The 96,899-nt window shown below is 39.2% G+C and carries 88 protein-coding genes (1 of these 88 only partly in view); 34 read left to right on the forward strand and 54 right to left on the reverse strand.

The window, feature by feature from the left end:
* Together AC979_RS07805 and AC979_RS07810 are read right to left on the reverse strand one after the other, a co-directional pair.
* Positions 1-1,226, reverse strand: partial view of an SLC13 family permease gene (locus AC979_RS07805; RefSeq protein WP_049373730.1) — the 5' portion only. 160 nt of this gene lie to the left of the window's left edge; 1,226 of the gene's 1,386 nt are visible here — the first part of the coding sequence; the start codon lies at positions 1,224-1,226; its stop codon lies beyond the left edge, outside the window.
* A 155-nt stretch (positions 1,227-1,381) separates the two neighbouring features.
* A complete protein-coding gene (locus AC979_RS07810; RefSeq protein WP_049365141.1) occupies positions 1,382-2,608 on the reverse strand; it encodes an MFS transporter in 1,227 nt (408 codons plus the stop codon).
* Between the two features lie 174 nt (positions 2,609-2,782).
* Here AC979_RS07810 and AC979_RS07815 point away from each other — a divergent pair, with 174 nt between their 5' ends.
* The 4 genes from AC979_RS07815 to AC979_RS07830 all read left to right on the forward strand — a co-directional run bounded on the left by AC979_RS07815 (position 2,783) and on the right by AC979_RS07830 (position 6,307).
* Positions 2,783-3,493: a FadR/GntR family transcriptional regulator gene (locus AC979_RS07815; RefSeq protein WP_049373731.1), complete on the forward strand. Its 711-nt coding sequence runs from the start codon at positions 2,783-2,785 to the stop codon at positions 3,491-3,493.
* A complete protein-coding gene (locus AC979_RS07820) occupies positions 3,483-4,556 on the forward strand; it encodes a Gfo/Idh/MocA family protein (RefSeq protein WP_049373732.1) in 1,074 nt (357 codons plus the stop codon). Before AC979_RS07815 ends, AC979_RS07820 begins: the two co-directional genes overlap by 11 nt.
* Before the next feature lie 10 nt (positions 4,557-4,566).
* The gene (locus AC979_RS07825) at positions 4,567-5,673 is read left to right on the forward strand and encodes a Gfo/Idh/MocA family protein (RefSeq protein WP_049373733.1); all 1,107 of its coding nucleotides are present in this window, start codon (positions 4,567-4,569) and stop codon (positions 5,671-5,673) included.
* A gap of 79 nt (positions 5,674-5,752) precedes the next feature.
* Positions 5,753-6,307, forward strand: coding sequence for a hypothetical protein (locus tag AC979_RS07830; protein ID WP_049373734.1), 555 nt, complete (start codon positions 5,753-5,755; stop codon positions 6,305-6,307).
* 63 nt (positions 6,308-6,370) lie between these two features.
* Here AC979_RS07830 and pdxH read toward each other — a convergent pair whose 3' ends face one another.
* The 23 genes from pdxH to gpt form a co-directional block, all read right to left on the reverse strand.
* Positions 6,371-7,003 carry a pyridoxamine 5'-phosphate oxidase gene (pdxH, locus tag AC979_RS07835; RefSeq protein WP_049373735.1) on the reverse strand — a complete coding sequence of 211 codons (633 nt, stop codon included), beginning with the start codon at positions 7,001-7,003 and terminating at the stop codon, positions 6,371-6,373.
* A 66-nt stretch (positions 7,004-7,069) separates the two neighbouring features.
* On the reverse strand, positions 7,070-8,716 hold the full coding sequence (locus AC979_RS07840) for an ABC transporter substrate-binding protein (protein WP_049373736.1): 1,647 nt from the start codon (positions 8,714-8,716) through the stop codon (positions 7,070-7,072).
* Positions 8,717-8,849: 133 nt separating this feature from the next.
* Positions 8,850-10,259 carry an MDR family MFS transporter gene (locus AC979_RS07845; RefSeq protein ID WP_049373737.1) on the reverse strand — a complete coding sequence of 470 codons (1,410 nt, stop codon included), beginning with the start codon at positions 10,257-10,259 and terminating at the stop codon, positions 8,850-8,852.
* Complete coding sequence (gene mobB / locus AC979_RS07850) at positions 10,238-10,747, reverse strand: molybdopterin-guanine dinucleotide biosynthesis protein MobB (protein ID WP_049373738.1); 510 nt, start codon at positions 10,745-10,747, stop codon at positions 10,238-10,240. The genes AC979_RS07845 and mobB overlap by 22 nt, the downstream gene beginning before the upstream one ends.
* Before the next feature lie 135 nt (positions 10,748-10,882).
* Positions 10,883-11,827: a sigma-E factor regulatory protein RseB gene (gene rseB / locus AC979_RS07855; RefSeq protein ID WP_049373739.1), complete on the reverse strand. Its 945-nt coding sequence runs from the start codon at positions 11,825-11,827 to the stop codon at positions 10,883-10,885.
* Positions 11,828-11,897: 70 nt separating this feature from the next.
* Positions 11,898-12,479 carry a sigma-E factor negative regulatory protein gene (locus tag AC979_RS07860; protein WP_049373740.1) on the reverse strand — a complete coding sequence of 194 codons (582 nt, stop codon included), beginning with the start codon at positions 12,477-12,479 and terminating at the stop codon, positions 11,898-11,900.
* A gap of 21 nt (positions 12,480-12,500) precedes the next feature.
* Positions 12,501-13,076 (reverse strand): RNA polymerase sigma factor RpoE, encoded by a 576-nt coding sequence (rpoE, locus tag AC979_RS07865; RefSeq protein ID WP_049373741.1) that lies wholly within the window; start codon positions 13,074-13,076, stop codon positions 12,501-12,503.
* A gap of 117 nt (positions 13,077-13,193) precedes the next feature.
* Positions 13,194-13,451, reverse strand: a complete 258-nt coding sequence (locus tag AC979_RS07870) for a succinate dehydrogenase assembly factor 2 (RefSeq protein ID WP_049373742.1) — start codon at positions 13,449-13,451, stop codon at positions 13,194-13,196.
* An 85-nt stretch (positions 13,452-13,536) separates the two neighbouring features.
* Positions 13,537-15,213: a fructose-specific PTS transporter subunit EIIC gene (locus AC979_RS07875; protein ID WP_049373743.1), complete on the reverse strand. Its 1,677-nt coding sequence runs from the start codon at positions 15,211-15,213 to the stop codon at positions 13,537-13,539.
* Positions 15,214-15,217: 4 nt separating this feature from the next.
* A complete protein-coding gene (gene fruK / locus AC979_RS07880; RefSeq protein ID WP_049373744.1) occupies positions 15,218-16,159 on the reverse strand; it encodes a 1-phosphofructokinase in 942 nt (313 codons plus the stop codon).
* Between the two features lie 3 nt (positions 16,160-16,162).
* Positions 16,163-17,683 (reverse strand): fused PTS fructose transporter subunit IIA/HPr protein, encoded by a 1,521-nt coding sequence (gene fruB / locus AC979_RS07885; protein ID WP_049373745.1) that lies wholly within the window; start codon positions 17,681-17,683, stop codon positions 16,163-16,165.
* Positions 17,684-17,757: 74 nt separating this feature from the next.
* Complete coding sequence (locus tag AC979_RS07890; protein WP_049373746.1) at positions 17,758-18,288, reverse strand: hypothetical protein; 531 nt, start codon at positions 18,286-18,288, stop codon at positions 17,758-17,760.
* Between the two features lie 81 nt (positions 18,289-18,369).
* Positions 18,370-19,680: a hemolysin family protein gene (locus tag AC979_RS07895; RefSeq protein WP_049373747.1), complete on the reverse strand. Its 1,311-nt coding sequence runs from the start codon at positions 19,678-19,680 to the stop codon at positions 18,370-18,372.
* Positions 19,681-19,792: 112 nt separating this feature from the next.
* Positions 19,793-20,317 (reverse strand): DUF1523 family protein, encoded by a 525-nt coding sequence (locus AC979_RS07900; protein ID WP_049371396.1) that lies wholly within the window; start codon positions 20,315-20,317, stop codon positions 19,793-19,795.
* A 26-nt stretch (positions 20,318-20,343) separates the two neighbouring features.
* Positions 20,344-21,126, reverse strand: a complete 783-nt coding sequence (locus tag AC979_RS07905; protein ID WP_049373748.1) for a YchF/TatD family DNA exonuclease — start codon at positions 21,124-21,126, stop codon at positions 20,344-20,346.
* 7 nt (positions 21,127-21,133) lie between these two features.
* A complete protein-coding gene (locus tag AC979_RS07910; RefSeq protein WP_049373749.1) occupies positions 21,134-22,114 on the reverse strand; it encodes a DNA polymerase III subunit delta' in 981 nt (326 codons plus the stop codon).
* The gene (tmk, locus tag AC979_RS07915; RefSeq protein ID WP_049373750.1) at positions 22,111-22,743 is read right to left on the reverse strand and encodes a dTMP kinase; all 633 of its coding nucleotides are present in this window, start codon (positions 22,741-22,743) and stop codon (positions 22,111-22,113) included. The genes AC979_RS07910 and tmk overlap by 4 nt, the downstream gene beginning before the upstream one ends.
* The gene (mltG, locus tag AC979_RS07920; protein WP_049373751.1) at positions 22,743-23,792 is read right to left on the reverse strand and encodes an endolytic transglycosylase MltG; all 1,050 of its coding nucleotides are present in this window, start codon (positions 23,790-23,792) and stop codon (positions 22,743-22,745) included. Before mltG ends, tmk begins: the two co-directional genes overlap by 1 nt.
* Positions 23,793-23,855: 63 nt before the next feature.
* Positions 23,856-24,788, reverse strand: a complete 933-nt coding sequence (locus AC979_RS07925; protein WP_049373752.1) for a peptidylprolyl isomerase — start codon at positions 24,786-24,788, stop codon at positions 23,856-23,858.
* A gap of 77 nt (positions 24,789-24,865) precedes the next feature.
* Positions 24,866-25,405: a bifunctional pyr operon transcriptional regulator/uracil phosphoribosyltransferase PyrR gene (pyrR, locus tag AC979_RS07930; RefSeq protein ID WP_041918208.1), complete on the reverse strand. Its 540-nt coding sequence runs from the start codon at positions 25,403-25,405 to the stop codon at positions 24,866-24,868.
* A gap of 79 nt (positions 25,406-25,484) precedes the next feature.
* Positions 25,485-28,964 carry a DNA polymerase III subunit alpha gene (gene dnaE / locus AC979_RS07935; RefSeq protein ID WP_049373753.1) on the reverse strand — a complete coding sequence of 1,160 codons (3,480 nt, stop codon included), beginning with the start codon at positions 28,962-28,964 and terminating at the stop codon, positions 25,485-25,487.
* A gap of 35 nt (positions 28,965-28,999) precedes the next feature.
* A complete protein-coding gene (locus tag AC979_RS07940) occupies positions 29,000-30,229 on the reverse strand; it encodes a phosphoribosyltransferase (protein ID WP_049373754.1) in 1,230 nt (409 codons plus the stop codon).
* A 79-nt stretch (positions 30,230-30,308) separates the two neighbouring features.
* A complete protein-coding gene (gene gpt / locus AC979_RS07945; protein ID WP_049364228.1) occupies positions 30,309-30,767 on the reverse strand; it encodes a xanthine phosphoribosyltransferase in 459 nt (152 codons plus the stop codon).
* Between the two features lie 111 nt (positions 30,768-30,878).
* On the opposite strand from gpt, the gene AC979_RS07950 reads away from it, so the two are divergent.
* Positions 30,879-32,327, forward strand: a complete 1,449-nt coding sequence (locus tag AC979_RS07950; RefSeq protein ID WP_049373755.1) for an aminoacyl-histidine dipeptidase — start codon at positions 30,879-30,881, stop codon at positions 32,325-32,327.
* A gap of 52 nt (positions 32,328-32,379) precedes the next feature.
* Here the strand turns inward: AC979_RS07950 and htpX are convergent, their stop codons facing one another.
* Together htpX and mobA are read right to left on the reverse strand one after the other, a co-directional pair.
* Positions 32,380-33,231 (reverse strand): protease HtpX, encoded by an 852-nt coding sequence (htpX, locus tag AC979_RS07955; RefSeq protein WP_192829122.1) that lies wholly within the window; start codon positions 33,229-33,231, stop codon positions 32,380-32,382.
* A 78-nt stretch (positions 33,232-33,309) separates the two neighbouring features.
* Positions 33,310-33,876 carry a molybdenum cofactor guanylyltransferase MobA gene (mobA, locus tag AC979_RS07960; RefSeq protein WP_049373756.1) on the reverse strand — a complete coding sequence of 189 codons (567 nt, stop codon included), beginning with the start codon at positions 33,874-33,876 and terminating at the stop codon, positions 33,310-33,312.
* A 66-nt stretch (positions 33,877-33,942) separates the two neighbouring features.
* Between mobA and AC979_RS07965 the strand changes: the two genes are divergently transcribed.
* The 6 genes from AC979_RS07965 to AC979_RS07990 all read left to right on the forward strand — a co-directional run bounded on the left by AC979_RS07965 (position 33,943) and on the right by AC979_RS07990 (position 37,592).
* The gene (locus AC979_RS07965) at positions 33,943-34,209 is read left to right on the forward strand and encodes a YihD family protein (protein WP_049355575.1); all 267 of its coding nucleotides are present in this window, start codon (positions 33,943-33,945) and stop codon (positions 34,207-34,209) included.
* Positions 34,210-34,219: 10 nt separating this feature from the next.
* Positions 34,220-34,825 carry a thiol:disulfide interchange protein DsbA gene (dsbA, locus tag AC979_RS07970; protein ID WP_049373757.1) on the forward strand — a complete coding sequence of 202 codons (606 nt, stop codon included), beginning with the start codon at positions 34,220-34,222 and terminating at the stop codon, positions 34,823-34,825.
* 55 nt (positions 34,826-34,880) lie between these two features.
* Positions 34,881-35,216, forward strand: coding sequence for a DUF413 domain-containing protein (locus tag AC979_RS07975; RefSeq protein WP_032804166.1), 336 nt, complete (start codon positions 34,881-34,883; stop codon positions 35,214-35,216).
* A gap of 101 nt (positions 35,217-35,317) precedes the next feature.
* Positions 35,318-36,409: a tRNA (uridine(54)-C5)-methyltransferase TrmA gene (gene trmA / locus AC979_RS07980; protein ID WP_049373758.1), complete on the forward strand. Its 1,092-nt coding sequence runs from the start codon at positions 35,318-35,320 to the stop codon at positions 36,407-36,409.
* On the forward strand, positions 36,391-37,158 hold the full coding sequence (locus tag AC979_RS07985; RefSeq protein WP_049373759.1) for a class I SAM-dependent methyltransferase: 768 nt from the start codon (positions 36,391-36,393) through the stop codon (positions 37,156-37,158). Before trmA ends, AC979_RS07985 begins: the two co-directional genes overlap by 19 nt.
* Positions 37,152-37,592, forward strand: coding sequence for a SoxR reducing system RseC family protein (locus AC979_RS07990; protein WP_049373760.1), 441 nt, complete (start codon positions 37,152-37,154; stop codon positions 37,590-37,592). The genes AC979_RS07985 and AC979_RS07990 overlap by 7 nt, the downstream gene beginning before the upstream one ends.
* Positions 37,593-37,691: 99 nt before the next feature.
* Here the strand turns inward: AC979_RS07990 and AC979_RS07995 are convergent, their stop codons facing one another.
* From AC979_RS07995 to pepE, 3 genes are all read right to left on the reverse strand, one after another.
* Entirely contained in the window at positions 37,692-38,963 is a 1,272-nt protein-coding gene (locus tag AC979_RS07995) for a M20 family metallo-hydrolase (RefSeq protein ID WP_049373761.1), read from the reverse strand.
* A gap of 69 nt (positions 38,964-39,032) precedes the next feature.
* Entirely contained in the window at positions 39,033-40,328 is a 1,296-nt protein-coding gene (dcuC, locus tag AC979_RS08000) for a C4-dicarboxylate transporter DcuC (protein ID WP_049373762.1), read from the reverse strand.
* A gap of 17 nt (positions 40,329-40,345) precedes the next feature.
* A complete protein-coding gene (gene pepE / locus AC979_RS08005; protein ID WP_049373763.1) occupies positions 40,346-41,050 on the reverse strand; it encodes a dipeptidase PepE in 705 nt (234 codons plus the stop codon).
* 122 nt (positions 41,051-41,172) lie between these two features.
* Between pepE and AC979_RS08010 the strand changes: the two genes are divergently transcribed.
* Complete coding sequence (locus tag AC979_RS08010) at positions 41,173-42,408, forward strand: Zn-dependent hydrolase (RefSeq protein ID WP_049373764.1); 1,236 nt, start codon at positions 41,173-41,175, stop codon at positions 42,406-42,408.
* 36 nt (positions 42,409-42,444) lie between these two features.
* Here AC979_RS08010 and AC979_RS08015 read toward each other — a convergent pair whose 3' ends face one another.
* From AC979_RS08015 to AC979_RS08030, 4 genes are all read right to left on the reverse strand, one after another.
* Complete coding sequence (locus AC979_RS08015) at positions 42,445-42,909, reverse strand: Lrp/AsnC family transcriptional regulator (protein WP_049373765.1); 465 nt, start codon at positions 42,907-42,909, stop codon at positions 42,445-42,447.
* A 78-nt stretch (positions 42,910-42,987) separates the two neighbouring features.
* Positions 42,988-44,517 carry a YfcC family protein gene (locus tag AC979_RS08020; protein ID WP_049373766.1) on the reverse strand — a complete coding sequence of 510 codons (1,530 nt, stop codon included), beginning with the start codon at positions 44,515-44,517 and terminating at the stop codon, positions 42,988-42,990.
* A 100-nt stretch (positions 44,518-44,617) separates the two neighbouring features.
* Complete coding sequence (gene arcC / locus AC979_RS08025) at positions 44,618-45,550, reverse strand: carbamate kinase (RefSeq protein WP_049373767.1); 933 nt, start codon at positions 45,548-45,550, stop codon at positions 44,618-44,620.
* An 8-nt stretch (positions 45,551-45,558) separates the two neighbouring features.
* Positions 45,559-46,563, reverse strand: coding sequence for an ornithine carbamoyltransferase (locus tag AC979_RS08030; RefSeq protein ID WP_049373768.1), 1,005 nt, complete (start codon positions 46,561-46,563; stop codon positions 45,559-45,561).
* A 287-nt stretch (positions 46,564-46,850) separates the two neighbouring features.
* Between AC979_RS08030 and cpdB the strand changes: the two genes are divergently transcribed.
* Complete coding sequence (cpdB, locus tag AC979_RS08035; RefSeq protein WP_049373769.1) at positions 46,851-48,824, forward strand: 2',3'-cyclic-nucleotide 2'-phosphodiesterase; 1,974 nt, start codon at positions 46,851-46,853, stop codon at positions 48,822-48,824.
* Positions 48,825-48,881: 57 nt separating this feature from the next.
* Here cpdB and AC979_RS10340 read toward each other — a convergent pair whose 3' ends face one another.
* Both AC979_RS10340 and AC979_RS08045 read right to left on the reverse strand, forming a co-directional pair.
* Entirely contained in the window at positions 48,882-48,980 is a 99-nt protein-coding gene (locus AC979_RS10340; RefSeq protein ID WP_032827301.1) for a methionine/alanine import family NSS transporter small subunit, read from the reverse strand.
* Positions 48,981-48,982: 2 nt separating this feature from the next.
* Positions 48,983-50,497, reverse strand: coding sequence for a sodium-dependent transporter (locus tag AC979_RS08045; RefSeq protein ID WP_049373770.1), 1,515 nt, complete (start codon positions 50,495-50,497; stop codon positions 48,983-48,985).
* Positions 50,498-50,656: 159 nt separating this feature from the next.
* Between AC979_RS08045 and AC979_RS08050 the strand changes: the two genes are divergently transcribed.
* The 6 genes from AC979_RS08050 to ilvA all read left to right on the forward strand — a co-directional run bounded on the left by AC979_RS08050 (position 50,657) and on the right by ilvA (position 57,490).
* On the forward strand, positions 50,657-51,295 hold the full coding sequence (locus AC979_RS08050) for a tellurite resistance TerB family protein (protein ID WP_049373771.1): 639 nt from the start codon (positions 50,657-50,659) through the stop codon (positions 51,293-51,295).
* Between the two features lie 183 nt (positions 51,296-51,478).
* A complete protein-coding gene (gene ilvG, locus AC979_RS08055; RefSeq protein WP_049373772.1) occupies positions 51,479-53,134 on the forward strand; it encodes an acetolactate synthase 2 catalytic subunit in 1,656 nt (551 codons plus the stop codon).
* Between the two features lies 1 nt (position 53,135).
* On the forward strand, positions 53,136-53,354 hold the full coding sequence (gene ilvM / locus AC979_RS08060) for an acetolactate synthase 2 small subunit (protein ID WP_049373773.1): 219 nt from the start codon (positions 53,136-53,138) through the stop codon (positions 53,352-53,354).
* The gene (locus AC979_RS08065) at positions 53,354-53,989 is read left to right on the forward strand and encodes a hypothetical protein (protein WP_049365104.1); all 636 of its coding nucleotides are present in this window, start codon (positions 53,354-53,356) and stop codon (positions 53,987-53,989) included. Before ilvM ends, AC979_RS08065 begins: the two co-directional genes overlap by 1 nt.
* Positions 53,990-54,025: 36 nt before the next feature.
* Positions 54,026-55,864: a dihydroxy-acid dehydratase gene (gene ilvD, locus AC979_RS08070; RefSeq protein WP_049373774.1), complete on the forward strand. Its 1,839-nt coding sequence runs from the start codon at positions 54,026-54,028 to the stop codon at positions 55,862-55,864.
* An 84-nt stretch (positions 55,865-55,948) separates the two neighbouring features.
* Positions 55,949-57,490 carry a threonine ammonia-lyase, biosynthetic gene (gene ilvA, locus AC979_RS08075; RefSeq protein WP_049370022.1) on the forward strand — a complete coding sequence of 514 codons (1,542 nt, stop codon included), beginning with the start codon at positions 55,949-55,951 and terminating at the stop codon, positions 57,488-57,490.
* Between the two features lie 49 nt (positions 57,491-57,539).
* Here ilvA and AC979_RS08080 read toward each other — a convergent pair whose 3' ends face one another.
* The 11 genes from AC979_RS08080 to AC979_RS08130 form a co-directional block, all read right to left on the reverse strand.
* Positions 57,540-57,968, reverse strand: coding sequence for a F0F1 ATP synthase subunit epsilon (locus AC979_RS08080; protein ID WP_005699104.1), 429 nt, complete (start codon positions 57,966-57,968; stop codon positions 57,540-57,542).
* Between the two features lie 30 nt (positions 57,969-57,998).
* Positions 57,999-59,372 (reverse strand): F0F1 ATP synthase subunit beta, encoded by a 1,374-nt coding sequence (gene atpD, locus AC979_RS08085; protein ID WP_005694944.1) that lies wholly within the window; start codon positions 59,370-59,372, stop codon positions 57,999-58,001.
* A gap of 16 nt (positions 59,373-59,388) precedes the next feature.
* Positions 59,389-60,258 carry a F0F1 ATP synthase subunit gamma gene (gene atpG, locus AC979_RS08090; RefSeq protein WP_049373775.1) on the reverse strand — a complete coding sequence of 290 codons (870 nt, stop codon included), beginning with the start codon at positions 60,256-60,258 and terminating at the stop codon, positions 59,389-59,391.
* A gap of 18 nt (positions 60,259-60,276) precedes the next feature.
* Positions 60,277-61,818 carry a F0F1 ATP synthase subunit alpha gene (gene atpA / locus AC979_RS08095; protein WP_049365101.1) on the reverse strand — a complete coding sequence of 514 codons (1,542 nt, stop codon included), beginning with the start codon at positions 61,816-61,818 and terminating at the stop codon, positions 60,277-60,279.
* A 12-nt stretch (positions 61,819-61,830) separates the two neighbouring features.
* Positions 61,831-62,364, reverse strand: coding sequence for a F0F1 ATP synthase subunit delta (gene atpH, locus AC979_RS08100; protein WP_014064468.1), 534 nt, complete (start codon positions 62,362-62,364; stop codon positions 61,831-61,833).
* A gap of 12 nt (positions 62,365-62,376) precedes the next feature.
* Entirely contained in the window at positions 62,377-62,847 is a 471-nt protein-coding gene (atpF, locus tag AC979_RS08105) for a F0F1 ATP synthase subunit B (protein WP_005699161.1), read from the reverse strand.
* A gap of 49 nt (positions 62,848-62,896) precedes the next feature.
* The gene (atpE, locus tag AC979_RS08110) at positions 62,897-63,151 is read right to left on the reverse strand and encodes a F0F1 ATP synthase subunit C (protein ID WP_005629249.1); all 255 of its coding nucleotides are present in this window, start codon (positions 63,149-63,151) and stop codon (positions 62,897-62,899) included.
* 56 nt (positions 63,152-63,207) lie between these two features.
* The gene (gene atpB, locus AC979_RS08115) at positions 63,208-63,996 is read right to left on the reverse strand and encodes a F0F1 ATP synthase subunit A (RefSeq protein ID WP_014064469.1); all 789 of its coding nucleotides are present in this window, start codon (positions 63,994-63,996) and stop codon (positions 63,208-63,210) included.
* A gap of 21 nt (positions 63,997-64,017) precedes the next feature.
* Positions 64,018-64,392, reverse strand: a complete 375-nt coding sequence (locus tag AC979_RS08120; RefSeq protein ID WP_049373776.1) for an ATP synthase subunit I — start codon at positions 64,390-64,392, stop codon at positions 64,018-64,020.
* A 140-nt stretch (positions 64,393-64,532) separates the two neighbouring features.
* On the reverse strand, positions 64,533-65,144 hold the full coding sequence (gene rsmG, locus AC979_RS08125; RefSeq protein ID WP_049373777.1) for a 16S rRNA (guanine(527)-N(7))-methyltransferase RsmG: 612 nt from the start codon (positions 65,142-65,144) through the stop codon (positions 64,533-64,535).
* Positions 65,145-65,203: 59 nt separating this feature from the next.
* On the reverse strand, positions 65,204-65,560 hold the full coding sequence (locus tag AC979_RS08130) for a winged helix-turn-helix transcriptional regulator (protein WP_049373778.1): 357 nt from the start codon (positions 65,558-65,560) through the stop codon (positions 65,204-65,206).
* Between the two features lie 166 nt (positions 65,561-65,726).
* Between AC979_RS08130 and AC979_RS08135 the strand changes: the two genes are divergently transcribed.
* Positions 65,727-66,578: an SDR family oxidoreductase gene (locus AC979_RS08135; protein ID WP_049373779.1), complete on the forward strand. Its 852-nt coding sequence runs from the start codon at positions 65,727-65,729 to the stop codon at positions 66,576-66,578.
* Between the two features lie 68 nt (positions 66,579-66,646).
* Here the strand turns inward: AC979_RS08135 and mnmG are convergent, their stop codons facing one another.
* From mnmG to AC979_RS08150, 3 genes are all read right to left on the reverse strand, one after another.
* The gene (gene mnmG / locus AC979_RS08140; protein WP_049373780.1) at positions 66,647-68,536 is read right to left on the reverse strand and encodes a tRNA uridine-5-carboxymethylaminomethyl(34) synthesis enzyme MnmG; all 1,890 of its coding nucleotides are present in this window, start codon (positions 68,534-68,536) and stop codon (positions 66,647-66,649) included.
* A gap of 429 nt (positions 68,537-68,965) precedes the next feature.
* A complete protein-coding gene (gene mioC / locus AC979_RS08145; protein ID WP_049373781.1) occupies positions 68,966-69,403 on the reverse strand; it encodes an FMN-binding protein MioC in 438 nt (145 codons plus the stop codon).
* 51 nt (positions 69,404-69,454) lie between these two features.
* Entirely contained in the window at positions 69,455-69,673 is a 219-nt protein-coding gene (locus tag AC979_RS08150) for a cell division protein ZapB (protein WP_049370030.1), read from the reverse strand.
* Positions 69,674-69,816: 143 nt separating this feature from the next.
* On the opposite strand from AC979_RS08150, the gene glpX reads away from it, so the two are divergent.
* Positions 69,817-70,830 (forward strand): class II fructose-bisphosphatase, encoded by a 1,014-nt coding sequence (gene glpX / locus AC979_RS08155; protein ID WP_049373782.1) that lies wholly within the window; start codon positions 69,817-69,819, stop codon positions 70,828-70,830.
* 59 nt (positions 70,831-70,889) lie between these two features.
* Here the strand turns inward: glpX and mutS are convergent, their stop codons facing one another.
* Positions 70,890-73,472, reverse strand: coding sequence for a DNA mismatch repair protein MutS (gene mutS / locus AC979_RS08160; protein ID WP_049373783.1), 2,583 nt, complete (start codon positions 73,470-73,472; stop codon positions 70,890-70,892).
* A gap of 84 nt (positions 73,473-73,556) precedes the next feature.
* Positions 73,557-74,273 carry an MgtC/SapB family protein gene (locus tag AC979_RS08165; protein ID WP_049364256.1) on the reverse strand — a complete coding sequence of 239 codons (717 nt, stop codon included), beginning with the start codon at positions 74,271-74,273 and terminating at the stop codon, positions 73,557-73,559.
* Between the two features lie 164 nt (positions 74,274-74,437).
* On the opposite strand from AC979_RS08165, the gene rimO reads away from it, so the two are divergent.
* The 5 genes from rimO to AC979_RS08190 all read left to right on the forward strand — a co-directional run bounded on the left by rimO (position 74,438) and on the right by AC979_RS08190 (position 81,701).
* A complete protein-coding gene (gene rimO, locus AC979_RS08170; protein WP_049373784.1) occupies positions 74,438-75,775 on the forward strand; it encodes a 30S ribosomal protein S12 methylthiotransferase RimO in 1,338 nt (445 codons plus the stop codon).
* A gap of 39 nt (positions 75,776-75,814) precedes the next feature.
* Positions 75,815-77,833, forward strand: a complete 2,019-nt coding sequence (locus AC979_RS08175; protein ID WP_049373785.1) for a UDP-glucose:protein N-beta-glucosyltransferase — start codon at positions 75,815-75,817, stop codon at positions 77,831-77,833.
* Between the two features lie 138 nt (positions 77,834-77,971).
* Positions 77,972-79,087, forward strand: a complete 1,116-nt coding sequence (gene asd / locus AC979_RS08180; RefSeq protein WP_049373786.1) for an aspartate-semialdehyde dehydrogenase — start codon at positions 77,972-77,974, stop codon at positions 79,085-79,087.
* A gap of 53 nt (positions 79,088-79,140) precedes the next feature.
* Entirely contained in the window at positions 79,141-80,076 is a 936-nt protein-coding gene (locus AC979_RS08185) for an alpha/beta fold hydrolase (protein WP_049373787.1), read from the forward strand.
* Between the two features lie 170 nt (positions 80,077-80,246).
* Positions 80,247-81,701, forward strand: coding sequence for a DASS family sodium-coupled anion symporter (locus tag AC979_RS08190; protein ID WP_049373788.1), 1,455 nt, complete (start codon positions 80,247-80,249; stop codon positions 81,699-81,701).
* 87 nt (positions 81,702-81,788) lie between these two features.
* Here the strand turns inward: AC979_RS08190 and AC979_RS08195 are convergent, their stop codons facing one another.
* Positions 81,789-82,091 (reverse strand): hypothetical protein, encoded by a 303-nt coding sequence (locus AC979_RS08195; protein WP_049373789.1) that lies wholly within the window; start codon positions 82,089-82,091, stop codon positions 81,789-81,791.
* A 234-nt stretch (positions 82,092-82,325) separates the two neighbouring features.
* On the opposite strand from AC979_RS08195, the gene AC979_RS08200 reads away from it, so the two are divergent.
* The 5 genes from AC979_RS08200 (at position 82,326) to AC979_RS08220 (ending at position 86,847) form a co-directional block, all read left to right on the forward strand.
* Entirely contained in the window at positions 82,326-82,778 is a 453-nt protein-coding gene (locus tag AC979_RS08200) for a hypothetical protein (RefSeq protein ID WP_049370039.1), read from the forward strand.
* Between the two features lie 58 nt (positions 82,779-82,836).
* Positions 82,837-83,079 (forward strand): hypothetical protein, encoded by a 243-nt coding sequence (locus tag AC979_RS08205; RefSeq protein WP_049370040.1) that lies wholly within the window; start codon positions 82,837-82,839, stop codon positions 83,077-83,079.
* Entirely contained in the window at positions 83,069-83,581 is a 513-nt protein-coding gene (locus tag AC979_RS08210; protein ID WP_049370041.1) for a hypothetical protein, read from the forward strand. The genes AC979_RS08205 and AC979_RS08210 overlap by 11 nt, the downstream gene beginning before the upstream one ends.
* Positions 83,582-84,092: 511 nt before the next feature.
* Positions 84,093-85,469: a tyrosine phenol-lyase gene (locus AC979_RS08215; protein WP_049365086.1), complete on the forward strand. Its 1,377-nt coding sequence runs from the start codon at positions 84,093-84,095 to the stop codon at positions 85,467-85,469.
* 163 nt (positions 85,470-85,632) lie between these two features.
* Positions 85,633-86,847 (forward strand): aromatic amino acid transporter, encoded by a 1,215-nt coding sequence (locus AC979_RS08220; RefSeq protein WP_049365085.1) that lies wholly within the window; start codon positions 85,633-85,635, stop codon positions 86,845-86,847.
* 47 nt (positions 86,848-86,894) lie between these two features.
* Here AC979_RS08220 and AC979_RS08225 read toward each other — a convergent pair whose 3' ends face one another.
* Positions 86,895-87,572 (reverse strand): helix-turn-helix transcriptional regulator, encoded by a 678-nt coding sequence (locus AC979_RS08225; RefSeq protein ID WP_049373790.1) that lies wholly within the window; start codon positions 87,570-87,572, stop codon positions 86,895-86,897.
* Between the two features lie 565 nt (positions 87,573-88,137).
* Here AC979_RS08225 and imm45 point away from each other — a divergent pair.
* From imm45 to AC979_RS08245, 3 genes are all read left to right on the forward strand, one after another.
* Complete coding sequence (imm45, locus tag AC979_RS08235) at positions 88,138-88,479, forward strand: Imm45 family immunity protein (protein WP_049373792.1); 342 nt, start codon at positions 88,138-88,140, stop codon at positions 88,477-88,479.
* 182 nt (positions 88,480-88,661) lie between these two features.
* Positions 88,662-90,437, forward strand: coding sequence for a ShlB/FhaC/HecB family hemolysin secretion/activation protein (locus tag AC979_RS08240; protein WP_049373793.1), 1,776 nt, complete (start codon positions 88,662-88,664; stop codon positions 90,435-90,437).
* A gap of 70 nt (positions 90,438-90,507) precedes the next feature.
* Positions 90,508-96,899 (forward strand): hemagglutinin repeat-containing protein (locus AC979_RS08245; protein WP_049373794.1); only part of this gene is annotated, 6,392 nt, incomplete at its 3' end.

The following is a 96,899-nucleotide window of genomic DNA, read 5'->3' on the forward strand; positions in this document are numbered from 1 at the left end:
CCACAAGCGATAATTGCGGCTAAAGCGATAGGCGGTAAATTCATAGATTGTGCCACTGAAATCACAATTGGCATAATCAACGCTGCACTGGCGGTATTCGATGTAAATTCCGTTAAGAAAATAATAAATGCCGTCATCACAAAGCAAAGTACCCAAAGTGGTTTGGTTTGCACAAACTGAACGATACTATCCGCCATAATCTTACTGGCACCAGAATCTTTCATCACGATACTGAGTGTTAAACCACCACCGAATAAAACGAGCACGCCCCATTCAACACGCTCTTGAATTTCTTTCCAACTCGCGACACCTGAAACACAAATAAAGATCACAACGCATAGTGCAATCACGGTATCAAAGTTTTCAATTTTTTTCGGCAATTCAAGGAAAGCCGTAATCCATGGGTTTAAGAGAGAGCTGAAAAGTAACATAATCGCCATACCGATAAAGATCACTAAGGTAATGATATTTTTTCGATTAAAGCTGACTTTCTCAAGTGATGGATTAAAATCCACAGAAAAGTCTGGACGTAAAATCACCCATAAAGAAAAAATCATTGAAGGCACAAGTAAGATCATTACTGGGAAACCGTAACTTAGCCATTCAGTGAAAGTCACCTGAATTTGAGATGCCAAAATCGCATTTGGCGCACTTCCCACTAATGTACCAATACCACCGATACTGGCACTAAATGCCATGCCTAGCAATACAAAGGCATACAACCGATGGTTTTTCTCCGCATTGATACCTTTTAACATCCCCATCGTGAGCGGTAACATCATCGCCGCCACGGCGGTGTTGTTAATCCACATAGAAAGGAATGTAGTTACGGTGAAAAGATAGGTAATAGAAAGTTTTAAGTTTCCTTTGGCCAAACGAATAATGTAATTTGCAATAATCTTGTCTAGGTTCTGAATTTGCAGCACCGCAGCCACCACAAATCCCCCAAAGAACATATAAATAATTGGCGTGGAGAATGGTGCAAGGGCTTTTTGCGTATTAATCAAGCCTAATCCTATGGCCACGACAGGCACCATAAGGGATGTCACAGTAATATTAAAGGCTTCCGTTAACCATAAAATACCAATAAAAATCAGCAAGGCTAACCCGCGATTCTCTTGAGCAGAAAACGGCAATATTTTGATTAACACCAACATGAAGACAAAGTCTAAGGCAAGAATAATGAGACTTTTATATTTAGAGAGAAAGGTTTGTTGAGTTTGCATATACAATCTCCTATAAAACGATAGGGGAGATTATTAATTAGCATTTAACAGAGAAAATTGAAACATATTTTTAACAAATTTGTGATGCGCTTCAAACTATTTTTGTATAAACAACAAACCGCACTTAAAAGTGCGGTCTGTTTTGCTTTCGTTTTTTATTGTTGCATGCGTGCTTGAATACGTTCTGGCAATCTTAATCCAACGAGAGCAACAAGGACAATTGTCCAGAATAAGGTGACATACACAAGGGCTGAACCAAGTCCCACTCTTTCACTAAGTGCGGCGGCAATCACAGGAGACACCCCACCACCGATCGCAGCGAAGTTATAGATGAAACCAATACCTGTGCTTCGCATTTCAGCTGGGAAGAAAGTGGCCATATATTTTGGCACTAAACCGGCAATCCCTAAGTTAGTTGCAAGTAAGAAGAAGAGCAACGCACCAAGTGCTAATACATTATTCTCTGGCAAATAGAATACTGGGAAGAGGAAAAAAAGCGATAATAATAAGCTATATACAAAGGTTTTCTTCTCACCCAATTTATCCCCGATAAAGCCGGCAATTAAGGTACCGATGAGGATACCAAAGCCTGCCCAGAACATCAGTGATTTCACATTTTCAGCATAGCCATTTTCTTTGAGATAAAGTGGAAGTAAACCTACTACCGGCCAGTTTACGGAGAAAATTGAATAGCAAACTAAGAAAATAATTAAGGTAATTGGTAATTGTTTTTTAGTGAATAGGTCAGTAAGTGGAACTTTATTCACTTTACCCGCTGCTTTCGCTTGCGCCCATTCTTCACTTTCAGGTGCATGACGACGAACGTAGAGCACTAAAGCAACTGGTGCTAAACCGATGAAGAAAGCCATACGCCAACCATAAGTTTGAGATACCCAAGGAATCACTTGAGAAGCAAGAATATTACCAATGGAGAAGCCACTCACTAAGAATGCACTGGCTTTTGTACGTAAATGTTGTGGCCAGCTTTCAATGGCATAAGAGGAAGAACAAGCATATTCACCTGCCATCCCCATACCGATAATCATACGGAAGATGAAAAGCCAAATATAACTGGTGGATAAACCGCACAAGAATGTCCCGACGGAATACGTAATAATGGAAACAATCATTGCTAAACGACGACCATATTTATCGGCAAAGCTACCAAAAATCGCCCCACCTAATGGACGCGCCACGAAGGCTGCAAGTAATAATGTGGATGTTTCCGTTGTGCTCATGGCGAATTCTTTTTGAATATCCAAAAGCACGTAAGTGATAAGCATATAATCGAAGCCATCAAAAACATAACCTAACCAAGCCGCAAATAACGCTTTCTTTTGCGTAGGACTGACTTCTTTATACCATGGTAATGATGTTGCCATAACAACCTCCCTTCCTTGTATTTGAGAATTTTGTGGTATAGATCACAGAATTTAAAATCACTGCTAATTTCTGCTTGCATAAATAAAGATAAGACGTATGATGTCTTATGTCAATTAGAGAGAATGAGAGCTGGATCACAAATTCAGAAAATAGATTAGAAAATGAGAACAGAAATGAAAAAAACAAGTAAAAAAGAAGCAAGTCTCGTTTTGCAGGATAAAATCAAATCGCTCATCATTAAACAAAATCTTAAATCCGGCGATTTGATGCCAACAGAAAATGAACTGATTGAACAGCTTGGGGTGAGCCGCTCCAGTTTACGTGAAGCCATTAAATCTTTAGAGGCGCTACATATTTTAGATATTCGCCATGGCGTCGGTACCTTTGTGAGTGAATCTTCTCTTGTGCCAATGATTCGCGGATTAAGTTTTCACACCCAACTGAATTTGCATAATGATCATAATCAGCTGATTAATATTTTGGATATTCGGGAAATTTTGGAATACGGTTTTGCCCCGATGGTTTTAGGAAAAATTAGCCAAGAACAGACCGCACTTTTGCAAAAATCAGTAGCAAATATGGAGAAAAATGCACGAGAACAAAAGTTTTCGCCTAAAGATGAATACCACATTCATTTAAAGCTTTATGAACCATTAAATAACCCATTACTGATTCAATATTTAGATGCGTTTTGGCAAATTTATCAACAAGTAGAAAAAGGCTTACCGCCACCAATACTTTCTCCTGAAAAATTAGCCATGCAACACCGTGAATTAATTGATGCCGTGGAAGCGCATGATTTGGTACGCATGCAACGTGCGATCTTGCAATATTTCCAAAGTATTCGCCAACGCTTACAACAAGGAGGGCATGATGCAAACTAATGGATTAAACATCGCCTTAATCGGCTGCGGCTTTTTTGGCGTTCAGTTGGCTTCTGCATTTGACAACGCCCAAGCAAACTTAATTGCGGTGACCGATATCAACCCTTCTCTTGCACAAAAACTTGCAGAGCAATACGGTAGCCAAGCCTTTTTTAGTGTGGAAGAAATGTTGACTGAAACCAAACCTGATTTAGTCGTTATTGCCACACCAAACTACGCCCATTATTCCCCAGCGATCTTAGCGTTAAACGCTGACTGTCATGTCTTTATTGAAACGCCTTTTACCTTAAGCGCTTCTCAAGGCCAACATTTACGCCGCCTTGCAGAAGAAAAGGGTAAAGTCATTTTTGTGGGCCATTTAGAGCGTACGTTACCTGGCATGTTAAAAGTCAAAGCGGCTTTAGAACAAGGAAAATTAGGCAGAATTACCGTAGCACGAGCCATGCGTCAGCGTTGGATTGAAAACCTACCAAACAAAGAATGGTGGAAATTAGATGCCAATCTTACGGGTGGTGAGCTTTTCCACCTCATTCACGAACTGGATTTACTCTGTTGGTTATTAGGCGATATTGAGGCGGTCTTTGCTCAAGCCGCTAATCAAGCGCATCACGATACGCCAGACAGCCGTGATGTGTTGCAGTTGCTATTACGTTTTAAAAATGGCGTATTAGGTTCGCTTGAAATGGGCACGGCTTATCGATTACACCAATGGGGCATTCAAATTCATGGTGAAAATGGTGTAATTGAAGTCAATTTCTTTACCTCAAGTGTCACATTTAATTATCTAGATGGAAAAATAGAACACGTTGATTTATTTGATGAATTTGAGGCTGATTTATCTTTACGCGAAAGTGCAAAAGGCACTCAGCAATATAATGTCACCCACGCACCTTGCCAACTTTGGTTAAGTCGAGCCGCTGAAATCGAAGTACAAAGCGTGGTAGAGCACTTAACGCAAGGAAAAACCAGCCCATTAAGTCTATGTTTAACTGAAGCCATCGAAGTTGCAGAAGCAGCGAAGCAATCCATGGTAACGGAAAAACAAATCTCAGTGAAAAAATAAGGAGTTTATTATGATGCGATATGGTGTTGTTGGCGTTGGCTATTTTGGTGCGGATTTAGCCCGTTTCATGAATGAATTTGATGATGCACAGATTACAATGGTATACGACCCTGAAAATGGTGAAACCATTGCTCAAGAATTACAATGCGTAGCGGCAAAATCTCTTGAAGAATTGGTCACTTCCCCTGATGTGGATTGCGTGATTGTTGCCACCCCAAACTACTTACACAAAGAACCGGTCATCCTTGCAGCAAAAAACAAAAAACATGTTTTCTGTGAAAAACCAATTGCCTTAAGTTATCAAGACTGTGACGACATGGTACGCGCTTGTGAAGAAAATGGCGTCACCTTTATGGCTGGCCATGTGATGAACTTCTTTAACGGTGTTCACCATGCCAAAGAATTAATCAATCAAGGCGTGATCGGTAAAGTGCTTTATTGTCACACTGCACGTAACGGCTGGGAAGAACAACAACCGACTATCTCATGGAAAAAAATCCGTGAAAAATCTGGCGGCCACTTATATCACCATATTCACGAATTAGACTGCGTACAATTCATTATGGGGGGCATGCCAAAAACTGTTACCATGGCAGCCGCCAATGTTGCACACAAAGGCGAAAACTTTGGTGATGAAGACGATATGATTTTTGTCACCATGGAATATGATGATAATCGCTTCGCAGTTCTAGAATGGGGTTCCGCTTTCCGTTGGGGTGAGCATTATGTATTAATTCAAGGGGAAAAAGGTGCGATCAAACTTGATATGTACAATACCAAAGGTACCCTTCGTGTAGATGGAAAAGACACCTATTTCCTCATTCACGAAACCCAAGAAGAAGACGATGACCGTACCCGTATTTACAACAGCACAGAAATGGACGGTGCGATTCAATACGGCAAACCGGGTAAACGTACACCGCTCTGGTTAAGTTCTATCATGAAAAAAGAAATGCGTTATTTAAACGATATTCTTCATGGTATGGAACCAACTGAAGAATTTGTAAAATTACTCACCGGTGAAGCGGCTCGTGCAGCTATCGCCACTGCTGATGCGTGTACCCGCTCTCGTTACGAAAACCGCAAAGTTGATTTATCAGAAATCATCGGTAAATAAAAATAACATAAAAATTAACCGCACTTTGGTAGAAAACTAAAGTGCGGTACTTATTGGTAACAGAAAGAGTAATAACATTATGGATAATAAAACGTGGCTAGATTTTTTGACAGCTTTTGGCTCTATTGCTACTCCAATTCTCGTTTTATTCCTTACTGGAGCTGGATGGAAAATCAGACAATCAATTGAACATAAAACAAAACTAGAAGAAAAACTAAGGGATGACCGAATAGAAATTTATCATCAAATACTTGAACCCTATATCATAATATTAATGCCTGATGCAGCTTGGAACTTAGATCCTAAAAACAAAGGAAAAGATAAAAATAATGAAGCAACAACAAAATTACTTTCTTTAGAATATAGAAAATTATCATTTAGATTATCTCTGATTGGTTCGGATAATGTGGTAAAAGCATTCAATAACTTATATCAATATTTCTATAAAAATGCTGAAAACTCCGAATCTACTATACAATCAAATCCTACTGATAAAGCAAAAGAAATGATGTCCCTCATTGGATTATTATTGTTAGAAATACGGAAAAGTATGGGAAATGAAGAGACCAAATTAAATGAATGGGATATGTTGGAATGGTTTATTACTGATGCAAGAAAAATGAAAGAAGAATAAAATCAGCTTTTATAAATACCAAAAACCACCAACTATCTAAAAGTATGGTGGTTTTCAAATATATTACGGCGATAACCGCTCTCTTTCCCATTTTCCATCATTGTATAAATAACAAATTCTGTCATGTAAACGACTTGGGCGACCTTGCCAGAATTCGATGCGATCAGGAATCACAAGATAACCGCCCCAATGTGGTGGTCGTGGGACATTTAATGGATGTTTTGCTGCAATCAATGCCGCTTTCGCTAATAAAGATTTGTGACTAGAAATGACCGCACTTTGCTCACTGGCCCAAGCGCCAATTCGGCTGGTGTAAGGGCGAGTCGCAAAATATTCATCTGATTGTTCAGGCGAGATTTTTTCAGCTTTGCCCTCAATACGCACAGAGCGTTCTAATTCAGGCCAAAAGAATGTCAGGGCGACGAAAGGATTATGTTCTATGGCTCGACCTTTTCGGCTGTGATAATTTGTGAAAAAGACAAAACCTTGTTCGTTCACTTCTTTTAACAGCACCATACGGCTTGTTGGTCGACCATCTTCATTGACTGTCGCGACATTAACACCTGTCGGCTCATTTACCTTGGCTGTAATTGCTTCATTGAGCCATTTTTCAAATTGTTTTATCGGATTGGGATCGCAATCATGCTGAGAAAGCGCCCGTTTGCAATAATCCTCACGAATATCATGTAAGTCCATTTTCTTTCTCCTTTTGCTTGAAAACAAAAAGCCCTTGCAGTTGCAAGGGCTAGTATAGTCCGTTAATTATTTACCATCAACACTCACGCCATAAAACGCATCATAGCCAAATGGGCTTTGTACATAGCCTTTTACGCGAGGGCTAAGTGGTGCGAAACCAACAGAGTGCGCAACAGGAATCCACGGAGCTTGATCATGGAAAATCACTTGTGCTTGTTTATAAAGCGCTGCACGTTCATCTTTATTGGTTAAACCAATCGCTTTATCTAATAAGGCATCAAATTCTGCATTTTTAAAACGCGCAAAGTTTGAGTTACCAGCGTTAGCACTTGCAAGTAACGGAGAAAGGAAGTTATCCGGATCACCGTTATCGCCTGACCAACCAAAGATACCAGCCGTTAATTCGCCTGCTTTAGCACGTTTTTGATAGTCAGCCCATTCAAACGTTACTGGATTTGCTTTTACACCTACTTTCGCCCAGTCTGCCATCACAAGTTCAGCCATACGTTTTGGATTCGGGTTAGACGCACGTACCACTGGTTGAATCCAGAAGTCCGTTTCAAAACCGTTTGGATAACCTGCTTCCGCTAAAAGTTGTTTCGCTTTCTCTGGATCATACGGATAATCTTGGATTTCGTCGTTATAACTCCAAATTGTTGGTGGCAATGGATTTTTCGCTGCAGTGCCTGCACCTTGATAAACCGCTTCAATAATCGCTTTTTTGTCCACCGCATAATTCAATGCTTGACGCACTTTCACGTTATCAAACGGTGCTTTTTCCGTATTGAATGCGATATATGCCACGTTTAAACCTTTTTGTTCCAAAAGCTGTACTTTTGGATCAGTTTTCATTTTGGCTAAATCTGCCACGTTCGGGAATAAAATTAAATCACAAGAACCCGCTTGTAACTTCGCATAACGCGTAGTCGCATCTGGCACAATGCTGATGACTAAACGGTCAAGCGGTGTACGACCTTTCCAATAGGTTTCATTTGCCACATATTGTGCCGCTTGGTCAGTTTTGTAATCCACAAAAATAAACGGACCTGTACCTACCGGTTTGTTATCGATCGTTTCTGGTTTACCCGCTTTCAGCATCGCATCTGCATATTCAGCTGAATAAATAGAGATAAAATCCATACCCAAGCTTGCTAAGAAAGTCGCATCTTTTTTATTCAAGGTGATACGAACGGTATTGTCATCCACTTTCTCAACTGATTTTAATAAATCTGGGAATTTCATTGCTTTGAAATACGGATAAGTCCCTTTCGATACATTGTGATAAGGGTGGTTAGGATCTAACTGACGTTGGAAAGAAAAGAGCACATCATCCGCATTAAAATCACGTGTTGGCGTAAATTCTTTTGTCGTATGGAATTTCACCCCTTTACGCAAATGGAACGTGTAAGTTAAACCATCGTCACTGATCTCCCAACTTTCAGCCAAGGCTGGCTCAAGATCAGTAGAGCCTTTTTTGAATTCAACCAAACGGTTATACACTTGTTGTGAACTTGCGTTGTAAGATGTACCTTCCATTACTAATGCTGGGCTAAAGCCAAGTGGTGCCTTCGCTGTACAGTACACAAATGTATTATTACCTGAAGGTTTTGCTGTTTCTGCTTTTGCATTTTCTTTTGTCGCAGAACCAGATTGATCACAAGCTGCTAAAAACAAACTAGCTGCAACAAGAGTTAAGGTCGCTTTTAATTTCATAAGTTTTCCTTCTTTAATCGGGCAAAACACCCAAACATGAATATAAAATTTTACTTAAGATATAAGCAAATCAAACTTTTAAGAAATAAGAAAAAGATCTTTCTTATAACAAATTAGACTAAGGCATTTAATATTAGCGTTTTTTTCGCAAATGATCCCCGTCTGTTTTGCGTAAATAACTCAATATCCAAACTAATGCAATAGCAAAAACAGAAGTGGTCAGAAACGTGTAACTGAAAGCATGTTGTAATGCATCGCCGTCGTTACCCATGAATTGACGATATAACGTCAAAATAATAGATGCCACAGCGATACCAAATCCGATTCCTACTTGTTGCACAATACTCAGCACCGTTGAGCCTACACCGCTTTGTGCCTGTGATAGATCGCCAACGGTAAGAGTGTTAATTGAGGTAAAAATCATCGACATGCAGGCACCGTACCACATCAGATTACATATAATCCATGTCGTTGATGATGAGGTATCAAGCCATGACATTGAAACCGTCGAGGCTGCCATTAAAAGTGACGATAAAATTAGTGTGGTTTTATAACCTAGCATATTTAAAATATGCCCAATAAAGCGTTTAAATACGACGGACATTAGCGCAATGGGTGCAAGCAACCAGCCTGACTCTTCAGCTGAATAGCCAAAGGAAAGTTGGAACATTAATGGCAATAAGAACGGCACTGCTGAGCCAGAAAGACGAATAAAGATATTGGCTGCAATGCCTAATCGGAATGTTCTTGTATTGAAAAGAGATAACGGTAAAATGGCACGTTCATTACCTTTCGCATAAAAATAATAGGTGACCAATAATGCAATACCAACCGACAATGCACTGTATGTGGCCATATTGTCACGGTGACTTTCTCCGAGTAAATCAAGCCCAAGAGTGAGCCCAACTAAACCAAACGCAAAGAGCAAAAAGCCCGTCCAGTCTAACTTATTCGCATTCCCCTTATGATTGCCCATCACTTTAGCCGCAGCCCAAAAGCCTAACATGCCAATCGGAATATTGATTAAGAAAATCCAATGCCATGATGTATGCACCACAAGCCAACCACCTAAAATTGGACCAAGAATCGGACCAATCAATCCCGCTGTCGCCATTAAATTCCAGGCATTAATTAATTGATTTTTCGGTACGGTTTGAATAATCGCAAGGCGAGCAACCGGCATCATAAACGCACCGCCAATACCTTGGAGAATCCGTGCAAGCACAAGGGTCTCGAGAGAAGTGGCCATCGCACAAGCGACTGAACCGAATACAAAGGTAAAAACTGCTGAGCGGAAAACAGTAAGCGTACCAAATTTAGCTGCCGCCCAAGCAGTTAAAGGAATAAATAAGGCTACGGCAAGAGAATAGGCGATAATCGCCATTTGCATTTCAAAGACAGGGGTTTGCAGATCTGTTGCAATGGTGGGTAAGGCAGTATTTAAAATAGTCGCATCCAAGCTTTGCATAAACAAAGCCATGGAAGCTACCCAAGCCAGCCCTTTATAATGCTGACATTCTATTACTGTGTCTTTTTCCACCATTGATAAATAAACTCAGCGATCTGTTCAATGTGATTAATATCTAATAAAGTGCGGTCAGTTTCAAGCGAATAATCTGTTGCTAAAGCCAACACGTTTTCATCTAATTCAGGCAAAGGTTTTGTCATCTCTTGTCGATGCAATAGAATCTTTGGAATAGGTTCTTGTTTAAATCCTTCCACCAAAACTAAATCCGTTAAATGACGATCAAATTGTTGGCTTAAATAGGCTAATGAAACCGGCTCTTGAGGGGTTTCTGTCATCAATGCCCAGCGATTATCACAAGCCATAATAACTTGCGCAGACCCCGCCTCTTTCATTCGCCAACTGTCTTTTCCTTCTTTATCCACATGAGCGTTGTGATGGCTGTGTTTAATCACTGAAACACGTAGGCCTTTTTTAATTAATTGAGGAAGCAATTTTTCCAGCAATGTGGTTTTGCCACTACCGCTGTAACCTGTGATGCCAAAAAGAGGAAGGGGATTATTCATTGTAAAAACCTTAAGAAAAATGACCGCACTTGATAAAACAAAACCCCGCAGGACGGGGTTTAGCTATCAAAATCCATTAGGTGAAGAAAGTATAGCAAGGGGAAACAAAATAGCAACTTTCTCACTGCTACTGAATTATTTTAGGAATGTTACACCTTGTACAATTCGTTTAGCTGCGGCAATTGGAAGCTGTCCGATAAAGGTAATTTCTTTATCGCCTATGACTTCACTGTAAATCGTATAAGCCCCTTGTTTCCACGTGTTTTCTTTTGCAGCGGTGCTATCCGCTTTATTGATATAAAGTGTAAAAGTGAAAAGACCATCACTAAATAACGCATTTTCAATCACTTCACCATCTATCACATCTTGATTCTGGCGAATTAAATCAAACCCTTGTGGTAACCAATCTGTTTTCCAATTGATTGAAAGCGATGATTCTTGTTTTCCTTCATTTAAAAGTGGCGGCACTGATACCTTATTAAGGTAATCTGTCAAACCACGTAGACGATCATCGATATATAACGTCACCACACGGAACTGATCAAGTAACTTGCCTTCTCGATCAAGCATATCGCCACGCAATAACAAACCATTTTCTTCATCTAAGAAAACGAGATATTGATAGCGAAAATCGTCTTTTGGCACAATACGAATGGTATCAACAAATCGACCTGCAATTCGGTCTTTTCCAAGCTTAATAAAATCATAATTCTGACTCAGCTTGCTAAAATCAGTACGAATCACTGCCGGAAGTGCATCCACAATCTCACCACTGTTAATCGTGAAAGCGCGTGACCCTGGCTGGAAATAGCTGACTAAATTACCGCGCTGGATGATCTCTTGTTGCTCACCATCTAATGTCACCAACTGCGCATACACTTTTTGCCCTTGCTTAATATGGCGATAGCGGAACGAGTCCATATTCGTTGGTGTCGTTTGCACAAAAGCAATCTCATAATTTAAATCTCGCATGGCTTGCGACATTTTATTTAATGACTGAATTGGCTCTTCTGCAAATGCTGTGAAAGGCAACAAGAATAAGCCTAAAAGTGCGGTTAATTTGAGAAACGTTTTTTTCATAAATAAATCAATTGATCCATAAAAAAATTCACCACGCCTAAGGTGGTGAATTATCGATTAATTGCTGTAATTATTTCGCTTGGTTGCTACCCACATTTAAGCTGTCTGCATGCATACGACGCTGTAATTCATAGTTTTGTAACATCGTACCAATACGGCGATTTTTTTGTTCAACCTGTTCCGAAGTGGCTACATCTTTGGTCGGAGCGTTGTAACTTACTTCTTGAACTGAACTGTTAAATGGTAAGGTTTGTAAAACAGGGTTCTCTGGTGTAACCGACGTGCTTTTCGAATTAAATGATTGCACACCTACTACTGCCACTAAACACACACCTGCAGCCACCGCAATTTGTGTCATTGGTGCAAAGAATGCTTTTAATTTTTGCACGAATGGTAAGCTGTCTGCTTCTTCTGGTGTTGGTTGAGAAACAGTAATCTCAACGTGTTTTACTTCTTCTAATTCAATTAGATCAGCCATTTTCGCGGTAAAATCAGCACCCAATAATACTGGTGACTCTTTACGCATAACTGCTCTTACTGTGTGATACGCCGCCCAAGACTCTTGTGAATCTTTATCCTGACAAAGTTGTTCCGTCAACTCGGCACTGACTTCTTCTCCATCCATATAGGCTGAAAGTAACTCTTTTTGCATTTTATAAACTCCGACTTTATTTTAACGTTGCATAAGCGGTTGTATTTTGTTCTCAATCACTTCCCGAGCACGGAAAATGCGAGAGCGTACAGTGCCTACTGGGCAATCCATTATTTCTGCGATTTCTTCGTAGCTTAACCCTTCAAGCTCACGCAGGGTAATCGCGGTTCTTAAATCTTCTGGCAAACTGTGAATGGTATCAAATACCACTTTTTCTAATTCGCTAGATAACATTTCATTTTCCGGGGTATCTACATCACGTAGATGGGTTCCCACATCGTAGTTTTCGGCATCTTCAGCCAAAATATCTTCGCTCGGTGGACGGCGCCCCTGTGCCGTTAAGTAATTCTTTGCCGTATTAACGGCAATTCGATATAGCCAAGTGTAGAATGCACTATCGCCCCGAAAGGATTCAATGGAACGATAGGCCTTAATAAAGGATTCTTGTACAACATCTGGAATGTCGTTATGAGAAATGTAGCGGGTTAAAAGTCCGGCTACTTTATTTTGATAACGAGAAACCAATAAATTAAAGGCTTTTTTATCGCCTTGCTGCACTCTTTCTACCAAAGCCTGATCTGTTAGCTGTTCAGCCATATATCTCCTATGCTACGTCTAACACGCCTTCATATATTCAAGACAGCAAGCTATTGTTGCTTTATCAGACAGAGTTAAAATTGAAAAGTTCCTTATGTATAAAAAATTTCAAAAAAATTAATGGACATTCGTTTTCTGCACATCTTGGATATATTCAACCATCGCTTGTACTTCAGCATCTTCTGATTGACTGCCATTAAAAAACCACGAAAAAAGTTGTAAATCCGTGGCGGCAAGTAAACGAATAAAAATATCTTTTTTGTCGTCAGTCAGTTGGTCAAAATGCACTTTATAAAAAGGCATGATGATTTTATCCAACTCAAGCATACCTCGACGACAATCCCATTCAATGCGGAGTTTATTGTATTTATCCATAATTTCTCCCTAAATCATTGTAATTATACCTGATAAATGAAAAGTGCGGTTAAAAATTACCGCACTTTTTTAATCAAAGAATTGGCTATTCTGTCGCCTTTGGTTTAATCACCGCGTAAACCACACCGGTTAATAATGCCCCCGTTGCAATTGCACCTAAGTAGAGTAATGGTTCTGAAACAAACGGAATCACAAATAAACCACCATGTGGTGCTTGTAGAGAAATATTCAATGCCATTGAAATCGCACCGGCAGTTGCTCCACCGATCACCGAGCTAATAATCACACGTAATGGATCGGCAGCCACAAACGGCAATGCCCCTTCAGAGATAAAGCACAAGCCTAAGACAAAAGAAGCTTTACCTGCATCACGTTGATTACTGGTAAATTTACTGCGTGCAATCCAAGTTGCAATTGCCATTCCAATTGGTGGCACCATACCGGCTGCCATAGCGGCGGCCATTGGGGTGTGAACTTGAGAGGCTAACATTCCTACGGAGAACGTATAAGCTGCTTTGTTTACTGGACCGCCCATATCAATACACATCATGGCACCAATAATCGCACCCAATACCATCGCATTGACTTCCCCCATGGATTTTAACCAATCACTTAAGGTCGTCATAATTTGTGAAACCGGTGGGTTAATCACATAAATCATGGCAAGGCCGACAATCAAGGTACCAAAGAGCGGGAGAATTAAAATCGGTTTTAAGGAGGTTAAACTCGCAGGCAATTTAATGGTTGCATTTAATCCTTTCACCACATAACCTGCTAAGAAACCTGCAATAATACCACCTAAAATCCCTGCACCTGCTGTGGTGGCTAACATACCGCCAATGAGACCTACTGCAAGTCCAGGACGGTCTGCGATAGAAAAGGCTACATAGCCGGCAAATACTGCAATCATCAAGTGGAATGCTGCACCGCCACCGATATCCATTAAGGCTTTTGGAATACCATGGAAAATTGTTTCATCTTTGAAGGCTTCGATACCAAACATAAAGGAAATCGCGATTAGCAAACCACCGGCAACCACCAACGGCAGCATGTGTGACACACCGGTCATCAAATGTTTATAAACACCTTTTTTCTCACCGCTTTCTTCTGATTTCGCAGAAGATTTTGCTGCGCCACCTTCGTAAATTTTCGCTTCTTTGAATGCCTTATCGAATTCCTGTGCGGTTTTCTTTAACGCTAAACCGGTCGAAGTTCGATACATCGGTTTTCCTTGGAACTTATCTAACGGCACATCAATATCGGCTGCAACAAAGACTAAATCTGCAGCAGCGACTTCTTCAGGGGTAATTTCATTACCTGCGCCCACTTGGCCACGCGTTTCGACTTTTACCTGCCAACCTTGTTTTTTTGCATAGGTTTCAATAGCTTCAGCAGACATAAAGGTATGTGCCACACCCGTTGGACAAGCTGTCACCGCGACAATATTTTTGACACCAGAAACACTGTCAAATCCAACCGCACTTTGAGCTGGTTGAACATAATCCACCGCTTGATTAAGTGCATTCGTCAGCGTGACTTCAGGTGATGCAATAGCCGCATCTTCATTGGCTAAAAAGACTTTTTTGCCCACAAGTTCAGCAGAGTTTGGCAAAGTAGATCCGAAAACAATCACTAAATCCGCCTCTTTGGCTTGCTCAACCACAGTATGATTGGCTTTTTTTGCTGCCATGCTCAATGCTTGGCGAAGTAAATAGGCTTTTGCCGCACCAATTTGCGGAGATTGAGTTAAAAACAAATTCATTACATTATCCTTCAATCACAGAAATTTTGACATTCGCCAGAATTGGCTCAAGCAAGACGATATCACTCACGCCCACATTGCTTTGCGAAACAGCAAAGGCAGAAACAGCACTTGCAAACGCTAAAGTTTCCGCTTGAGATAAGCCTTTTTCGATACCATAAATTAAGCCAGCTACCATAGAATCGCCTGCGCCTACAGTGCTCACCACATTTTTACATTTAGGTGGTTGAGCTTGAATAACAGCTTGATCACTCAGCCATAAAGAACCGTCTGCCCCCATCGAAATAATCACATTAGCAATGCCTTCTGCTTTAAGTTTTTTAGCCGCTGCAATAATTTCATCAAGAGAATTTAACGGATGACCAATCCACGCTTCTAATTCGCGATGATTTGGTTTCACCAACCAAGGATGCGCTTTCAAACCAGCCGCGAGTGCGGCATTACTGCTATCTAATACGACTTTCACACCAGCTTTATGCAACTGATTAAGCCAATCCGCGAACAATTCAGGACTCACACCTCGCGGTAAACTGCCACATACCGCAACAATATCAAAGTTTTGGCAATACGCTAATGAATCTGCTGTAAATTGCTGCCAAGCTTCTGGAGTGATTTGATAACCTAAGAAATTTAAGTCTGTTACATCCGCTTCGGTTTCCGTAATTTTTACGTTAATGCGAGTTTTGCCCGCAACGCGGTGAAATTTGTCTTCCAAGCCTTGTTTTTTAAATAAGGTTTCAAAATCACCGACGTTATCTTCCCCTAAGAAGCCACCAACGGCCACCTCTACGCTCAAGTCTTTCAACACCTTGGCAACATTAATGCCTTTTCCGGCAGGGAAAAGACCGAGCGTTTCAACAGTATTCACTTCGCCGATTTCAATACGCGGCAAACGCCCGACTAAGTCGTAAGCGGCATTTAAGGTAATTGTTGCTACTTTTGCCATCACTTACTCCTTACCTTCACCTAAACCGCTTTCAATGACTGCACCAATACCGTCAATCGCTTGTTGAGCTTCTTCACCACTCGCCACAAAACGTAAGCGGTGACCTTTCACGACACCGAGCGCCACAATTTTCATTAGACTTTTTGCACTGACTAATTGGGTATCACGATCTAAGTTTTGTACCGCAACAGACGCATTGTATTTTTTCACTTCATTAACCAGTACCGCACTTGGACGAGCATGTAAACCGTGTTCATTACGAATCATAAATACGGCTTCAATGGCATCGGCTGGTAAACCAGTTTTTTCTTCGTGAATTTGTGGTGCGTGCTCACTGCTTACCTCAATAGTATCTGGTTCAGCTGGTGGCACGGCAGAGACAATTTCACCAAGCCCACTCGCAATAATCTTACCTAAGGCTTCAATGGCTTGTTTCGCATCATCACCTTCAGCAACAAAACGTAAGCGATGACCTTGAGTGACACCTAATGCCACAATTTTCATCAAGCTTTTTGCACTAACTGGTGCGGTTTCTCGAGTAAGATTTTGTACGGTAATCTTGGAGGCGAATTTTTTCACTTCATTAATAAGCACCGCACTTGGGCGAGCATGTAAGCCATGTTCATTACGAATAGTAAAGGTACCAATCACTGCACCTGTCGCGATTTGGTCTTCAGATTGAGTAGCTGGCGAAGCCGGCACTTTACCACCATTAAGTGCGGTCAAAATTTGCTGCGTATTACCACTTAATAAAATATTTTGTACTTCATCATCCAATAAACGTGCTAACGTCTCATTGATTTGGTCACTGACAGCCGAAATCGTCAATACACCTTTCACCGCTTTGCCATTATGATTAAAAATGGTTTTCGCACGACTGAATGCCAACGCATTTTTCAAGTTACCTGATACGGCATCGGTTACCCATAACCCTTTGCCTAGTGGCAGAGCAGAATTGGAGACCACTTCAGAAACAAAGCTATTTTCAACCGCACTTTGCTGTTGTAATTTACCTGCATTGATGGCGGTAAGGGTGAGCAAACTTTGCGTTTCAATATCTAAACTTAATGTTTCTTCAGTCATGCTAAAAGCATCGCTTTCACCTAACAAAATCGCACGGAATTTTTCAACATCTGTTAATGTCGCTAGCTGTGCTGCAGTGTCTTCATCACCTAAAACATGCGTTAATTGACGAAGTAAAGCAAGATGTTCATCAGAACGGGCCGCAATACCAATCACAACATAAGCAATATTGCCTTCTCCCCACTCAATACCTTGTGGGAATTGAAAAACTTGCACACCAGTTTTTTTCACCATTGAACGGGTTTCTAATGTACCGTGTGGAATCGCAATCCCATTGCCTAAAAAAGTGGAGGTTTGTTGTTCACGTCCAAGCATGCCTTGCAAATAGCCTTGTTCAACATTGCCAGCTTGCTCTAACGCACTTGCAGCCATTTCAATAGCTTGCAGCTTATTTGTTGCCGTAGCATTTAAATGAATGTTGCTTTCCGAAAGTTCTAACATTCTTGCTCCTTCACATTGATGATTTAAAAAAAGAAAAGCTGCTGATGAGAGCACTCATCAACAGCTCAAATTGATTATTGGCCGGTACAGGCTTTGAGTAGCATTTCGCTACCTTGGGAAATGTAAGCGTCATTTTCACCGCGCTCTTTGCCTTTTTGCAAATCACGCATTGCATCGTAGATCCCTTGTGTCACACTTGGTGAATCCACTTTTTGCCAACAATTCGCGCTTAAGCGGCTGAAGTTGGTTTGTAATGCTTCTGCATGCAACACACCACTGTAGTAAGCATACACATCAGAATCATGGCCACCTGTGTAGAGTTTATCTTGAATTTGTTTGATTGGCACAACAATACGACCGAGATACCAGTCATTTGCACCACTTGCAAAATTATCCACAAAGAAATTTTTTGTTACACGATCTTTATAGGTTGCCACAGTGGCTTCATAAGCTGCCGCGTAAGATTTTTGGTCGATTTTATCTTTATCTAAATCAATGACCTTTTTGTCTTTACCCATAAACGGAATGTAAGAGGTCATATCTGAAATTGAAGAACAACCTGCAAGCATTACTGCTACAAAGAATACCGAGATTTTTTTTAACATTAAATTTTCCTTATTTATAGGCGGTTAAAACCGCCGTTAATTATACTTAGAATGGGGGATTAAGCAAGGAAACGCCTAGTACTACGCTGATTCTTTGCTCACACCGCTGTCTTTGACAATAGAAACTAAAATTTGATCAATTTTGAAGTTTTCGGTATCAATAACTTCAAATTTATACTTATCGTATAACACAAAATCGGTTTTTTTCGGGATTTTGCGTAGCATATACATCATAAAGCCACTGATGGTTTCATAGTTTTCTTCATCTGGGAAAGATTCAATATCTAAAGCACGCATCACATCTTCAAGCGGCGTTGCACCATCGATTAACCAAGAGTTTTCATCACGGCTGACAATTTGTTCTTCTTCGTTAGAAACCAATTCGCCCATCACAATACTCATCACATCGTTTAAAGTAATTAACCCCACAACAAGTGCATATTCATTGACGATAATGGCGAAATCTTCACCTGTGGATTTAAACAACTCCAATACTTCGTATAACGACAGCGTATCTGGAATAAATAACGCTTTACGCAATAAACGGCTATCCGTTAAATCCACTACTTCTTGTTGAAGATAGAGTGTTAATAAGGTATGTGATTCCACATAACCTAAAATCTTATCCAAGCCATTATCACAGATCACTAATTTAGAATGAGAGTCTGCCGATAAGGTATTCAACACTTCCTGACGAGTAAAAGTGCGGTCTAAAAATACGATATTTTCACGGGTCGTCATGGTTGAAGACACGGTGCGCTCTTGCATCTCAAAAATGTTTTCAATCAAATAATGCTCTTGTGTTTTTAGCACACCTGCTTCCGCTCCAGCCTCTACGATAGCCACAATGTCTTCTGATGTCATATTGTCTTCGCGCTTAGTGGATACCCCCATTAAATGGAAGAAGATATTAGAAAGACCATCAAAAAACCATACAATGGGTTTCAATAAGAAAATAAAGGCTTGCATAATGCCAATAGTCCGCAGTGCAACACCTTCAGGATTAATCAGTGCGAGGCGTTTCGGAATTAAATCGGCTAATAAAACAAATGTTATGGTTACCATGAAAAAGGCAATCCAAGAGGAGGCTGGCTCAACCCATTCAGCCGTGGTGTATTCATGTAAAAAACTCTGTAAGTGAAGACTAATGGTTGCTTCACCAATCACACCACCAAGTACGGCAACCATATTAAGTCCAATTTGTACTACAGTAATGAAACGCCCTGGCTGTTCCTGTAATTTTAAAACTTTCTCCGCTTTGATATTGCCTTCATTGGCCAACGTTTGTAGTTTAATGCGTCTTGCACCCGCGAGAGAAATCTCAGCTGATGACAAGATTGCACTGACAATAATTAATACGATTAAAATAAAAATCGCTGCAGATAAACTCATAATGTTCTCTTTATTGGTTTTAAAGTGCGGTCAATTTACCGCTGGTTTTTAGGTTAGGAATGTTATTATTAAATTGTGAGGGCGTTCTATGACGCCCCATATTTGAGAAACGCTAATTTTCGCTGTCGAACCAGCCACGTACAAATTGGATAGAAAGGAAAAGAGTAACTAATAAGAAAGCATAGAATACCCAAGATAAAATCGGATGGCTTGGTGTCACATCGCCACTGATTTCTTTCACCGCAACGGCATTGCGATATTCATCGAACATCGTCATCCGCCAACCGTAATACTTGATTTGTACTAATTTGTTTTCATTACCCAAGGCTTGAACTTGAGCCTGTAAGTTCGCTGAACCAAATTTGAAATAGAATGGAAAACCCCAACGGGTATCTTCATTACGATACACCATGATTTTGCCATCATCATTTTGTGTATTGATAAAATACACATCGCGCGTTGGACCATCAGCCGGATTCGATTTTGTAATCGGACCATCTTTATCCACACGTTTCACTTCCACACCCGTTACTCGCGTTACATCATAGTGTGGGAAAACGTAGTCCACCACAGCAAACATAAAGCCGTGAAAAACAAAGACCACTAAAAATAAAAAGTATTTAAAAAACTTACGCATAACACTCTCTCATTTAAATCGATGATTTATTGTACATTAATTTTAAATAAACGCTCGAAGTTTTGTGTACTAATTTGTGCAAATTCTTCCATAGACAGCCCTTTTAACGCTGCCACATATTCACACACCTCTCGCGTATAGGCAGGCTGGTTCTCTTTGCCACGATAAGGCACGGGTGCTAAGTAAGGCGAATCCGTTTCAACTAACAAACGATCTGCTGGTACATAACGAATGGCTTCTCGAATACTTTCCGCATTTTTAAAGGTAATAATACCCGAACAAGAAATATAAAACCCTAAATCAAGTGCCTTTTTCGCAAAATCCAAGGTTTCCGTAAAACAATGAATTAATCCACCGCACTTTTCTGCATGGTGCTCACTCAACATGGCAATAGTATCTTCTGGCGCTGAACGCGTATGAATAATTACGGGTTTATCCACTTCATTAGCAATTCTGATTTGATCGGCAAAAACCGTTTGCTGCAATGCCTTATTATCTGCACTGTAATAATAATCCAAACCAATTTCGCCAATTGCGATCACTTTTTTATCTTGGGATAAACATAATAAACGCTCGGCATCGTAAGGTTCTTCTTCAAGATCTAATGGATGCACGCCGCAAGCTAAAGACACATTCGGAAATTTTGCTAACTCAGGGTAAGCTTTTTCAAAACGGCTTAATGTTACGCCAATCGCCAATAAATGCTTCACATCTCGTGCATTGGCTTTAGCCACTACATCAGCAATATCTTTGTGTAAATTTTCATAATCCAATGCATCTAAATGGCAATGGGAATCTACGATAAACATAATTTATTTAGTCCTTAAATACGTCGGTAATTAACTTTGTCAAACCATCTAATAACATTAATTCTGTGTTAATGCCGTTGATAGTGAGTAAATCCGAGCGTACTTTTTGCATAATTTTATTTGCGGTTAATAACCCAAGCGCTGTTTGCTCGTCTGCAAATTGAGTTACACCTGTTTTAAGATCAAGTGTTTGCCAGCCACTTTGTATTTCGAGTTTGTATTTAATGGCATCGCTTAAAAACGCTAAGATCCAATCTACTTGCTGTACGGTGCGTTCTTTTTCAAAGAAAGGCAAAATTTCCAAAGGCGAACGACGACGATAAAACAGCCAAAATTGACGTAGGAAATTCTTCCGTTGTTCAATTAATCCTTGTTGAAGTGTTTCCAATGCTAACAGTGGACGACCCAAATTCATCGCAAGTGCGGTCAATAATTCGGATGTTTCTGCCTGAAATTGAGAAGAAAGCCAAGTTAAGGCTTCTGCTTCCGTTGGCAAAGGCACATTCCACACTTGGCAACGGCTGTAAATAGTCGCTAACAACGAAGAGGAAGGTTCTGTTTGCAATAAGAAATACGTGTTCGGACGTGGCTCTTCCAAGGTTTTGAGCAATGCATTAGCTGCCGCTTCCGTAAGACGTTCTGCATCTTGAATATATACTAATTTATTGCCGTTTTGTTGCGCGTGTTGGCTGACAACCTCATTAATTGCCCTTACCTGATCAACACCAATATCTTTGCCTTCTTGAGAGGCTAAAACATGAAAATCAGGGTGACTGTGCGCTGCCATTAAATGGCAAGCATGACAATGGCCACAAGGTACATTATCTGGCGTTTGACACATAATGCGTTTTGTTAAAGCCTCAAACAAACCTTCAGCACCGAGACCTTGATCAGCTTTAATCAATAATGCATGATGCCCCAAACCTTCGCTAAAAGTTTGGCTAATTTTGTGATAAGTAGGCACTAACCAAGGATAAAGTTCGCTCATTTTGCTTGTGAAACCCACCAATTTTTGACCGCACTTTGTATGTCTGCTTGTACTTGTTCCAAAGGCTGACCCGCATTAATAATGGCGGTTTTCGGGTTGTTCTGCACCAATTCCAAATAACGTTGGCGGGTACGATGGAAGAAATCGAGTCCTTGTTGTTCAATGCGGTCTAATTCACCACGACCTCTAGCACGAGCAAGCCCTTCTGCAGGATCAATGTCTAAATACAGTACAAAATCAGGCTCAAAATCGCCTAATACCATATTTTTTAAATTCGCCATAAGCGTTTGGTCAAACTGACGCCCACCGCCTTGATAGGCCTGTGAAGACATATCATGTCGATCACCTAGCACAATTTTACCTTCTGCCAATGCTGGCTTAATCACATTTTCTACCAATTGAATTCGTGCCGCATAAAGCATCAATAATTCGGCTTTATCCGTAACTGGCTCTTCTGTTTCATGTTTGATTAAATGGCGTAATTTCTCTGCTAACGGTGTACCGCCTGGCTCACGAGTAAACACGATATCATTTACACCAAGGGATTTTAATGTATCCACCACCGTTTGCATGGCGGTACTTTTACCTGCACCTTCTAGCCCTTCAATCACGATAAATTTGCCTTGCATTAGTGGGCTCCTTTTTGTTGGTTACGATACCAATGTAAATATTCTTGCACTGCTTTATTATGCTCGTTCAGATTACGAGTAAATTTATGACCACCACTTCCATCGGCAACAAAATAATAAAAATCTGTTTTTGCTGGATGCGCCACGGCCTGCAAAGCACTTTCACTCACCATCGCAATTGGGGTTGGTGGTAGCCCCTCAATCATATAGGTATTGTACGGGGTTATCGTTTCCAAATCTTTCTTACGAATATTACCGGTATAACTCTCACCCATTCCATAAATCACGGTTGGGTCAGTTTGTAGTTTCATATTGGCTCTTAAGCGATTAATAAATACGGAAGCCACTTGTGGGCGCTCCGCCGCAATACCCGTTTCTTTCTCCACAATAGAAGCCAAAATCAACATTTGATACGGATCCGCTAATGGGAGATTTTCATCGCGTTCACTCCATGCTTTATCCAAGGCTTTTTGTAGACGAGTCGTTGAACGTTTTAATAATTCAAGATCAGTCGAATTTGGCGTATAATTATAGGTATCTGGATACAACCACCCATCCATGTTATTCCATTCGTAAACGGCTTTTGCAACGGCTGGAATATCTAATAACGCCATAATTTCTTTATCACTTTTACCTTGCAAGGTTTGTTTTAAGTGCGGTGCGCTTTCAAGGTTTTTACGCCATTCCTTGAACGTTTTCCCTTCAATAAACTTCACGCTAAATTGCGCTTCCTTGCCGGAATTGAGCATATCCAATAAATCTTGTAACGTTTTCACGCCCGTTAAAGAATAAGTCCCCGCTTTCACTTTGTTGAGTTGCGGTTGTAATTTCAATAACCAAGGTAATAAATCGGCATGTTCAAGAATTTTTTCTTGCTCTAATAAAGCGGCAAGTTTACTGCCTGTGGTTCCTCGCTCAATTGTCAGCAATTGATCTTGCGTGACATTCACCGGCGTATGAACAAACTCCGTTAGTTTTTGATAACCCAAAAAACCAACACCGCTAAGAATAAGCAGAAGAATCAGTAAAAAGACAAAAAATTTTTTCATGCGTCACTCATTTTATAAAAACGACAAAAGGGGCAAAATGCCCCCTTATTCTAACGGTTTCTGTTATTTATCGAAATATTGAATATCAGCATTTTTACGTAATGCTTTCACCCAGTCTTTGGTTGCATCTTGTAATTGGCTATTAACAATTTGTTCATAAGCTTTTTGACGATAGGCATCTTCTGTTTTATCGCCATCACGACTGCCAGTTACTTCGAGAATATGCCAACCAAATTCAGATTTAAACGGTGCAGAAATGGTACCTTGTGGGGTTGTTTCAACCATTTTTGCAAATGGGCCCACATAAGCTTCTGGGAAGGCATAACCTAAGCTACCGCCATTCGCGCCTGATAAATAATCTTTAGAATATTTTAATGCGGCATCAGCAAATGTCATTTTGCCAGAAATAATCTCACTACGAATACGCTCTAATTCTGCTTTTGCTTGCGCATCATTCAGCAATGGGTTTAATTTTAATAAAATATGACGAACTTCATACTCTTTGCCCATCACTTTTTGCGCCGTGCCTTTTGCTTTTGCTTCATCAAGCATTTGTTTACCCAATGCATCCACTTGCTCGCGAGTCACATCTACGCTATTTTGAATAGCATGGTTACGCACACCCGCCATTAACATTTGGCGAGAAATTTGTTGCTTAAATGCATTTAAGGAAATGCCTTGATAATCGAGCGCATCTAAGAATTGACCATAAGTTAAACCGTTTTTCGCTGCAATATCTTCTACGATACGGTTTACTTCCGCTTGGTTTACTTTTACACCTGATTCTTTGATCGCTTTCTCTGTCAGCATATCATCAATAATCTTATCTAATGCTGCACGTTGGCTACCTTTTTTACCCATCACAGCATTCACTTGGCTTTGTAAAATTGGTGTACCATTTACGGTCGCCACAACGCGTTCTTCTGCTTGTACTTGAGAAAAAGTAAACAGACCGATCATGGCAAATAAAAGAGATTTTAACATTGATTTTTTCATTTTAGTTGTCTTAAAAAATAATAGGATAATGCTCGTTAGATTATCAATTTTATCAAAGGTTCACAATAGGCTGATCGTTATTTAGGCAATAATGCCACTTCATAACAACCATCATATTTTAATGTACGCACCTGAACTTGTTCATCACGGGAAGTCGGCACATTTTTACCTACATAGTCTGCCCGAATCGGCAATTCACGATGTCCGCGATCCACTAAAATCACCAATTCAATTTTAGCTGCTCGACCAAAATCCGTTAACGCATCCATTGCAGCACGAATGGTTCTTCCAGTGAATAGTACATCATCGATTAAAATGACTTCTTTACCCTGAATATTCATATAACTGGAGGCACCACTATACACAGGAGTTGGATTTTCAGGTTCAACATACTCTAAGTCATCACGGTAAAACGTGATATCCAATTCCATCATTGGAAGACTTACACCATTCAATTCTTCAATGCGACGTTGAATCAATTCTGCAATTTCTGCTCCACGACGTTTTACCCCAACTAAAATCACATTATTGAAATCTTGGTGCTTTTCAATAATTTCATGGGAAATACGTGAAATGGTGCGTAAAAATCTGTCTGCATCAATAATGATTTTTTCCATTTTATCTCTCGCTTTGTTTATATCGCCTAAAGTGCGGTTAAAAAACACTGATTTTTTTGACCGCACTCTTACTGGAATATTAACCGAATTCTAGCTCTACCGCATTTTCACCGAGCAAATTCACCAATTCTGTTAGAATCTCATCCGTTGGTGTAATCGACCATTGAATCCCTAAACGCAATAACGCACGGCCTTTTGCACTTTGATAATATACGTTAATTGGTAAAGTGCCGCCACTAACAGGTTCTAACATTTCTTTCAGTTTCTTAATAAAACTTGGGCTAATCTGCTCCTCGGACAAGCTAATGGCCAAAGATTTCGCATAACGGGAACGCGCCTCATCTAAAGTCATCAAATCCCGTACAGACATTTTTAATCCGCCTGAAAAATCGTCAAAACTTACCTGGCCAGATACCACCACAACCGTATCTTTTTGCAGTTTTTCACCAAATTGGTCTAAACTTTCTCCAAATAGGGTTAAATCCAAACGTCCAGAACGGTCATCAATGGTTGCGATACCAATCCGATTGCCTTTTTTCGTTGTTGCAAAACGAGTTGAGACTAACAAACCAGCTGCTGTGCTAATTTGCCCACGGCGATTCGGAGTAAGATCTTTTAATCGAGTAGAACTGTAATGAGAAAGCTCTTTTAAATAACGACTTACCGGATGGCTGCTTAAATACAAACCAAGGGTTTCACGTTCACCATCTAAAATTTGTTTTTCTGTGTAAGGTGGCGTATGAGCGTAAGCATTTTCCACTTCTTCGTGTGTTTCTGTTAGCACACCGAACATATCGGTTTGCCCCATGGCCTCATCTTTTGCATGCTGATCAGAGGCCTTGAGTGCATCTTCTAGATTCTTAGATAACGCCGCACGATGTGGCCCTAACTTATCAAACGCACCCGACATAATCAGACTTTCAAAGGTACGACGATTAATTTTCTTCAAATCAACGCGAGCACATAAATCAAATAAATCTCTGAAAATGCCACCTTCATTACGAGCGGTAATCAATGCATCAATCGGACCTTCCCCCACACCTTTAATGGCGCCGATACCGTAAACAATCTCACCATTTTCATTCACACTAAAATGATGTTTCCCTACATTGATATCCGGTGGGGTAACTTTTAAGCCCATACGTAAACATTCATCGTACAAGCCAACAATTTTATCCGTATTATCCATTTCCGAGGTCATTACCGAGGCCATAAACTCAGCAGGGAAATGGGTTTTCAGCCAAAGGGTTTGGTAAGATACCAATGCGTAAGCAGCAGAGTGCGATTTATTGAAACCATAGCCGGCAAATTTTTCCACTAAGTCGAAAATCTTCATGGAAAGCTCGCCATCAACACCATTTTTCTCAGCACCTTCTTTAAACACAGAGCGCTGTTTCGCCATTTCTTCCGGTTTTTTCTTACCCATCGCACGACGTAATAAGTCCGCACCACCAAGAGTATAACCTGCTAACACCTGAGCAATTTGCATGACTTGCTCTTGATACAAAATAATACCGTAAGTTGGCTCTAAAATCGGTTTAAGGCTTTCATGTTGATAGTTTGCGTCAGGATAAGACACTTCTTCACGACCATGTTTACGGTCAATAAAGTTATCCACCATGCCCGATTGTAATGGACCTGGTCGGAATAGTGCCACCAACGCGATAATATCTTCAAAACAGTCTGGCTGCAGGCGTTTAATCAAATCTTTCATCCCGCGCGACTCCAACTGGAATACGGCAGTCGTTTCAGATCGCTTCAGCAACTCAAAAGATTCAGGATCATCTAATGGAATAGCGGCAATATCGACTAACGGTTTGCCTTCACGAGTAAGGCGGGCATTAATCATATCTAGTGCCCATTTGATAATGGTGAGTGTACGCAAACCTAAGAAGTCAAACTTCACTAAACCGGCATATTCCACATCATTTTTATCGAAGTGGGTAACAGGATGAAGTCCCTCGTTGTCGCAATAAAGTGGTGCAAAGTCTGTAATCAAAGAAGGCGAAATCACCACACCACCTGCGTGTTTACCCGCATTTCTCGTGACACCCTCTAGCTTACGCGCCATATCAATTAGGGCCTTGACTTCTTCATCTGAATCATATGCCACTTGTAACTGTGGTTCAGCCTCAAAAGCCTTGGCTAAAGTCATGCCTGGGTCAGGTGGAATCATTTTCGAAATACGATCCACAAAGCCATAAGGATAGCCTAATACACGCCCCACATCTCGAATTACCGCTTTGGCTGCCATGGTACCGAAGGTAATAATTTGTGATACCGCACCACGACCATAGGTTTCTGCCACATGATCGATAACACGATCCCGTCCATCCATACAGAAATCCACGTCGAAATCGGGCATGGAAACACGCTCTGGATTGAGGAAACGCTCAAAAAGAAGATCGAATTCAAGGGGGTCCAAATCAGTAATTTTTAGTGCATAAGCGACCAATGAACCCGCACCAGAACCACGCCCAGGCCCTACCGGAATATCATTGTCCTTTGACCACTGAATAAACTCCATGACGATTAAGAAGTAACCTGGAAAGCCCATTTGGTTGATCACATCGAGTTCGACTTGAAGACGCTCATCATATTCCGGTCGTCTTTCTGCCCGTACTTTTTCATCGGGGAATAAAAATGCCAAACGCTCTTCCAAGCCTTCTTTGGATTTCATCACCAAATAATCTTCCGTGCTCAGCTCGCCAGTTGGAAATTGAGGGAGGAAATATTGCCCCAAACGCAAAGTCACATTACAGCGTTGCGCTATTAATACCGTATTTTCAAGTGCAGAAGGAATGTCCGCAAATAAGTCGCACATCTCTTCTTCTGAGCGGAAATATTGTTGCTCGGTATAACGTTTTGGACGTTTCGGATCGTCAAGGGTATAGCCATCATGAATAGCGACACGAATTTCGTGCGCCTCAAAATCATCAGGCTCAAGAAAAACCACATCATTGGTCGCCACAAGCGGTAAATCATGTGCTTCAGCAAGTTTTAATGCAGCTTGAATATAACGTTCTTCATCAGGACGACCCGTTCGGGAAAGAGAAAGGTAGAAATGGTCAGGAAAAAATTCTTGATAAAAACTGACCGCACTTTCCGCCTCAGAGCTATTTTCTTTAAGGAGTTTTTTTGCAATATCGCCTTGTGTGCCACCCGATAAAACAATTACACCCTCACGGTGTTCAATCAACCATTCCTGGTCGATATAAGGCAAGTCCACATAGCCGCGTTGATAGGCTTTTGAAAGCAATAAGGTGATGTTTTTATAGCCTTCATTGTTCTTAGCAAGTAAAGTAAGCGTAAATAATTCCTCACCGCATAACTCGCTTTTAACATGAACATCGGCACCAATAATCGGTTTAATCCCCGAAGAAAGGGTTTCACCATAAAAACGCACCACGCCACAAAAATTAGTAAAATCGGTTAATGCCAATGCGACCATATTATTTGCTGCACACGCTTTGACCAATGGTTTCACTTTTACGATACCATCAATCATTGAAAAATCGGTGTGTGTACGAAGGTGTACAAAACGCGGTTGAGTTGACATCAATAATCCTTATTTTGATAGTTAAAACAGATAACTTAGGCTTTTTTAATATCTATTCTAGCTAAGCCTTCTTTAAAAGCGAATCCATAACGTCTTGGTATTGACGCTTCAAATCGACCATTCTCTACTGTAGTTTCATAGCTGCAAACTTTAAATTCAGGCACACGAATAAAGGAATAATCAACATTCACCATAGGCGATATTTTTGAGTATAACGTCCATCTGACTTTGCACCCTTCTTCAAAAGAGGTTTTCGCATCAAAAACGCTTGCTCCTTCGCAATGCGCAATTTGGTAATTAGGATAAAACTCTCCAGGGAAAGGTTTTGCATCACAGAAATTAAATACTCTATCATGAGCGAATACATCTTGGCGAATATAGCCCCACAACTCTTCAGCAAGGAAATCCTGATCGGCAAAATGACGAGAGTCGTAACCCTTATCAACAAAACGTTGAATTCTTACTTCCATATCAGGCACAGCGCCAGCTTTAGCGCCCCACATCCCCGCTAAAATAAGTGCGGTATGAGAACCTGAATCACGCATCGTATGGAATGAGCGACCATTTTCAATCCATTCAGCCACGGCTTCACTCTCTCGGTGAGAAACCACGGAGTCAGCATCACGGAAGATCACATACTCAGCTTCAGGATCATTAATGGCGAGAAAACGCCACATTGCACCAGGCCATTTATTCACTGGTGAAGTAACATAAACCACTTCTGCACCATTATTTTTTAATCGCTGAATTGCTCCAGTAGAAACTGAATCATCTACATAAAAACGGCATACCCAACCAGGGAATAACATCGGAGAAACCTGTGTATTTAATACAGCCGGTTCAATATATTTAGAGTTATTACCAAATAAAGAAAATGCAATAATTCGTTTACCATTTTTAGGTGCAGGAGCTGGGAGCATTTCCTGTGTCGGAACGGGAATAGCTTTATCTTTCAACTCAAGAGCTAAACTGCCATAAAAGCCTGAACGCTCCCAATTGTCTACGGCACCATAAGCATGTGCCAATAAATCTAAAGCCGGAATATATTGTGCATCTAATTTTAATGTTTTTAATTCTGCTTCAATCGCCTCTTCCCATTTTAATTGTTGCAAATAAACATAAGCAATTTTATGAGGGTATTCGGGATTATTGGGATCAAGCAAGCAAAGCGTTTCAGCCAGCTTGACTGCTTCATCATATTCTTTATTTTCAAGTGAAGAAACGTAAGATCGCTCTAGCGCTTTTTGTGCGTCGATATTATTCATAATCAAAATAAATTGGTCATAATTATTACGCCGGAACTATGAAAGCACCGGCGTAACGAAATTTTATATTCAGGTTTTATTATTTTCTTGCCAATGGTGGCACGAAAGTTAAACCTAAATCCCAAGGTTGTTCAATCCAAGTGTTTTGTGGAATATCAATCACGTAATCATCCACTAACTCAGCACCTGCAGGTTTTGCGAATACCGTGACGAATTTTGCTTTTGGATACATTTCACGAATTGCACGAGCGGTATTGCCGGTATCTACCAAATCGTCTACCACGATCATTCCTTCACCATCACCATCTGCGCGGTGTAATACTTTTAATGCACCTTGTTCATCGTGATCATAACTGGCAATACACACAGTTTCTACGAAACGAATATTTAATTCGCGAGCAAGTACCGCTGCTGGGAATAAACCACCACGGCTTACTGCAATGATACCTTTCCACTGAGTGGCAGGAAGTAAACGTTCCGCTAATTTGCGGGCATGCATTTGGAACATATCCCAAGTCACAACATATTTTTCGCTCATAACAAATACCTTAAACTTTGTCGCTAAATAAAAAAATTGCGGAATTTTAACCTGAAATGGCGTTTTATGCTATGATTTCCGCAAAAATTTTAATGAAAAAAGGAGTTCATTATGTCAGAAATTATCACATTACAACCGCAATTACTTTGGAAATGGTTTGATCAAATTTGTGCGATTCCACATCCATCTCATCACGAAGATGCACTCGCGACCTTTATTGTTAACTGGGCGAAAGAAAAACAATTTTTTGCTGAGCGTGATGAAGCCGGTAATGTATTAATCCGTAAACCAGCCACAGTAGGAATGGAAAACAGCCAACCCGTTGTCTTACAAGCACATTTAGATATGGTGCCACAAGCCAATGAAGGCAATCCTCATAATTTTACCCAAGACCCGATTCGCCCTTATATCGACGGTGATTGGGTAAAAGCACAAGGTACGACACTTGGCGCGGATAACGGTATTGGTTTAGCCTCAACCTTAGCGGTATTGGAAAGTACCGATATTGCACATCCACCACTTGAAGTGTTACTCACCATGACTGAAGAAACCGGCATGGATGGTGCCGTACACCTTCGCCGCAACTGGTTAAAATCAGAAATCCTAATTAATACCGATACCGAAGAAATCGGTGAAATCTATATTGGTTGTGCTGGTGGGGTAAATGCGAATGTTGAGCTACCTGTTCACCGTGAAAACAATCCATTCAGCCACACCTTACAAATTAACTTAAAAGGTTTGCGAGGCGGTCACTCTGGTTGTGATATTCACACCACACGTGCGAATGCAATTAAAGTATTGGCGCGTTTATTAGCAAAACTTTCACAAAATCAACCGCACTTTGCCCTTGCAGAAATTCGTGGTGGCTCAATTCGTAATGCGATTCCACGTGAAGCCGCCGCAACTATTTGTTTCAATCATGATGTAGAAAGCGTAAAAAGTGCAGTCAAAAATTTTGAAGTTTTATTGAAAGAAGAGCTTGCTATCGCTGAGCCAAACTTAACCTTAACCGCTGAGCAAGTTGAAAATCCACAACAAACCTTCACGCTTGAAACCACCAAAAAAGTGATTAATTTGCTGAACGTCTTACCAAATGGCGTGATCCGCAACAGTGATGTCATCAAAAACGTGGTGGAAAGCTCGTTGAGCATTGGTGTATTAAAACCCCTTGAAGATAAAATCAAAGGTACCATTCTTATTCGCTCGCTTATTGAAAGTGGTAAAGAGTATGTAGAAGAAACCTTAACCTCACTCGCTGAACTCACTGGTGCAACAGTTGAATTTTCAGGTTCTTACCCTGGTTGGAAACCAGTAAATGACACGGCAATTTTGACATTAATGAAAAAACATTATGCAGAAGTGCTTGGCAAAGAGCCTGAGATTAAAGTGATTCATGCAGGGCTTGAATGTGGCTTGTTGAAAGAACATTATCCGAATATTGAGATGATTTCTGTGGGGCCAACTATTCGCAATGCGCATTCGCCTGATGAAAAAGTCCAAATTTCAACAGTACAAACGTACTGGGAGTTACTCACTAAAGTCTTAGCGGATATTAAATAATCTACAAATAAAAGGGCTAAATATTACATTTAGCCCTTTATTTTTTTATCTTTTATAAACTACGTAATGCTTCGATACGTTTTTCAAGTGGAGGATGGCTCATAAAGAGTTCGCTACGTTTGCCGTTAATCATAAAGGCATTAAGTGAACCTTCCATCTCTTGCGGCTCATGAATTTGTTGTAAACGTTGCAATGCCGCAATCATTTTTTCTTTACCGACAAGTTGTGCAGAGCCTGCATCTGCGCGGTATTCGCGATAGCGTGAGAACCACATCGCGATAATGCTCGCTAAAATACCAAATACAATTTCTAACACCATTGAAACCAAGAAATAAATGCCTGAACTACGGCTTTCTTCATCGCCATTACGAGAACTTGCTACCACATTGGCGATCACGCGAGATAAGAAAATCACGAAGGTATTCAATACGCCCTGCAATAAAGTCATTGTCACCATATCACCGTTCGCGATGTGTGAGACCTCATGAGCCAATACTGCTTCAGCTTCCTCTTCCGTCATGGAGTTTAATAAGCCTGTACTAATCGCCACTAAAGAATTGTTTTTAGTCGCACCCGTAGCAAAAGCATTCGCATCATTAGAATGGTAGATCGCCACATCTGGCATTGGGATGCCTGCTTGTTGCGCTTGACGGCGTACCGTTTCTACCAACCAACGTTCAGCTTGATTACGTGGCTCGGTAATCACTTCAGCGCCCACAGAGCGCAATGCCATGGTTTTTGATAAAAATAACGAAATCAATGATCCGGCAAAACCGAAAAGCATCGCCATAATTAAAATGCCACCTGTACTATTTCCTGCAATACCGGTCACATTTAAAATAATCCCTAACACAAGCATCACAGCAAAGTTAGTGGCTAAAAATAAAAGGATTCGCATCATAATAAAGTTCCTCAATAAAATAGAAAGTAAACACTGCAATAATGGAGAATTTTTTACAAAATTCAAGGTTAAACAAATAATTTATTGTAAATCTTCTAAGGTATTAAAATTTACAAATCGTCCTTCTTGTTCGTCAAATTGGACAGCAACCGCGCCATTTTTGTTCATAAATTGTAATAAGCGACGTTCGCCCTCGTTTAAATAAGCACGTAACTTCTCTTTAAGCTGAACGGACATCAAACAAAATGTCGGGTGTTCACGCTCCTTATCTTTTGCATAAGCAATTAAAGTGCGGTCATTTTTAACCGCACTTTTTAATTTTTCTAATAAGTTTTGTGGAAAATACGGGCTATCACAAGGCACAAAAAGTACAAAATCCGTTTTAGCTTGTTCGAGTGCTGTCAACATACCACTCAATGGCCCCTGAAAATCAGGCAATTCATCTGAAAATACAGGAAAACCCCATTGTGCATATTCCGCATGGTGACGATTAGCATTAATTGAAATATCAATCACTTGAGGTTGTAAGCGTTCAATCACATGGCTAATTAATGGTTTATCTTGTAAAAGCTGCAAGCCTTTATCCGCACCATCCATCCTCCGCGCTTTTCCTCCTGCCAAAATAACCGCACTTATTGTGTATTCCATATTTTCTTATTGCCTTATTTGAAGTATGATCTAGCCTTATTTTTCTCCATTTAAAAGGAAATAGCAATGAAATGTAAGCGTTTAAATGAAGTATTGGAACTTTTACAACCTTATTGGTCTAAAGACCCAGATCTGAGCTTGCTACAAATTCTGCAAAAAATTGCTGATGAAGCAGGTTTTGATAAACCTGTAGCAGAATTATCTGATGAAATTATTATTTATCATTTAAAAATGCACGGCACAGATAAATTTGAGCCAATTCCAGGCATCAAAAAAGATTATGAAGAAGATTTTAAAACCGCCTTGTTAAAAGCTCGCGGAATTATTAAATAAGGAAAAACAAATGAAAAAAGTTTTATTTTTACTCGGTGCTTTATTTTCATTTAACGCATTCGCAGCTAATTTAGAAGAAGGTAAACAATACGTTCAAGTGGGTCAAACCGCTTCTGCACAGCCTGAAGTGATTGAATTTTTCTCTTTCTACTGCCCGCATTGCTATGCCTTTGAAATGGAATACCACATTCCAAAACAAGTTGCAGAAAGCTTACCAAAAGGCACTGAATTTAAACAATATCATGTTAACTTCTTAGGTCGTCAATCTGAAAACCTCACTCGCGCATGGGCATTAGCGATGGCACTTGGTGCAGAAAGCAAAGTGAAAGCGCCTTTATTTGAAGCGGCACAACAAGATAAATTAAGCTCAATGGACGATATTCGCAAAATCTTCATTGATAACGGGGTTACTGCTGAACAATTTGATAACAACATCAACAGCTTTGCTGTAAACGGTTTAGTGAATAAACAAGTGAATGCAGCGGAACAGTTCCAAGTACATGGCGTACCTGATTTCTATGTCAATGGCAAATACCGTGTAAACCCTGAAGGTTTAAATTACGACGATTTCGTCAAAGATTATGTAGAAACCGTGAAAGGTTTATTGCAAAAATAAAAAAAAATTGGTTTAATGCCTGCCGTTTTTAAATATAAAGAAGAGAGATGATTTTATGGCTGCTAGTTTCAGTGTTACTCGTCGTTTTTTTGACGACAAAAACTACCCACGCGGATTTTCCCGTCACGGTGATTATACAATCAAAGAATCCCAAGTATTAGAGCAATATGGTCAAGCGTTTAAAGCATTAGATTCAGGCGAGCGCAAGCCAGCGACAAAAGAAGAAAAAGAATTTGTTGCATTTTGCCGTGGTGAACGTGCACCAGAAACTTTCTTCGAAAAAACCTGGAATAAATATCGTACTCGCATTAACACAACAAAACGTGTTTACACCTTATCTGGTGATGTGAGCGAAGCGGCTTCTGGCGGCGAAGATTATTCTGGCGAATAATACATTTTAAAAGGCAGGCAGAAGCTTGCCTTTTGCTTTTTTACTCAATCCCCATGCTTGCCAAGGGCTGTGGGATATTTATCATTCAAACGTAAACATCAATGCAACTACCGATTTCCCAATATACCGAACTCCTGCAAAAAAAGACTGAAAAACTGACCGCACTTTTGCAGCCCTTTAACGCCCCAGAAATAGCCGTGTTTGATTCACCGACTAGCCATTATCGGATGCGTGCGGAATTTCGTATTTGGCATGATAAAGGCGATTTTTATCACATCATGTTTGATCAAAGCACCTTGCAGCGTTATCGAGTGGATGAATTCCCAATTGCCAGCGAACTGATCAATCACATGATGAAAACCTTACTGCCATTGTTAAAAACGCAGGAAGTATTACATAAAAAACTGTTCCAAATTGATTATTTGAGCACGCTCAGCAATAAGATTATTGTAAGCCTGCTTTACCACAAGCAACTCACAGAAGAATGGCAAAGCGCTGCTACACGCTTAAAAGAAGAATTACAACAACTTGGTTTTGATGTGCAGCTGATTGGTCGTGCGAGTAAACAAAAAATCTGTTTAGAGCAGGATTTTGTCGATGAAGTGTTACCAGTGAAAGGGCGTAATTATGTTTATCGCCAAGTGGAAAACAGCTTTACCCAGCCTAATGCAGCGGTAAATTGCAAGATGTTGGAATGGGCGATTGATTGCACCCAAGGTTCGCAAGGGGATTTATTGGAACTGTACTGCGGTAACGGCAATTTCTCCATCGCCCTTGCACAAAACTTCCGTAAAGTGCTTGCTACCGAAATCGCTAAGCCATCTGTTGCGGCCGCACAATTTAATATTGCAGAAAATAAGATAAATAATCTGCAAATTATCCGTATGTCCGCAGAAGAGTTTACCCAAGCAATGAATGGCGTACGTGAGTTTAATCGCTTAAAAGGTATTGATTTAAAAGCCTATCAATGCAATACGATTTTTGTGGATCCACCACGAGCAGGACTTGATCCTGACACGGTAAAACTGGTGCAGAATTACGATCGTATTTTGTATATTTCCTGCAATCCACATACCCTTTGTGAGAATTTGCAAGCCCTAAGCCAAACCCACCGCATTGAAAAAGCGGCGCTGTTTGATCAATTCCCTTACACAGATCATATGGAAAGCGGCGTATGGCTGGTGAGAAAATAAAAATTCAACTGCTTGCCGAAGCGGGAACATTGTCAGAATTGACCGCACTTTGTTCCCCTCTTGGTATCGAGCATTGTACTGAAAGTCCACTTGCATTGGTGCGAACAGAAACCCATCTTGCCCTGCGTAAACTAGACGAGCCTAAGCTGGGCGATGTGTTTGTAGATTTCGTAGCTGGTGCGATGGCGCATCGTCGTAAATTTGGCGGTGGACGTGGCGAGGCTATTGCCAAAGCTGTAGGCATTAAGGGAACTGAATTACCTTCCGTGATTGATGCCACCGCAGGACTTGGTCGAGATGCCTTTGTTTTAGCTTCTATCGGTTGCCAAGTGCGCTTAGTAGAACGTCATCCAGTAGTATATTTGCTATTGCAGGATGGTCTCAATCGTGCCTATCAGGATGCAGAAATAGGTGACATGATGCAACAAAATATGCGCTTACTAGATGTTAATCATATTGCCGAACTTAATCCACAAACCGAGAGTGCCGATGTAGTGTATTTAGATCCAATGTATCCACATAAGCAAAAATCCGCCCTAGTTAAAAAAGAAATGCGTATATTCCAACATTTGGTTGGTGCAGATTTGGATTCCGATGAGCTCTTGACACCTGCGCTACAATTAGCCCGTAAACGTGTGGTGGTAAAACGTCCTGATTATGCAGAATTTTTAGCGCAAAAAGCACCCCATGTTAGTCGTGAAACCAAAAATCACCGCTTTGATATTTATATGGGAGAAGAGCAATGCTAAAAGAAAGTGCAGTTGTGATGAGCTATGATGCGGAAACCGGTCTTGCTAAAGTGAAATGTCAATCACAAAGTGCCTGTGGAGCTTGTTCGGCTAGAGAAGCCTGTGGAACAGCTTCCCTTTCTGAACTCAATGGCAAGCGAGGCGAGCATATCTTCACGCTCGAAACCATCACGCCACTCCGTGCAGGTCAAATGGTAGAAATTGGTCTAGAAGAAAAATCCATACTTTTCTCCGCACTGTTAATGTATATCGTGCCACTTTTCACTCTATTAGTTGCAACATTACTCTCCAACTATATCAGTGAAAATGAACTTATCCGTGCGATTTTAATCTTTATTTTGACCGCACTTTCCTTTGTAATGGTTAAACGTTACACCCGAAAACTCGGCCAACAAACGGAATTTCAGCCGGTATTGCTGAGAGTTTTATCCTAAATAAAAAAGAGCGGTTAAAAACAAGTTAATTTTCAACCGCTCTTTTGTACTTAGCTTATTGCAACTCAAAAGACTTACATGAAGATGTGGGCTTTTCTATTAAGATAATAATCTTTGTACTAAAGAAGTATAAATATTAACCCCAGTAAGCAATTGATTTTCATCAAAATCAAATTCAGCTTCATGATGACCTGCTGTGCGATCTGCACCAAGAATGAAGTAAATAGCCTTGCCCCCATGTTCTTGTACACATCTACCTAAAATAGTCGCATCTTCACTTGCATTAAAAGCATAATCTGAATTTACGTTATTTATTTGTGGTTGTTCAAGGGATATTTCTTCAATGAGTTTTATAAGTTCAACATCGTTATTCATATCCACTGCTTCACCTACAATTTCAGTTTCATACGCTACATCAAAACTTATGGAGAGACCTTTGGCTATTTGCATGACTTGTTCAGTCATGTATTCATTAATTGCTTTATTTTCTCCACGCACTTCTAATTGTAATTCAGCAGAGGATGGAATGACATTTCGTCCTTCACCCGCTTTTAGCACACCCACATTAATTCTTGTCATGCCTTCACCATGGCGTGCAATACCATGAAGTTGAGTGACTGTATGCGCTGCAGCTAATAAAGCATTACGACCTAAATGGGGAGCAGCACCTGCATGTGCAGGTTTACCTTTATAGCGAATATCAATTTTTGTAGTGGAAAGAAAATTTCTTGGATTAGCAATGACTGTGCCTGTATTCGCGCAAAAACTAATGTGTGAAGAAGCAAAATAATCTGCATCATCAATTATGCCACTTTGTGCAATGGCTGCTGCACCTCGAACACCTTCTTCTGCTGGTTGGAATACAATTTTTACTTTTCCAGTGAGTTTATCTTTGTTCTGAGCGATCCATAATGCAACACCTAAACCTATTGTAATATGTGAATCATGTCCACAAGCATGCATAAAACCATCGTTAATTGAGGCAAAACCTTCTTTATTTGGAATATGCTCGGATGAACGAGTTTCTGTTACATTCACACAGTCAATATCAAAGCGTAACGCGATGGTTTTCCCTGGTTTACCTGAATCAAATAATGCCACACAACCAGTGTACCCTTCCATTTTTTCGAGCCATTTTTCATTAGCTCCATAGGCTTTTGCATTAGCTAAACCTTTATCTACTACGGCTTGTTTTCGTCCACGAACAAAGTTCGGATTTATAATTTGTTTGCCAAGAAAAATTTCAAAACAACCTAAGTCTTCCAAGTAATCCGCAATGCGAGAAGTTGTCCAAAATTCACTCCAACCAATTTCTGGAAAACGATGAAATTCACGACGCCATTTAACAAGTTGATTTAAATCTAAGTTCATTTTTTCTCCTTTAAAAGTCTATAAAAACAGACCGCACTTAAATAAAGTGCGGTCAATTTTTTACTATTTCTACAACATAAATAATGCTAAGAATAAAACAGCAAGTATCATACCTGGTGCGGTACGTTTTACCATTTCTACTGGGCTTACCATCGCAAGGCCTGCACAAACAATGGTTACACCTGCAATTGGTGAAGCGGTACGACCGATTGCACCAGCAATAGCTGCTGCCATACCAAGATTTACGTGAGTGTAACCGAGCTCTACAGCATGTGGCGTGACGGCAGTGTTAAAGGCAATCGCTGCTGCATCGCCAGAGCCTGTAATTAAGCCCATTAAGAATGGTCCAATTGTTGCACCCCAACGTACAAATTCGTTGGATTCTTTTAAGAAAGAAATTGCAGCATCAACTGCGCCCGTAGATTTTAATCCTGCTACAAATACGCTAGCTGCAATGATGATACCAAGTACGTTTGCATAAGAATTTCCCATACCATTGAAAAATTCTTCAGTAATTTTTACTGGGGAAATACGAGTTACTATAATGCCGTAAATTGCGCCAATAAGCATCGCTTGAGGAACTCCCATTTTAGTCCATTCAAGACCTGGTACTTGTTGTAATGACGTTCCACCAATTACTAAAATAACTAATGGTATTAATGGTGCAAGGGCATAAAGTACATTGACGCCTTCAACAACTTTAATTTCACTTTCTTTTTGTTCTGCAAGATAAGCTTCACGATGTTGTTCACCATAATCTTTAAAAACAAGTGCAAGAATTGTTAAAACAACCGCACCTATTGCTCCCGCAGTCATGCTATATGGCGCATGTGAAAGGTTTACTTGAGTGATAGTTAAGCCTGACATTTCACTAATCATTGCTGAGTGAGAAGAACCCGGGCTCATCATTGATCCAAAAGTCCCTGCTAAAATAGCTGCACCAGCAGTAGCTGGTCGAACACCCGCACTTTTTAAAACAGGAATTAATGTTGCACCAACCGCAGCTGCACAACCAGCAGCAGAAGGAATAGCAATATTGATGAAAAAGGTGATGACTGTTGCAATCGGAATTAAGAAGAATTTTAATCCGCTTAATGGTTTGGTAAGTAAATGTACCAGATGAGTATCACATTGAGTGTATTTCATTACATAAGCAAAACCCATACTGGAACAGATAGCCATAATTAATCCGCTAGATGTCATGCTTTTGGCAAAAGCATCTAATGCGCCCATTGGATTAAGCGTCAGAATGGACATTATTAAACCAACACCAATCAAAACGGTTCGGGTTTCGGCTTTTTTAATTAGAAAATAAATTGTGGCAATAATGCCAACCACTGCAACGATGGATTTAAATAATTCCATTATATATTCCTTTTAAGTTAATAAGAAAAAGTTGTATTGATGTCAAATGTGCCACATTCCATATTTTCACTGAAGCACAAAATAGGATTTTCACCCAACACAGTTGCCATTTCATTTTGTATATGAAGCGCAGAACCTTCAGGCAATGCATATACAAGTGCGGTTGGATTAACGAGTAAAAATTCTGCCAAACGTTCTTCTCGGCTTTCACCATTGTGACCTTGCATTTTACCTGAAATAAAGTGCGGATTAATTTGATGAGGAAAAAGCTGTAATGCTTGAAATGAAGGAGGATAAGTAATCGGCATATCATTAGTTGTCATAATAGATGCGCCAGCTACATTGGCCCCAGCACTCCAACCAAAATAAGGCGTACCGTTATTCACTTTTTCACGAATGATATCAATCAAATTGTGTTCATAAAGTTGTTTTAACAAACAAAATGTATTCCCGCCGCCAATAGCGATGATATCTGCTTGTTCAATGATATCTCGATGCTGTTTACCATGATGAACGGAAACAATATTCATCCTTAAATCAGAAAGTGCATTTTGCACAGTTTTTTCATATTCATCAAAAGTGCGGCGTACCCCAGCATAAGGCACAAAAGCAATTGTTTTACCACGATAATCAGTCAGAAAATTTTGTAACCAAGGTATGGTGTGTTCAAGATAACCTGTGTTCTTGTATTTTGAGCTACTGAGCAGTAACATGTTTTTCATTTTCTACTCCTTTTTAGAGGCATTTAGCAATATCGATATTACACTTAGGGAAGGTTAATTTTCAAAGAAAAATTATTATTGTTTGACGGATATCAAAAAATAAACCTTATCAGGAGAAAACTATGTCAATTAATCTTAATCGTGTTCAAAATTTAATTGAAAAACTGGCTTTTATTTCATCAGTACCAAACGAGCTGACTCGCTTAGCTTTTACAGAGGAGGATGAAAAGGCCCATAATATGATTATTGAATTATGTAAAAAATATGATTTATCTATTCGTCGAGATTCAATTGGAAATCTTTTTATTCGTAAGGCAGGTAAAGAAGATTTTTTACCTGCCGTTGCATTCGGATCACATATTGATACTGTTGTAAATGCTGGTAAATTTGATGGTCCTTTGGGATCTGTTGCTGGATTGGAAATTCTTTTGCAATTATGTGAACAGAATATTCAGACTTGTTATCCTTTAGAATTGATAATTTTTACTTGTGAAGAATCGAGTAGATTTAATTTTGCTACATTAGGTAGTAAAGTTATGTGCGGCATAGTAAATCAAGAAAAATTAAGTTCGTTACGTGATAAACAAGGAAAGGGTTTATCAGAAGCTATGGCTGAAGTAGGAATGAATTTTAATTTGGTTAATCAAGCAAAACGTGATGCAAAGGAATTTAAATGTTTTTTTGAACTTCATATAGAACAAGGCCCTCGTTTAGAGAATGAAGGAAAAACAATAGGTGTTGTAACAGGTATTGCTGCTCCGATTCGTGCAATTGTTAAAATTAAAGGACAAGCGGATCATTCAGGAGCAACAGCAATGCATTATCGTCATGATGCATTGTTAGGAGGAGCTGAGTTATCACTTGCTATTGAGCAAGCTGCTATTCAAGCTGGACATTCTACAGTAGCTACTGTAGGTAATATTACAGCTAAACCAGGAGTAATGAATGTTGTGCCAGGATATTGCGAATTATTAGTAGATATTCGAGGTACACATGTACAAGCTAGAGATTCCGTATTTGAATTATTACAAAAGGAAATTAGTAAAGTTTCAGAAAAAAGAGGATTATTAATTGAGTTACAACTTATTTCAAAAGATAATCCAATAGCATTACCTGAAAATATGGTAAATCAAATAGCTGAAACTGCACATTCCCTTGGTTATTCTTACGAAATAATGCCAAGTGGTGCTGGACATGATGCAATGCATATGGCAACACTTTGTCCGACAGGTATGATTTTTATTCCATCTCATTTGGGAATTAGTCATAACCCTCTTGAATTTACTGATTGGAAAGATATAGAGGCAGGAATTAAAGTTTTACAAAAAGTTATATTAGAACAGGCTGAAGCTTGTTAATTGTTATAAAAACTCGTATAAATAATACGAGTTTTTTTATAAAGGCAACTCCGTTGTCGATTTTACTGTTTTTAATATGATTTCTGATTTTAATGTTTTAATGCCGATTGCATTTGTAAGGTAGGTATTTTTTATATGATTAAGTTCTTCAATATCAGAGACACAAAGCTTAAGTAAGAAGTCGTAACTGCCAGCCATAAAATGACATTCAATAATTTGTGGGATTAATTTCACTTCAAAAATAAACCGCTCTTTAAGCTCTGGGTTTTCTTCATTGAATGTACCTAAGAGATAGGAAATCAGGTGACAATTTACTTTTTTAGGATTTAACAGAGCAACATAGCCATCAATCACGCCGTCATACTCTAACTGGTTCACTCGCCGTAAACAGGCAGAATTTGACAAACCAATCTCTTTTGCTAACTCATTATTTTGTAAACGTCCATTTCGTTGTAATGCTTTTAAAATGCGAGTATCAATATTATCAAAGCATTTCTTCATATAAAGGTCCTTTTATGAGAGTTTTGGTAAGAATAATACAACAAAACCGCAGGCATTACCTGCGGTTTTTTCTCATTATTAAGAACCATAAAGTGAAACTTGGACAAGAAGTAAAATCGAGCCAATTAGGAGTAAGCATCCAATCATTGGTAAAACAAATTTTACCCACTTGTTAAACGGAATGTGTAACATTTGAAGTGTCACAAGTACTAATCCTGTCGGTGCTAAGAATAGCATCGCATATTGTCCCCAGTTATAAGCTGAAACCACGATATCACGAGGAATACCTACAGCATCCGCTAACGGCGCCATAATTGGCATTGATAGCACTGCAAGTCCTGATGATGATGGAACAATAAGTCCAAGGAAAATGAAGACGACTAATTGACCAAGGATAAATAAGCTACCAGGCATTCCACTTACGAGATTAGACATATAATCTAGGATTGTGTCAGAAATCATTCCTTGTTCTAGTACAAGGTTTACACCACGAGCAAGACCAATGATTAATGAAACACCTACAAGTTCAGATGCACCCTCTGTGAAAGACTCTACGATTTCTTTCTCTTTTAGACCACTGATTAACATGATAACAATGGTGAAAGAGAGAAATGATGCCGCCATTTGAGGAAACCACCAACCACCTGCCATAACCCCCCAAATCATCATTGGGAACGCTAAACAGAATAGAATGAGTATAAGTTTTCTTCTTAAAGTGAATTCAATAACAGCATTTGGATCAAAGTTTTTCATATAACGTTGACGAAATTCATCTCTATCTTCATAAGTATAAGAAAAACTTGGATCTGCCTTCACTTTTTTACCATACCAATATAGGTACGCGATTACACAAAGACCACCTAGCACTAAACCAATAGTACGGAAACCAATCCCTTCGGTGAATTGTATTCCTGCTGCATTAGAAGCTATAACAACTGAAAATGGGTTAATTGTTGAGAAAGCCGTGCCCATAGATGATGCTAAGAATATAGCCCCGACACAAATAATAGCATCATATCCTAACGCTAAGAACACTGGTACCAGAATCGGATAAAAAGCAACAGCCTCTTCTTCAATACCACAAGTTGTGCCACCAAGAAGCATCAAAATAGATACACTAAATACTATTAAAAACTCATTTCCCTTTGTTTTTCTTGCTAAAGCCATTAATCCCGCATTAAACGATCCTGTACGATTTATTACACCAATCATACCTCCAAGGACGAAGATAAAGACCATTACATCGACAGCTTCAATTGTTCCCTCAACCATACTGACTGGAATATCTTGAATACCTTTATGATGTTGCTCGATACGCTGATAAGAACCAGGAATGGCGATAGGTTTTTTGATTACACCTTCAGTAAAATTAGTGAGTTTAATTTTAATGTTAAAGTCATCCAGTGTTTTTTCTGTTGCGGGATATGTTTTATCTTGTTCACCATAAGACTTAACAACAAAAACCTTATCCTGCATATTATAGGTTAATTTAGAGTAGGAGCCGGAAGGAATAACCCAAGTAAGCCCTACAGCAATAATTAAAATGAAGAAAAGAATAGTAAATGCTGATGGAAAACTAAAACTTTTCTTTTTATTCGCTGCTTCCATAATTAACTCCTTGTTAATCATAGTGTGATAAATTAGCACCGTATAGCATCACATAATACGATGCCAATTTCATTAGTACTGATACGTCTCTTTTATATTATTAATCGTAATAGGTAATGTGGTCTGCATTCTTAGTAATGCGAGTACCTGCTTTTCCTTTTACAATATCTACAATATCAGAAAGAGAACCAATAACAGCATCTTTTCCGGTGTTACGTGCAAAATTAACAGCAGCTTGAACTTTTGGTCCCATTGAACCAGCAGCAAAGTTAAGTTTTTCCATTTCTTCCGGAGAAGCTACCGCAATAGCTTTTTGCGTTGGTTTACCCCAATCAATAAAGGTTGCAGAAACATCGGTAGCAATAACAAAGAGATCTGCTTCTAAATTTTCTGCAAGTAATGCAGAACATAGATCTTTATCAATTACAGCCTCAACCCCTTGTAAATTATGCTGTTCATCATAATAAGTCGGGATACCGCCACCACCAGCACAAATCACGATGCTGCCTTTTTCTAACAACCATTTCACTGGTCGAATTTCGAATATACGTTTAGGTAATGGACTTGGCACAACTCGACGATATTTGTCTCCATCTTGTGCAATAGACCAATTTTTTTCTTTTGCTAAACGCTCTGCTTCTTCTTTAGAATAAACAGGACCGATTGGTTTTGTCGGATTTTTAAAAGCAGGATCATTGATATCTACTTCAACTTGGGAAAGTAATGTGGCAAATGGAACTTCAAAAGGAACTAGATTACCTAATTCTTGTTGAATCATATACCCAATCATTCCTACAGATTCAGCACCTAAAACATCTAATGGATAAGTCGGGACATCCTTGTAAGCCGCCCCCTGTAAAGCAAGTAAACCAACTTGAGGACCATTACCATGAGCAATAACTAATTCATTATTTGGATAAATTTTAGCAATTTGCTCACAAGCAATACGCACATTTTGTCGTTGATTTTCTGCAGTTAATGGCTCGCCTCGACGTAACAAGGCATTACCACCTAGTGCAATAACAATTCTCATAATTCCTCCTAAGCTAAACTTGCTACCATTACCGCTTTAATTGTATGCATACGGTTTTCAGCTTGCTCAAAAGCAATATTCATTGGCGATTCAAATACGTCTTCAGTCACTTCAATACCATTTGCTAAAGCAGGATATTTTTCAGCAATTTGACGACCCACTTTGGTTTCACTGTTATGGAACGCTGGTAAGCAGTGCATAAATTTCACTTTAGGGTTACCAGTGCGTTTCATTAACTCTGGAGTCACTTGGTAAGGTAATAATAATTGGATACGATCACCCCATGTTTCTAATGGTTCACCCATTGAAACCCAAACGTCAGTATGTACAAAGTCAACACCTTTCACAGCTTTATCAATATCGTCAGTGACTGTGATTCTTGCTCCACTTTGTTTAGCAAAACCTTCACATAATTCTACTAACTCAGCATCTGGTAATAATGCTTTAGGACCACAAATACGGACATCCATACCTAATTTTGCACCAATCAACAATAAAGAGTTACCCATATTGTTGCGAGCATCACCAATATATACGTAGCTAATTTCACTTAATGGTTTATCGCAATTTTCAATCATAGTAAGCACATCAGCGAGCATTTGTGTTGGGTGGAATTCATCTGTTAACCCATTAAAAACAGGTACTCCGGCATAATCAGCAAGCTCTTGAACAATACTTTGTTTAAATCCACGATATTCTATTGCATCGTACATTCTTCCAAGTACTCGAGCTGTATCTTTCATACTTTCTTTATGCCCAATTTGAGAGGAGTTTGGATCGATATAAGTTACTCGAGCACCTTGGTCATAAGCGGCGACTTCAAAGGCACAACGAGTACGAGTTGAGGTTTTTTCAAAAATTAATGCGATATTTTTACCTTGCAGTTTAGGTTGCTCAGTTCCCGCATATTTCGCTCGTTTTAAATCGCGGGATAAATCTAGTAAATACTTAATTTCACGCTCTGAATGATTAACAAGACTTAATAGGTGTCTATTTTTAAGATTGAAAGCCATAGTAATCTCCTTATTTTATGTCATTAATAAATGGTGGGTATTCACTTATCTACTTACTGTGAATGGTCAAATTTTAAAAATAATCAAATCGAATTTGATATCTTGTTTTTATTTAAAATGTAAATTTTTGCAATAAAATTCAATATTTTATTTAATGGACGCAATTTTATTTTGCATTTTTTAATTTGTGATGTGTATCACACTTCATTTCAGAACTTTATATTGCGCTTTCTTTATATGTAAAAGAGATTTAAAATCCCGTCGATTCTCACACTACAGGAGCACATATGATCAACAGAAGAGATTTCATCCAACTTGGCGCAAGCAGCATTTTAGCGTTGAGTGCGAGCCGTTTTGCTTTTGCGAAAAGCGACACACAAGTCGATTTGCGTATCGTAGCAACGACCGATATTCACAGTTTTTTAACTGACTTCGATTACTACAAAGATGCACCTACTGAGAAATTCGGTTTTACCCGTGCAGCAAGCTTGATTCGTCAAGCACGTAAAGAGGTGAAAAACAGCGTTTTAGTTGATAACGGTGACTTAATCCAAGGTAACCCAATTGCTGACTATCAAGCCGCGAAAGGTTATAAAGAAGGCAAACCAAACCCAGCCGTAGATTGCTTAAATGCAATGCACTATGAAGTGGGCACATTAGGTAACCACGAATTTAACTATGGCTTAGATTATTTAGCCGATGCGATTAAACAAGCGAAATTCCCTATCATCAATGCTAACGTAGTGAAAGTCGGTACTGAAGAGCCCTATTTCACACCTTATGTGATTCAAACCAAAGAAGTGGTGGATAGCCAAGGTAAAAAGCACAAACTAAACATTGGTTATATCGGTTTTGTACCACCACAAATTATGGTGTGGGATAAAGCAAATTTACAAGGCAAAGTTGAAACGCGCGATATCGTGAAAACCGCACAAAAATATGTGCCAGAAATGAAACAAAAAGGCGCCGATATTATTGTGGCACTTGCTCACACAGGCCCATCAGATGAGCCATATCAAGAAGGTGCAGAAAACTCAGCATTCTACCTTGCTGATGTACCACACATTGACGCGATTGTTTTCGGTCACTCTCACCGTTTATTCCCAAACAAAGAGTTCGCCAAATCACCAAATGCAGATATTGCTAAAGGAACCGTAAAAGGCGTACCTGAAAGTATGGCGGGCTACTGGGCAAACAACATTAGTGTAATCGACTTAACCCTTGCTCAACACAACGGCAAATGGTTAGTGGCTGATGGTAAAGCGGTACTTCGTCCAATTTACGATGCAGAAAACAAAAAAGCGACCACAGAAAGTGATGCCGAATTGACCGCACTTTTAAAACCTGTGCATGAAGCCACCCGTGAATTCGTGGCACAGCCAATCGGTAAAGCGACAGATAACATGTATAGCTACTTAGCCCTAGTGCAAGATGACCCAACCATTCAAATTGTGAACCAAGCACAAAAAGCTTACGTTGAAAAAGTAGCACCAAGTGTTGCAGCAATGGCGGGCTTACCAATTTTAAGTGCAGGCGCACCATTTAAAGCAGGCGGACGTAAAAATGACCCAACGGGCTATACTGAAGTTAACAAAGGTGAATTAACGTTCCGTAATGCAGCAGATTTATACCTCTATCCAAATACCTTAGTTGTTGTCAAAGCAACCGGTGAAGAACTGAAAGAGTGGTTAGAATGTAGCGCAGGTATGTTCAAACAAATCGATCCTACCAGCGACAAACCACAATCTTTACTTGATTGGGACGGTTTCCGTACTTATAACTACGATGTGATTGACGGCGTAAATTATGAATTCGACCTCACTCAACCACCGCGTTATGACGGCGAATGTAAATTGATTAATCCGAATTCACACCGTGTGGTGAATTTAACCTACCAAGGTAAACCAGTTGATCCAAAAGCAGAATTCTTAATTGCGACTAATAACTATCGTGCTTACGGTAATAAATTCCCAGGCACAGGCGATGCGCACATTGTTTACGCTTCTCCAGATGAAAACCGCCAAATTCTTGCGGATTACATCAAAGCAGAAAGCGAAAAAAATGGCCATGTAAACCCAAGTGCGGATAAAAACTGGCGCTTTGCACCGATTAAAGGTAACGATAAATTAGATGTACGTTTTGAAACCTCACCAAGCGAACAAGCGGCAAAATTCATTCAAGACAATGCGCAATACCCAATGAAGAAAGTCGGCACCGATGACGTGGGCTTTGCGGTATATCAAATTGATTTATCGAAATAACAAAAAAGGGCGTGCTCAGCACGCCCTACTTATTTCAAAGTGCGGTCAATTTTGACCTTATTTTTCTTCTTTTGGAAGTCTGATTAAGGAAAAGATCAAGCCGCCCCAAATCACAAAAAGCGCCACAATCATCATTGTAATTGCAATACTTGTCATCTTTATTCTCCTTTTTCTTCAAGCTTGAAGTTGTCTTCATTTTTCCATTTTAAACGAGAAAGAATGAACGAAACAACCACTAGCGAAATTGCCATACCCCAACCAAAGATATTTACAAACCAGCTTGGATAGCCTTCATAACCTTCTGTAAATACTTTCGCACCTTCACTCAATAACATAAAGGCAAGAATACCAGTTGTGATGACAATGCATAAACGCCATAGGAAACCGACTTTGAATGAAGAGCTTTGATTTAAGTGGTTGCCTAATAAGCCTAATTTTTCATTTGCTACAATCACAATTAATGAAACAAATGCCACTGCTACAATACCGAAGTAGTTTACGAATTTATCTAATACATCAAGCATTGGTAAGCCAGTTGTTGTACCAAATAAAATGACTGATACAACCATCATTGGTAAACCAACAACGAAGGTCGCTTTTGCTCGACGTAAACGGAGTTTATCTTGAATCGCTGAAATGATTACTTCAATAACAGATATAAATGAGGTTAATGCCGCAAAGGTTAATGAACCGAAGAACAATACCCCTAATACTTCACCGAATGGTGCTTTATTAATAATAGTTGGGAATGCAAAGAAGGCTAAACCAATACCACCTTTTGCCACTTCGCTTACTTCTACACCTTGCGCAGTTGCGATGAAACCTAATGCCGCAAATACACCGATACCGGCAAGCACTTCAAAACTTGAGTTCGCAAAACCAACAACTAAGCCGCTACCTGTTAAATCAGAATCTTTTTTCAAGTACGATGCATACGTAATCATAATCCCGAAACAGATGGAAAGAGAGAAGAATATTTGACCATAAGCCGCAATCCACACGCTCGGATTAGAGAGTTTTGACCAGTCTGGTGTAAATAGTGCGTTTAAGCCTTTTTCTGCACCTGGTAAGAATAAAGAATAAACTACCAACGCCACAAACATCACCACTAAAACAGGCATTAAGATATCTGAAGATTTAGAAATCCCTTTTTGAATACCTAAAGAAAGCACACCTAACGCCACCAACCACACAGCAATTAATGGACCAGTTACCATGCCGACAAACTCAAAGCTCACACCATTGCTGATATCGCCCATTTTTAAGAATTCGTGTAGGAAGAAATCAATCGGTTGGTCGCCCCAAGCAGAATTAAGTGAGAAATAGGTATAGCTTGCCGCCCAACCTAATACTACCGCGTAGTAAAGACCGATGATGACGTTCACCATTACTTGCCACCAACCAAACACTTCAAAGTGTGGGTTAAAGCGACGATAAGAAAGAGGAGCACCACCACGATGGCGATGACCGATTGCGTAATCTAAGAAAAGCAATGGAATACCGGCGGTTAAAAGTGCAATAAGGTAAGGGATAATAAATGCACCGCCACCGTTTTCATAAGTGGTATAAGGGAAACGCCAGATGTTTCCTAAGCCAACAGCGGATCCAATCGCCGCCATAATAAATGCTTTCCGACCAGAGAAGGTCTCACGCTTTGCGTTTGACTGCGTCATATTAAGTTCCTTTTGAATGAAGAAAGATTTCAATATAATGAATTCTAAAACCGAGTCAAGAATTTGATTTAAAGTGCGGTTAAAAATAATGAATTTTTTTTAAAAATCACTGTCCAAAGGCCGAATTTAATCTCTATTAACAACCAAAAGGAAACATTTATGGATCTCAACAGCATTTTAAATCAAGTTTTAGATGTGGCTAAAAACTCTGCAAGCAAACTTGAAACCGGCAACCAAACAATCGACTCTCTCACCAAAGTAGGCGGTGGTGCAGCATTAGGCGGTATTTTATCAATGATTTTAGGCCGTAGCGGCGGTGCAAGCTTAGCAAAATTAGGCTCACTTGCCGTTTTAGGTAACCTTGCTTACCAAGCGTACCAAAACTATCAAAAATCCCAACAAAATAGCCAACTAAACATTTCAGAAAATGCATTTGATGTATTAAATTCATCAAGCCATGTCGATGCGGGTGAATTAATTTTACGTACTATGATCGCCGCAGCGGCAGCAGACGGTGAAATCACTGAAGATGAAAAACAAACTATCGCAAATGAAGCAGGCAACAACCCTGAATTAGCGCAATGGCTTGAACAAGAAATTCAAAATCCAATTTCTATCAACGAGATTGCACGTCTTGTAGGTAACGATACTGCACTTGCAAGTAATGTGTACTTAGCAGCTCGCTTAGTAAGCAAAGATTTATCTCGCAAAGAAATCATTTTCTTAGCAGATTTAGCTCAAGCGTTAGGTTTAGATGATGCGCTTGTTGAACAATTAGAAAAACAAGCAGGCTTCTAATTTTGTGTAGAAAACATCGCGTTTTCTGACCGCACTTCTTATCAAAAAACACGATAATCTTAGTTATCGTGTTTTTTTCATTTGTTTTTTCGCGAAAACCTAACCAAAGGCGAAAAATTCCGCTACAATGCTGAACTTCAATATTCATAAAATTATTTAATAATCATAAAAACGGGAAGCAACATGACAGGCGCACAACTCATTATCGAATGTTTAAAAGCGCACGGTGTAACCGATCTTTTCGGCTACCCAGGCGGGGCAATCATGCCAACCTATGATGCCATCTATGACTCAGGTCTTGACCATCTCCTTTGTCGTAATGAACAAGGTGCCGCGATAGCCGCAATTGGTTATGCTCGCTCCACAGGCAAAGTCGGCGTTTGTGTCGCAACGTCAGGCCCTGGTGCCACCAATTTAATTACCGGTTTAGGCGATGCCTTTGCTGATTCTGTGCCAATCGTGGCATTTACTGGCCAAGTCGCCGCCCCTCTTATCGGTACCGATGCTTTCCAAGAAGCCGATGTTTTAGGCTTATCCCTAGCTTGTACCAAACACAGCTACATTGTGCAATCCATCGAAGAACTCCCCGAAATTATTGCCTCTGCTTTTCAAATTGCACAAAGTGGCAGACCTGGTCCAGTTCTCATCGATGTGCCTCGCAACATCCAAGTGAGCGATGTACCTGAACATATCAAACCTATTGTCAAACCTATCGTAAAACCAACCGCACTTTCAGAATTAAAATTAGCTGAAGCAAAAGCATTATTGGCACAAGCTAAAAAACCAGTGCTTTATGTAGGTGGTGGTGTAGGTATGGCAAAAGCCACACAGGCGGTCAAAAAATTCCTACAAATCACCAAAATGCCATCCGTTTCAACATTAAAAGGTTTAGGTTCAATTGACCCAACCGATCCCGTTTATATGGGCATGATTGGTATGCATGGCACAAGAGCCGCAAATGTTGCCGTACAAGAATGTGATTTATTGTTAGTATGCGGTGCACGTTTTGATGACCGTGTGACCGGTAAATTAGACAGTTTTGCACCACACGCGAAGGTGATTCATTGTGATATTGATGCAGCAGAAATCAACAAACTTCGTGTGGCAAATGTTGCCCTTCAAGGAGATTTAATTCAAGCTTTAGAGGCTTTAAGTATCCCTCTTGCAATTGACGATTGGCGAGCACACATTCAAGCATTGAAAGCCAAACTCGATTTCACTTATATCGACAATGCAGGCAACCGACCTATTGACCCTTGGTCGTTGCTCAACACGCTTTCTCAGCGTAAACCACAAAATGCGGTGATTTGTACCGATGTGGGCCAACATCAAATGTGGTCTGCGCAACATATGCGCCATTTCGCACCAGAAAACTATATTACCTCCGCGGGCTTCGGCACCATGGGATTTGGTTTACCTGCAGCAGTGGGTGCGAAAAAAGCACGCCCTCATGATGAAGTGATTTTAGTGACAGGTGATGGTTCATTGATGATGAACATTCAAGAATTAGGTTCAATCAAACGCGGCAAATTACCGGTAAAAATTTTGCTGTTAGATAACCAACGTCTTGGTATGGTGCGTCAATGGCAAGACCTTTTCTGGAACAAACGCCGTTCAGAAACCATTTTAGAAGATAACCCTGATTTCGTGATGCTGGCGAAAGCCTTTGATATTCCAGCTGAACGCATTGAGCGTGCTGATGAGGTGGATGAAGCACTTAATCGCTTATTAAATAGCGAAACCGCTTATTTACTACAAGTATGCATTCCTCCGGAGGAATGCGTATGGCCATTAGTCCCACCAGGTGCGTGTAATGCTGATATGTTGGAGGAAATTTAAGATGAATCACTATACTTTTGAATTGACTGCTCAACATCGTCCAGAGGTTTTAGAACGCATATTACGCGTTATTCGTTTACGTGGCTTTACTGTGACTAATATGGATATGGCATTGGTAGAAACTAAAGTTCAGATAAAAATCACTGTAAAATCTGACCGCACTTTTGATCTGTTGGTTAATCAGTTAGCAAAATTGCCGGATGTGCTGGAGATAAAATAATGAAAAATATACGTTTGTTATTGGAATTACTTATTACTTTCGTACTATTTGGATGCACTTCATTACAAGATAAAGAACTATCTTCTCAAAAAGAAGTAATACACTCTTTCTTTATAGCAGAAGACAACATTTATGCTATAGGGCAACTTAATAGTTATCACTTTGCCGGTTCAAAATATAGTGAAACTGGAGATTTAATTCGTATCTTACGATCACCTTATGTAAAAAACATATCATCTGTGAAAATTCATTCTATCGCTAAAAATGTTGAAAAAAACAAAGTGAAAGCTACATTAACACTATATTTTAATGATAAAGAGCTTACTCAAAAGCAATCTAATGAGCTCTATGGACAAAATTATCACAATATGCAGGAGCATAATATATTTTTTAGAATGGAAGATGGTGAAATTGTTGATATTAAAAACAAAAATGAGATTTTGAAAAAAGCTAAATTGATTAAACCTTTAGAAACTAAGTACTTAGAATATCGTCAAGAAAAAAGATTCAGTGCTGAAGCAACAGAGGATAACGTTACAGTAGCTGGACGAGCATCAGCGGCAATGATTATTTTTGTACCGTTAGCAATTATCTCATTACCTTTTTATGCAATTCAGTCTTTATCTGGAAAATAAAAACAAACCCTAAAAATTTACTTGGAGAGATTATTTATGCCAAAACTACGTTCAGCGACCAGTACACAAGGTCGTAATATGGCGGGTGCACGTGCCTTATGGCGTGCAACAGGGATGAAAGAAAATGACTTTGGTAAACCGATTATTGCGGTGGTGAACTCATTCACCCAATTTGTACCAGGGCATGTTCATTTAAAAGACATGGGTCAACTAGTCGCGGCTGAAATTGAAAAAGCCGGCGGCGTGGCAAAAGAATTTAACACCATCGCAGTAGATGATGGGATCGCGATGGGTCACGGAGGCATGCTTTATTCCTTACCGAGCCGTGATTTAATCGCGGACAGCGTGGAATATATGGTTAATGCTCACTGTGCTGATGCGATGGTGTGTATTTCCAACTGTGACAAAATCACCCCGGGAATGTTGATGGCAGCAATGCGTTTAAACATTCCAACCATATTCGTTTCAGGTGGTCCGATGGAAGCGGGTAAAACCAAACTTTCCGACCAGCTCATCAAATTAGACTTAATTGATGCCATGATCCAAAGCGCTGATGTGAATGTCAGCGACAAAGATGTTGATGCCATTGAGCGCAGTGCTTGCCCTACTTGTGGTTCTTGCTCAGGGATGTTTACTGCTAACTCAATGAACTGCTTAACCGAAGCCTTAGGTTTATCTTTACCTGGCAATGGCTCGATGTTGGCGACCCATGCTGACCGTAAAGAATTATTCTTACAAGCAGGTCGTCAAATTGTTGAACTTTGCAAACGCTATTACGAGCAAGACGATGAAAGCGTATTACCACGTTCAATCGGCATCTTTGAAGCCTTTGAAAATGCAATGAGTTTAGATATTGCGATGGGTGGTTCAAGTAATACCGTTTTACACTTATTAGCGGCTGCTCAAGAAGCGGGTGTAGATTTCAAAATGGCGGATATTGACCGCTTATCACGCGTTGTGCCTTGCTTAAGCAAAATTGCACCAAACACCAATAAATACCACATGGAAGATGTACACCGTGCAGGTGGGATTATGGGATTATTAGGTGAATTAGATCGCGCAGGATTAATCCACCGTAACACCAAAACTGTGTTAGGTATGACTTTAGAAGAGCAATTAAATCAATACGATATCATTCGTAATAAAGATGAAGAACTACACAAATTCTTCCGTGCAGGTCCTGCAGGTATTCGCACCACGCAAGCCTTTTCACAAGATTGCCGTTGGGATAGCGTAGATGATGACCGTGTAGGCGGTTGTATTCGTAATAAAGAAAATGCGATATCTCAAGAAGGCGGCTTAGCTGTATTATTTGGTAACATCGCAAAAGACGGTTGTATAGTAAAAACTGCAGGTGTGGATGAGTCTATCTGGAAATTCACCGGTCGTGCAATCGTATTTGAAAGCCAAGAAGATGCGGTAGCCGGTATTTTAGGTGGCAAAGTGAAAGAAGGCCATGTGGTAGTCATCCGCTATGAAGGTCCAAAAGGTGGCCCTGGTATGCAAGAAATGTTGTATCCAACCAGCTACTTAAAATCCATGGGCTTAGGTAAGAAATGTGCCTTATTAACAGATGGTCGCTTCTCTGGCGGTACATCTGGTTTATCTATCGGTCACGCTTCTCCTGAAGCAGCTTCTGGCGGTGCGATCGGCTTAGTACATGATGATGATATTATCGAAATCGATATTCCAAATCGCGCGATTAATCTCAAAATCAGCGATGAAGAATTAGCAAAACGCCGTACCGAGCAAGATGCCAAAGGCTGGCAACCAGCTAACCGTGAACGTGAAGTGTCTTTTGCATTAAAAGTATTTGGCCACTTCGCCACTTCTGCGGATAAAGGTGCCGTTCGTGATAAAACACTTTTAAAATAGTGTATGATTCTCCCTCTCTTTTATGAGAGGGAGAAATAAAACAAAGAAAAAATTACCCGCACTTCATCATAAACAACAAATATCATGAAAAACCTACTCACCAATCCTCAACCCTCTCAATCGGATTACATTAACGCGATTGTTAAACTTGGCTCCAGAGTATATGAAGCCGCTACTGTAACCCCGCTACAAAAAATGGAAAAATTATCCGAGCGACTACATAATAATATTTGGATTAAGCGTGAAGACCGCCAGCCAGTAAATAGCTTTAAGCTTCGTGGTGCTTATGCAATGATTTCCAGCCTTTCTGATGAACAAAAACAGGCTGGTGTCATTGCTGCTTCCGCGGGTAACCATGCACAAGGTGTTGCTCTATCCGCTAAACAACTTGGCTTAAAAGCATTAATTGTTATGCCACAAAATACACCGAGCATTAAAGTGGATGCCGTTCGTGGTTTTGGTGGTGAAGTGTTGTTACACGGAGCCAATTTTGATGAAGCAAAAGCTAAAGCTATTGAGCTTTCAAAATCTAAACATATGACATTTATTCCGCCGTTTGATCATCCATTGGTTATCGCCGGTCAAGGCACATTGGCGATGGAAATGTTGCAACAAGTTGCCGATTTAGATTATGTCTTTGTGCAAGTCGGAGGCGGTGGTCTCGCCGCTGGCGTAGCCATTTTACTCAAACAATTCATGCCGGAAATCAAAGTCATTGGTGTCGAGTCCAAAGATTCAGCTTGTTTGAATGCCGCCTTAGAAAAAGGAGAACCTACAGATCTAGCACATGTTGGGCTATTTGCCGATGGCGTAGCAGTAAAACGTATTGGTGATGAAACATTCCGTTTATGTCAAAAATATTTAGACGGTATGGTATTAGTAGACAGCGATGAAGTTTGTGCGGCAATGAAAGATTTATTCGAAAACGTGCGTGCTGTTGCTGAGCCATCTGGTGCCTTAGGATTAGCTGGTTTGAAGAAATATGTGAAACAAAACAATCTGGAAGGCAAAAATATGGCGGCAATTCTATCTGGCGCTAACCTTAACTTCCATACATTGCGTTATGTTTCAGAACGTTGTGAAATTGGTGAAAACCGTGAGGCTTTATTGGCGGTAACGATGTCTGAACAACCAGGCAGCTTCTTAAAATTTGCCCATGTCATCGGCAACCGTGCAGTAACAGAATTCAGTTATCGTTATGCAGATAATCAAAAAGCCTGTATTTTCGTTGGTGTGCGCACGGCTAATGAAGCTGAAAAATCGGAAATTATTGCTGATTTAACGAAAAATGGCTTTGATGTAGAAGATATGTCTGATGATGATATTGCGAAAACTCACGTGCGTTATTTAATGGGTGGACGAGTTTCTAGTCATCATGAAAGACTTTATAGCTTTGAATTTCCAGAACAAAAAGGCGCTTTACTTAAATTCTTAGAAATTTTGGGTAAACGTTGGAATATTTCATTATTCCATTATCGTGCGCATGGAGCCGATTACGGTAATATTCTTGCAGCTTTCCAATTAGGCGAAAAAGATAACGCAGAATTTGAAAAAGCTTTAGCTGAACTCGGCTATGTTTATGAAGATGTGAGTGAAAGTAAAGCGTATCGATATTTCTTACGATAAAAAACAAAAAGAGCGGTCAAAATAACCGCTCTTTTTTATTATCATTAACTTATCGTTTTGATTTAACGAGTTTTTCAGTAAGTTCGTAAGCACGAAGTTTCGCTAACTCTTTAGAAAGTTTAGCTACAAGTAAATCATGATCCACATCAACAGCGTGATTCACAATATTTTCTTCCGCTTTACGTTTTGCTTCACGAATACGATCTGCATCTAACTCGCTACCGCGAATTGCAACATCGGCAAGTACCGTTACTACTTTAGGTTGAACTTCTAAGAAGCCACCTGAAACATAGATAACTTCTTCATTGCCATCTTCAAGAGTGAATTTAACAATCCCTGGCTTAATCGCCGTCATCAAAGGGGTGTGGTTTGGTAAAATACCAAGTTCACCTTCCACACCTGTTGCTTGGATTTGTTTCACAGCACCTTCAAAGATTTTTCGCTCTGCGCTGACTATTATTAGGTTAAATGTCGCCATTTTTGTTCTCCTTCAAATGACTTGAAGTGATTACATATTTTTGGCTTTTTCTAGCGCTTCGTCGATTGTACCGACCATGTAGAACGCTTGTTCTGGAATATGGTCGTATTCGCCGTTTAAAATACCTTTAAAGCCGCGGATAGTTTCTTTTAAAGAAACGTATTTACCTGGAGTACCGTTAAATACCTCAGCAACGAAGAACGGTTGTGATAAGAAACGTTCAATTTTACGTGCACGTGCTACCACAAGTTTGTCATCTTCAGATAACTCGTCCATACCAAGAATTGCGATAATATCTTTTAATTCTTTATAACGTTGTAAGATACCTTGTACGCCACGCGCTACATCATAGTGCTCTTGACCAACAACGAGTGGGTCTAATTGACGTGAAGTTGAATCTAATGGGTCAACCGCAGGATAAATACCTAAAGACGCAATTTGACGACTTAATACAACTGTTGAGTCTAAGTGCGCGAAGGTTGTTGCCGGAGATGGGTCAGTTAAGTCATCCGCAGGTACGTATACCGCTTGAACAGAGGTAATAGAACCTGTTTTGGTTGAAGTGATACGCTCTTGTAACACACCCATTTCTTCTGCTAATGTTGGTTGGTAACCTACCGCAGATGGCATACGACCTAATAACGCAGATACTTCAGTACCAGCAAGGGTATAACGGTAGATATTATCCACGAAGAATAAAACATCACGACCTTCGTCACGGAATTTCTCTGCCATAGTTAAACCGGTTAACGCAACACGTAAACGGTTACCTGGTGGCTCATTCATTTGTCCGTAAACTAACGATACTTTATCTAATACGTTAGAATCTTTCATTTCATGATAGAAGTCGTTACCTTCACGAGTACGTTCACCTACACCCGCAAATACGGAGTAACCTGAGTGCTCAATCGCGATATTACGGATTAATTCCATCATGTTAACGGTTTTACCTACACCCGCACCACCGAATAGACCTACTTTACCACCTTTTGCGAATGGACAAATTAAGTCGATAACTTTGATACCAGTTTCTAATAATTCCGTACTGTTAGATTGTTCTTCGTAGCTTGGTGCCGGACGGTGAATAGACCAATTTTCTTCCGCACCAATTTCACCTTGCTCATCGATTGGTTCACCTAATACGTTCATAATACGGCCTAACGTTTTAGTCCCTACTGGAACTTGAATCGGGTTACCCGTATTTTCTACTTTTAAGCCACGTTTTAAGCCGTCAGATGTACCTAATGCGATACAGCGAACTACACCGCCACCTAATTGTTGTTGAACTTCAAGGGTTAAACCTGATTCAACTTTTAATGCATCGTAAACTTTTGGTACTGCATCTTGTGGGAATTCAACGTCAATCACCGCACCGATGATTTGTACAATTTTTCCTGCTGACATTACCGTTCCTCTTTCATTAAATCGCTGCCGCGCCGGCGACGATTTCGTTTAATTCATTTGTAATACTTGCTTGACGGGCTTTATTGTAAACTAATCGCAAGTCATTTATTAAATTACCTGCATTATCAGTTGCCGCTTTCATTGCTACCATTCTAGCAGCTTGCTCGGAAGCAAGGTTATCTACCACAGATTGATACACTTGTGATTCCAAATAACGAGTAAGCAAACTGTCTAATAAGACTTTTGGCTCTGGCTCGTAAAGGTAATCCCAGGTGCTTTGTCTTTGCTCTAAATTATCGGTTTCTAATGCCGGTAATGGTATTAATTGTTGATAAACTGGTTTTTGTGCCATTGTATTAACGAATTTATTGTAGGCAATATAAACTGCATCTACTTCTTCGTCTTTATAGCTACCAAACATACCGTTTGCAACACCAATTAAGTCTTCCATTGTCGGATTATCACCCAAACCGGAAAGTTGTGCACGAACAGGTAATCCTAATGAACGGAAGAAGCTAATGCCTTTTGAGCCAATTAAACCCAATTCAACATTAACACCTTTATCTTTCCATTGTTTGATTTCTGTCATGACGGTTTTAAACAAGTTAATGTTCAAACCACCACACATTCCGCGGTCAGTCGAGACCAATAAGATCCCGACTTTTTTCACTTCGCGTTGAATTAAAAATGGGTGTTTATAACCAACACTTGCTTTAGAGACGTGGCTGATAACATTTCGTATTGTTTCAGAATACGGACGAGAAGCCGACATACGATCCTGCGTTTTACGCATTTTCGAGGTCGCCACCATTTCCATTGCCTTTGTAATTTTTTGTGTACTTTGTACACTGGCAATTTTGGTTTTTATCTCTTTTGCACCTGCCATCTTATTTCTCCGTTACTTTTACCACGCGCTGTTGGCTTTAAAGTTATCCAAAATCGATTTCAATGATGCTTTAACTTCATCATTGTAATTACCGGTTTTGGTCAATTCAGCCATAAACTCACTGTGGTTACGGCGAGCGTAATCTAAAAGTGCGGCTTCAAAACTTGCAATTTTTTGCAATTCCACATCTTCTAAATAGCCAAACTCAACCGCAAAAAGCAACACAGATTGCTCTGCTACGCTAAGCGGTACATATTGTTTTTGTTTCAATAATTCAGTGACTTTTTCACCGTGAGAAAGTTGTTTGCGGGTAGCATCGTCAAGGTCAGATGCGAACTGAGCAAACGCCGCTAATTCACGATATTGAGCTAATGCGGTACGGATACCACCAGCTAATTTTTTCACTACTTTAGTTTGTGCAGAACCACCCACACGAGATACCGAAATACCAGGGTTTACCGCTGGACGAATACCAGAGTTAAATAAGTTAGATTCTAAGAAAATCTGACCATCGGTAATCGAAATTACGTTGGTTGGAACGAATGCTGAAACATCACCTGCTTGAGTTTCAATAATTGGAAGAGCGGTTAAAGAACCTGTTTTTCCTTTTACTGCACCTTGAGTGAATTTTTCTACGTATTCTTCATTTACACGTGCTGCACGTTCAAGTAAACGTGAGTGTAGATAGAATACGTCACCTGGATAGGCTTCACGACCTGGTGGACGACGTAATAATAATGAAATTTGACGATAAGCAACAGCTTGTTTTGATAAGTCATCGTAAACGATTAACGCATCTTCACCGCGATCACGGAAATATTCACCCATTGCACAACCAGCATAAGGCGCTAAATATTGTAACGCTGCTGATTCAGATGCTGATGCCGCAACAACGATAGTGTTTTCAAGCGCACCGTGCTCTTCTAATTTACGTACTACGTTTGCAATAGTCGAAGCTTTTTGACCGATCGCTACATAGATACATTTAATACCTGAATCGCGTTGGTTAATGATTGCGTCGATTGCTAATGCTGTTTTACCCGTTTGACGGTCACCGATGATTAACTCACGTTGACCACGACCGATTGGAACCATGGAGTCAACCGCTTTATAACCAGTTTGTACAGGCTGATCAACAGATTTACGATCGATAACACCTGGTGCAATAACTTCAACAGGAGAGAAACCATCGTTTTCAATTTCACCTTTACCATCGATTGGTTGACCAAGTGTATTTACCACACGACCTAATAAACCACGACCAACTGGTACTTCAAGAATACGGCCAGTACATTGTACTTCCATACCTTCCGCTAAATCTGCGTAAGGACCCATTACTACCGCACCAACAGAATCACGTTCAAGGTTAAGTGCCATTGCGTAACGGTTGCCTGGTAAGGCGATCATTTCGCCTTGCATCACATCGCTTAAGCCATGAATACGAATAATCCCGTCACTTACAGAAACAATTGTCCCTGTATTACGGGCTTCGCTCACCACGTCAAATTGAGCGATGCGTTTTTTAATCAATTCACTAATTTCAGTTGAATTTAGTTGCATCTTGTATTCCTCTTATAATTGCAACTCATTTGCGAGACGAGCAAGTTGTCCACGACTACTTCCGTCAATCACAAAATCTTCTGTACGAATCACTACACCGGCAATCAGTGAGCTATCTACATTGCAATTTAATTTCACTTTGCGAGCTAATCTTTTTTCCATTGCAGCTGCAATTTTTTCGATTTGTGTTGCATTCAATGGTTGTGCAGAAGTTACTTCAACCTCTGCAATAGCTTGATGTTCTTCCACATAATGTTTAAATTCTTCAAACACGGTAGGAATCGCACTCAAACGCTTATTTTCAGCCATTAACCGAATAAGATTTTGCCCATATTGATCCAATTGTTCGCCACAAATAGAAATTACTGTATCAGCTAATTTCTGTGCAGAAAGAGAACTACTTAAGTAAGCTTTTACCGTTTCATCTTCAGCTACGGCTGCAGCAAAACCTAACATTTCAGTCCATTTTTCAACCGCACTTTGTTCAATGGCAAAGTCGAATGCAGCTTTTGCATAAGGGCGAGCTATTGTAGTTAATTCTGACATAAGCTAAGCCTCTTATAACTCTGCAACTAATTTATCAATAATGTCATTGTTTGCCGCTTCATCAATAGAACGACCCACAATTTTCTCAGCACCCGCTACTGCTAATGAAGCAACTTTAACACGTAATTCTTCTTGAACACGTTTACGTTCTGCTTCTACTTCAGCATAACCTTGAGCAATAATTTTTGCTTTTAGTTCTTCAGCTTCTGCCTTCACTTCGTCTAACACTTCATTGCGACGTTTATTCGCAGCATCTAAAATTTCTTGAGCTTGTACTTTTGCAGATAAAAGTTCTTGTTCAACAAGATTTTTAGTATCTGCTTGCTCTTTTTTCGCTGCTTCAGCTGACGCTAAGGCGTTCGCAATTTGGCTTTGACGTGTTTCAATCGCATTAATAATTGGTGGCCAAACAAACTTCATACAGAACCACACGAAAAGTGCGAATGCAATAAGTTGACCAATCAATGTTGCATTTAAATTCACAACGTCCTCCTTACTATGCTTGTTTTACGTTGATAAGCAAATAAGGTGATTAGTGTAATAAACCGATGAATGGGTTTGCGAAAATGAAAAGTAATGAAATACCAACAGCAATCATTGCAATCGCATCCAAAAGACCAGCCACGATAAACATTTTAGTTTGTAGGCTAGATGCTAATTCAGGTTGACGAGCAGATGATTCTAAGAATTTACCACCTAAGATCGCAAAGCCGATTGCAGTACCTAATGCAGCAAATGCAAGAAGAATTGATGCACCAATGATTGTCGCTGTAATTACAGTTTCCATAATGTTCTCCAATAGATAGAAGTTAAGTTTAGCCCTAGAGCCGGTTAATAAAAAAATTAATGTTCTGCTTTGTTATAAGCAATACTTAAATAAACCACCGTTAACATCATAAAGATGAATGCTTGTAACGTAATAACCAAAATATGGAAAATAGCCCAAGCTAGGTGTAATGGGATTCCCAATGCTGCAATGGCCACATTTGCAGAGTACATCACAGCGATAAGAATAAAGATTAATTCCCCTGCATACATGTTACCGAAAAGACGGAAAGCAAGAGAAATAGGTTTAGCTAATAAAGTTACGGTTTCAAGAATAAAGTTTACAGGAATAAACGCCCAATGATTAAAAGGGTGGAGTGTATATTCTTTAACTAAACCACCAAAACCTTTTGATTTAATTGTATAGAAAAGAATGAGGAAGAATACACAGATTGACATACCTAATGTTGCACTGATGTCTGCTGTTGGTACTGCTCTTAAATAATGAATACCAAAAAGACCGGCAAATTGAGGAAGAAAATCAACTGGGATCAAGTCGATAGCATTCATAATGAATACCCAGCAGAAAATGGTTAAAGCAATTGGTGCGACCACATTACGCGGACCATGAAAGTTTTCTTTCACAATGCCATCAACCCAACCTACAACAATTTCAACCAAACATTGCATTTTGCCTGGTACGCCTGTCGTAGCATTTTTTGCAACACGAGAAAAGATAAACAAGAAAATCACTGCGGATACAATTGAGAAAAAAAGCGTATCGAAGTGAACGTTCCAGAAACCATCACCTGTCTTCAAGAAAGACAAGTGGTGACTAATATATTCGGAAGTTGTTTGTCCAGACATAGTCAACCCTTTGTAGAAAAATTAAGATCTATTTAACAAAAACGGAATAACATTATTCAACGCTAATGCTGTAAAAAAACCAACAAAAAACAAAATAAAATGAGAGATAGCAAGCCATTTAAAGGACACCCCCACAAGCACAATCGTTAGTATAAACTTTAACGCTTCACCACGATAAAATGCTGTTAATTTTGTTGAAAAATCTTGTTTGCGAAAAAAAACAATATAAGCAAAAGCACAAAATGGTACAAAAGCACTGATAAATCCTAAACTAAAATCTACCGCACTTTCACCTTGCCAAATTGCAAGGAATCCCCCAAAAACAACAAGACAAACCGACTCAACAATTATCGCCTTTTGATATCGATTTTTAGCCCGTGTTAAAACCTTAGACATTATCTTATTTTTTTAAAATACAAAAACTGTCTAATTATACCCGTGCTACAAAGAGTTTCAACTTTTAAACCACTAAAAAATGTTAAACAAATCACACTTTTAAAAAAATATTCACAAAATCATCACAAAAAAAGTGTGTTTTATCGTAAAACGATTAAATGTCGTTCACCTACAAGCTCAGGGACATGTAAAGTTATCACGTCTTTTACTTCGAATTTTTTGTCTAATTCTTGAACTTCATCTTCGTGATAAATGCCTTTCAAAGCATAAAAATACCCATTTTCTTTTGGCAAATGATGACACCAATCTGTCATATCTTTTAACGAAGCAAATGCACGACTTAGTACACCGTCGAATTTTTGTTCAGGTTGGTATTCCTCAACGCGGCTAAGAACAGGTTCTACATTTGTTAGTCCTAACTCACGTACTGCATTTCGAATAAAGCTAATACGCTTACCTAAACTATCTAACAAGACAAATTGCTTGGTAGGATTAATAATGGCTAGAGGCAGACCTGGCAAGCCTGGACCGGTTCCTACATCAATAAAACGATCCCCTTGTAAATAAGGACTAACAACAATACTATCCAAGATATGTTTCACTAACATTTCCTGTGGATCACGCACAGAGGTTAAGTTATAGGCTTTATTCCATTTATTGAGTAATTGCACTAACTGGATAAGTTGATCTTTTTGTCGATCTGTTAATTGAATTTCAGCTTGAGTCAGTAAATTTTCGAGTTTTGCTTTCATTTTTCTATCTATCTTGTCTGTTTGTCGTCATTCTACTTGAAAATACCTACCTTGAAACATTATTTCTTCTGGCTTGCTAAAATATTCCCTAAATTTGTTTCCAACCAATCCACTAACTCAAACATCTTATTAGAAGCCTCTGTTCCAAATTCTGTTAATGTGTAATCCACTTGCGGTGGCACGGTATTATAGGATTTACGGATTAACATACCATCAGCCTCCAATTCCTGCAGGGTTTTAGTCAACATACGCTCGCTTACGCCATCAATAGCACGGCGAAGTTCACTAAAACGCTTGGTGCCAGAATGTAAACTCACTAACACTAATGCGCCCCAACGACTGGTTAAATGTTGCAAAATTTGGCGAGAAGGGCAATCTGAAGCCAGTACGTTCCCACGATTTAAATTTTTTTCCATTTTTAATTCCTTAAAAATCAACAATTTGAAAATTATTTTTAAAAAATTACAAAACTTACGTTTATGTAAGTACTTCTCAAAAGTAAGTATTAAAATATAATACGCCACATCAAGCGAACAATCAAATGTTCAAACATCATTTCAACTTAACGAGAAAGAAAACATCATGACAACTAAAACTATCGCAATTACTGGTGCAACAGGTCAATTTGGCGCAATCGCATTAGACTTATTAAAAGCAAAACAAGCAAACGTTCTTGCGCTTGTACGCTCTCCAGAAAAAATTTTAGGTGTAGAAGCTCGCAAATTTGATTATTCAAAAACAGAAGGACAAGTAGAAGCATTACAAGGCGTAGATACATTAATTTTAGTATCAAGTAATGAAATCGGTCAGCGTTTTGTACAACACAACAACGTAATTGAATCAGCGAAAAAAGCGGGTGTGAAACATATTATCTATACCAGTTTACTCGGCGCGACCAACAATAATACTGTAAAATCCCTTGCCGGTGAGCACGTTGAAACTGAAGCAGCATTAAAAGCTTCGGGTATTACTTACACTATTTTACGCAATGGTTGGTACACCGAAAACTACACAGCTTCAATTCCGGCAGCATTAGCAAACAATGCTTTCTACGGTTCAGCAAAAAACGGTAAAATTTCGTCTGTACTTCGTGCAGAACTTGCTGAAGCAGCAGTAAACGTCGCATTAAGTGAAGGTCATGAAAACCAAACTTACGAACTTGCCGGATCAACCAGCTGGACATTAGCCGACCTTGCAGCAGAAATCAGCAAACAAACAGGTAAAGATATCCCTTACGTGGATATTCCTGCAGCAGATTATGCCGCAGCACTTGTACAAGCAGGATTAGATGAAGGATTTGCAGGCTTAATTGCACAATGGGATGTAGATGCATCAAACGGTGCATTATTCTCAGAAGACAAAACCCTTGAGAAATTGCTTGGTCGTCCAACAGCAGGATTGGATGTAGCAGTGAAACAAGCTCTCGCCCATTAATAATGGTTCTTTAAATTTAATCATAAAAAAGTGCGGTTAGTTTTAACCGCACTTTTCATTTTTAAACATTATTCGCCGCGTTTCAACATACCTTGTTTTTTCAAATTCACCAGAATAATTGAAATTGCCGCAGGAGTTATACCTGAAATTCGGCTGGCTTGACCAATTGAAACTGGACGATGTTGTTCCAACTTCGCACGTACTTCATTAGATAAACCAGACACTTTACTGTAATCAAAGTTAGCCGGGATAGCTGTATTTTCGTGGCGTTTTTGTTTTTCAATTTCTTCTTGTTGATGCTCAATATAGCCTTGATACTTAATGGCAATTTCCACTTGTTCTACGGCTTCTCGGTCTTCCATTGCCGGTTTGTATGGAGTTAAAGAAGTCAAAATATCGTAAGTTATTTCCGGACGGCGTAATAAATCTTCACCGTTGGCTTCACGCACAAGTGGGCTGCCAAGCACTTTATTGGCTTCTTCTAAATATTCAGAACGCGGATGCAACCAAATGCTGCGTAAGCGTTGACGTTCCTGTTCAATATTTTCCATTTTTTGATTAAAGCGTGCCCAGCGAGCCTCATCAATCAAACCTAATTCATGGGCAATTGGCGTTAAACGGATGTCCGCATTGTCTTCACGTAATAACAAACGGTATTCCGCACGAGAAGTAAATACACGATACGGTTCTTTGGTACCAAGCGTGCAAAGATCATCCACTAATACACCAGTATAAGATTGATCGCGACGTGGATACCATGCCTCTTTCTCTTGCACGTAAAGACCTGCATTAATCCCCGCCAATAAGCCTTGTGCCGCCGCTTCTTCATAACCGGTTGTACCGTTAATTTGACCCGCAAAGAATAAACCTGAAATTGATTTAGTTTCTAACGTTGGTTTTAAGTCACGTGGATCAAAATAATCGTATTCAATGGCATAACCTGGTTTAATAATGCGAGCTTTTTCCAAACCTTTCATAGAATTCACTATGCCCATTTGTACGTCAAACGGCAAACTAGTAGAGATCCCGTTTGGATACACTTCATTACTGGTTAAGCCTTCTGGTTCCAAATAGATTTGATGTGAATTACGATCCGCAAAACGCATCACTTTATCTTCAATGGATGGACAATAACGTGGACCGATTCCTTCAATCACACCGGTATACATTGGACTGCGATCCAAGTTATTACGGATCACTTCATGAGTTTGTTCATTAGTGTGTGTAATATAACAAGGAATTTGTTGAGGGTGATCTGACACAGATCCCATAAAAGAAAATACCGGTAATACGGCATCACCATGTTGTTTAGCCAATATATCGAAATTGATCGTGCGTGCATCAATACGCGGTGGGGTACCGGTTTTTAAACGATCTACACGTAAATTCAGATCACGTAAACGATGAGAAAGTGTAACAGCTGCCGGATCACCAGCTCGGCCACCTTCATAATGTTCTAAACCTATATGGATCTTACCCGCTAAGAAAGTACCGGCAGTTAAAATGACCGATTTAGCACGGAATTTAAGTCCCATTTTGGTTTCCACACCACAAACACGATCTTGCTCAATTAAAATATCCGTTACTTCTTGTTGAAAAATATCTAAATTTGGTTGATTTTCTAGTGCGATGCGTACGGCTTGACGATATAACACGCGGTCAGCTTGAGCTCGGGTTGCACGTACAGCAGGCCCTTTACTGCTGTTTAAAGTACGAAATTGAATCCCCGCCTTATCTGCAGCATGCGCCATTAACCCGCCCATGGCATCTACTTCTTTCACTAAATGGCCTTTACCAATACCACCAATAGCGGGGTTACATGACATTTGTCCAAGGGTATCAACATTATGTGTCAATAATAGGGTTTTTAATCCCATGCGTGCCGGAGCCAATGCGGCTTCTGTACCGGCATGACCGCCACCCACAACGATCACATCATAATTTTCGGTGTAAAACATATCTCTCTCTTCGTCTTCAATTTGATCTTCGATCTAAAAATAGGCGCTATTCTACTGAAAATTACGTGTGCTTGAAAGCAAGAATTCAATCTGTGATTAGATAAGATCGAGAGGTAATAAAGATAAGATCTATTTATATATAAAGATCTTATTATTGTTACTATTAGGATCCTTTTACTTTGTGAATAAGATCCTTTTCCTTTTTTAAATGAAGAAGTTAGATCGTTTTAGACTGTGTTGAAATGTCGTCAGTTTGAAGGCTTTTTCTTGTGGATAACCTTTAATTTTATCCACAGTTAAAACAATCATCATATTTACTCAGTGGAAAAGAACAAGTTTTTGACAGGTTTTATTAAAGTTATCCACAGGAGATTTTTTTGGATAATGGATAAAGAAAAAGCGATAACTCAAATTATTGCTTTATTATGACTAAAGTGCATTGATAAATTGTGGTAGCCAATCTTCCGCAAATTGTTCTTGATCATCAACATGCAAGACATCGATTTTTAAACTGTCGCAAATTTTGACCGCACTTTTTTCACTTAATTGTGTTTCAACTTTATTCACGGCATGACAGAATGTATCGTAATCTGAATTGCCTAAGCCTACAACGGTAAAGCGGAGAGAAGATAAATCTTTATCTGATGCCGCAATTTGTTCAAAGAGTGGTTTCAAATTATCAGGCAATTCACCTGCACCATGTGTTGAAGTGACAATCAACCAAATATTTTCATCAATCACATCATCAAGTTCTGGTCCGTGGAAAAGTGCGGTAGAAAAATTTTGTGTTTTTAACACCTCTTCTAAATGCTCTGCCACATATTCAGCGCCGCCTAATGTGCTGCCTGAAATCACGCAAATATTCATATTGTTTCCTAATAAGAAAAAAGGCTTAGATTTTCTAAGCCTTTATAGTCATTATACGTTGTCGAATTTACCCAACAATGAACGAATATGTTCTTGCCAGTTGCGGTGTTCATTTTTAAGTTGCTCGTTTTCATGTTGCAACGCTTCTACCGCTTGTTGAGATTGATTTTTTTGTTCTTTTAATTCTTCTACTTCAAGTTGAAGTAATTGAATGGTTTCTACTGCTTGTCTAATTTTTTCTTCAAGCTGATCTAAAATTTCTAAAGACATAGTGATTTCCTTTTTTAAAATAAGTCCGAAACGGCTTTATTCTACCGACTTAATCCTATTTTTAAAAGCCTCTTGTCAAAATTTATTATGCAAACGTTTGCTTAGTGATAAAATAACGAGACTTTTTGCATTGGGAGAGAAAAATGAATCGTGCATTAGCTATTGAATTTTCAAGAGTAACCGAAGCGGCAGCATTAGCAGCTTATACTTGGCTTGGTCGTGGTAATAAAAATGCGGCAGATGAGGCAGCAGTCAAAGCCATGCGTTATATGCTGAATTTAATCCATATGGACGGTGAAATAGTGATTGGTGAAGGGGAAATTGACGAAGCACCAATGCTTTATATTGGCGAAAAAGTGGGATCAGGTAATGGTGAACTTGTTTCTATTGCGGTTGATCCGATTGATGGCACACGAATGACAGCAATGGGCCAATCAAATGCGATTTCTGTGTTGGCAGCTGGTGGTAAACGTACCTTCTTAAAAGCGCCAGATATGTATATGGAAAAATTAGTCGTGGGTCCTGAAGTAAAAGGCATGATTGATTTAAGTTTACCGATTGAACAAAACCTTCGCCGTGTGGCTTCTCGTTTAGGTAAATCTTTATCAGATTTAACCGTGATGGTGCTCGCTAAACCACGTCATGATGAAGTGATTAAACAAATGCATAATCTTGGTATTCGCGTGATGGCTATTCCGGATGGTGATGTGGCTGCTTCGGTTTTATGCTGTTTACCGGATGCTGAAGTCGATATGGTTTATGGCATTGGCGGTGCACCTGAAGGTGTGGCTGCCGCTGCCGCAATTCGTGCATTAGGTGGAGATATGCAAGCTCGTCTTATTCCGCGCAATGAAGTGAAAGGCGATACGGAAGAAAATCGTAAAATTTCCGCTGAAGAAGTTCAACGTTGTGAAGCATTAGGCGTGAAGGTCAATGAAATCTTAAAATTAGAAGATTTAGTACGTGATGATAACCTTGTTTTTGCTGCAACGGGAATTACGCACGGTGAATTACTTAAAGGGATTTCTCGTCGTGGTAACTTGGCCACCACAGAAACTTTATTAATCCGTGGTAAATCACGCACTATTCGTAAAATCCAATCCATCCATTATCTTGATAGAAAAGATTCTGAAATCTATGAGATTTTAAGAAATTAGCGAAAATAAAAGAGCGGTCATAAAAAACAATTAATTTTTTGACCGCTCTTTTTTATTTCTTACAACATTTTCTTCAATTGATACAAATAGGCTAAGGCTTGTTTTGGACTTAACTCATCGGGATCAAGCTGCTCAATGGCTTCGCGTAAAGCATCAGGCTCCGCTTCAAAAGCCAATTCACCTTGATGTTGATTTAACGCTCTTAAATGTTGAATTTGTTGATCACCATTTTGTGCTGACAGTTTTTCTAACTGATGCAATTTTTGCTTCGCCAGTTTAATGACAGATTGAGGTACACCAGCCAGCGCTGCAACAGCAAGACCATAACTTTTACTTGCTGCACCGTCTTGAACCGCGTGCATAAAGGCGATGGTATTGTTATGTTCTAACGCATCTAAATGAATATTGGCAATGCCTTCAATTTGTTCTGGCAGTGCGGTGAGTTCAAAATAATGGGTCGCAAATAACGTAAGTGAACGAGTTTTCTTCGCTAACCATTCAGCACAAGCCCAAGCTAAAGAAAGCCCATCATAAGTAGAAGTGCCTCGTCCTATTTCATCAATCAGAACTAAACTTTGTGAAGTGGCTTGATGAAGAATATTCGCCATTTCTGTCATTTCCACCATAAATGTAGAACGACCGGATGCTAAATCATCAGAGGCACCAATTCGAGTAAAAATACGATCAATTTGCCCAATAACCGCGCTATCAGCCGGTACAAAACTGCCTATATAAGCCATCAACGTAATTAAAGCTGTTTGACGCATATAGGTACTTTTACCGCCCATATTGGGGCCAGTAATAATCAATAAATGACGTTGCTGATTGAGATTCACAGGGTTAGCAATAAAGGGGTCTTTTAAGACTTGTTCCACGACAGGATGGCGACCATTTTCAATTTTTACGCCAATTTCATCGCTAAATTGTGGTGCTACATAATTTAAGGTTTCGGCTCGTTCTGCGAGGTTAACTAACACATCCAATTCAGACAATGCTAAGCTCGCTAACTGTAATTGACCTAAATGTGGCAACAATAGATCAAATAATTCATCATAAAGTTGCTTTTCTAAAGCAAGCGCCGCCCCTTTTGATTTTAAAACCTTATCTTCATATTCTTTTAATTCAGGAATAATGTAGCGTTCGGCATTTTTTAAAGTTTGACGACGAACATAATGAATCGGTGCTTTATGAGCTTGCCCTTGGCTAATTTGAATGTAATAACCATGCACCGCATTAAAGCCAATTTTTAAGGTATCAATACCTGTACTTTCCCGTTCGCGTTGTTCTAAATTTTCTAAATATTGTGTTGCACCAGCTGAAAGGGTTCGCCATTCATCTAATTCGGCATTATAGCCTTCAGCAATAACGCCACCATCGCGAATTAATAATGGAGGAGTTTCAATAATTGCTTTTTGAAGTAGCTCGATTTGCGCGGAAAAATCATCGATTTGCGCGGAAAGTGCGGTCAAATTTGATGATGTTTTTGTATGAATCAGCGATTTTATCGGTTCAATTTGTTCTAATGCAGTACGTAAACGTGTGAGATCGCGAGGACGTGCAGAACGCAGTGCTACACGGGCAAGAATACGTTCCATATCGCCTACTTGTTGCAAATAAGGCTGCAATTCGTGATATAAGTCTTGCTCAATAATTTCACCAATCGTTTTTTGGCGTTTTAATAGAATGTCTGTTTGACGGATAGGTTGATGAATCCAACGTTTTAATAAACGGCTACCCATTGGTGTAACACATTTATCTAATACCGAAGCCAGCGTGTTTTCTGTGCCACCCGCAAGGTTTTGAGTGAGTTCTAAATTTCGGCGTGTTGCAGCATCTAATTGAATATTATCGTTATTTTGAATGACACTGATGCTTTGAATGTGTGGCAGAGAAGCACGTTGTGTTTCTTTTGCATATTGCAATAAACAGCCTGCTGCTGCCAAGCCAAGAGGTGATTTTTCTACACCAAATGCACGTAAATCTTTCGTACCAAATTGACGGTTAAGTTCTGAAATCGCCGTACTAAGTTCAAATTCCCAAATAGGACGACGGCGTAATCCTTTATAAGGTTCGATAATGGCCATTTCGGCAAAATCTTCACAATAAAGTAATTCTACGGGATTAATGCGCTGTAATTCAGCTTGCAAGGCTTCTTTTGAATGAGGTTCACAAAGCTGGAAGCGTCCAGATGTCATGTCTAATGTGGCTAGACCAAATTTTTCTTTTTCCTGATAAACCGCTACAATTAAGTTGTCTTGGCGTTCTAGTAAAAGGGCTTCATCACTCACTGTACCTGGTGTCACAATTCGCACAATTTTTCGCTCAACCGGTCCTTTTGATGTGGCGGGATCACCCACTTGCTCACAAATGGCTACAGGTTCACCTAATTGTACTAATTTTGCTAAATAGCCTTCTACCGCATGATAAGGCACGCCCGCCATGGGAATGGGATTACCTGCTGATTGTCCACGTTTAGTTAAAGAAATATCTAACAACGCTGCCGCTTTTTTTGCATCATCATAAAAAAGCTCATAAAAATCCCCCATTCGATAAAATAACAAAATGTCAGGATTTTCTGCTTTTAACTTGAGATATTGCTGCATCATCGGCGTATGCTGCTCGAAATTATCTTGTAAATTCATGATGTTATCCAGTTTAGGTATTTAACTTTTTGTCTAGCAAGTAGTGGTTTTACGATAGAAGTAATGTATTATTTTGAGCTGATTTTAATTTTCTACATCCACACTCAGTACTTCATCTTCTGTTTTTAACAGTGTATAGACATCTTTTAGCATTTCATTATCAATATTGTAGCATCGGACTTGCAAGCGAACCTCGCCGCTAGCTTGGTCTTTTACTGAGATATTTTCAATGCGGTAATCATGTTTTAACAATAAATCTGTCACTTTACTGATGCCGTTAGCGGAGCTCAGTTGAATGGCTAAACGAGTACGTTTTTTATAGGTTTTGCGACGAACATAACGTTGTACAATCGGACTGATACGGATAGCGATTAAAATCATTAAAGTGGCAATAATCGCATCAAAAATAAAGCCAGCACCTGTTGCCACACCGATAGCCGCCGCAGCCCAGATAATTGCTGCAGTGGTTAAACCTGAAATCGCATCATTTTTCTTGTGCAAAATAACCCCTGCACCTAAGAAACCAATGCCACTGATTACCTGTGCAGCAAGTCGCATAGGGTCAGTTCGAATGTTATCTGAAACTTGCGCATAATGCTCTGCAGCTTGAATGGATACAATTGTCAGTACACAAGTTGTCACCGCAATAATGGCGCAGGTTTTTACCCCAACCGGTTTGTGTTTAAGTTCACGTTCTAAGCCAATAATCCCGCCAAGTACAAGTGCAAGTAGCATTTTCCCTAGGATAAGTAAATAAGCCGTCTGTTCAAGAGCGGTCGAAAAAAGAGAAGAATTTTCCATGTTAATAATGAATATGAGTAAATAAAAAACGGGCGTTATTCTACCTGAAAAAAGGACTTTAATGGGCAAATTTACAATCAATTTACCTTTAATTTATCGCCTTTCTGCTTGAAATTGAGTAAAATCTAAAGTTTTGAAAGATGATGATAGCTGAGAATAAATTTATGCAAAAATCAACGCCGAATATTGGCTTTGTAAGTTTAGGTTGTCCTAAAAATTTAGTGGATTCCGAACGTATTCTGACTGAATTACGTACTGACGGATATAACATTGTGCCAAGTTATGAAAATGTGGACTTGGTTATTGTGAATACTTGCGGCTTTATTGATAGTGCTGTGCAGGAATCCCTAGAAGCCATTGGAGAGGCGCTGGAAGAAAATGGACGTGTTATTGTGACTGGCTGTTTAGGGGCGAAAGAAGATCAAATTCGTCAAGTTCACCCGAAAGTATTGGAAGTGAGCGGTCCACATAGTTATGAAACAGTAATGGCACAAGTACACAAGTACGTTCCTAAACCAGAGCATAATCCTTACACCAGCCTTGTACCAAAACAAGGGGTGAAATTAACACCAAAACACTACGCTTATTTGAAAATCTCAGAAGGCTGTGATCACCGTTGTACATTCTGTATAATCCCTTCATTACGTGGGGATTTAGAAAGCCGTTCTATTACGCAAGTATTGGATGAAGCAAAACGTCTTGCTGATGCGGGCGTAAAAGAGTTATTGGTTGTTTCACAAGATACTTCTGCTTATGCGATGGATACACAACGCAAAGAAGGTGGCGTGAAAACCGCTTTCTGGAATGGTATGCCAATTAAAAATGACTTAATGACCTTGTGTAAACAGCTTGGTAAATTAGGCATTTGGGTGCGTTTGCATTATGTTTATCCTTATCCGCATGTGGATGATTTAATTCCATTAATGGCGGAAGGTTTATTGTTGCCTTATTTGGATATTCCATTGCAACATGCGAGTCCAAAAATTTTAAAAGCGATGAAAAGACCAGGAAAAATTGACCGCACTTTAGAGCGTATCAAACAATGGCGTGAGATTTGTCCAAATTTAACCTTGCGTTCAACTTTCATCGTAGGTTTCCCAGGTGAAACAGAAGAAGACTTCCAAATGTTATTGGATTTCTTAAAAGAAGCACAACTTGATCGCGTGGGCTGTTTCAAATTTAGCCCAGTAGAAGGCGCACCTGCAACTGAAATGGCTGACCAAGTGCCTGAAGATGTAAAAGAAGAACGTTTCCACCGCTTTATGCAGTTACAACAAGAAATTTCGGCTGAACGATTAAAACAAAAAATTGGCCAAACGCTTGATGTAATTGTGGATGAAATTGATGACGAAGGTATTATCGGCCGTACAAAAGCCGATGCACCCGAAGTTGATGGCTTAGTTTATATTGGAAATCTAAGTGGCGTGCCTGTGAAAGTAGGCGAATTTATTAAAGTAACCATTACTCATTCAGATGAATATGATCTGTGGGGAACCTGTTAATTATTAATTTTATTTATTTTTTACCAAAGGAATTTAGAAATGGCAGAAGCACAAAAACAACCAAGTGTTATCCGTTTTGAACAAGAAGTTGCGGCAAAAAATTATGAAGCAGCTTGCGTAGAATTGCTCGATATTTTAAGCAAAATTGATACTAATTTTGGTGGTATTGAAGGCATTGAAATTGATTATCCTAGCCAATTAAATGATGAATTAGTACAAGATAAAATTAAGCATTTTTGTACCCGTGTAGCGGTAGCAATGAGCGAGCTATTTTCTGATCCTAAATTAGATATTTCTGAAGGTGGGGCGCAACGTTTCTTTACCTTACAACGTTGGATTAACATGATTTTCGCATCATCGCCATTTGTAAATGCGGATCATGTTTTACAAGCTTATAACCGCAATCCAGATAAAACCAATTTATCTGATTTTCATTTAGATAATACGAGATCATCATTAATTAAATTCTGTATTTTCTATCTGCCAGAATCTAATGTGAATGTTAATCTTGATGCTTTATGGAATTTAGACCCTGAATTATGTGCATCCCTTTGTTTTGCATTGCAATCACCTCGTTTTATCGGTACCGATCAAGCGTTCTCTAAGCGTGGTACGCTTTTACAATGGTTCCCTGAAAAATTAGCGACGATTAAAAACTTAAATAATGTGCCGAGTGCAATTTCACACGATGTATATATGCATTGCAGCTACGATATTGCTGAAAATAAACATTGGGTGAAAAAAGCATTAAACCAAGTTATTCGCCGTCATTTATTGCAAGGTGGATGGACAGATCGCGATGTCACTAAATTAGGTGAACGTGATGGCAAACCTGTCATGGTCGTATTATTGGAGCATTTCCATTCATCCCATTCAATTTATCGTACACATTCCACTTCAATGATTGCTGCACGTGAGCGTTTTCATTTAATTGGTGTGGGTAATGAAGCTGTAGATGCAGCAGGCCAAGCGGTGTTTGATGAATTCCATTTATTAAAAGGCGATAATATTTTTAGTAAATTGAATGAATTAAAAGAGATTTGTGAAAAAAATGGTGCAGCTGTTCTTTATATGCCAAGTATTGGGATGGATTTAACCACCATTTTTGCAAGTAATACGCGTCTTGCACCGGTTCAAGTGATTGCTTTAGGCCATCCAGCGACGACGCATTCTGATTTTATTGAATATGTGATCGTAGAAGATGATTATGTGGGGTCTGAAAAATGCTTCAGTGAGCAATTATTGCGTTTACCAAAAGATGCCTTACCTTATGTGCCTTCAGCGCTTGCACCGCAACACGTAGAATATCGCTTACGTGAAAATCCTGAAGTGGTGAATATTGGTATTGCTTCTACCACAATGAAGCTTAACCCATATTTCTTAGCAGCATTAAAGGCTATTCGTGATCGTGCGAATGTTAAAGTGCATTTCCACTTTGCTTTAGGTCAATCCAGTGGTGTGACCCATCCTTATGTTGAGCGTTTTATTAAATCTTATTTAGGCAATGATGCGACAGCTCATCCACATGCGCCTTATGATCAATATCTTCGTATTTTGCATAACTGCGATATGATGGTAAACCCATTCCCATTCGGTAACACGAATGGCATTATTGATATGGTGACATTAGGTTTAGTGGGTGTATGCAAAACCGGTGCAGAAGTTCATGAACATATTGATGAAGGTTTATTCAAACGTTTAGGTTTACCGGAATGGTTAATTGCAAATACGGTAGATGAATATGTTGAACGTGCAATTCGTTTAGCAGAAAATCATCAAGAACGTTTAGCACTTCGTCGTCATATCATTGAAAATAACGGCTTACAAACCTTATTTACAGGCGATCCAAGCCCAATGGGTAAAGTGTTACTTGAAAAATTTGAGGAATGGAAAGCAGCAAATTTAGCTGAAAAGCCAAAGAAAAAAGCGACTAAATCCGCAACGACAAAAGAGAAGACTACAAAGTCTACCACGACAAAGAAAAGTGCGGTCAAATCTGAAGGTAAATCTGAGCCGAAAAAAACGGTAAAGAAAACCACGAAAAAAGCAGATAAATAATCAATAAATCCCCGAAAGGGGATTTTTTATTGAGAAAAATTAAACAAAGTCTCATTTTTTTTAAAAAAACTTGATTTTGTAGCATAAAGCCTGTAATTAATAGACCCATTCAACACAACATAAAATAAGGAAAAACTCATGAAAAACGTCGGTTTTATCGGTTGGCGCGGAATGGTCGGTTCCGTATTAATGGATCGTATGGTGCAAGAGCAAGATTTTGCCAATATTAATCCAGTTTTCTTCACCACTTCTCAAGCAGGTCAAAAAGCCCCTGTATTTGCAGGCAAAGAGGCAGGTGAGCTTAAAAATGCATTCGACATTGAAGAACTTAAAAAATTAGACATTATCGTGACCTGTCAAGGTGGCGACTATACCAATGAAGTTTATCCAAAATTAAAAGCAACAGGTTGGAATGGTTATTGGGTTGATGCTGCTTCAGCGCTACGTATGAAAGATGATGCAATTATTGTGCTTGATCCAGTAAACCAACACGTGATTTCTGAAGGCTTGAAAAAAGGCATTAAAACTTTCGTAGGTGGTAACTGTACCGTAAGCTTAATGTTGATGGCTATCGGTGGTTTATTTGAAAAAGATTTAGTGGAATGGGTATCTGTCGCAACTTACCAAGCGGCTTCAGGTGCGGGCGCAAAAAATATGCGTGAATTGATTTCACAAATGGGCTTATTAGAACAAGCAGTTTCAAGTGAATTAAAAGACCCTGCTTCGTCAATTTTAGATATTGAACGTAAAGTGACAGCAGAAATGCGTTCTGATAGCTTCCCAACGGATAACTTCGGTGCAGCATTAGGTGGTAGCTTAATCCCTTGGATTGACAAACTTCTTCCTGAAACTGGACAAACTAAAGAAGAATGGAAAGGTTATGCAGAAACCAACAAAATCTTAGGTTTAAGTGACAACCCAATTCCTGTTGATGGTTTATGCGTACGTATCGGTGCATTACGTTGTCATAGCCAAGCGTTCACCATCAAACTGAAAAAAGACTTACCGTTAGAAGAAATCGAACAAATTTTAGCGTCTCACAATGAATGGGTGAAAGTAATTCCAAACGACAAAGAAACCACATTACGTGAATTAACCCCAGCTAAAGTAACAGGTACATTAAGCGTACCAGTTGGTCGTTTACGTAAATTGGCAATGGGTCCAGAATACTTAGCGGCATTCACTGTAGGTGACCAATTATTATGGGGTGCTGCAGAGCCAGTTCGCCGTATCTTAAAACAATTGGTGGCATAAGTTTACTTTCACGACAAAGGGCGTATTCACTACGCCCTTTTCATTGGAAAATTATGATCAGAGAACCTCATTTTCATCAATTTGCTCTTGCAGAGTTATTGCCTTTTTTTGAGCAATTTCCGACGCAATATCTTTCTGGCGAACGAAATATCAAATTGGCTTATCGTCATTTGGTTCAGCCTGAAAGTGCGGTCAAAAAATTGATGATTTTGGTGAATGGTCGAGCAGAAAATATGCTCAAATGGACTGAGCTGGCTTATGATTTTTACCAACAAGGTTATGATGTTTTGCTTTTTGATCATCGAGGACAAGGCTATTCACAGCGGATTATTCCTCAAAAAGGGCATTTAGATGAGTTTCGTTTTTATACCGATGATATGGCAAAAATCATTGAAAAAACGACCGCACTTTATGCTTATCAAGCCCAATATATTCTCGCCCACTCCCTCGGCGCTTTGATTTCCACTTATTATCTGGCTAATTACGATCATCAGATTAAAAAGGCCGTGCTTTCTTCGCCTTTCTTTGGTGTTCCCATGAAACATCCATTACGAGATGAACTCATCATTGCAACGATGATGGCATTTGGTCAAGGTCATCGTTATGTTTTTGGTAAAGGACATTACAAACCGGCAGATTTAAACCTTAATGAACTTAGCCATTCTAAAACGCGAATGAAATGGATGAACCGAGTTAATCGAAAACGCGCTGCTATTCACTTAGGCGGCCCGACTTTCCGCTGGGTACATTTATGTTTAAATGCAATCAAAGCACTCCCTAAAATCATCCCAAGAGTGGAAACACCAGTGCTTATCCTACAAGCGGAAAAGGAAAAGATTGTAGATAACAAAAATCTTGAAAAATTGACCGCACTTTTTCCACATGCCGAATCTATGCTTGTACCTCAAGCAAAACATGAAATCCTTTTTGAAAAGGATAACGTGAGAAAAACCGTGTTTGAACGCGTGAATCAATTTCTTCATTCTTAAAGTTGTTTTTTAATCTGCATCAAGTTTTCATCAAATTTTATTAAAAACATCGCTTAAATCTTTACTCGTACTAAATAAGTGGTATCTTTATAACCGCTTATTTAATCGATTGCGTCACGATCGTTATCCGTGATGAATTATTTTTTGTTCATTTATCTAGGAGTTATCCTATGGAAAGTAAAATTCCAGCAGTAGAAGTCAAACTTGGCTTTAAATGGCAGGGGCTGCTGATAGCCGTCATCGTTGGTTTAGGGATTTGGTTAATCCCGACACCAGAAGGTTTATCCGCTAAAGCATGGGGAATGCTAGCGCTGTTTGTGGCAACCATTGTGGCTATTATCGCGAAAGCCATGCCTATGGGTGCTGCAACGCTAGTTGCCTTGGTGATCAGCGGATTAACTGGGCTTACACCAATTTCGCCAAAACAAGGTGATGTTGGTATGTTATCCGGCTTTGCAAACGGCACAATTTGGTTGATTGCTATTGCTATGTTTTTATCTCGAGCGGTGATTAAAACCGGTTTAGGTAAACGTATCGCGCTGTACTTCGTTGGTCGTTTTGGTAAAAAAATGATGGGCGTGGCTTATGGTATGGCGTTGGCTGATGTTGTTATCGGTCCAGGGATTCCTTCGGCTTCTGCGCGTGGCGGCGGTATTATGTACCCAATTATGCAATCTATTGCTGATGCGTATGAGTCCAAACCAGGTCCAACCGCTCGTCGTGCAGGTGCATTCTTAGCGATTGCTGTCTCTCAAATCGATACGATTATTTGTACCATGTTCTTAACCGCTATGGCGGGTAACCCGTTAATTGCAGAACTTGCGAAAAGCCAAGGTGTAGAAATCACTTGGATGACATGGTTCTTAGGGGCAATCGTGCCGGGTGTTGTGAGCTTAATCGTCTTACCTTATTTCGTGTATTTAATTTATCCGCCAGAATTAAAAGATACACCTAAAATGGCAGAAATGGCACGTGAAGAATTAAAAAGCATGGGCCCAATGAGTAAAGCAGAATGGATTCTTGCTCTAGACTTTATCCTTCTTTTATTCCTTTGGACGGTGGGTGATTTAGTCTTCCATATCCCTGCAACAATTTCAGCGTTTATCGGTTTAGTGATTTTATTATTAACCAATATTATGAGCTGGAAAAATATCGTGGCAGAAACCACTGCTTGGGATACGATGTTCTGGTTTGCGGTATTGGTAATGATGGCAAATGCACTTAATAAATACGGTGCAATCACTTGGATTTCCACCCACATTTCTTCATCTGTGGGCGGTTTCAGCTGGCCAGTTGCCTTTACTATTTTAGTGCTGGTGTATTTCTATACCCGCTATTTCTTTGCTTCAGCCATGGCGCATATTTCCGCAATGTATCTCGCTTTCGTGGCAGCGGCTATCGCAGTGGGTACACCACCAATCATTGCTGCAATTGGTTTAGGTTACACCTCAACATTATCCATGAGTTTAACGCAATACGCTGGTGGTCCTGGCCCAGCATTATACGGTTCAGGTTATAACTCAACCGGTCAATGGTGGGGCGTGAGCTTTATTGTTTCCATCCTCTCATTAGTGATTTGGTTCGGTGTGGGTGGATTATGGATGAAACTACTTGGCTGGTGGTAATCCTTATTAATTCATAAAAATCCCTAAAAAACGACCGCACTTTGATTTGTATCTCAAAAGTGCGGTTGTTTTTATCTGTATTTTGAATTAATCATCCCAGTCATCATCCCAATCACGATGTCTTCTGTGGTGATGATGTCTTTTATGTTTTTTATGATGGCGATATTCTCTGTCATCGTAGTCTCCGCCTTTGTTCACTTGACTACCGATTACACCACCTAATGCTGCGCCGCCGAGTGTTGTGGCAATATCTCCACCTAATAAACCACCGGCTACGCCGCCGATTGCTGCACCTGTTGCAGTATGACGTTGTTGTCTGTCCATTTCACAAGCGGTTAAGCTTCCTGCTAATGCAACAATCACTAACCCTTTCATCAATTTAGATTTCATAAATCTACTCCTCTATTTTTGTCGGGATTGCTTGCCTAAGCACTTATGCAATCCGGCGTGTAAAAGCATTCCTTTTACGATTGCTTTGACTATGTGGAAAATTAGTTAGTTCAAATGGCTTATTCAATTGGTTTAAGAATGAGCAATTTTTGGTATGATTGTTGAGAGGTTTAATTAGTGATTCAGTCAGATGTTGTAAAATCTATTTTAACTAATTGAAGTTAGGGATTAATAATGTTTGGTATTTTCTTTAAAGATAAAGGCGTGTCTATTAATAATGAAAATGGAATGCATGTTTTGGCCTCGATCTCTTTGGGTGAATATGTAGAAGAATTGCATATTCCAATAGACTACTGGGGCATTGAAGAATATAAAAAGAGCTGGGCTACATCCATAGCTGATGGGATAGAAAAAAAGAAACATTCAGTACTTATTACATCTATGCATAAGCCAGAATCTTTAAATTTTATTTCTGCATGGATTATTTATTATGATGGGGAAAATTCTTATGTTCAAAATAAGATAATATTTGTAGATGATTTCCCAGAATTTGATGCGTCTAAAATCAATGAATATGTAAATGAACGAGAGGTCTTAAATGAAGATGGTTTTAAGATATCTGAATGGATAGTAAAAACAAAAGATATAATTGACTTTTACAATGATATTATTAACTTGGCAAGATAGAATGTATGAATCCTTGATTCATGCGACGAAGGATAGCAAAAATAATGGAGAATAAGTAATGATGAATATATTTGCTATTCTTAAAAAGGCTTTTTTTTCTTCAATTATTATGACAGTGTTACTTTCTATAATGATGTATTTAAGAGGATATCCTGCAGAAATTTCATTTGTTATAAAGTATATATTCCATTTTTTCTTCTTTTCTATGATATTAGTTATATCTTTTGGAAACTATCTAAAAAAAGAAGAAAAAAACATTGCTAATAAAATAAAGAAAAAAAGGGGAAGAAATGGGAATTAATGATGCTTTTTTTAGGCATCTCTTAGAAGAAAGGCTTCGTCTTGAAAGTAATGGTCTTCCCACTTATCAAGAGGGCTTAGGGATGAATTTTATTATTAGGTGCAATGGTAATGCCAATGAGGTAATGAGATTAGCAAGAGATGTGTTATTAAAGGTCAATTATCAATATGATTTATATACTAAGTCTAAATGGGACGATGTAGAAGCTTGGAAAAAAATATTACCAATAAAATTTATTAATGGTTTTAAAAAAGTTAAAAGCCGTTTTGATATTTTTGGTTTTTTTTGTAGAAAAAGAGAGGACGATTGGACTTTTGATAACTGGATATTTCTTATGGATCCTATAGATAGAAGCTGGTTTTGGTGGGGAGCAACTATTTTAGATGAAGACCACTTTTTATTTGCAACTAAAGTTCTAGATGATCCATTTTTATCGGGAACATTAAGATGGTTATTTATAGGATGTGGTGCTATTGAGGTTATAGAAGAGGGGGATTTTTAGTAAGGTGGAGTATGTGAATAATTTATTATTGGCACTCCCAGATAGGCGTGTCTCCTGACGCGTGCTTGTATCTATCTAAAAAACTATACATCTGAAGAAGTTATTGAAGTATTGATAATTTAAGTGCGGTCAATTTTCAAAGAGTTTTAAAACCCCTCAAAAACTGACCGCACTTTTTTGTATTTTTGATGCTTCTTTTGTCGAAATATTGCCCTCTCATAGCAATCCCGCCTACAACACCATTCCCATATCTGCTTGTCCTATTGAGAAAACTGGTTAGTCCAACTCGCTTGTTTAATTGCTCTAATAATCAGTATGTTTATGATTTTTGATATAAAATTATCAAATAAAAATAATTTTCTATAAATTTGATAAAATTTTATTGATTTGTGACTTTGATCACAGTATTGCAGAAAAAAATTCAGTACTATGCTTGCAACTCGATGATAGATGTTTTTAGTAGCGGGTTAATAATCATGGACTTTAAACCTAACATAATAGGAGATTTATTATGGCATACTATCCAGCAGAACCGTTCCGTATTAAAAGTGTTGAACCTGTTTCAATCTTACCAAAAGCAGAACGTGAAAAAGCAATGAAAGCGGCAGGCTTCAATACCTTCTTACTTGATTCAAAAGATGTTTATATCGACCTTTTAACCGATAGTGGTACAAATGCAATGAGTGACCGTCAATGGGCCGGTATTATGATGGGTGATGAAGCTTATGCAGGTAGCCGCAACTTCTATCATTTACAAGAAACGGTTCAAGACTTATTTGGTTTCAAACATATTGTGCCAACTCACCAAGGTCGTGGTGCTGAAAATATTCTTTCTCGTATCGCGATTAAACCGGGTCAATACGTACCAGGTAATATGTATTTCACCACTACACGTTTCCACCAAGAAGCCAATGGCGGTATTTTCTACGATATTATTCGTGATGAAGCGCATGATGCGACATTAGATGTGCCATTTAAAGGCGATATTGATGTTAAAAAATTAGAAAAATTAATTAACGAAAAAGGCGCTGAAAATATTGCTTATGTGTGCTTGGCGGTAACAGTAAACTTAGCTGGTGGTCAACCGGTTTCTATCGCAAACATGAAAGCTGTTCGTGAATTAACCGCAAAACACGGCATTAAAGTGTTCTACGATGCAACTCGTTGTATTGAAAATGCTTATTTCATTAAAGAACAAGAACCAGGCTATCAAGATCGTTCAATCAAATCTATCGTTCAAGAAATGTTCAGCTATGCAGATGGTTGTACAATGAGTGGTAAAAAAGACTGCTTAACCAATATCGGTGGTTTCTTATGTATGAATGATGAAGAATTGTTCATGAAAGCGAAAGAATTGGTTGTTGTGTTCGAAGGTATGCCGTCTTACGGTGGTATGGCTGGTCGTGATATGGAAGCGATGGCGATCGGTTTGAAAGAAGCAACTCAGGAAGAGTACATTGAACACCGTGTTAAACAAGTACGTTACCTCGGTGAAAAATTAAAAGCAGCGGGTGTACCGATTGTAGAACCAATTGGTGGTCATGCGGTGTTCTTAGATGCACGTCGTTTCTGTCCACATTTGAAACAAGAAGAAGACTTCCCAGCACAAGCATTAGCGGCAGCAATCTATGTTGAATGCGGTGTGCGTACAATGGAACGTGGTATTATTTCAGCTGGTCGTGATATCAAAACTGGCGAAAACCATCATCCAAAACTTGAAACTGTACGTATTACTATTCCGCGTCGTGTTTACACCTATGCACACATGGATTTAGTTGCTGATGGTATTATCCACTTATTCAAACATAAAGAGGATATTAAAGGGCTTCGTTTCGTGTATGAACCAAAACAATTACGTTTCTTCACTGCACGTTTTGAACAAAAATAGGCCTACCGCCCTTACCTCAGTAACGGGGTAAGGGCTTTTTGTATCTAAAAAATATTTGGTTAATGAGAAAAATGCGAAAACATTCTAATGACATTGTGGTTTGATGTATTGTCAAATAAGGAAGTGACTAGCCTTTCTACGATAATCGGAAAGGAGAAAACTTATGAACAAAACATTGGGAAGTACCTTGATTACCTCAGGGACGATGATTGGGGCAGGGATGCTTGCCATGCCTCTCACCTCTGCAGGAATAGGTTTCACGTTTACAGTTGTTCTACTTGTTCTTTTATGGATTCTGCTCACCTATAGCGCATTATTATTTGTTGAGGTTTACCAAACTGCTGAACATGATGCTGGTATTGGCACGCTTGCCGCACAGTATTTTGGTCGACCAGGACGAATTGTCGCAACTAGCGTATTAATGATTTTCCTTTATGCATTACTTTCCGCCTATGTAACCGGTGGTGGTGCAATTCTTGCTTCAACTTTACCTGATTTTGCGACGCCTGATCTCAAAATGAAAGGTTCTATCCTGGCATTTACGATCTTCTTTGGTATCTTCGTAGCAATTGGCACAAGCTTTGTGGATGCCTTAAATCGTTTCTTATTTATCGCGATGATTGCGGCTTTATTTATTGTGCTTGGATTGATGATTCCAGAAATTAAAATCGATAACTTAATGGCCATGCCAATTGATAAAGCGCTATTGATTTCGGCTAGCCCGGTTTTCTTTACCGCTTTTGGTTTCCACGGCTCAATTCCTTGCTTAAATAAATACTTAGAAGGTGATGTAAAAGCCTTAAGATTTTCTATTATTGTGGGCTCTGCAATCACATTAGTGGGTTATCTTTTATGGCAATTTTCTACTCATGGCGTGTTAAGTCAAAGCCGATTCTTAGAAATCCTTAATCAAGATCCAACATTAAATGGATTGATTGAAGCCGTTCGAGTGATTACAGGCAGCACCATTATTGCGGCTGTCGTGAAAATCTTCTCTGCCTTAGCACTGATTACCTCATTCTTAGGGGTCGCACTCGGTTTACTAGAATGTATTGACGACTTGTTAAAACGTGTATTCAATTTTTCTGCAAACCGTTTAAGTTTAGGTTTTTTAACCTTCCTTCCGCCATTGCTCTTTGCATTCTTCTATCCAGAAGGTTTCATCCTTGCATTAGGTTATGCAGGACAAATGTTTGCTTTCTATGCAGTGGTATTGCCAGCAGCATTGGTTTGGAAAGCTCGCCATCAACATCCAAACTTACCTTATCGTGTGCCGGGTGGTTCAGGGGTCCTACTCTTTGTCTCAATTCTAGGGATTATTATCGTGAGTATCCCATTCCTAATTAAATTAGGTATATTGCCTGAAGTAGTGGGCTAATAACACGATTAAGATAAAAAAGTGCGGTTAATTTCAACCGCACTTTTTTATGCTTTTCCTTTGATCGCTTTAAGATAGCGATATACGCTAGGTTCTGAGATTTTTAAATATTTGGCGACCATCGGAATGGCGCCTTTGATATTGAAAATACCCTTATAAAATAAGACTTTAATGGCATTTTCCCGTTGTCTTAAGCTGAGTGGTTTATCGGAATGTAATAGGGTGAAATCAAGGTATTCACAAAGGATATCTTCGATGGAGTTTTCGAGTTTTTCTTTATTAATTATTTCAGCTTCTTCCACTTCGGCAAAGGCCGCATCAATACCTAAAATATTGACGAAGTTTCCAAGATTTTCTAATGAAATTAATTTGGTCATCACATCAACCAACTCAGAGGTATCATGATTAATACAAAGGATGCCTTCTAATTTATCCCCATTTTTAATGAAATAAGTTGCACCTCGAATGACCTTTTCGGAATCAGCCACCGCTTTGTAGTTAAAGACAAAATCCTTATCTAAATACACTTTATCCTGCAACAAACTAGAACCAAAAGAACTAAGTGGAGAGGAAAGGGTCCTCCCGCTAACGTGGCTATTCGCAATGGCTTCCATATGAGCCTTATTCTTATCAAAAGAATGAAATACGACTTCGTATTTAGGGCCGAGAACATTTCCCAAAAAATGGGTTAGGCCAATAAAATATTTCTTTTGTACGTTATTCATACCAACTTAATCTCATTAATTTCAGCTTGCTATAGGTATTCTATAACCGCTTATTTTTTATAGCAAATATATTGTAAAAAACGGCAGGTTATCTATGGTGTTTTACTTTAAGTGAATCCCATAATGCTTAATGGGATGTGGTTAGACAATACTTCTGTGATATTCTTTGGTGTTGGGATTTTTATCTTTAAGACACTTCAAGTGAATCTTGTAAGAAATGCTAAAGCTTGTATCCTCATTATTAAGGATTATTACATACGAGATGATTACTAAAGCACATGATGAATTAAAATAAAAGGAGAAGTAGGCATGAGATATTTATTACTCATTTTAAAAAGATCTTTTTTGATGACTATCATTCTACAACTTATTTTTTATATAAATGCGTGGTTTATCACGGGGAATGTTGATCAGAGTGATTTTTTTGTAAGTAAGGAGCATTTGTTTTTTAGTTTAAAAATATGGGGCTCTCTATTTGTTTTATTTTTATTAATATATTCTTTAGGTGATAATAAATATTAATGGCTTACTGATGATGCAAGAATGAGATGATTAAGGTATGACAATGTTTTATTTATTAGAAGAATATGAAGATGAATTGTTATGGTCTGGAGATATATTTAGAGTTTTTATCCAGAATAAGGGGGAGAATTATTACACAGATCGAGTCGTGGACTTTATCATCTTTGAAACAGAGGATGTTGATAGACCGCTAGGGTTGCTATCTATATCTGGTTATAAGGCTGGAAAAATAGCGTTCATCTTTCCTAAAGAAGCTTTTAAAAAAGATGCGATTTATTCTTTAGATAAGAATTGGATAGAAAAAAACATATATGATTATTTATATCTAAACAAAGAGTGTGACAAAGTTTTTATATCAAAAAATGATTCAATACTTCCATTCTAATGTCTAGATTAAACTTACATAAAATAAATCGTTGGATATAAAGTGTGGTCAATTTTCAAAGAGTTTTAAAACCTCTTAAAAACTGACCGCACTTTTTTATTGAGAATATGAGTTTATAGAATTTTAAAACAAGTTTTGATATCATATCGCAGATTTATCAATAACTTAATCTCTGAAGTATAATGAAGAACTTATCTCGCTCTTTTCTTTCTAGTTTATTATTTATTTCCTCTTTCGCGTTGGCGGCGCCAAGCTCACCAAATGCAGATGTAGAAAAACAAATCGATGCCAAACAACAGAGGCAACAAGCTGAACAAGATGCGGCTATTTTAGCCCAGCAAACGCAATCCGCGAATGTGCGTTTAGAGGGTGAAAAAGAAGCCTCTCGTGGCTTTCCACAGAATGAAGCACAATGTTTTCCTATCAATCAATTGGTGCTGACCGATTATCAAGCTGAAGAAGAAAATTCATCAGCCTCTTCCCTTAAATTAATCCAACCAAGCCGATTCTCTTGGGCATTAAAGTCAGTTTATGCTGAGCGTGATTTTGCGCTGCCGGCTTGTATTGGCTCGGAGGGGATTAATGTCTTACTTCGCCGTATTCAAAATCGTTTAATTGATTTTGGTTATGTCACGACACGCGTGGTGGTGGAGCCACAGGATTTACGTTCAGGTATGCTCGTACTCACTGTGATTCCGGGTAAAGTAGGTCGTATTCAATTACAAGACCAAAGTGCGATTCCGTTTGCCACCCGTGGTACCTTATGGTTTGCCATGCCAATGGCGCAGGGGGATATATTAAATATTCGCAATATTGAACAAGGTTTAGAAAACTTAAAACGTGTACCGAGTGCTGATGCGAATATGGAGCTTGTGCCAACGGATGCAGTAGGTGAAACAGACGTGGTGATTGCTTATAAGCAAAGCTTACCTTTTCATTTAACCTTAGGATTAGATGATTCAGGCAGTAAAGCTACGGGTCGTTTACAAGGTTCAGCTACGTTTTCTTGGGATAACGTGCTAACACTTAATGATATGTTCTATATCAGTGGTACACGTAGCTTTAAACGTGATAGCGATGATGCGGAAGGCGATTATGGCAGTAAAAATGTCAGTCTCTATTATTCCATTCCTTGGAAGAACTATCTCTTAACGCTTTCCGGTTCAAAATATTCTTATCACCAAACGGTAGCGGGCGCATTTGAGTCTTACACCTATTCGGGTGAAAGCCAACAAATGAAAGCGAATTTAAGTCGCTTATTAACTCGTGGAAGTCTTCATAAAACCTATGTGAATGCCGCGTTATGGACGAAAAAATCGCATAACTACATCAATGACACCGAAATTGAAGTGCAACGTCGTCGTACCGCTGGTTGGGAAGTGGGACTTAATCACACCCAATACATTGGCGAAACAGTGTTACAACTGTTTGCGAACTATAAACGTGGTACGGGTGGGAATAAAGCCTTACCTGCTCCGGAAGAGGAATTTGGTGAAGGCACTTCTCGCATGCAGATTTTTACTGCAGGCATTGATTTTACCTATCCTTTCACTATCGGCAATCAACCTTTCCGCTTTAACACCAGCTGGAGTGGACAATGGAACGGTACACCTTTAACACAACAAGATAAATTGAGTATTGGTGGTCGTTATACCGTGCGAGGGTTTGATGGCGAGCTATCACTTTCTGGTGAAAAAGGTTGGTTATGGCGAAATGAGTTGGGTTGGGATATTGCCAATAAAGGACATGAGCTTTATTTAGGGATTGACCGAGGTAAGGTGCATTCTAGTCAAGAAGAGCTTCAAATTGGTGATAGCTTAATGGGTGGTGCAATTGGACTTCGCGGTAAATTATGGGGCATTAACTATGATTATTTTGTGGGCGTCCCAATTAAAAAACCGGAAGGATTTAGAACCAGTCATGTGACAACCGGATTTAATGTGAGCTACCGTTTTTAATGCTCACGCTTTTAGATGAATAAATTGATTAAAACCAAACAGAATTTAAAACTTTAAAGGAAATTAAAAAATGAATAAACGTCATTATAAAGTGATTTTTAGCCGTGTATTAAACCAGCTTATCGTGGTATCTGAGCTGGCAAAATCTCAAGGTAAAGCACAAAGTGAAAATGTGAGCTCAGAACAAGAAAAAACAGGATTATTTTCAACCGCACTTTCACTTAATCCTATTCATTTTAGCTTAATGTTGGCATTAGGCTTTGTCTTCTTATCGCCTTCTGTTCATGCAGAAGATATGGCAATTCGTGCTGATAAATCTGCACCAGGTAATCAACAACCTACCGTACTTCAAACCGGCAATGGTTTACCGCAGGTAAATATTCAAACACCAAGTGCAGGTGGGGTATCACGTAACCAATATTCACAATTTGATGTGGCAGAAAAAGGCGCTGTGTTAAACAATGCCCGCAAAGCAGCCCAAACGCAAATGGCAGGATGGGTGCAAGGTAACCCGAATCTTGCTCGCGGTGAAGCGAAAGTCATTCTTAACGAGGTCAATTCAGCGAATCCAAGCCGTTTAAAAGGTTATGTAGAAGTCGCAGGCAAAAAAGCAGATGTGGTGATTGCCAACCCAAGCGGTATCCAATGTGATGGTTGTGGTGTGATTAATGCTGGACGTACCACGCTGACAACCGGTAAAGCTGATGTAGAAAATGGTGAGTTGAAAGGCTATCGCGTAAAAGGCGGTAAGGTGACTGTTGGCCAAAAAGGGATGGATAACAGCCAATCTGATTACACCGATATTATCGCTGAGAAAGCGGAAATCAATGGTGGTGTTTGGTCGAAGAAAGGCATTAAAGTTACCACTGGTAAAAACAACGTTGACCGCACCAATGATTCAGTTGTGTATGTGGGCGATAAAATCACCGATAAAACCGACCACACTTCCGATACCCAAGGCGAAAACCAAAGCTACAGTGTGGATGTGAGCCAATTAGGTGGGATGTATGCTGAAAAAATCCATTTAGTGGATAACGGCCAAGGTCTTGGTGTACGCAATGCGGGGCATATTGGTGCATCAGCGGGTGATGTGAAGATTGATAGTCAAGGACGTATTGTTAATGAAGGGGTAATTAGCGCAACTCACCAAGCTGATCTTAATGCAGAAAAGGTTATTGAAAATAAAGGTAAAGTTGAAACTAAACAGGGGAATGTTGCATTGCGCTCACAAACTCGAGTAGAGCAGCATGGTTCAATTGTTTCACATCAAGGGGGGAGCTTTGTTCAAGCTAAGGATAAAGTTACTCAAACCGGTGAAACTGTTGCTAAGGGCGATATTCAGTATCAGGCAAAAAATATTGAAGTAAAAAGTGGTGCTTTAGTTGCTGCTGGCGTTACGGTACAGGATACTACGCAAGGTGAGATTCGTTCTCTAGATACTCAACATGCACAAGGTGCAAATCTTACTCTTTCAGCTGAAAAGACCATTTCATCCAAAGCAAAACATCTAGCGAGTGGTGAGATTAATGTGAGAGCGGAAATGGTTGATTTATCTGATAGTCAATTAAGTGGAGATCGCATCGCTCTCCAATCTGCTCAATCAGCTTTAAATCTGAATAAAACAACGCTATATAGCGAAGGAAAAACAACATTAAGCAACCCAAATCTTATTTCAACTGAAAATGCACATTTGAATGCTGATCATTTTGTGGTGGATAGTGTTCAACTTAATAATCATCAGGGCAGTTGGATTCAACGTGGCGCCGAAGCTTTTGCATTAAATGTACAAAAGGGATTAGACAATACTGAAGGAAAAATTGTCGCAGAAGGTACGCTTTCTGTTCAAACGCCATTAATTCAAAATAATCAAGGTGTGATTTGGTCAAATCAAGGTGTGAAACTTAACACAAATGCAGGACATATAGAGTCTCAATCTGGTTATTTATTTGGAAAAAATAGTCTTGATATTAGTACTTCAACCTTGAATAACCAAAAAGGTGAAATGTTAGGTGGACAGGTTTTATTGGCTGCACAGCAAGTTAATAATGAGGAAGGGAAGTTAATTGTCGGAAATCGCGCAGATTTATCAGTTAATCAATTTAATAATCAGCGTGGTATTGTTTATAACCAAGGTGAACTATCATTAAAGACAGAAAATTTACACAACCAAGATGGCATTATTTCATCTGTTTCTCGTGCGACATTGCTTGCAAATGATTTAAATAACCTTAAAGGAGTGATTCAGGGAGAGTCTGATTTAACGATTCAAACCCAAAATTTGAATAATACACAAGGTGATATTTCAGCGAAAACAGCAGCGATTTCTTCTGCTGCAATAAATAATGCACAAGGTGTAATTTCATCTCAGGATTTAACATTATCTGGTACAAATTTAAATAACAAAGGTGGCATTGTTCAAAGTGTGAATGCAACATTAAATTTGACCAAGATGGATAACCAGTCTGAAGGTGATAAAGGCTCTTTGGTTAGTGCAACAAATCGTTTAGTGTTAAATGTTACAAATGTAAATAATAAAAATACAAAAGCTAAACAAGATACCCCTACTCAAGGTATTCAAACAACTAATTTAGTAATAAATGCAGAGCATATTGAAAACCAATCTGGTGGTATTTATGCAGGAAAATCAGCAAATATTACAGTTAATCAATCTCTTGATAACCAACAAGGTGAGATTTTATCGGCTGGTCGAGTTGATATTGTAAATCCAGATTTAACCTTGGTTGTAAATAATGCACTAGGAAAAATTGAATCGGTGATTGGCACAACATTACAAGCCAAAACATTAGCGGATGAAGGTTCGATTAGAACAAAAGGTGATTTGGGTATTGAGTTAAATGATAGCTTTACGCTTAATAAAGCCTTTGGTGTAGGTAATAATCTTACTTTTAAAACAAAAGGTGATTTTGTTAATAATTCTAACCTTGTGGTAGGTAATTCAGCATCAGTTGAAGGCGCGACTATTCAAAATAATGCTAATGCAGAAATTTCCTCGATAAACACTCGCATTCAAGCCAATAAACTGGATAACTTTGGTTTAATAGATGGTGACACCACAGTGATTAAAGCCAATGATGTCAATAATATCGGTACTGCACGTATTTATGGTAGTCATCTTGCCATTCAAGCAAATAATTTAAATAATCTTGAGAACTCTGACGGAACAGCAGCGACTATCGCTGCTCGCGAGAGACTTGATTTAGGTGTTGGTAATCTAGTAAACCGTAATCATTCACTTATTATGAGTTTAGGTGATATCTATATTGGTGGGAAGTTGAATGAAAATAATCAAGCTACTGGTTATGCAAATAGTATTGATAACGGTAGTGCGACAATTGAAGCTTTAGGAAGTGGTTGGATTAAGACACATCATCTTTTAAACCAAGATTTACACCTAAAATTAGGTAAAAAAGTAGAAAAAGAACGAATTGATGAATATTCGTTAGGAAGTGATACACATCGTTACCGTGGAGGTAGAGATGGCTATTTCTATATCAATGATGGAAGCAGAAGTCGCCATTCTTATCTTAAATTGAATGATGGTTCGAGAATTGCGGGGGAAGGCTGGAAAAGATGGCATTATACTCGTACAACAACAACTTCTACAATTGAACATCAAGATCCAGCAAAAATCTTAATAGGTGGGGAATTGCATCTTTCTGGAGAAGATCTTCATAATAAACAGAGCCAAATTCTTGTGGGACAGAAAGTGCTACTGGATGATAAAGTCTTTACTCAATCGACAAATGATCGGTTGCGTAGCTCAAAATCTAAGTTAGAAAATGATGATTTAATCGGTAATATTGATATCACAGATCAAGGTGAATTTGTTCAAGAAAAACATATCAGAAGAAAAAGAAAAAAATATTACCACTATCACAATTACAAAGATTTTACTGATGTTCATCCAACCCAAGATTTTAGTTTTGGTTTGAAATTATTGACAATTGGTGAACCTGTCGAAAAAACAGGGACAACTGTTAATGGTAAATCTGATTTTCAAGGAGTATCTCTTGAACAGAAAACACCTTTAAAAACAGATCTCAATGCAAATCGTGTTGATTTAGCAGCGCTTACCTCTGGTTTGGTAAAAAATAAAGATAATCTTGGTATAAAAACACACTTACCGGATATTTCATTACCACAGGCAAGTCTTTATAAAATTAACCCAGCAGCATCAGGACAGTTTTTAGTTGAAACAGATCCACGTTTTACACAGAAATCAAAATGGCTAAGTTCTGATTATATGTTTAAGCAATTACGCAATGATCCTCAAAATTTGCTTAAACGTTTAGGTGATGGTTTCTATGAGCAACGCTTGGTGAATGAGCAAGTTAATAAGCTGACAGGAAGACGTTTCCTTGATGGGTATTTATCAGATTATGATCAATATAAAGCTCTGATGGATAATGGGGCACAATATGCTAAGCGTTTAAATTTGATTCCAGGCGTAGCATTAACATCAGAACAGATGAAAGAACTAACATCTGATATGGTGTGGATGGTTAAACGTGAAGTTACACTCAAAGATGGTAGTAAAGCAGAGGTATTGGTACCACAAGTTTATATTGTTGGGCGTAATACGGATATTGACAGTCGTGGTGCAGTGATTTCTGCAAATGATGTGATTATCAATACGCAAGGCGATATGAAAAATAGTGGTGTGATTGCAGGTCGTAACCTTACCCACTTAAGTGCCAATAATATTGAAAACTTGGGTGGAAAACTGCAAGGCAGAGAACTTTATTTGTTTGCGAAAAATCGCCTAGATAATTTAGGGGGTGAACTTAACGCTACAGAAAATTTGGTTGGTCATGCGAAAAATATCAACATTTCCAGCACACTTTCTGAAACAGCAGATAATGAACACTTTAAGCATAAAACGATTAATCGTGTTGGTGCAATTAATGTAGGAGAGAAAAATAATCCAGGGCAGTTGTTATTACAAGCCACGGAAGATATTACCTTCAAAGGTGCACAGATTAATGTGAAAGGGAATGCGGATATTCAAGCTGGCAATACGCTTAATGTTGGTACGGTAGAAACTGAAAATAAACAATATTTTGTAAAAGACAGTAATAACTATTATAAACTCAACCAGAATAATGAGATTGGGTCAGAATTTAATATTGAAGGCGATGCTCGTTTTGTTGGTAAAAATGCTATTGAAATGCGCGGGGCTTCTGCGGTCAGTAATGGCACAATGAGCGTGCTTTCAGAAGGTGATATTAATATTCATGAAAGTCGTCAGCAAGAACGTTTATCAGAGGCAACAAAATGGACTAAGCATGGTGTATTCCAATCAAAAGGCGAAACTCGTCGTCATAATCATAATTATGATATTGCAGAGGGCTCAACCTTAGATGCAGATAAAATTTATATTCATTCGAATAATGGTAATGTCGATATTCAGGGTTCAAATGCTGTAGCTGAAAATGGATTGGTTATTAAAGCAAATAATATTGATATACACGAGGCAGAGAACCGAGTTTACTCCGATGATTATTACAGCAAAAAAAGATCTGGAGCGCTTAGTGGTGGTATTGGTATTACCTTTGGTTCTCAAAAGCAAACCACAGAAAGTGACGAAACGAAGCGTTATGCACAAAGTAGCCAAGTGGGCAGCTTAAACGGCAATACGACGATGATTGCTAAAGACACTTATACTCAAACAGCGAGTGCAGTGAGTGCCATTAAAGGCGATGTGAATATTCTGGCGAAAAAAGCTGATATTAAAGCGGCAGATGACAAATATGAAACCAATACCAAACAAAAATTTGAGCAAAAAGGTTTAACTATTGCTATTACCTCCCCTGTTATTTCTGCTATTCAAGCAGTACAAGGTGCAGTGCAATCAACTAGACAAGTAGGTGAAAGTAAGCATGGTCGTGTGAATGCTATGGCAGCAGCTAATGCTGGTTTTGATGCTTATCGGGCAGCTGATAGCGTAATGAAAGCTGGCGACTCTATTCAAAAAGCAATGAGTAATAGCGATGTGGATTCCGTAGTAGGGGTGCAAATCACTTACGGCCAACAAAAGAGCGAATCACGTACTCATACTGAAGGAAAAACCGCAGCCCAATCTCAAGTTAATGCGGGCGGCAAGGTGAATATTGTGGCAACGGGTGCTGGAAAGGATTCAAACATTAATATTGAAGGTTCAGACATCTCAGGTAAGCAAGGCACAACATTGATTGCAGATAACCAAGTCAATATTAAAGCCACAGAACAAAACCACCAAGAACGTAGTACCAATAAATCTTCTGGCTTTAATGCAGGAGTTGCTATTAAAGTTGGCAGTGGTGTTGCTGCAGGTATTACAGTAGGTGGTAATTACGGAAAAGGCTATGGCAATGGTGATGAAACCACTTATGTCGCAAGCCATGTAGGTGATAGCCAAAGTAAAACAGTGATTCATGCAGGTGGTGATGCCAATATTATTGG

The sequence above is a fragment of the Parahaemophilus parainfluenzae genome (assembly GCF_001053575.1).
Lineage (GTDB): Bacteria > Pseudomonadota > Gammaproteobacteria > Enterobacterales > Pasteurellaceae > Haemophilus_D > Haemophilus_D parainfluenzae_S.

Bases quoted from the DNA above. Each gene is read 5' to 3' on its own strand.
- AC979_RS07810 (WP_049365141.1), bottom strand. From the start codon at position 2,608: ATGGCAACATCATTACCATGGTATAAAGAAGTCAGTCCTACGCAAAAG.
- AC979_RS07815 (WP_049373731.1), top strand. From the start codon at position 2,783: ATGAAAAAAACAAGTAAAAAAGAAGCAAGTCTCGTTTTGCAGGATAAA.
- AC979_RS07820 (WP_049373732.1), top strand. From the start codon at position 3,483: ATGCAAACTAATGGATTAAACATCGCCTTAATCGGCTGCGGCTTTTTT.
- AC979_RS07825 (WP_049373733.1), top strand. From the start codon at position 4,567: ATGATGCGATATGGTGTTGTTGGCGTTGGCTATTTTGGTGCGGATTTA.
- AC979_RS07830 (WP_049373734.1), top strand. From the start codon at position 5,753: ATGGATAATAAAACGTGGCTAGATTTTTTGACAGCTTTTGGCTCTATT.
- pdxH (WP_049373735.1), bottom strand. From the start codon at position 7,003: ATGGACTTACATGATATTCGTGAGGATTATTGCAAACGGGCGCTTTCT.
- AC979_RS07840 (WP_049373736.1), bottom strand. From the start codon at position 8,716: ATGAAATTAAAAGCGACCTTAACTCTTGTTGCAGCTAGTTTGTTTTTA.
- AC979_RS07845 (WP_049373737.1), bottom strand. From the start codon at position 10,259: ATGGTGGAAAAAGACACAGTAATAGAATGTCAGCATTATAAAGGGCTG.
- mobB (WP_049373738.1), bottom strand. From the start codon at position 10,747: ATGAATAATCCCCTTCCTCTTTTTGGCATCACAGGTTACAGCGGTAGT.
- rseB (WP_049373739.1), bottom strand. From the start codon at position 11,827: ATGAAAAAAACGTTTCTCAAATTAACCGCACTTTTAGGCTTATTCTTG.
- AC979_RS07860 (WP_049373740.1), bottom strand. From the start codon at position 12,479: ATGCAAAAAGAGTTACTTTCAGCCTATATGGATGGAGAAGAAGTCAGT.
- rpoE (WP_049373741.1), bottom strand. From the start codon at position 13,076: ATGGCTGAACAGCTAACAGATCAGGCTTTGGTAGAAAGAGTGCAGCAA.
- AC979_RS07870 (WP_049373742.1), bottom strand. From the start codon at position 13,451: ATGGATAAATACAATAAACTCCGCATTGAATGGGATTGTCGTCGAGGT.
- AC979_RS07875 (WP_049373743.1), bottom strand. From the start codon at position 15,213: ATGAATTTGTTTTTAACTCAATCTCCGCAAATTGGTGCGGCAAAAGCC.
- fruK (WP_049373744.1), bottom strand. From the start codon at position 16,159: ATGGCAAAAGTAGCAACAATTACCTTAAATGCCGCTTACGACTTAGTC.
- fruB (WP_049373745.1), bottom strand. From the start codon at position 17,683: ATGTTAGAACTTTCGGAAAGCAACATTCATTTAAATGCTACGGCAACA.
- AC979_RS07890 (WP_049373746.1), bottom strand. From the start codon at position 18,288: ATGTTAAAAAAAATCTCGGTATTCTTTGTAGCAGTAATGCTTGCAGGT.
- AC979_RS07895 (WP_049373747.1), bottom strand. From the start codon at position 19,680: ATGAGTTTATCTGCAGCGATTTTTATTTTAATCGTATTAATTATTGTC.
- AC979_RS07900 (WP_049371396.1), bottom strand. From the start codon at position 20,317: ATGCGTAAGTTTTTTAAATACTTTTTATTTTTAGTGGTCTTTGTTTTT.
- AC979_RS07905 (WP_049373748.1), bottom strand. From the start codon at position 21,126: ATGTTTATCGTAGATTCCCATTGCCATTTAGATGCATTGGATTATGAA.
- AC979_RS07910 (WP_049373749.1), bottom strand. From the start codon at position 22,114: ATGAGCGAACTTTATCCTTGGTTAGTGCCTACTTATCACAAAATTAGC.
- tmk (WP_049373750.1), bottom strand. From the start codon at position 22,743: ATGCAAGGCAAATTTATCGTGATTGAAGGGCTAGAAGGTGCAGGTAAA.
- mltG (WP_049373751.1), bottom strand. From the start codon at position 23,792: ATGAAAAAATTTTTTGTCTTTTTACTGATTCTTCTGCTTATTCTTAGC.
- AC979_RS07925 (WP_049373752.1), bottom strand. From the start codon at position 24,788: ATGAAAAAATCAATGTTAAAATCTCTTTTATTTGCCATGATCGGTCTG.
- pyrR (WP_041918208.1), bottom strand. From the start codon at position 25,405: ATGGAAAAAATCATTATTGATGCAGACAGATTTTTACGCACCATTTCA.
- dnaE (WP_049373753.1), bottom strand. From the start codon at position 28,964: ATGTCAACTCAACCGCGTTTTGTACACCTTCGTACACACACCGATTTT.
- AC979_RS07940 (WP_049373754.1), bottom strand. From the start codon at position 30,229: ATGAATAATATCGACGCACAAAAAGCGCTAGAGCGATCTTACGTTTCT.
- gpt (WP_049364228.1), bottom strand. From the start codon at position 30,767: ATGAGCGAAAAATATGTTGTGACTTGGGATATGTTCCAAATGCATGCC.
- AC979_RS07950 (WP_049373755.1), top strand. From the start codon at position 30,879: ATGTCAGAAATTATCACATTACAACCGCAATTACTTTGGAAATGGTTT.
- mobA (WP_049373756.1), bottom strand. From the start codon at position 33,876: ATGGAATACACAATAAGTGCGGTTATTTTGGCAGGAGGAAAAGCGCGG.
- AC979_RS07965 (WP_049355575.1), top strand. From the start codon at position 33,943: ATGAAATGTAAGCGTTTAAATGAAGTATTGGAACTTTTACAACCTTAT.
- dsbA (WP_049373757.1), top strand. From the start codon at position 34,220: ATGAAAAAAGTTTTATTTTTACTCGGTGCTTTATTTTCATTTAACGCA.
- AC979_RS07975 (WP_032804166.1), top strand. From the start codon at position 34,881: ATGGCTGCTAGTTTCAGTGTTACTCGTCGTTTTTTTGACGACAAAAAC.
- trmA (WP_049373758.1), top strand. From the start codon at position 35,318: ATGCAACTACCGATTTCCCAATATACCGAACTCCTGCAAAAAAAGACT.
- AC979_RS07985 (WP_049373759.1), top strand. From the start codon at position 36,391: ATGGCTGGTGAGAAAATAAAAATTCAACTGCTTGCCGAAGCGGGAACA.
- AC979_RS07990 (WP_049373760.1), top strand. From the start codon at position 37,152: ATGCTAAAAGAAAGTGCAGTTGTGATGAGCTATGATGCGGAAACCGGT.
- AC979_RS07995 (WP_049373761.1), bottom strand. From the start codon at position 38,963: ATGAACTTAGATTTAAATCAACTTGTTAAATGGCGTCGTGAATTTCAT.
- dcuC (WP_049373762.1), bottom strand. From the start codon at position 40,328: ATGGAATTATTTAAATCCATCGTTGCAGTGGTTGGCATTATTGCCACA.
- pepE (WP_049373763.1), bottom strand. From the start codon at position 41,050: ATGAAAAACATGTTACTGCTCAGTAGCTCAAAATACAAGAACACAGGT.
- AC979_RS08010 (WP_049373764.1), top strand. From the start codon at position 41,173: ATGTCAATTAATCTTAATCGTGTTCAAAATTTAATTGAAAAACTGGCT.
- AC979_RS08015 (WP_049373765.1), bottom strand. From the start codon at position 42,909: ATGAAGAAATGCTTTGATAATATTGATACTCGCATTTTAAAAGCATTA.
- AC979_RS08020 (WP_049373766.1), bottom strand. From the start codon at position 44,517: ATGGAAGCAGCGAATAAAAAGAAAAGTTTTAGTTTTCCATCAGCATTT.
- arcC (WP_049373767.1), bottom strand. From the start codon at position 45,550: ATGAGAATTGTTATTGCACTAGGTGGTAATGCCTTGTTACGTCGAGGC.
- AC979_RS08030 (WP_049373768.1), bottom strand. From the start codon at position 46,563: ATGGCTTTCAATCTTAAAAATAGACACCTATTAAGTCTTGTTAATCAT.
- cpdB (WP_049373769.1), top strand. From the start codon at position 46,851: ATGATCAACAGAAGAGATTTCATCCAACTTGGCGCAAGCAGCATTTTA.
- AC979_RS10340 (WP_032827301.1), bottom strand. From the start codon at position 48,980: ATGACAAGTATTGCAATTACAATGATGATTGTGGCGCTTTTTGTGATT.
- AC979_RS08045 (WP_049373770.1), bottom strand. From the start codon at position 50,497: ATGACGCAGTCAAACGCAAAGCGTGAGACCTTCTCTGGTCGGAAAGCA.
- AC979_RS08050 (WP_049373771.1), top strand. From the start codon at position 50,657: ATGGATCTCAACAGCATTTTAAATCAAGTTTTAGATGTGGCTAAAAAC.
- ilvG (WP_049373772.1), top strand. From the start codon at position 51,479: ATGACAGGCGCACAACTCATTATCGAATGTTTAAAAGCGCACGGTGTA.
- ilvM (WP_049373773.1), top strand. From the start codon at position 53,136: ATGAATCACTATACTTTTGAATTGACTGCTCAACATCGTCCAGAGGTT.
- AC979_RS08065 (WP_049365104.1), top strand. From the start codon at position 53,354: ATGAAAAATATACGTTTGTTATTGGAATTACTTATTACTTTCGTACTA.
- ilvD (WP_049373774.1), top strand. From the start codon at position 54,026: ATGCCAAAACTACGTTCAGCGACCAGTACACAAGGTCGTAATATGGCG.
- ilvA (WP_049370022.1), top strand. From the start codon at position 55,949: ATGAAAAACCTACTCACCAATCCTCAACCCTCTCAATCGGATTACATT.
- AC979_RS08080 (WP_005699104.1), bottom strand. From the start codon at position 57,968: ATGGCGACATTTAACCTAATAATAGTCAGCGCAGAGCGAAAAATCTTT.
- atpD (WP_005694944.1), bottom strand. From the start codon at position 59,372: ATGTCAGCAGGAAAAATTGTACAAATCATCGGTGCGGTGATTGACGTT.
- atpG (WP_049373775.1), bottom strand. From the start codon at position 60,258: ATGGCAGGTGCAAAAGAGATAAAAACCAAAATTGCCAGTGTACAAAGT.
- atpA (WP_049365101.1), bottom strand. From the start codon at position 61,818: ATGCAACTAAATTCAACTGAAATTAGTGAATTGATTAAAAAACGCATC.
- atpH (WP_014064468.1), bottom strand. From the start codon at position 62,364: ATGTCAGAATTAACTACAATAGCTCGCCCTTATGCAAAAGCTGCATTC.
- atpE (WP_005629249.1), bottom strand. From the start codon at position 63,151: ATGGAAACTGTAATTACAGCGACAATCATTGGTGCATCAATTCTTCTT.
- atpB (WP_014064469.1), bottom strand. From the start codon at position 63,996: ATGTCTGGACAAACAACTTCCGAATATATTAGTCACCACTTGTCTTTC.
- AC979_RS08120 (WP_049373776.1), bottom strand. From the start codon at position 64,392: ATGTCTAAGGTTTTAACACGGGCTAAAAATCGATATCAAAAGGCGATA.
- rsmG (WP_049373777.1), bottom strand. From the start codon at position 65,144: ATGAAAGCAAAACTCGAAAATTTACTGACTCAAGCTGAAATTCAATTA.
- AC979_RS08130 (WP_049373778.1), bottom strand. From the start codon at position 65,560: ATGGAAAAAAATTTAAATCGTGGGAACGTACTGGCTTCAGATTGCCCT.
- AC979_RS08135 (WP_049373779.1), top strand. From the start codon at position 65,727: ATGACAACTAAAACTATCGCAATTACTGGTGCAACAGGTCAATTTGGC.
- mnmG (WP_049373780.1), bottom strand. From the start codon at position 68,536: ATGTTTTACACCGAAAATTATGATGTGATCGTTGTGGGTGGCGGTCAT.
- mioC (WP_049373781.1), bottom strand. From the start codon at position 69,403: ATGAATATTTGCGTGATTTCAGGCAGCACATTAGGCGGCGCTGAATAT.
- AC979_RS08150 (WP_049370030.1), bottom strand. From the start codon at position 69,673: ATGTCTTTAGAAATTTTAGATCAGCTTGAAGAAAAAATTAGACAAGCA.
- glpX (WP_049373782.1), top strand. From the start codon at position 69,817: ATGAATCGTGCATTAGCTATTGAATTTTCAAGAGTAACCGAAGCGGCA.
- mutS (WP_049373783.1), bottom strand. From the start codon at position 73,472: ATGAATTTACAAGATAATTTCGAGCAGCATACGCCGATGATGCAGCAA.
- AC979_RS08165 (WP_049364256.1), bottom strand. From the start codon at position 74,273: ATGGAAAATTCTTCTCTTTTTTCGACCGCTCTTGAACAGACGGCTTAT.
- rimO (WP_049373784.1), top strand. From the start codon at position 74,438: ATGCAAAAATCAACGCCGAATATTGGCTTTGTAAGTTTAGGTTGTCCT.
- AC979_RS08175 (WP_049373785.1), top strand. From the start codon at position 75,815: ATGGCAGAAGCACAAAAACAACCAAGTGTTATCCGTTTTGAACAAGAA.
- asd (WP_049373786.1), top strand. From the start codon at position 77,972: ATGAAAAACGTCGGTTTTATCGGTTGGCGCGGAATGGTCGGTTCCGTA.
- AC979_RS08185 (WP_049373787.1), top strand. From the start codon at position 79,141: ATGATCAGAGAACCTCATTTTCATCAATTTGCTCTTGCAGAGTTATTG.
- AC979_RS08190 (WP_049373788.1), top strand. From the start codon at position 80,247: ATGGAAAGTAAAATTCCAGCAGTAGAAGTCAAACTTGGCTTTAAATGG.
- AC979_RS08195 (WP_049373789.1), bottom strand. From the start codon at position 82,091: ATGAAATCTAAATTGATGAAAGGGTTAGTGATTGTTGCATTAGCAGGA.
- AC979_RS08200 (WP_049370039.1), top strand. From the start codon at position 82,326: ATGTTTGGTATTTTCTTTAAAGATAAAGGCGTGTCTATTAATAATGAA.
- AC979_RS08205 (WP_049370040.1), top strand. From the start codon at position 82,837: ATGATGAATATATTTGCTATTCTTAAAAAGGCTTTTTTTTCTTCAATT.
- AC979_RS08210 (WP_049370041.1), top strand. From the start codon at position 83,069: ATGGGAATTAATGATGCTTTTTTTAGGCATCTCTTAGAAGAAAGGCTT.
- AC979_RS08215 (WP_049365086.1), top strand. From the start codon at position 84,093: ATGGCATACTATCCAGCAGAACCGTTCCGTATTAAAAGTGTTGAACCT.
- AC979_RS08220 (WP_049365085.1), top strand. From the start codon at position 85,633: ATGAACAAAACATTGGGAAGTACCTTGATTACCTCAGGGACGATGATT.
- AC979_RS08225 (WP_049373790.1), bottom strand. From the start codon at position 87,572: ATGAATAACGTACAAAAGAAATATTTTATTGGCCTAACCCATTTTTTG.
- imm45 (WP_049373792.1), top strand. From the start codon at position 88,138: ATGTTTTATTTATTAGAAGAATATGAAGATGAATTGTTATGGTCTGGA.
- AC979_RS08240 (WP_049373793.1), top strand. From the start codon at position 88,662: ATGAAGAACTTATCTCGCTCTTTTCTTTCTAGTTTATTATTTATTTCC.